The organism is Deinococcus sp. JMULE3, from assembly GCF_013337115.1.
In the GTDB taxonomy this organism is placed as follows: domain Bacteria; phylum Deinococcota; class Deinococci; order Deinococcales; family Deinococcaceae; genus Deinococcus.
In genome coordinates this window covers 2,569,471-2,679,851 of record NZ_SGWE01000004.1, presented here as the reverse complement: position 1 = coordinate 2,679,851, position 110,381 = coordinate 2,569,471, and the positions used below count along the sequence as shown (strand labels likewise).

Below are 110,381 nucleotides of genomic sequence, written 5' to 3'. Positions count from 1 at the left end.
GCCCGCGCGGGTCAGGCGCGCGGAGGCCGTCGCGTCGTAGGGACTGACGTACCCGCGCAGGATGCGGCTCCCGCAGGTCGTCTCGGTGCCCGTCACGTTGATGTTGTCCTTCACGATGACCGGCACGCCCGCCAGCGGCAGGGTCTCCCCGGCGTCCAGACGTGTCTGCACGGCCTGTGCCTGAGCCTGCGCGTTCGGATTCACGCTGACGACGGCATTCAGGTCGCGGGCCGCCTCGATGCGGTTCAGGGCCTGATCGGTCAGGTCCTGCGGGGAGAGGTCACGCGCCTGAACGCGGCGCGCCTGAGTTGCGGCGGAGGTGAAGGCCATACCGCGCCAGTGTACCGGGCGTCTCCCCCACCGCCGCGAAGGAGGATCAGACGGGCTGGCCTGTCGGGCCGGTCAGACAGGTTTGACGAGGACGCTCTCCCCGGCGCGCAGCGTGGTGCGCATCAGCAGTTCCGGCGGGATCATCAGTTGCGTCGTGAGGTTCGATCCCACCCGCACCGGCAGGGAGAACACCTGCCCGGTGTCGCTGCGGACCGCCACGAACTGCGGGTGGCGCACGATGTCCTCCTTCCAGCGGCGGAAGATGACCTCGTCGACCAGCACCACGTCGCGCACCTGCCGCGTGATCGTCACGACCAGCCGCGCCGTGCGCGACCGCCGAGGCACCAGCAGTCCGATCCGGAACAGTTTCAGCAGCATCCGCTTCACGTCCGGGTCATCCACGAGGTCCTTCACGGGTTTCTGCGCGTCGATCATCTTCAGGACGTCCAGTTCCTTCAGACTCCAGCGCATCCGCCGCACCCGCTCCGGGGACGTGATCCGCGCCGGACCCTCGAACGGCAGGTCCTGCACGGGCAGCGCCTCCAGCGCCTCCAGCGTCACCTCATCCAGCGAGGCGTCCAGTCGCGGATTCGGGTGCGTGACCCCCTCGTCGAAATGAAAACGTCCGATCGGGTCACGCATCAGCCGCACCAGGGCCGGCACGCCCTGATCCTGCCCGAGTTGCAGGTGACGCACCCGGCCGCCCTCCAGCCACGCCTGGAACTGCCCGTCAGGACGGAACACGTACAGCACGCCGCTGCGGCCCTGCTCGGCGAGCAGGTACAGCAGTTCCAGGAAGTCGAAGGTTTCGAGGCTCGCGGTGGACTTGGTCATGAAGAGGGCGTTGTTCCGAGGACCGACCTGCTTCAGCTCCGGCACAACCCTCTGGACCTCATGTTCGCTCATCCGGGCCGGGGGGGCAAGGGCAACCACCCCGGCGGACGCCCCCGGCGCGCCGTCAGCCGCGCAGCAGATGCGCGAAATTCCCCGATTCCAGCGGCGGCAGGTCCCCCAGGGACGTCAGGCCGAATTCCAGCAGGAAGCGCTCGGTCGTGCCGTACAGCAGCGGCTGCCCCACCGCGTCCGAACGGCCCACGACCTTCACGAGTTCCCGTTCCTGCAGGGTCACGACCGTACTGGCGCTCCCGCCGCGCATCGCCTCGATCTCCGCGCGGGTCACCGGCTGCCGGTACGCGATCACGGCCAGGACCTCCAGCGCCGCGCTGCTCAGCGCCGGGAGCGGCGGCGGGGACAGCAGCGGCGCGAGGTGCGGGGCCGTCACCGGCGGCACCACCAGCCGGTACCCGCCGGCCACCGCCTCGACCACGAACCCCAGGTCCGCCCCCTGCACCCGCGCGGCAAACGCGTCGGTCGCCCGCTGCGCGGCATCCTCCGGCACGCCCAGTACCCCAGCCAGTTCCCGCACCGTCACCGGACGACCCGCCGCGAGCAGTGCCGCCCCGATCAGCGCCTGCAGGCTGGGCGCGCTCACCGCACACCAGCCAGCGCCGCCAGCAACGTCCGTGCCGGAATGGCCCCCTCACGCAGCACCCGCCGCGACGGCACGTCCAGCACGGTGCTCGGCACGCCCAGCGCGGGCACCCCCGCGTCCGGCAGGACCAGTTCCGCCAGCCCCATGGCCCGCGCCTGCGCCTCGGTCAGCGCGGCCGCCTGCCCGCTCGGGTTGCAGCTGGTCGTCGCCAGCACCCCACCCACCCGCTCCAGCAGGGCCAGCGCCACCGGATGATCCGGCACCCGCACGCCCACCTGCCCCCCCGGCGCGAGCGACGCCGGGCAGGCAGGCGACGCGCCCGTGACCAGCGTCAGCGGCCCCGGCAGGAACGGCACCAGCGCATCGAAAGCCGCGTCCGGCCGCACAAACGACCGCGCGAAGGCCAGGCTCATGAACGACCCCTGCACCGGCTTCCCACCGTCCCGCCCCTTGGCGACGAAGAGTCCCTCTGCGGCGTCCGGCAGGGCCGCCAGACCCCATACCGTCTCGCTGGGGTACGCGACCACCCCACCCCGCTTCAGGACAGCCGCCGCGTCATCCAGCAGCGCCGCCCACGGCACGCCCGCCTCCAGTTCATTCAATCTGTCCAAGCTGTTCATCATGCCCCTGCGCGGCCAGCGGGGTCCAGCCTGCACCCCCGAACCTGTAAGGTCACCGCAAGGCCCGCAGTCTATACTGAGCGGTATGCCCGTCTTCGAATACCGCGTGCGTGACCGCTCCGGCAAGGTGCTGAAGTCCTCGATGGAAGCCGAGACGGCCAACCAGGTCCGGGACGCCCTGCGCTCCAAGGGCCTGATGATCGTCGAGATCAAACCCCCCAAGACCGGCCTGAGCGCCGACGTCAAGATCCCGTTCCTCGACAACCGCCCGCCCAGCCTGAAACAGGTGGCGATCTTCAGTAAGCAGCTCGCCACGCTGATCAACGCCGGGGTGCCGCTCGTGCAGTCCCTGGCGATCCTGCAGAAGCAGATCGAGCACAAGGGCTTCCAGGGCGTCGTGAAGGAGATGCGAACCGAGATCGAGGCCGGGACGCCACTGAGCGACGCGATCGCCAAGCACCCCAAGGTCTTCAATCGCCTGTACCTGAACCTCGTTCGTGCCGGCGAGACCAGCGGCACCCTGGACTCGGTCCTGGAACGCATCGCGGACTTCCAGGAAAAGGAACTCGCGCTGCGAGGCAAGATCAAGAGCGCCCTGACCTACCCGGTCGTCGTACTGGTCTTCGCGATCCTCATCACGTACTTCCTGCTGACGACCATCGTCCCGCAGTTCGCCAGCATCCTGTCCCAGCTGAACGCCCCACTGCCCTTCATCACGAAGATGCTCATGGCTGTCTCCAGCTTCCTCCAGAATCAGATCCTCATTCTGGTCGCCATCATCGCAGGCTTCACGTTCCTGTACCGCTGGTACTACGCCACGCCCAAGGGACGCGTCGTCATCGACGAGATCAAGCTCAAGGTACCCATCCTGGGCAACCTGATTCAGAAGAGTGCCATCGCCTCATTCGCCCGCACTTTCGGTCTGCTGATCAGCAGCGGCGTGAACATCATCGAGAGCCTGGAGATCACCAAAGGCACCGCGAACAACGCCATCGTCGAGGAGAGCATCGAGAACGCCAAGAACGTCGTCATGGTCGGCGAGCAGATGAGCAGCAGCCTCGCGACCAGCAAGGTCTTCCCCCCCATGGTCGTCAGCATGATCAACATCGGCGAAGAGACCGGGTCGCTGGACGACATGCTCATCAAGGTCGGGGACTTCTACGACCGCGAAGTGGACGAGGCCGTGGACGGCATGACCGCCGCCATCGAACCATTGATGATCGTGTTCCTCGGCGGGATCGTCGGGACGATCGTCGCTGGGATGTTCCTCCCGATGTTCGCCATCATCGGCCAGCTCAGCCAATAACGCCGATGCCAGAGGAGACCCCCGCACGGTCGCGGGGGTTTTTTTGTCGTTCAGCGGGTCGCAGCCCGCACGGCGGCGTTCACGTCGAGAAAACGCAGACCGTCCCCGGTGACGCGGGCACTGGAGAGCAGCAGCGCTTTCGCCTGCGGGGCGCTCAGGGCGGGGTTCGCGGCGCGCATCAGGGCGGCAGCTCCGGACACCAGTGGCGCGGCGAAACTGGTGCCCGCCTGCAGGGTGTACCCGCCCGTCTGGTTCAGCACCAGCATCTGCGAGGCGTTCGTCGCGCCGGGGCAGTTCCCGCTGCCGCCCGGCGCGAGCATGAAGTGCGCTGCCGCGGCCGTCTGACCGGCCAGTGGGCGGGCACTGTAGCAGGCCAGCGCATCCGTACTGCCCGCCGCGCCGACCGCGATGACGTCCGGGTGACTGGCCGGGTAGTACAGCCCGTCCCCAGGCGTGTTTCCGGCAGACGCGACGAGAACGGCGCTGCCCGCCGCGCTCGTCAGGGCCGCCGACAGTGCAGGGTCAGGGTCGGCGGTGCCGGTCACGGCGATCCCCAGGCTCATGTTGATGACCTTCGCGCCGCTGCTCACGGCGTCCCGGACGGCCTGCGCGACCGTGCTGGTGCTCGCGCCCGCCGCGCCGATCACCTCCATGGGCGTCACGACGCCACTCCAGGTGAGCCCCGCCAGTCCCTGCCCATTGTTGGTCGTGGCGGCGATCACGCCCGTGGTGGCCGTGCCGTGCCCCCCGTCGTCCGACGATCCCCCACCCAGGTATGACCGGCCCGCTGCCAGCCGACCCTGCAGGTCCGGATGGGTGGTCGCCACCAGGGAATCGAGCACCGCCGTCCGCGCCGCGACCGGCGTCTTACCGCATCCCTGCAGGAACGTCCAGGCCTGCGGGGCGTTCACGCGCGTCAGGTACGACTGAACGAACCGCGCCCCGCCGACCGCCACGCCGGCGTTCCCCGGCACGCCGGGATCATTCGGGGTCACCAGCGGCAGGTACAGGTAATCCGGCTGGGTGACGACGCCCTGAGTCCGCAGGCGACCCGCGACGGCCACCTCCTCGCCGGGAGCGGTGCGGATCACGGTGACGCCCGGCACGACCTCCTCACCTGTCATCCCCAGCGTGGACAACCGAGGTCCGCCGGGCACGCTGCTGACCAGCACCCGCCCAGGCACGTGAGGCCTCGACCAGTCAGCCGCCCCCACCGTCCAGCCCGGAGCGGCATTCCCCTGCGCCGCCACTGGCAGGGCGCCAGCCACCGCCTGCGTGCAGATCGGCTTCGGCGTGGGCGTCGGAGTAGGGGTCGGCGTGACCGACCCACCGCCTCCACACGCGGACAGCAGGGTCGTCAGCAGCAGACCGGGCAACCAGGGGCGCATACGCCAGCGTACTCACCCGGCCTGACCCGCACCTGAGCCGCCACTCCATGTCACCTCAATGAACGCGCACACCCCGCGACAGCGGCTGCTTCTGCACCCACTTCACGAACTTCTGCACCTCCTCCCGCTCCCGGATGGCCTCGACGGTATTCAGTTCATTGGCCAGCTGCGCGTTACTGAACGTCTTCACCAGGAAGCCCTGGCACGCCGCGCACATCTTCACGGTGGGAATCTCGCCCAGTTTCACGCCCTGCCGCCGCCCCTGTGACTTCGGCACGAGGTGGTGATCCGTCATGTCCCCCTCACGCCCGCACAGCACGCACGTGTCCAGCGGCTCCGTGCGCGTGTCCTCGATCCAGCTGGCCTGCTCGCGTTCCTTACGACCCATGACGGCACCATAGCGCGCGGGCAGCACACCGACCGGGTCGGCGCACCTGCACACCCCGGACCCGCGGAATCTGGAATAGTGCGCTCATGCTGTGGCTGGGGGAACGACGCGGGTATCTCAGTGACTGGATCACCCAACAATGGGTCAGGGCAACCGGGCGTTCCCTGGACGACCACCCCCACCTGCTCGGCCCGGTCGGCACCCGGCGCCGCATCGGCTTCGATCAGCCCGAGCAGCTGGCCGACGCGCTGAACCTGACGCTGGACACGTCCCCCTCGGGCGGGCTGCTGCAGGACAGCGCCGCGCTGTTCCCCGGCATTCACCCCCGCGTGGCGGAATTCTACGACGAGACGTCCCGCTACGAACTGCAGGTCTGGAGCAGCTGGCGCGGCCCGTTCCGCACCTTCGGCCAGCTGCTCGGCGCGCTGTTCAGCCGCCGCCTGGAGCAGATGAACGTCCCGCTGGACGGCCTGGACACCGCCTGGGGCCTCCACGGCGAGGTCACCCACCTACGCGACCCCTCCGGACAGGTGCAGTACACCGTGTGGCGACGCCGGTTACGCCGCACCGGCCGCGTGCTCTTCGTGGGGTACTACAGCGAAGTGACCCTCCCGGACGGTCCCGGCGTCCGCATCGTCTTCCCCCTCCCCGGCGGCAACCTGACCGTGCTGATGGCCGCCACCGTCGGCCCCGCCGGGGAACTGCAGCTCTCCTCGCATGGACGCACCTTCGGGGGCGCCGGAGGGTACTTCACGCTGGCCGGTCCCCCTCACCGCCGGGCCGTGGGTCGCATGATTCCGCTGCACGAGGACATCGTCGTCTGGGTGGACGAACGATCAGAGCTGCGCGCCCGGCACACGCTCCGACTGTGGCACCTCCACTTCCTGGAACTGCAGTACCTGATGCGCCGCACCGATTGAAGAAACTCAGCGGGGCCGAATACTTGAGCAGCGATCCACTCAGCCCCCACCGCCGGGAGTACGTGGATGGCTTCGTGTACACCCTGCCCGCCGGCATGGCACGCACCGTCTGGATCCTTCAATCCTTAATTATAAGACTTTCGCGATTATCCAAATCGCTTCCACTGAATTCGTAAATCTCGTTCGCATTCTCCGATATAAATCCATATGTACGCCTCCCATCATCGGAATCGATCTGCCAATACACAGCCAGCTTATGCAGATATATAGATTTTACGCCAATCTTAAAAACTTCAAGGGCAGTACGAGGTAATATAATCTCAGACGATCCAGAATTTAATCTTGAAATATCAAAAACATAACACTCTCGGCCCTCAATTTTAATAATATCATTGGATTTTATCTCTCCAAAATCGCCATGGCCTACGGCCCTAATCATCTTAACGTCATTTTTTAGCATAAAATTGCTATCCGTATCTATAGCCTCCCTGCATATAATAATTTCAGCAGTCCAATTTTTAACCGCATTGCCACCCGTATTTGCAATCAGGAAAGAAATCTGTCTGTCTTTATTTACAACAATCCGGAGACTCAGCAAGGAAGATCTCATTCTATTCATGACATCCCTGATCTGGAAATCTTTCATCGGTTGCGTAGAAAAATTTGTGCGATAGTAGTAGATATTATCCGACGCTTGATGACAGGTATCACTTTTGGGGATATCGACAACATAGACCGAATTAGATATTTCCCCATTGACCCGGATAGGATAGATTTTGATGTTTGCAATCCTAGGAGAAATATTTGAATCGATTATTGCCTCCAATCGCTCTTTGCTCCACTCCCGCCCGTTAACACCAGAGAACCCAGTAGCGAAATGCTTTAAATCGCCCTTCCCCTCCTCCACTCCGATAATAAGCACTCCGCCATCAGAATTCGCAAAACCCACAACCTGCTTAGTTAGTGAGTCTTGGCAATCCTTTCTTAAGAACGCCCCGGCTTTGAAATCAAGATGCTGGCTTTCCTCAACAGAATTAAACAATGCCTCAACTCTTTTCTGGTTCCACTCCATACCAAAATTATGTCAGGCACCTGGAAATTCAGGTGCCTGACATGAGCTAAGCTAATCGAATTATCAGGCTTTGACTTCGTTGCTCTTGGCGAGGATGCCGCGGAGCACGGTCTGGAGGATGCCGCCGTTCTTGTAGTAGTCGATTTCGACGGGGGTGTCGATGCGGCACTGGACGGTGATGGTGCGGCTCTGGCCGTCGGCGGTGGTGATCTTGACGGTGACGTCCTGGCGGGGTTTGAGGTCGCCGGGGAGGATCACGTCGAAGGTCTCGTCGCCGTTGATGCCCAGGGATTCGGCGGTTTCGCCGTTCTTGTACTGCAGGGGCAGGACGCCCATGCCGACGAGGTTGCTGCGGTGGATGCGCTCGAAGCTTTCGGCGATGACGGCCTTCACGCCGAGCAGGAAGGTGCCTTTGGCGGCCCAGTCGCGGCTGCTGCCCATGCCGTAGTCCTTGCCCGCGAAGATGACGAGGGGGGTTCCGGCGGCCTTGTAGTTGACGCTGGCGTCGTAGATGCTGCTGACCTGGCCGGTGGTGTAGTCGGTGGTGAAGCCGCCTTCGGTGCCGGGGGCGAGCTGGTTCTTCAGGCGGATGTTGGCGAACGTGCCGCGGGTCATGATGCGGTCGTTGCCGCGGCGGCTGCCGTAGCTGTTGAAGTCCTTCGGAGCAATGCCGCGTTCGGTGAGGAACTTCCCGGCGGGGGTGTCGGCCTTGAAGCTCCCGGCGGGGCTGATGTGGTCGGTGGTGACGCTGTCGCCGACCTTCACCAGGGCGCGGGCGCCTTCGATGGACACGATGTCGCTGGGGCCGCCGGCGAGGTTGTCGAAGAAGGGCGGGTTCTGGATGTAGGTGCTGTCTTCCTTCCAGTCGTACAGCGCGCCCTCGGCAACGGGGATGGCGTTCCAGTCCTGGTTGCTCTTCTCGATGCCGTCGTAGACCTTCTTGAACATCTCGGCATTGATGGCCTGGTCCATGACCTGCTGGATCTCGGCGGTGGTGGGCCACACGTCGCGCAGGTACACGCTCTGACCGTCAGGGCCGGTGCCGATGGGGTCGTTCACGATGTCGTTCACGACGGTGCCGGCCAGGGCGTACGCGACGACCAGGGGCGGGGAGGCGAGGTAGTTCGCCTTGATGTGCGGGTTGACGCGGCCTTCGAAGTTGCGGTTGCCGCTCAGGACGCTGGCGACGACGAGGTCACCTTCGTTGATGGCGTCCACGGTGGGTTCGGGCAGCGGGCCGCTGTTGCCGATGCAGGTCATGCAGCCGTAGCCGACGGTGTTGAAGCCGATCTGGTCGAGGTAGCTCTGGAGCCCGGCGGCTTCGAGGTACTCGGTGACGACGCGGCTGCCGGGGGCGAGGCTGGTCTTGACCCAGGGTTTGCTCTTGAGGCCCAGTTCGACGGCTTTCTTGGCGACCAGACCGGCGGCGATCAGCACGCTGGGGTTGCTGGTGTTCGTGCAGCTGGTGATGCTGGCCAGCGTCACGGCGCCGTGGCCGATCTTGATGTCGGTGCCGGTAATGGTGCCCTGCGCGCCGAGCTTGTCCGCGGGCAGTTCGAAGCCGCGGGCCTTGACGGGCGCGGTGAGGGCCTCGTTGAAGACGGTGTGCATGCCGGTCAGGTCCACGCGGTCCTGGGGGCGTTTGGGGCCCGCGAGGCTGGGGACGATGGTGCCCAGGTCGAGTTCGATGGTGTCGGTGAAGACGGGGTCGACGGTGTCGTCCGTGCGGTACATGCCCTGGGCCTTGTAGTACGCCTCGACCAGTTCAACTTCGGTGTCCAGGCGGCCGGTGCGGCGCAGGTAGCGCAGCGCCTCGTCGTCCACGGGGAAGAAGCCCATGGTCGCGCCGTATTCGGGGGCCATGTTGGCGATGGTGGCACGGTCGGGGAGGGTCATGTTGCTGAGGCCCGCGCCGTAGAACTCGACGAACTTGCCCACCACACCTTTGGCGCGCAGCATCTCGGTGACGCGCAGCGCGAGGTCGGTGGCGGTGGCGCCTTCGGGCATGGCGCCCGTGATCTTGAAGCCGATGACTTCGGGCATCAGCATGTAGATGGGCTGGCCGAGCATGACGGCTTCGGCTTCGATGCCGCCGACGCCCCAGCCGACGATGCCCAGGCCGTTGATCATGGTCGTGTGGCTGTCGGTGCCGACGAGGCTGTCGGGGTACACGACGACGCCGTCATCTTCCGGGCGGCTCTGGACGCCCTTGGCGAGGTACTCCAGGTTGACCTGGTGCACGATGCCCGAGGCGGGGGGCACGACGCCGAAGTTGTCGAAGGCCTGCTGGCCCCAGCGGAGGAACTCGTAGCGTTCGCGGTTGCGTTCGAATTCCAGGGCCATGTTGTTCGCGAGGGCGAAGTCGGTGCCGAACTCGTCGACCTGCACGCTGTGGTCGATGACGAGGTCCACGGGGATCAGCGGGTTGATCTTGCTGGGGTCGCCACCGAGTTTGACCATGGCGGAGCGCATGGCGGCGAGGTCGACGACGGCGGGCACGCCGGTGAAGTCCTGGAGGATCACGCGGGCGGGTTTGAAGGGAATCTCGACTTCGTCGTTGACGGGTTTCCACCCGGCGACGGTGGTGACGTCCTCGCGGCGGACGTCGTAGTCGTTCGCTTCGCGCAGGACGCTCTCGAGCAGCACCTTGATGCTGACCGGGAGGCGGCTGATGTCGTGGCCCTGCTCCTGAAGTTTGTTCAGGTTGTAGTAGTAGAGTTTCTGACCGCTTTGCGTGGTGAGGACGTCGCGCGTCCCGAACAGGTTCATCGCCATGATTGGTTTCCTCCTTGCCCCCGACGGGGCGGTTCTTCCATCATAAATGTTTCGTGTGTGGGCGGGCGTTACCCGTGCAGGCACGAACGCCCGCCAGCGTCACCCCGCCGGGGACAACGCGTGCCGGTCGGGGTCGCCTCCCCCGGACACCGGGGCCGCCGCTCGCGCATACTTCAGGGCGTGACCGCTTCCCTCGCCCCCCACGAGTCCGCCCGCCTCTCCGCGCTGGAACAGACCGTCCGCGACGGCCTGCGCGACTTCCGCCGCACCGGACAGGCCCTCAGCGAGATCCGCGACAACGGGTTCTACCGCGCCTATTACGAGTCCTTCGAGGCGTACCTGCAGGACCGCTGGGGCTTCACCGCCCCGCAGGCCGGACGCCTGATCGACGCGTCCGACGTGGCGAAGGTCCTCGATCCGCTGGGCATCCAGCCGAAGAACGAGGCACAGGCCCGCTCGTACCGCGCCGCCGCGAAAGTCATCGAAGAACTCGAGCCCGAACAGCAGCGCGTCATCGCCCGCCTCGTGGAGGCCGCCGCGCCCGACACCCAGCCTGAAATGGACGGCGAGGAGGACGTGCCGTGGGACGTGCCCGCCGCCGAGGTCCGCATCATGGCCAGCGTCGTGAAGAAGCTGCAGCCCGACGCGCTCGTCCACCACCCGGACAGCGGCGACGAGGTCGCCTTCGACACCCTGACGAACCCCGAACGCTTCGAGGTCATCCGCACCCACGTCGACCAGAAGACCCAGGCGTACCGCGAGAAACAGGAAGCGAAGGCGAACGCCCCGCAGGCCGAGAAGATCAACTGGGCCGACTGGGTGCTGAACACCGCCGCGCAGAACCTGAGCCACGGGCAGCGGCTGGAGATCACCGTGGAACCCGACGGCAGCGGCGCCGCCCGCGCCGTCGCCCGCATCGTGGACGGGGGCACCGGCGAAGTCCTCTCGGCCGGGGCCGGGGCCGTCACCCTGAAGAAGGCCGTGCTGAACCTCGCCGCCGAACTGAAATAAGGCCGTCTCCGGTTGAAGGGGGTGCACAACCCGTTCAACCCGAGCGGATGCGACTCGCAGAGCTGCGCAGCAGAGGAGGCGAAAAACGGGCTCCGGGCGTCCAGCCTGGGCCGCCGCTTCTGGCCCGCAGGGGATTTGGTTCATGATGGCCCGCAGAGTGCGGCAGGCGGAGTACGCTCGGGGGATGACGTCCACTCCTCACGCCGTGTCCAGGTTGGCGGTGCCCCGCGAGGGCATCGTGGCGGTCCCCTGCTATCAGGCGCGGGCGTTCAATGGCCGGACGGCGCTGCTGGCCCCGATGGGCACGCGGGTCCCGTTCGATTTCGCCTCCCTGACCGAGCGGGATTTCGCCCTGCTGACGGGCGAGCGGGGCGAGGCGTGGACGGTGCAGGCGTTGATCGCCGTGGACGTGGACTGGCTCGTCGGGGTGATGCAGGAGGCCGACCGGCGGGACCGGACGCTGGGCGTCGAGATCGCGGACGTGTGGTACTACGTCTCGCCGGTCCACCTGGAACCCACGGTCGTGGATGGGCGGTACGTGGTCGTGGGCCTGTACCGCTAGGGTCGCCCCGTATGCTGCTCGCATGACCTCCACGCTGCTCACGGACCGGCCCGGTTTCACGCCCATGATCGCGCGACTGGTGGGGATGATGACCTATACGCGCGAGACGACGCTGGAGGCCGTGCAGGGCTGGACAGTCGAGGAACTGGACCTGATTCCGGATGGGCACGCGAACAGCGCCGGGATGCTGCTGGCGCACATGGCGGCGGTGGAGCGCATCTACCAGCTGATCAGCGACGGGCACCCCGACCCGGATTCCGCACTGGAGGCGCACTACTTGCCGGGCCTGAATCTCGGGGAGCAGGGCCGCGCGGAGCTCCGGGGACGGCCCCTGCGGCACTACCTGGAGGAACTGGCCCGCGTGCGCGCCGGGACGCTGGAGTTGCTGGGGTCACGGGATGACGCGTGGCTGGACGAACCCCTTCCCTTCTGGGGGAGCACGGGCAACCGGCACTTCATGTGGTTCCACGTGTTCGAGGACGAGATCAACCACCGGGGGCAGCTGCGGCTGCTGCGGCGGCACCAGCCGGGCCTGCAGGGACTGGGCCTGACGGGCGCGTGGCTGGAACCACTCGCGGACGGGCGGGGCGTGCGCTGCCGCACGGTATTCGAGGGGAGCCCGGCCGCTCAGGCGGGATTGAAGACCGGGGATGAGATCGTCGCCATCGACGGGGTGGACGTGCAGGGCACGTACTTCCACGAGTTGCGGCTGGGGGCCGCGCCGGGCGTGAGCAGTACGTTCACGGTCCGGCGCGGTGACGGCACGCAGGACGTGACCGTGACGCGGGTGGCGCGGCCCGGCTGAGCGGCGGGGGGCACCACTGCCTAGCGCAGCAGGTCGAGGAGTTCGCCGACGGTGTGGTGCGCTTCGAGGGGGTGGCGCAGGGGGGTGCTGGGCTGGAGGTGGTAGGTGTTGCGGCGGCCCTGGCGTTCGCGGGTCAGCACGCCGGCGTCTTCGAGGTCGCGGACGATGCGTTGTACGGCGCGTTCGGTGATGCCGACGCGCAGGGCGACTTCGCGGAGGGTGTCGCCGGGGTGCTGCTGGAGGCACAGCAGGACGTGGGTGTGGTTGGTGAGGAAGGTCCACGGGGCGGGCGTGGTCATGGGTGGCTTGACCTTAGCACACGAAATACGACATACTTTTCGCGTATTAGATTTCGCTCTTTGGAGGAGTCATGACCCGAGCCACCCTGGACACCACCGCCACCACGCCCCTCACCGCCGCCCCCCTCACCACTGTCGCCGTTGCCCACGGGGACGGCATCGGCCCGGAAATCATGGATGCCACCCTGCGGATCCTGGCCGCCGCCGGGGCACGCCTCCAGCCCGTCCCGATCCGCATCGGCGAGGCCGTGTACCGCGAGGGTCACACCAGCGGCTTCACGCCCGACACCTGGGACACCCTGCGCGCGGCGGGCGTGCTGCTCAAGGCCCCCATCACCACCCCGCAGGGCGGCGGGTACAAGAGCCTGAACGTCACGCTGCGCAAGACGCTGGGCCTGTACGCGAACGTCCGCCCGTGCCGCGCCTACGCGCCGTTCGTGCCCAGCCACCACGCGGGCACGGACGTGGTGATCATCCGCGAGAACGAGGAGGACCTGTACGCGGGCATCGAGCACCGCCAGACGCGTGAGGTCGTGCAGTGCCTGAAGCTCGTCACGCGGGACGGCTGCGAGCGGATCGTGCGCTACGCCTTCGAGTACGCCCGCGCGCACGGGCGGCGCCGGGTGACGGCGCTGAGCAAGGACAACATCATGAAGCTCACGGACGGCCTGTTCCATCAGGTGTTCCGCGAGATCGGCGCCGAGTACCCGGACCTCGAGCAGGAGCACCAGATCATCGACATCGGCACGGCGCGGCTGGCGACCCGCCCCGAACGGTACGACGTTGTGGTGACCCTGAACCTGTACGGGGACATCATCAGTGACGTGGCGGCCGAGGTGACGGGTTCGGTGGGGCTGGCGGGCAGCGCGAACATCGGCCCGAGCTTCGCGCTGTTCGAGGCGATTCACGGCAGCGCGCCGGACATCGCCGGGCAGAACGTCGCCAACCCCGGCGGGCTGCTGCAGGCGGCGGTCATGATGCTGGGGCACCTGGGGCAGCACGACGTGGCAGTGCGGGTGCAGAACGCGTGGCTGCGCGCCCTGGAGGACGGCGTGCATACCGCCGACATCGCGGGGGAACACACCCGCGAGCGGGTCGGGACGCGCGAGTTCGCGGACGCCGTGATCGCCCGGCTGGGGCAGGAGCCGCAGGTGCTGCCCGCCGCGCGCCGGGGGCCGGGGCAGCTGCCCGCGCCCGCGCCGCAGCCGGATCGCCGGGACGTGGTGAAGGCCCTGGTGGGCACGGACGTGTTCTTCGAGTGGGCCGAGGCGGACCGTGACCCGTCGGTGCTGGCCGCGCGGCTGGAGGCGCTGGTGACCGGGCGGTTGCGGCTGAACATGATCACGAACCGGGGCGTGAAGGTCTGGCCGGGCGGGCAGCCGGAGACGTTCCGCGCGGATCACTGGCGCTGCCGCTTCCTGGCGGACGGCGACGGGCCGGTGCGGCACGCGGACGTGGTGGCGCTGCTGACGGGTCTGCTGGGCAGCGGGCTGGATTTCATCAAGACCGAGCACCTGTACACCTTCGACGGCGTGCCGGGCTACTCGATGGGGCAGGGGCAGTAGCCGTTAGCCGTGCCGTGAGGGCCGCCTTCTTCCCGCGTGGGAGGGGGCGGTTTTCTTCTGTCGGGCGGCTGGGATTGCCGAGCATTCCGGTGGGTGTTCTGCGTTGAGTTCGGGGGGCGGGGGGAGTAGAATCCTCTTATTGAGAATCCTTCCTATTAAGGAGGATCGTCCCTCTCCCCCACCCCGGAGGCTCCCCGTGACCACCCAGACCCTCACCTCCCCGAGCGCCCGGCCCGAGGCGCGCTTCACGATGTCCCCCGAGCTGCGCCGCGCCGTCACCCTGACCGCCCTGACCCTGGCGGGCCTCCTCCTGGGCCTGACCGGGCAGTACCTCCTGCACCTCCCGGCCCTGCAGTGGGCGGGGTACGTCACGGCGTTCCTGGCGGGCGGCATTCCCGCCGGGCGCGAGGCGCTGCACTCGCTGTTCGTGGAACGCAAACTGGACGTGGACCTGCTGATGGTCCTCGCGGCCCTGGGCGCGGCGAGCATCGGGCAGGCGGCGGACGGCGCGATCCTCCTCTTTCTGTTCAGCCTGAGCAACACCCTGCAGGACTGGGCGATGGGCCGCACGTCCAGCGCCATCCAGGCCCTGATGAACCTGAACCCGGAGGGCGCGACCGTCCGCCGGGACGGCGTGGAGAAATGGTGCGAGCTGGGCGAGATCCGCATCGGGGACCTGCTCGTCGTGCGGCCCGGCGAGCGGGTCGCCGCCGACGCGCGGGTCGTGAAGGGCCAGACGAGCGTGGACGAGAGCCCCATCACGGGCGAGAGCGTCCCGGTGGACAAGGCCCCCGGCGCGGAGCTGGCCTCCGGCACCGTGAACCTGAACGGCAGCGTGGAAGCCGAAGTGATCCGCCCGGCGGGCGAGAGCACCCTGGCACGGCTGGTGGGCCTGATGGAGCAGGCTCAGACGCAGAAGAGCCGCACCGAGAGCCTCACCGAACGCTGGGAGAGCCCGTACGCGATGATCGTGCTGGCCCTCGTGCCCGCCGTGTACGCCCTGCTGCGCTTCGGGTTCGGCCTGAGCGTGGACGACGCGTGGTACCGCGCCATGACGTTCATGGTGGTCGCCAGCCCCTGCGCCGTGGTGATCAGCACGCCCGCCGTGATGCTCTCGGCGATGGCGGCCGCCGCGCGCGCCGGGGTGCTGTTCAAGAGCAGCGCCGCCATGGACGCCCTGGCGGGCGTGCAGACCGTCGCGTTCGACAAGACCGGCACGCTGACCCAGGCCCGCATGACCCTGACCGCCGTGCACGCGGACGACGAGGGGCAGGCACTGGCGCTGGCCGCCGGACTGGAAGCGCACAGCGAGCACCCCATCGCGCAGGCCATCGTCACCGCCGCCCGTGACCGCGGCGTGACGCCGCTGACCGTCACGGACGCGCAGGCGATTCCCGGGCACGGCATCGAGGCGCGCCTGCCGGACGGGCAGGTCGCGTGGGCGGGGAACGTCCGCCTCGCGGACCGGCAGGGTGCCACGCTGGACGCCACGCAGCAGGCAGCCCTGAGTGACCTGGGCGCGCGCGGGAGCAGCAGCGTCATCGTGGGCGTCGGCCCGCACGTGACTGGCGTGATGGGCGTCGCGGACGCCCTGCGGCCCGACATCCGCGCCGCGCTGGACGCCCTGAAGGCCAGCGGCGTCGCGCACCGCGTCATGCTGACCGGCGACCGCGAGGAGGTCGCCCGCAGCGTGGCCGCTGAGGTCGGCCTCAGTGAGTTCCGCGCGGGTCTGCTGCCCGAGGACAAGCTGCGCCTGATCGGCGAGCTGCCCGGCCCGGTCGCCATGGTCGGCGACGGCGTGAACGACGCGCCCGCCCTGGCCCGCGCCGACCTGGGCGTGGCGGTCGCGTCCGGCACCGACGTCGCCATCGAGAGTGCGGACGTGGTCCTGATGCAGAACGACCTCGGGCGGCTGGCGGGCGCGGTCAGGCTGGCCCGGGACGCGCGGCGCACCGTCATCACCAATCTGGTCTTCGCGTTCGGCGTGATCCTGATCGTCGCGCCGCTCGCCGTGGCAGGCAAAGTGCCGCTCCCGCTGGGCGTCCTGGCGCACGAGGGCGGCACGGTGTTCGTCGTATTCATGGGCCTGCGCCTGCTGCGCCACCGGGTGTAAAGGGGAGGCAGGACACGGGGCGCGGGAGGCAGTGGGGACCGCGCCCTTAAAGGTTCCCGCAGGTCGAGACACATCCCGGCGCGGCCTGACCCCCCGACGCTGAAGACCGAAGCGTTTCCCGGAGGCCCCATGAGACTGAATCCTGCCCGCCGTCCCCTTCTGCCCCGCGTGCTGCTGGGGCTCGTCGGCCTGTTCGTCGTCGCGCAACTCGTGCCGTATGGCCGGGCGCACGCCAATCCCACCGTGCAGGCCCAGCCGAAGTGGGACAGCCCGCAGACCGAGGCGCTGTTCACGCGGGCCTGCGCGGACTGCCACAGTCACGCGACCGTGTGGCCCTGGTACAGCAACGTGGCGCCCATCTCGTGGCTGGTTCAGCGGCACGTGGACGAGGGCCGCAGCAAATTCAACGTGAACGTCCCCGGCTTCGGGCGGGATGCCGACGAGGCCGCCAAGGAGGTGCGGTCGGGCGGCATGCCCGAACCCACCTATCTGCCCCTGCACCCGGAAGCCCGCCTGAACGCGCAGGAGAAGGAGCAACTCGCGGCGGGCCTGGAGGCGACCTTCGGCACGACCGGACCTCGGTGACCGGACGGAGGCTGGGCGCGCGAACGCCCAACCCTGCATGAACGCCGCACTCGCCCCGACCGGCGGGCGCGGCGGTAGGGTAAGCGGGCACATCAGCCTTCCGGCCAGCCAGGGCCAGCAGTCGCCCTGGCACCCCGCCAGCTCACGCTGACGGGCACGGCCGCCCGTCCCCACTTCGTACAGGAGGTTTCCCGATGAACGAGCGTGACACGAACCCGGCCGAGAATCACCCCGCACAGGACCAACGCAGTCCCCAGGGCGGCAGCAAGGACACCGACGACCTGAGCAGCGTCAAGGACGTGCAGAAGACCGGCATGCAGGAACACGCCAGGCAGGTCGACCAGACGCCGGACGACGTGACCGGCGCGAACGACGGCATGCAGCCCAGCATTCGCAACCACTGACGCGCGCCGTCGGACACCCGCACCACGCCACACGCAGCTTCGAGTCCGCGCAGGGACGCGCGGCGCACCACCAGGAGGACCACATGGGAGAGGGCAGACCGAACGGGCAGGCGAACGCGAACGTCTCGCAGGAGACCATCAACGATCAGGGGCAGTGGAATACGGGCACGGCCAAGTACGCCGGGGACGCCGCCACCGAGGGGCAGTACACCGGGGTCAGCGACGCGAACGCGGACGCGGGGGACACCACGTCGCAGGCGCAGCAGGTGAGCCTGACCACCGACCCGCGCCCCGACGCGCAGGGCGGCACGGACGTGAACCCCACGTCGTTCGGGAGCATGCAGGGCGGCCTGCCCGCCAGCGGCGCGACGACCGACCCGGACACGAAAGCGGACAGCGACAAGGCCTGAACCTCACCAGAAAAAGCGCCCACCCGCAGTCAGGGGTGGGCGCTTTCTGTCGACGGGGCTTACTTCTTGGGCGCGTCGATGGTCTTGCTGGCCTTCGCGGCCGGACGGGCAGGGGCCTTCTCGACCTTCTGGCCGATGGTGGCGGTTTCCTTCTCGACCTGCTTGTTGATCAGGATCTGCTGCCCGATGCCGATCAGGGTGGACAGGATGATGTAGATCGTCACGCCTGCCGGGAAGGTCAGCGCGAAGTACAGGAAGATCAGGTAGATGAACGCCTGCTGGCGGAACATCTCCGGGGTCTTGCGGGTCATGACGTACAGCTGCCCGATGTTCACGATGAGGTACACCAGGGCCAGCAGGTAGAACGGGTCGGGAATGGCGAGGTCCGGGAGCCACAGGAAGCCGCTGTCGAACTCGAAGTTGCGGATGGTGGACCACAGGGCGATCAGCACCGGGAACGGCAGGAACGTGGAGAAGCACCCGGCCGGGTTGAAGTTGTAGTCCTTGTACAGCTGGGCCATCTCGGCCTGCATGGCCCGCTGGGAGTCCATGTCCTTGCGGTCTTTGTACTTCTCCTGAATTTCCTTGATCTTGGGCTGCATGACCTGCATGCGGGCGGTGGTGCGGCCCTGCACCTGCATCAGCGGCCACATGATGGCGCGCAGCAGGATCGTCAGGAGGACCAGCACCAGTCCCCAGTTGCCGATCAGCTTGTACATCTCTTCCATGAGCTTCACGATCAGCAGGCTGATCTGACCGAAGAAGTTCGGTTTGAACAGGCCGGGCAGGTCGGTGTAGCCGCTCTGGTACAGGTGGATCAGTTCGTTCTTGCCGCCGTAGATTTCCAGGGTGCTGCTGGCGGGCACGGACGCCGTGATGAGGCCCTGGCTTCCGCCGGTCAGGGTGGCGTTCACCTGCGTGCCGCCCTGTGGGAGGACCATCAGGGCGTGCGCGACCTGGCTGGGGTTCTCCTGCAGCGCGGCGTACTGGATGTTCTCGACGGTCAGGGTGCCGCTGCCCTGCACGGTGGCGGGCTGCGCGCCGCCCTGCGCGTACGCCTGCACGCGCGGGTTGTCCGCCTTGCCGAGGCCCGGGAACAGGACGTTCACGCGTTCGGAGCCGCCCGTGACCTCGGTCTTCAGGTCGACCTTGAAGTTGCGGGGGTGCAGCGTGACGGTCTTCGTGACGGTCGCGCCGCCCTGCGTGTACCGGAACACGGCGTCCTGCCGGTTGGCGGCCATGTCGGTGGTCAGGCCGGTCGGGGTGGTCGTCTCGGCGCTCTGCGCGGGGTCGAGTCCGGCGGCCTTGTCCTCGACGGCCAGCGCCTTGCGCCCGGCGACCATGTTCACGATGCCCTTCTGGTTGGTCAGGGCACTGAAGTCGTAGGTACCGTCGGCCCGCTTCTTGATGTAGGGGGTGCCGGCGTAGCCCTTGACGTACCAGCCGATGATCTCGCCGCGGGCGTTGAACACCACGTCCTGGAGGTTGCTCGTGGCGATGTACTCGTCGCCGGGCTGGCCGTCGAAGTCGGCCTTGATCCACTCGGGCGTGATGGCCTTCCCGAAGGTGGGCAGCGGGCCGGTCTGACCGCAGCCGCTGAGCAGCAGCATGCCGCCCAGGGCGGCGATTGGAAGCAGGTGTCGTGTCTTCATGGGTTTCGGGGTTGCCTCTTGGGGAAGTGCTCGGGGACCGGGTCGAACCCGCCGGGCACCAGGGGATTGCAGCGCATGATGCGCCACGCGGCCAGCCAGCCGCCCTTCACGGCGCCGTGCCGCTCGATGGCCTGCGCAGCGTACTCCGAGCAGGTCGGGGTGAAGCGGCAGGTGGGCGCGGGCTTGCGGGGCGAGAGGTGCTGCTGGTAGGAACGGACGGCCCGGACCATCAGTTTGCGGGGCGCGTTCACGCGCGTTCTCCCTGCGGGTCGGGTTCCGGTGAGTCTAGCGCGGGCTGAATGGCGGGGGGCACGGGGGCAGGTACGCGTCCGCCGCCGCGCGGGTTCCCGCCCCCCTGGCCCTTCTGGCCGCCACCCTTGCCACTGCCGCCCTTGCCGCCCCGTCCCGGCGCGCGGTTCAGGGCGCGTGTCAGGGCCGCCTGGAGGTCCGCGAAGGGCACGTCCAGGATGGCGGGGTTGGGCAGCAGGATGGCGCGGCAGGCCGGAAGGCCGCCGGGCAGGGTGCGCAGGGCCTCGCGGGCGCGGCGGCGGGCGCGGTTGCGGTCCACGGCCCGCCTCAGGGTCTTCTTGCTGACGACGATGCCGATGATCGCGCGGGGCCGCCACGTTTCCCCGTGGCGGGGGCGGTACTCGGTGACGCGCAGCGTGAACAGCGGGTCGCGGATCGCCTGCCCGTGGGCGCGGACCTTGCGGAATTCCCGGTCGCCCCGTAACGAGTCCAGCGCCACCGGACGGCGGGGCCGTTCCTGGGTGGCGCTGGGGGGATCAGTCTGTGCGATGAGGGCCGCTCCGGGTGGGAGCTTACTCGTCGGCGACGGTGAGCTGGTGACGGCCCTTGGCGCGGCGACGCGCGAGGATGTTACGGCCGGACTTGGTCTTCATGCGGGCGCGGAAGCCGTGGGTCTTGGCGCGCTTGCGGTTGTTGGGCTGGTAGGTACGCTTCATGGTGCTCTCCTCTTGTCTCGCGGAGCTGCCGGTCTGCTGACCGGGCGCGCAGCGTCACGCGGGAACGCCTCCCTCGGGAGGCAAACTCCGGGAATATAGCATGTCGTCCGCCCGCAGGGCAAAGGGCAGATGAGGCAGCGCGCCCCCTGACAGACTTCTAAGCTGACCGCATGCCCAGCACCGAGGTGGCGACTCCTCACCCGGCTGACCCGTCCGTGCCCGAGCGGGACGCGGGACGGCACGCCGCGTCTCCCGTGTCCCGGGCGGCGCCAGCCAGACCGGCACCCCATGAGCCGCTGTCCCGTCTGCCTGCCGCGCCCCGCCTGCCCGGGCTGGACCCCTGGACGCTCGTGCTGGGCGGCGCGGTGCTGCTCTCGGCGGCGTTCACGCTGGTTCCGGCGCTGGTCCCGCAGCCGCGCGTGCCGACCGTGACCCGCGCGGCGCTGCCCGTTGCGACCTCACCGGCGGCGACCTCGCCTGCATCTGCCACGCCGGAGGCGCCGGTCTACCCCACCACGAGCAGCATCACGCCGCTGATCTCGGGTCGGGTGAACCTGAACTCGGCCAGCCTGGAGCAACTGGAGGCCCTGCCGAAGGTCGGTCCGGCGCTGGCCTCAAGAATCGTGGCGGGCCGCCCCTACCGGTCGCTGGCGGACCTGGACCGCGTGAAGGGCATCGGGCCAGCGGCGCTGAAATCGCTGGAACCGCTGGTGTCGTTCTGAACTCGCCCCGGCCCCAAGCGGGCAGCCTGCCGTGGCCGGTTCCGGCGGTGGCAGGCGTGATCGGCGGCATCCTGCTCGCACTGGGCCAGGGGTGGGGTGTGGCGGCACTGCTGGTGGGCACGGGGCTGGTGCTGTGGCACGCCCGCCCGGTCCTGCTGGCGCTGGTGCTGCTGGGCGCCGCGGCGGGCTGGGCCTCGGCTCACGCGGTCCTGACCCGCCCGAACCTCCTGACGCCGTGGTTCGGGGCGCAGGTCACCGTGCAGGGCGAGTGGGACGGGCAGTTCCTGACGCTGCGCGACCCGCCCACGCGCGTGACGCTGGCGCCGAAGCCCACGCAGGGACCGGGGCGGCTGCGGGTGTCGGGTCGCCTGCTCGCCCCGGAGGGCCGCCGCACCCCAGGGGGCTTCGATCAGGCCGCGTGGTTCCGCGCGCAGGGTGGGCTGCTGAGCGTCACGCCGGGCGGCGCGCTGGTGGGCGCGCGGGTGCGGGAGTTCCAGCCGCAGGGCGGGCTGCGCGGCTGGTTCCGCCGGGGCCTGACCACCGGCCTGACCGAGCGGCAGGGGGCGCTGATGCAGGCCATCGAACTCGGCGACCGGGGGGATATCAGCCGCGAGCAGTTCAGCGAGGGCGAGGCCGTGCGGGACGCGTTCGCGCGGGCGGGGCTGGCGCACCTGATGGCGCTGTCCGGGCAGAACGTGGCGATCCTGACCGGCGCGCTGATCCTGCTGCTGACGCGGCTGGGCGCGGCTCCCGCGTGGCGGTTCGGGCTGCCGGTGCTGTTGCTCGGGCCGTACCTGCTGCTCGTGCAGTCCTCTGCGAGCATCACGCGGGCCGTGCTGATGGGTGGCGCGGTGCTGCTGGCGCTGGCGCTGGGGCGCGGGCGGCCCGACCCGCTGGGCGTGGTCGCGCTGGCGGCGCTGGCGTGCCTGCTCCTCTATCCGCTGTGGCTGACGGACGTGGGGTTTCAGCTGTCGTTCCTGGCGGTGCTGGCCCTGACGCAGTCCGAGCGGGTGGCGGGGCTGATGCCGGGGCGCTGGCCGCGCTGGCTGCGGCTGGGACTGGCGGCGACCCTGCTGGCCGAGGCCGGAACGCTGCCGGTCATCGCGGGGACGTTCGGACAGGTGCCGCTGGTGGGCCTGCCCGCGAACCTGCTGGCCGGGGCGATCATGGCCCTGCTCGTGCCGCTGGGGTTCCTGGCGGGACTGCTGGGACCGCTGGCCCTGCCGCTCAACATGGTGAACGGCGTGCTGGCCGACGCACTGCTGCTGGTCGCCCGGACGTTCGGTCAGGCGCCGGTCCTGAGCTGGGGTCAGGTGGGGGTGGGCGGTGTCCTGGCGTACGGCGCGGCCGTGCTGGCCGGGTGGTTGTGGCTGCTGGGCCGCGTCCGCGCGCCCGCCGCGCTGGGCACGTGGCTGACCTGCCTCCTGCTGACGACCCTGCCGGGGCGACTGCACCCCGCGCGGGAGGTCGTGTTTCTGGACGTGGGGCAGGGGGACAGCACCCTGATCCGCCTGCCCCACCTGACGGTCCTCGTGGACGCCGGGGGCTCGGTGGGCAGCGACTACGACGTGGGGGCGCACACCGTGGTGCCGACCCTGCGGGCCCTGGGCGTGCGGAAACTGGACGTGCTCGTCGCCACGCACGCGGACACCGATCACATCGAGGGCGCCGCGAGCGTCCTGCGCCAACTGCCGGTCGGGGAGGTGTGGATCGGGCAGCGCAAGACGGACGACCCGGTCCTGACCACCGTGCTGCTCGCCGCGCGGGAGCGGCACGTCCCGGTGCGGGAGGTCCGCCGGGGTGATCAGGTGGCGTCGGACGGCGCGACCCTGACCGTCCTGTGGCCTGCCGGAAACGCGTGGAGCACCGAGGACAACGACAACAGCGTCGCCCTGCGCCTGGAGTCGCGCGGGTGGCGGGCCGCGTTCCTGGGCGACCTGCCCGCCCCCGTCGAGGAACGACTCGTCGCCGGGCCGCTGGACCTCCTGAAGGCCGCGCACCACGGCAGCCGCCACAGCACCGGCGCGGCCCTCCTGGCGCAGACCACACCCGCCGACACCGTGATCAGCGTGGGACGGAACACCTACGGGCACCCTCACCCCGACGTGCTGGCCCGACTGGCGCAGGTGCACTCGCGGGCGTGGCGCACCGATCAGCTGGGCACGATCCGCTGGCCCATGCCGTGAGGGGATGTGGGGTGTGGGGTGCAGGCAGGGGTTTCTTCCCACAACCTGCACTCCACAAGCCCGCTTCAGTCGGTGGCGCTGGCTTCCAGGTCCTGCGCGCGGGGGGCGAGTCCGGCGCGGCCTTTCAGGGGGCGTTCGGGCAGGGCGATGGTCGCCAGGAACGCGAGGCCCACGAGCACGGCGGATACCAGGAACACCTGATCAATGGCGCCTGCCATGACGCCGCGCAGGGCGTCGAGGATGGGCTGGAGCAGGTTCGCGTCGCCCAGTCGGCTCAGGCCCGCGCCAAGCTGCTCGGTGGCCTGCGGGCTGGTCAGGAGGTTCGGGTTGGCGATGGCGTCCTGCACGGGGGCCGGGAGGGTTCGGGCGGCGTCGGGCAGTTGCGCGGCGAGGTTGGCGTTCAGGTGGGCGTTCACGAGCGCGCCGAACAGGCTGACGGCGAGGGTCCCGCCGATCTGCCGGAAGAACTGGTTGCCGCTGGTGGCGCTGCCCAGCTGCTCGCGCGGCGCGGCGTTCTGCACGGCCAGGGTCAGCTGACTGTTCACGGGACCCAGGCCCAGGCCCAGCAGGACCATGATGCCCACGGCGATCAGGATGGGCGTGCCGGTGCCGAGCGTGGTGGCGAGCAGCAGGGCGACCGTGGCGACGATTCCGCCCGCCAGGATGAGGGTCTTGTAGCGCCCGGTGCGGCTGACGACCTGCCCGCTGAGGGTACTGGTCAGGATCATGCCGAACATCAGCGGCGCGAGAGCCAGACCGCTGCCGCTGGCGCTGCTGCCGCGCACGCCCTGCATGTACAGCGGGAGGTACAGGATCGCGGCGTACATGCCGGCACTGGTCAGGAAGCCCGCGAGGGACGCGATGGCGATGCCGCGGTCCTTCAGGAGACGCAGGTCGAGGATGGGGCGTTCCTGGCGGGCGCTGTGCCACGCGTACGCACCGAAGGTGACCAGGGTGGCGGCCAGCAGGCCGAGGATGATCGCGCTGCCCCAGGCGTACGTGCCGCCGCCCCACGACAGGGCCAGCGTGAGGGTGGTGACGGACGCACCCAGCAGCAGCGCGCCGGGCGCGTCGAAGTGCCCGCGTCCGCCGGGGGCGGGCAGGCGGAAGTACCGCCAGATGAAGAACGCGGCGAGCAGCGCGAAGGGCAGGTTCACGAAGAACACGCTGCGCCAGCCCAGGTGATCGGTCAGGAACCCGCCCACGAGCGGCCCGACGACGGAGCTGACGCCCCACACGGCGCCGGTGTAGCCCTGGTAGCGGCCGCGTTCGATGGGCGTGAACAGGTCGGCGATGGCGGTGAAACTCATGGCCATCAGGGTGCCGCCGCCGATGCCCTGCACGGCGCGCAGGATGATCAGCTGTTCCATGTTCTGCACGAAGCCCAGCAGCACGCTGCCGAGGGTGAACACGGCGATGCCGAGCAGGATCAGCGGTCGGCGCCCGTAGCGGTCGCTGATGGTGCCGACGATGGGAATGGTGATGGTGGTCGCCAGCGAGTACGCGGTGAACGCCCAGGCGTACAGGTGGAAGCCGCCCAGGTCGCTGATGACGCGCGGCATGGCGCTGCCGACGACCGTGAGGTTCAGGCTGGACAGGAACAGCACGGTCAGGATGCCGACGAACGCGAGGATCTTCTCCCGTTCGTTCAGGCCGCTGTGGGTGGGGGCGGGGGTCATTGCGGCTCTCCTGTGGTGGGGGCGTGCAGGGCGGCGTCCAGATCGGCCAGCGCGGCCAGCGCCGCCTGCACGCGTTCGGGGGGCAGGTGCCCGAAGTGCGCGTGGACGATGTCCTGCGCGACCGCGCGGGTGCGGGCGCGGGTGGCCTGCCCGTCGGGCGTGAGTTCCAGGCGTTGCAGGCGCAGGTCGCCGGGGTCGCTGACGCGGCGCACCAGACCCGCCTGCACGAGTTTGGTGACCATGCGGGTCACGGTGGGCGCGGGGAGGTTCTGCGCCTGCGCGACCGCGCCGGGGGTGCCTGCGCCGTCCATGATGGTCGCCAGCACCAGCAGTTCCTTGGTGTTCAGGCCCAGCGCGGTCTCCAGCGGGTCGTCCAGGACGTGGTGGAGGCGCCGGGAGAAGCGCAGGATCAGCCGGACGAGGCCGTACAGGTCGTCCATGACCGGGGCGGTGGGGGCGGGGGCAGGACTTCCGTTCATTTCATCTGGAAGTATTTCAGTTGGAAGGAGCTATCGCCAGTGAAAAGTGTTCATCAAGTAGGAACACCGCAGGTCACCATTCACGGGCGCCGAAGTGTCCCAGCAACTGTCCCACCCGTTCCGTACGCTCCGGTCAGCACTCCCGCCACACGGCAAAGGACCCACCCATGACCCACACCGCCCGACTCCTGCTGACCACCCTGAGCCTGCTCGGCACCGCGCACGCGCAACCCACGACCCTCCTGCTCGAGCGGCCCGGCGTGACCATCACCACCCTGCAACCCTTCGACCCGGACACGAGCGGCCCCCTGACCGGCTTCGTCCTGCGCTTTCAGGGCGTGAGCCTCACGCAGCGGCAGTGGCGGCTTGACCCGCGCAACACCTTCGCCGAGCAGCGCGACGTGGACAACGACGGTCGCCCGGAACTGCTGCTAACCTCCAAACAGGCCGACGTCATGAGTGAAATCAGCGACCTCACCCGCGTGCTGACCGTCGCCAACGGCGTGATCCGCGAGATTCCCCAACCGGACCTCAGAGCCGCCGCGTCGTACGGGAAGCTCGTGCAGGTCGGTCCCGGGCGGCTCGTCGTGAATGGCCAGTCCCTCCTGCCCGGCAGCCTGAATCCCGAGGTGCGTGGCTGGCTGACCCGCAACGCCCCCGCCGCGCTGAAGGCCACACCCCGACTGGGCGCAGCGCAGCGCGTCATGAGTCCCGACGGGGAAAAGAGGAGCGAACGAACCGAGCGGGTCACCGTGGACCTCGCCGGGCACATCGTCGGGTACCTGTACACCACGCTGACCCTCCAGGGCAGCGCCGCGAAGGGGCAGTACCGGGTGACGCAGGTCCGCTTCGAGGCCTACGAGATCGAACGCGGCTGACCCGCCCCGACCTCGCGCAGGGCCACCCAGCCGTCCAGCATCTCCGAGAGCCGCACCCCGCCGCGCAGGTGCGCGTCCAGCACGCCCGGCAGCCACGGCAGGGCGTCCCCCGGCAGGTCGCGCGGGTCGAACCACCCGACCTCGGAGGTCTTCTCCAGTGGGGTCTCCTCTCCCACCCACGCGCGGGCCAGGAAGAACACGTCCAGGCCCGCCACGCCGTCCAGGTCGTAGCGGCACGCGCCCAGGCAGATCAGCGTGGCCGGATCGACCTGCAGGCCGACCTCCTCCTGCGCCTCGCGGGCCGCCGCGCCCGCCAGGGTCTCCCCCGCCTCGACGTGCCCGCCCGGCAGGCCCCACAGGCCATCCGCGTACGACGAGCCCGCGCGGCGGCCCAGCAGCACCCGCCCCGCGTCGTCCTGCGCGATCAGCCACGCGACCAAGTGGAACGTCACGCGATCACCCGCGCCGAATGCACGTCGTGCAGCTGCTCGGTCAGGCGCGCGCCGCGCCGCAGGTACGCGTCCAGCAGCGGAGCCAGCCACGGCAGCGCGTCGGGCGGCAGGTCGCCGGGCGCGAACCACGCGACCTCCGAGGTCTTGTGCAGCGGCTGCGGCTGACCAGCCCAGTCCGGCGCACGGAACAGGAAATCGGTGCCCTGCGCGCCGTCCACCTCGTAGCGGCGCACGCCCAGCAGGGACAGCGCAGCCGGGTCGAGGGTCAGGCCCATCTCCTCCCAGACCTCCCGCGCGGCCGCCTCGGGCAGGCCCTCGCCACGCTCCACGCTGCCACCCGGCAGGCCCCACAGGCCATGCCCGTACGCCGAGCCGTCCCGGCGGCCCAGCAGCACCCGCCCCTGATCGTCCTGCATGACCACCCACACGAGCAGATTCCGCATGGCTCAGGGTGGCACACCGCCGCCCCACCCGCACGCCAGGGTGCGCGGCGCGGCCCGCCGCCCGTTATCCTGCGCCCCATGACTGATACGGATTCCGTCTGTTCCGTTAACAACCCGGAAGAACACCGGGTTGCCAACTCCACGACCGGAACCCGTTTCTCTCCTACTCGCTCCGCTCGGGTTGAAAGTTTCTGCAAACCTTTCAACCGGAGTCCGCATGACGCTTCCGCTGAGACGCAGGGTGACGTGCTGGTCACGCCGGACGGGTCACGCACCGCCCTGAACACCCGCTTCGGCGAGGCGTACGGATCGCGGCACGGCGCGGCGTCGCAGGCGCGGCATGTGTTCGTGGAGGGCACCGGCACGCACGAGCACCCGGCCCCGCGCGTGCTGGAGGTCGGCTTCGGGGTGGGCGTGAACGCCCGCGCGACCCTGGCCCGCAGCGCGGCGCGCGGCGTCCCGCTGGCGTACCACGCGTTCGAGTTCGACCCGGCCCCCCGCGCCCTGCTGCGGGACGTGGCGCGCGGCGGGGAGGCCGAGAATCACCCCGCGTGGCGGGCGCTGCTGGACGCCTGGCCCGAAGCGGGCGGCGGGCCAACCGGGGAGAGTTCCGGCGAGATCGAGGTCACGGCGGGCGGCGCGACCCTGCGCGTCACGTTCGCGGACGTCCTGACCGCCAGCCTCCCGGACGGCTGGGCCAGCGCGCTGTACCTGGACGGCTTCTCGCCCAGCCGCAACCCGGACGTGTGGACACCGGCGTTCACCGCTCGGCTGGCCCACACCCTCGCGCCGGGGGGCGTGCTGGGCACGTACAGCGCCGCCGGGCACGTGCGCCGCTCGCTGGAGGCCGCCGGGCTGCGCGTCGAACGCCGACCCGGCGCGCCCGGCAAACGCGAGTGCCTGCGCGCGGTGCGGGAGGGCTGATGCACGTCGTCGTGATCGGGGCGGGCATCGCGGGGGCCAGCGTGGCGTACTTCCTGGCCCGCGCGGGCGCGCAGGTGATCGTCGTGGACGCGGGCGCGCACCGCGCGAGCGACGTGCCCAGCGCCCTGATCAACCCCGTGCGCGGCCAGTCGGGCGGCGTGGACGCCCGCGCGCTGGACGGCATGCGCTTCACCTGGGCGCTGCTGCGCGACCTCGGGGCGGCGGGCTACGCGGTGCCGCACGCGCAGTCCGGCGTGCTGCGGCCCATCCCGGACGACCGCGCCCGCGCCCGCTTCGAACGGAACCTCCCGGCCGCGCTGAACCACGCGTGGCTGAGCCCGGCAGACGCGCCGGAACGCCTGGCGCCCGGCTGGGGGCACGTCCTGCACCTCCCGGACGGCGGGTGGGTGGACGGCCCCGCCTTCACCCGCGCGCTCGTGCAGGCGTCCGGCGCGCAGGTCGTCACCGGACGCGCGCAGGACTGGACGGCCCACACCGTCACCCTCGCAGGCGGCGACACCCTGAGCGGGGACGCCGTGGTGTTCTGCGGCGGCTCGGTCGGCGTCACGTGGCGCGGCGAGGCGGCCACGCACCGGCGCGGCACCCTCCTGACCCTCGACCGGGCGGTGACGCGTGTGCCGCTCAGTTTCGGCGCGTACCTCGCCCCGGACGCGCGCGGCGGGGTGCTCGGCGCGACCTTCGAGACCCCCGCTGCCACCTGGACGCCGGACGGGTTGCCGCTGGCGTCGCTGGGCTGGCTACTCGGCAAGATCGCCGCCCTGACCGACCTGCGCGGCGCGCGCGTCACCGGGCACTGGACCGGCACGCGCCTCTCCGGCCTGAACGCCGGACCGCAGGAGGGCGGCCCGTGGCGCCTGACCGGCCTGAGCAGCAAGGGCTTCCTGCTCGGACCCCTGCTCGCGGCTGAACTGACCAGCGACCTGATGAGCGCGGCCCGGCCCGGCTGACCAGCTATCAGCCTGCGCTCAGGAAAACACGAGCCGCACGGAATTGACCTCGCGCGCGATCTCCTCAAGGCACTTCACGAAGGTGCCCCCACGTAAAGATCCGAGTGAGTCCGAATTCGTGAATCTCACCTCGTCGGCATCGGGCCAGCCGGGTCCTCCCCACAGCGCGTCCCGGAAAGCAGCGAGATTCCGGCCGAACCCGGGATGAATGTCTGGGACGTCCCGCATGTAGGCAGCCCAGAATCCGGCCTCGTCCTGCACGTCGGCGCAGTTCACGGTGACCGTCCGGGCCGTCACAGCTCAGTTTTCCAGGACGTTGCGGCGGAAGCGTTCGAGGATGGCGAGGCCCACGGCGCCGCTCTTTTCCGGGTGGAACTGCGTGGCGTGGAGGTTGCCGTGGCTGAACGCGGCCCAGAAGGGCACGCCGTACTCGGTGATGGCGCCCGCGTCGACGTCCACGGTCAGGGGCACGTAGTAGGAGTGAACGAAGTACGCGTACGCGGGGCACGCGAGGTCGTTCAGGAGGGGGCTGTCGCCGACCTTGTCGAGGCTGTTCCAGCCCATCTGCGGCACCTTGCGCTGCGCGTCACCCTGGAAGCGCAGGACGGTGCCGGGGATCAGGCCGAGGCCCTGCACGCCGGGCGCTTCCTCACTGCCTTCGAGGAGCATCTGCATGCCGACGCAGATACCCAGGATGGGCGTGCCGCCCCGCGCGGCGTCGAGGACGGGCTGGCGGAAGCCGCTGGTGTCGAAGGCGTCCATGACCTGCCGGAAGTGCCCCTGTCCGGGCACGACCAGCGCGCGGGCGCCGGGCACGTCGGCGGGGTCGCTGCTGACGCGGACGGTCATGCCCGCGCGTTCGAGGGCCTTGGCGGCGCTGCGGACGTTCCCGGCGCCGTAGTCGAGCAGCAGCACCTCGGGGCGGCCCTCGGTGGCAGGTGCGGGAGTGCTCACAGGCTGCCCTTGGTGCTGGGCATGGTCTGGGAGGTGACCTGCACGGCGTCCCGCAGGGCGCGCGCGACGGCCTTCACGATGGCCTCGATGACGTGGTGCGCCTCGCGGCCCGCGAGGAGGCGGACGTGCAGGGTGATGCCCGCGTGGTTGCACAGGCCGCGCAGGAATTCCCGCAGGTGGTAGTGGGTCATGCCGCCCGCGTCGCCCCAGACGTTCAGCGTCTCGGGTTCGAAGGCGAGGTGCGCGCGGCCCGACAGGTCCAGCACGACGTGCGCGAGGGTCTCGTCCATGGGGACGAAGGCGCTGCCGTACCGTTCGATGCCCTTGCGGTCCCCGAGCGCCTGCGTGAGGGCCTGCCCGAGGGTGATGCCGGTGTCCTCGATGAGGTGGTGCGGTTCGATGTGCAGGTCGCCGGTGGCGCGCACGGTCAGGCCGATGCGGGCGTGGCGGGCCAGCGCGTCGAGCATGTGGTCCAGGAAGCCGTGCCCGGTCTGGGGGTGCTCGTAGCTGGTGGTGTCGAGGTCGAGCGTGACGGTGATGTCCGTTTCGCTGGTGGTTCGGGTGACGGTGGCCGTGCGGCTCATGCCCAGCATGCTAGGGGACGAGGGGGGGAGGTGTGTGGCCTTGTCGATAAGAGGAGGGGGCGGGGAGTAGGAAGGAGTGAGTGGTGAGTGGGTGGTGGCACGCCCTCTCTGGGCTCATGGACCAGAGCTCAGAGCCGCGCCGGATGGGCTTTCCCGCTGATTCGCTCCTGCCGCCGACCGGCGGGTCATTCTGTCTTGACCGTAATTCCATTCTGTTATAAACTAAACGCATGAAACTGAGCGATGTTCAGAAACGACTTCAGGCCCCGTTTCCCGCTCACATGGTGGCGTGGAAACCCGCCGCCTACAGCCGGGACCGCAGCCGCGCGCTGATGCTGGCGCACATCGACGCCCGCGCAGTGCAGGACCGCCTGGACGCCATCTGCCCCGACGCCTGGACCTTCACCCTGGAGGTCATCCCCGGCACCCGCCAGCCCACCGTGAAGGGCCGCCTGACCGTCCTGGGCGTCACGCGCGAGGACATCGGCGAGGCCCCCGAAGGCGACCTGGGCACCCTGAAAGCCGCCTCCTCGGACGCCCTGAAACGCTGCGCGGTGCACTTCGGGATCGGCCGGTACCTGTACGACCTGCCCAAAACCTGGGCCGACTGGGACGACGCGGCCCGCAGGCCCATCCAGACACCTGAACTGCCCGACTGGGCCCGCCCCGACCACGAGCGCACGCCCGGCGGCGCGCACCTGATGCAGGCCATGGAGCAGCTGCGCTACGAACTGCCCGAGGATCTGGACCTTCAGCGCGAGGTGTACAAGCACCTGAAGGCCGCGCTGGGCAGCCTGCACCCGACCCCGCAGCAGCCCACGCCCCAGCACCCCACCCCGCAGCATCCCGGACGGGCCGCGTGACGCGAATGCCGTCTGCTTCGTGGACAGATCGGGACCACACCGATCTGCCCACTGCACGTCCGGCATCCGCCCGGCTCCCACTCGCGTCCGCTCTGGTGGAACGGCGTGCGCACACCGTCCCACCGGAGGTTTCATGATCCGCCGCGACCGGGACGAGCCCGCCCACGCGCAGCCCGGTCGTCTGCTGACCGCGATCCTCAGCGTGCTGCTGCTGATGCTGCTGGGCGGCACCCTCGCCCGCCTGCTGTAACGCCAACTGAACATCGCCGACCCGCCCGCGTGCCTGACGCCGGGCGGGCTTTTCAGTCACGCCCTACCCACTGTCACCACCAGAGTACGTACACTTATGCAAGCCGGGTGCTTACGCTGCCCCCATGACCTGGAACCCCGACCAGTACCACCTCTTCCGCGAGGCCCGCAGCGCCCCCGTCCGCGACCTGCACGCCCTGATTCCCGATCAGGCCTACGCCAGCGTCATCGACCTCGGCTGCGGGACCGGCGAACACACCCTGACGCTCGCGCGGCGCTACCCGCAGGCGCAGGTCACCGGACTCGACCAGAGCGCCGAAATGCTGGAGCGGGCGCAGGCGCAGCAGGCCCCGAACCTGCACTTCCTGCAGGGTGACCTGAGCCAGCTGACCGGACAGTACGACCTGATCCACGCGAACGCCTCGCTGCAGTGGGTGCCGGACCACCCCACGCTGCTCACGCACCTGTGGACGCACCTGAACCCCGGCGGCGTCCTGGCCGCGCAGGTGCCCGCCAATCACGACCACCCCAGCCACCGCCTCCTGACCGACACCGCCCTGGACTTCCAGGACGAGCTGGGTGGGGACGCCCGGTTCGGCACCGCGCACGGCGCGTCCCCGGTCCTGAGCCCCGCCCGGTACGCGGAACTGCTCGACGCACTGGGCGGCACGGACATCACCGCCCTGAGCAAGATCTACCCGGTCGTGTTGAACGGCTCGGACGGCCTGATCGACTGGACGAAGGGCACCGCGCTCGTCCCGTACCTCAGCCGCCTGGATGAACCCGGCCAGCAGCGGTTCCTGGCCGCCTACCGCAAGAGGCTGCATGCCGCCTACCCCGGCGAGCGCGTGTACTACGCCTTCACCCGCACGCTGTTCACCGCGCGCAGGCCAGCCTGAGCGTCACTTCAGGAACTGCGCCGGATCGGGTTCCTGCTGCGCCATCTGAGGCGTGAGCAGCATCAGGAAGTGCATCATCTTCCCCTTCTCGTCCTTCACCTTGCCGTCCAGCAGGTACAGGCCCCTGAACATGCCGTCCCCGAGGGTGTACAGGTTGGCGGTCTGACCGTCCTTCTTCGCGGCCCGCACGAACTTCAACGTGCGGGCACCGAAGAACTCACCGGGCTGCCCCTGCGGTTCGACCAGCATGACCGCCCAGTGGTTGGTGCTGAGCTTCGGCATGTAGATGAACATCAGCCCCTGCACCGGCACGCCGCGCGGCGCCACCCAGGCGCGCATGACCATCTCGCCCAGCACGTTCGTGTCCATCAGAGGCGTCTGCCCCGACTGCCCCGAGGCGATGCTCCACACGGTCTTCGAGTAGTCGGCGGCCTGGGACGCTCCGGTCAGGGTGAGCAGGCTCAGGGCACAGGTGAGAACGGCGCGGCGCATGAGGGGCAGCATGGCAGTGCGCCACGCCGGACGTTGCCTCAGGTGGGGGCGCGCCGGGGGAAGGACACCCCCGTCACACGCCGCGTTTCTTGGTGCCTTTCATGGGGGCGTGCGTCCAGGGGTCGTCGGGCCAGGGGTGTTTGGGGTAGCGGCCGCGCAGGTCCTTGCGCACCTCGAAGTACGAGGAGTTCCAGAACGACCTCAGGTCCTGCGTGACCTGCACGGGCCGCCCGGCGGGCGAGAGCAGGTGCAGCAGGACGGGCGTGCGGTCCTCGTTCACGGCGGGCGTGTCGGCCAGCCCGAACAGTTCCTGGAGCTTCACGGCCAGGATGGGGGCCTCTCCGGGGCGGTAGCCGAGGCGGATGCGGCTGCCGGTGGGCACGGTCAGGTGCGTGGGGGCGAGGTCGTCCAGGCGGGCCGGGAGGGGCCAGGGCAGCTGCGCCTGCAGCGCCGGGAGGAGGTTCAAGCGCCCCAGGTCGTCGCGGCTGCGGACGCCGTCCAGGTGCGGGCCGAGCCAGTCCTCCAGGGTCGCCAGCAGCGCGGCGTCGCTCAGGTCCGGCCAGTCTTCCTCTGGCCGCCAGAAGCGCACGGACTCCACGCGGTCGCGCAGCGCCTGCGCGTCCGGGCTGAAGGTCAGGAGGTGCAGGCCCTCGTCGCGGATCGCGGCGGCCAGGGCGTCCACGCGGGCGGCGGCCGGCAGGTCCCGAAGGGGCCGCGTTTCGAGCACGAGCGCGCCGAAGCGCCGTTCCCGCTGCGCGACGAGGGTGCCGGTGCGGGCATCCCAGCGCACGGCGTCCACCCACGCGGCCCCAGCGTCCAGCGCGGCCGGGTCGAGGGGCGCGGCCAGGAAGATGCGGCCCTCGGCCTGCGCGGCGTCGAGGTGCGCGACGGCCAGGGCGCGTGCTCCGGCCAGGGCGTCCCCCTCGGGCAGCGCGGCCCCCTGACCGCCCGCGAGCAGGAAACGGCCCCGGCGCAGGCCACTGGTCTCCTCGCGGGCCAGCGCGGCGCGTTCCGGGTACGCACGGGCGACCAGCGCGCCCACCGCGAACGGGTCCGGGTCACGGTCGTCCGCGCGGACCTTCAGGAGGGTGCGCCACTGGCGGGACAGCCGCTCGATCCTCTCCAGCACGGCGACGTCTCCCCTACTGCCTTCCTTGCGCCGCCAGGAGCGCAGGGCACGCACCCGGTCGGTCAGGTCCGCGCCCGACCCGGCGGGGAGGGGGTCGCGTTCCTCCAGCAGCGCCGCCACGTCCGCCGCCAGTGCGGGGTCAGCGGCGGCGGTCAGGAGGTGCGCCACGCGCGGGTGCGTGGGGAAGTCCAGCAACCGCGCGCCCTCCGGCGTCACCCGGCCCGCAGCGTCCAGCGCGCCCAGGTCCTGCAGGACGCCCCGCGCGGTCTGCACGCGGCGCTCGGGCGGCACGTCCAGCCAGTGGAGGGTCGCGGGGTCGGTCACGCCCCACTGCGCGAGTTCCAGCGTCAGCGGCGCGAGGTCCGAGTCCAGCACCTCCGGCGGGCGCGCGGCGGGCAGCAGCGGCTGGGTCCGTTCACTCCAGAGGCGGTACGCGACGCCCGGCGCGGTGCGGCCCGCGCGGCCCGCGCGCTGCGTGGCGGCGTCGCGCGTGACGCGGCCCGTGACCATGCGGGTCAGGCCGGTCGCCGGGTCGAACGCCTGCGTGCGGCTCAGGCCGCCGTCCACGACGACGCGCACGCCGTCGATGGTCAGGGACGTCTCCGCGATGCTCGTCGCCAGGACCACCTTGCGCCGCCCGTCCGGATCGGGGCGCAGCGCGCGCGCCTGCTCGCGCACCGGGAGGTCGCCGTACAGCGGGAGCACCACGGCGTCCACATCGGCAAGCAGTCCGGCCGCCGCGCGGATCTCGCGCACGCCGGGGAGGAACGCCAGCACGTCGCCCGGTTCGGCGTCCAGCGCGGCGCGCACCTGCCGCGCCACCAGCTCCTCCACGCGGCCCACCGGGTCGGTCGGCAGGTACCGGACCTCCACCGGGTAGGCGCGGCCCGCGCTCTCGACCAGGGGCGCGCCCAGCCGTCCGGGCAGCGCCGGGTCCAGCGTGGCACTCATGACCAGCACCCGCAGGTCGTCCCGCAGCGCACCCTGCACCTCGCGCAGCAGCGCCAGCGCCAGATCGGCGTTCAGGCTGCGCTCGTGGAACTCGTCCAGGATCACCAGCCCCACGCCGGACAGTTCCGGGTCGCGTTGCAGGCGGCGGGTCAGGATGCCCTCGGTGACGACCTCCAGCCGCGTCGCGGCTGACACGCGCGAGTCGAAGCGCACGCGGTACCCGACCGTGCCCCCGACCTCCTGGCCCAGCCCTTCCGCCAGCCGCGCCGCCACCGCGCGGGCCGCGACCCGCCGGGGCTGCAGCATCACGACACCCTGCCCGGCCAGCCACGGCTCGTCCAGCAGCGCCAGCGGCAACCCCGTACTCTTGCCCGCGCCCGGCGGGGCCTGCACGACCACCAGCGGATGCGCCGCGAGCGCCGCGCGCACCTCCCCCGTGACCTCCTCGATCGGCAACTTCACGCCCCGCATGGTAAGGGCGCGGTGCGCCGGAAGTGGGCAGTGGGCAGTAGGGAGTGGGAAGGAGGTGGGGCGGGTGCTCCCTCCCACCTGGAAGAGGGCGGCGGGTCAGCGACCGGTGATGCGGTCCACCTCGGCCAGCTCCTCGGGCGTGAGGGTCCACGCGGCGGCGCCCACGTTCGCGTCGATCTGCTCGTGTTTCGTGGCCCCGGCGATCACGCTGCTCGTCACATCGAAGGACAGCAGCCAGCTGAACGCCAGCTCCAGCAGGGTGTGGCCCCGGCCCTCGGCAAAGGCGCGCAGGTTCTCCACGACCGCCCAGTTCCGTTCGTTCAGATAGCGGTCCTGCGCGTTCCGGCTGCCGGTGATGCGTGCGCCCTCGGGGAGGTCGGCCCCGGCGCGGTACTTGCCGGTCAGGAGGCCGCTGGCGAGCGGGAAGTACGGCAGCAGGCCCAGGTTCAGGTCGCGCAGGGCGGGGATCAGGTCAGTTTCGACGTCCCGCACGAGCAGGCTGTGCTCGTCCTGGCAGGACGTGAAGCGCGCCCAGCCGCGCTGCCGGGCCAGGGCGTCGGCGGCGCGCACGTCGGCGGCGGGCATGTTGCTCACGCCGACAGCGCGCACGAGGCCCTCCTGCATCAGGTCGTTCAGGGTGCCCAGCGTGTCCTCGATGGGCGTCTCCGGGTCGGGGGTGTGCAGCTGGTACAGGTCCAGGTGATCGGTCCCGAGGCGGCGCAGGCTGGCGTGCAGCGCCTCGCGGATGTACGCGGGCCGCGCGCCCTTCCGGCCCTCACCCATGTCCATGCCGAACTTGCTGGCCAGGACGATGTTCGCCCGCTCGGCGCCGAGTGCGCGGCCCAGCATCTCCTCGCTGCCGCCCCGGTTGCCGTAGATGTCGGCCGTGTCGAACAGCGTGACGCCCGCGTCCAGCGCGCGGCGCACCACGGCGGTCGTGCCCGCCTGATCCAGCCGTCCCCCGAAGTTGTTGCAGCCCAGCCCGACGACCGACACGGTCAGGCCGCTGTGTCCCAGCGTTCGCGTTTGCATGCGTGCAGCCTACGCCTGCCGACATGAGCTGCACCCAAGGGTGGACGCGCGCCCCCGCCCGCGTGAGGCATGCTGGGGCATGCGCGCCCCACCCCGTCAGACCTTCACGCGCTCCACAGGCACCCCACGACCGGGGGTCAGCCTGGGCCGCGCCGCGACCGTCACCGCCGCCCTGATCGCGGGCCTGTGGGTGCAGGAGGGCGCCGATCAACTGGTGTTCCAGGGGCAGCTGGACCAGTTCGGCATCGAGCCGCGCGCACCCGGCACGTTCTGGCACGTCCTGACCGCGCCGTTCCTGCACGCGGGCTTCGGGCACCTGATCGCGAACACCGTGCCCCTGGCCGTCCTGACGTTCATGAGTGCCCTGCGCGGCGTGGCGCGCTTCCTGGCGGCGCTGCTGCTGATCGTCCTGATCGGCGGGGGGCTTGTGTGGCTACTCGGCCGGGGCGGGAGCGTGCATCTGGGCGCCAGTGAACTGGTGTTCGGGCTGCTCGCGTACCTGCTGGGCGTCGGCTGGTGGGAACGCACCCCGCTGGCAGTCGGCGTGGCGGTCGCGGCGTTCCTGCTGTACGGCGGCATCCTGTGGGGCGTCCTCCCGGCCAACCCGGCCGTGTCGTGGGAGGCGCACCTGTTCGGCTTCGTGGGCGGCCTGATCGCCGCCGCGATCCTCCACCGCAAGCGGCCCCCGGCGCGGCCCGCGTCCAGCTTCCCGCGCTGACCGGCAGGACATTCTCACCGGGGGGTCGGGCTATGCTCGGCGCGATGCGAGCTCCGCCCCGCCCCCTGCGCCCTGCCCCGATCCGGGCGGGCCGCTGGGTGCTGGCGCTGCTCGCGGTGCTGGCGTCGCTGGCGCACCTGACCCGCAGCCCCGGCGCGGGTGGGCTGGGCCTGACCCTGGGGACGCTCACCCAGACTGTCACCGGGGCGCACGAGGCTCCGACCGAGGCCGCTGCCCACGTGCATGTGGCGGGCGTCCCCTGCGACCCACCCGTCCCCCGCACGGCTGAGGCAGGGGCCGCGCACACGGACGGGCACGCCCTGACGGACGCCGCGCCGAACGCTCCGCCGCACCACGCGCACGGTGATCCCCACTGCCCGTTCTGCCTGACGGCCGGTTTCGCGCTGGCCGCCCCCGACGGGCCCCGCGTCGGCCAACGGGCCCAGCGCGCTTCCCACGTGACCACCCGCACCGCCGGGCCGGTCACGTTCGCGATTCGTCACGCCGACGCCCGCGCGCCACCGCACGCCTGACCTGTGCCAAAGCCGGACCTGCCGCTGCCCGCCTGACGGGGCACCCAGACCGGCGGCCCCCACATCCCCCACTTCCCCGCATCTTCCGACGACCGCGCCCGCGTGGCCTGCGGCGTCCCCTGATTCACCCTGGAGTTCACACATGTTCAACCTGAAAACCGTTCTGCCCCTTGCCGCCGCCCTGTTCCTGTCCGTCGCGGGCGCGCACGCCACCGTCCGCACCGAGACCGGCCTGACCGAATCCGCCGCCGGGAAAAGTGAGACGTACCGCCTGAACGTCCCCACCGAGAAGGAGATCGCCACCACCCAGATCCGCCTCGTGGTGCCCGCCGGGGTCGTGATCAGCCGCTTTCAGGTCACGCCCGGCTTCACGCGCACCGTGAAGAAGGACGCCTCTGGCCTCGTGACCGAGGTCGTCTGGAAGGGCCGCGTGGCGCCCATGGAGTACGCCCGCTTCTTCTTCCAGGCGAAGAACCCGGCGGCGGCCGGTGAGGTCGTGTGGAAGATCTATCAGACGTACAGCGACGGCAGCGTCGTCGCGTGGGACGACGCCGACCCTGCTAGGGGCCCGGCCAGCAGGACCACCGTCAAGTAACCGCTCCGCTGGGGGGAGGTCCGCTTCCCCCCTGTGCCCCATTCCTATCCTGGAGGTTGCCCCATGAAGAAGATCCTGCCCCTGCTGACTGCCCTGACCCTGTCCGTGGCGGCGGCCCACACCGCTGTGTCGGGCGTGACCCCGGCGCTGAACGCCACCGTGACCGCCCCGAAGACCGTGACCCTGGCATTCAGCGAGCCCGTGGAACTGCGTTTCTCGACGTTCCGCGTGATGGCGGTCCCGGCGGGCGTGACGGTCGCCGAGGCGGCGCGGCGTGCCCTGGCCGAGAAGGCCGACTCGGCGGCACTGGCAAACCAGCCAGTCAAGCTGAGTGGCGCGGCGGCCCGGCTGTCGCTGACCCTGAAGCCCAGGCTGAAGCCCGGTCAGTACGTGATCGCCTGGAAGATCCTGTCGGAGGACGGGCATCCCGTGACGGGCAGCAGTGCCTTCCGGGTCCGCTGACGGCCTGACCTGCACCTCCATGGGGTGATTCCGTGCAGGACGTGCTGCACGGAATCGCTTCCAGTTCGGTGGGTAGGCGTGCAGTCCGTCACGCTGCGGGTGACGCCCACGCAGCCCGTCACCTGCATCACATTGACCTGACTGGCCTTACACTGAACAGGTTATGGCGAAATATCGCATCTGCTTGATTGAAGGCGACGGGATCGGCCACGAAGTGATCCCCGCGACCCGCCGCGTCCTGGACGCCGCCGGCTTCGACGCCGAGTACGTCCACGCCGAGGCCGGGTACGAGTACTACCTCGACCACGGCACCAGCGTCCCCCAGGCGACGTACGACGCCGTGGAGAACACCCACGCGACCCTGTTCGGCGCGGCCACCAGCCCCAGCGGCGAGAAACCCGCCGGGTTCTTCGGCGCGATCCGCCACCTGCGCCAGAAGTACGGCCTGTACGCCAACGTGCGCCCCACCAAGACCCGCCCCGTGCCCGGCGCGTACGAGAACGTCGACCTCGTGATCGTCCGCGAGAACACCCAGGGGCTGTACGTCGAGCAGGAACGCCGCTACGGCGACACCGCCATCGCCGACACCGTCATCACGAAGGACGCCAGCGACCGCATCGGCAAGTTCGCCGCCGACCTCGCCATGAAGCGTGGCAAGCGCCTGACGGTCGTGCACAAGGCCAACGTGCTGCCCGTCACGCAGGGCCTGTTCCTGAACACCATCCTCGACCACGCCAGGACCGTGGACGGCCTGAACACCAGCACCATGATCGTGGACAACGCCGCCATGCAGCTCGTGCGCAACCCCCAGCAGTTCGACGTGATGGTCATGACGAACATGTTCGGTGACATCCTCTCCGACCTCGCCGCCGGTCTGGTCGGCGGGCTGGGCATCGCCGCCAGCGGGAACGTCGGCGACAAGTTCGGCATCTTCGAGTCCGTGCACGGCTCGGCACCCGACATCGCCGGTCAGGGCATCAGCAACCCCACCGCGACCATCCTCGCGGCCGTCCTGATGCTCGACCACATCGGCGACCACGACACGGCGCGCCGCCTCGACAACGCCGTGAACAAGGTCCTCGTCGAGGGCCCCCGAACCCGCGACCTCGGCGGCACCGCCGGCACCGAGGAGTTCACGAACGCCGTCATCGCCGCCCTGGCGTAAGCGAACACCAGCAAGGGGGCCGGACGCTGAGCGTGTCCGGCCCTCCCTTCTATGCACGGGTTCCGTCTATTTCGTGGACAGATCGGAACATCACCGCTCTGCCCACTCCACGCCCGGAACCCGCCCGGCTCCTACTCGCATCCGCTCGGAGTGAACGGTGTTTGCACACCATTCACTCGGAGTTTTACAGCTTGACGATCATCTTCCCGGTGTTCTGGCCCTGCAGCAGGCCCATGAATGCGGCGGGCGTCCCGTCAATGCCCTCGACGACGGTCTCGTCGAATTTCAGTTCGCCGCTGGCGATCCAGCCGCCGACTTCCTGCGCGAAGGTGTCGAACAGGTCGTAGTGGGGCGTGACGAGGAAGCCGCGCAGCGTGAGCTGCTTACCGATGATCTGCACGAGGTTGCGGGGCGCGGGGGTGGGTTCGGTGGCGTTGTACATGCTGATCATGCCGCAGATGGCCGCGCGGCCCTGAACGCGCATGCTGCCGATGGCGGCCTCCAGGTGCTCGCCGCCGACGTTGTCGAAGTACACGTCGATCCCGTCGGGCGCGGCGGCTTTCAGCTGCTCGGCGACCGGGCCATCCTTGTAGTTGAAGGCCGCGTCGAAGCGCAGGGTGTCGGTCAGGTGGCGCACCTTGTCCGCACTGCCCGCGCTGCCGATCACGCGCGCGGCGCCCTTCAGGCGGGCGATCTGCCCGACGGCGCTGCCGACGGCTCCGGCGGCGCCGGACACGAACACCACGTCGCCGGGCTTGAATTCGGCGGTGCGCAGCAGGCCCGCGTACGCGGTCAGGCCGGGCATGCCCAGCACGCCCAGGTACGCGCTGAGGGGCACGCCGGGCAGTTCGGGCAGCACCTTCACGCGCCGCGCGTCGATGTTGGCGTGGGTGCGCCAGCCCTGGTCGTGCAGGACGTGCGCGCCGACCGGGACGCTGGCGTCCTCGCTGTGCGTGACGACGCCGACGGCGCCGCCGGTCATGGTCTCGCCCAGGGCGAAGGGCGCGGCGTAGCTCTTGGCGTCGTTCATGCGGCCGCGCATGTACGGATCGACCGTCAGGTAGAGGTTGCGGACCTGAATCTGCCCGGCGGCGGGCGCGGGCAGGGTGAGGTCCACGAGGTTGAAGTCACTGTCTTTGGGGGCGCCGACGGGACGGGCGGCGAGTTGCACTTCGCGTGAGGTCGTCATGCGGGCCACTGTGCGCCTTCATGAGAGGCCGCGATGGTAAGCGCGGTGACGTTGAAACGGTCACGGCAGCCCGGACACCCGGCCCCAGAGCTCCCAAATTACTCGTCCAGTGCCCGTTCGAAGTCGCCGAGCAGGTCGCCGATGTCCTCGATGCCGATGCTCAGGCGCAGCAGGTTGGGGGTGATGCCCAGGCGGCGGCGTTCCGCTTCGGGCAGGGGGCGGTGCGAGGTGCCCCACGGCCACGACAGCGTCGTGACGACGTCCGCCAGGGATGGGGCGAGCGGGATCCGCCCGGCGAGGGCCTTCACGAAGCGTGGGGCGTCCTCGATGTCGGCGCTGAGCATTCCGCCGAAACCGTTCGGGTAGAGGTCCATGGCGAGGTGGAACTGCGGGTGGTCGCTGAGGCCCGGGTGGTACACGGCCTTCACGCGCGGGTGGTTCACGAGGACGTCCGCGATGGCCTGCGCGTTGCCGCTGTGGGCGCGCATGCGCAGGCCGAGGGTCTTGAGGCCCTGCATGGTCATCCACGCGTCGAAGGCGCTGATGGTGCCGCCCAGGCGCAGCAGGCGCGTGCGGGCCAGGGCGACCAGTTCCGCCGAGGCGCACAGCACGCCGCCGAACGCCGTGGAGTGCCCGCTGAGGTACTTGCTGACCGAGTGCGTGACCAGATCGGCGCCGTGCTCGGCGGGGCGGAACATGGCGGGGCTGGCGAAGGTGTTGTCCACGCTCAATAGCGCGCCGCGCCCGTGGGCCATGCGGGCCAGGGCGGGCACGTCCGGGACGGTCAGCAGCGGGTTGGTGAGGCTCTCGACGTGCACGACGCGGGTGTTCGCGCGGAAGGCGGCCTCGACCTCGTTCAGGTCGCAGGCGTCGACGAAGGACACCTCGATGCCCAGGCGGGGGAATTCCTCGGCCAGCAGCGCGTACGTCACGCCGTACACCCGCGCGTCCGTGATGACGTGATCCCCGGCCTTCAGCACGCCCAGCAGCGCGGCGCTGATCGCCGCCATGCCGCTCCCGGCGACCAGCGCGGCCTCGGTGCCTTCCAGGGTCGCCAGGGCGCGTTCCAGCGTCGCGGCGTTCGGGGTGCCGTTGCGGTAGTAGAACGCGGCGGGTTCCTCACCGCTCATGGCGCGGTCCAGGTCGTCCAGGTCCGCGAACGCGTACACGGTGCTCTGGTAGATCGGCTCGACCAGAGCGGCGGCGCGGTTGGGGCGCGCTTCCTCGCCCGCGCGGGCGGCCAGGGTGGTCAGGTCGTAGGTGGGGGCGGGCTTGGGGTCGCTCACCCGCGCATTGTACGAAGGTGCGCGGCCCCTCCCCTGCGGTTGCTTACTCCCCGCCAGCCCAGAGGCCCTGTTTTTTCAGCGCGGCCACGAGGCCGGGTTCGCGTTTCTCCATGCCGCCGCCCTGCCCGAAGTACGCGGTGAGCAGGCGCGCCCAGTCGCCGGGCTGATCGCCGCGCGCCGCGATGGGGTTCATGACCTGTACGGCCTCGCGGATCTCGTCGTCGGTTCCGGTGCGGTACTCGTCGGTGTGGATGACCAGCGGGCGGGGCACGCGCGGGCGGTACGGGGCGTCCTCGGCGGGGCGGCCGATCGTCAGCGCGGCGAACGGCAGGACGCCCTGCGGGAGCTTCAGTTCCTCGATGATGCCATCCAGGCCGTTCAGCACGCCGCCGATCCAGCAGCCCTGGTAGCCGAGCATCTCGGCGGCGGTCAGGAGGTTCGTCCCGGCCATGACGGCGTCCCCGATGCCGAAGTGAACGGCGATGGCGGGCCACGTGCCTGTCTCCTGCCCGGCGACCTCCAGCACCCGCCCCACGCGGCGCACGTCGGCGCACACGACGAACGCCTCGCTGGCGGTGGCGATGTGCGCGTTCGTGGTGAGTTCAGCCATGCGGGCGCGCAGTTCCGGGCGGGTGATGCGGATCAGGGAGTACAGCTGCGCGGTCGCGTCGGTCGGGGCGCGCTGCGCGGCGTGCAGGATGACGTCCAGGTGCTCTGCGGGCATGGGCAGGGGCGTGCCGTCCTCGTGGGTCTGGTACTGGCGGACGGTGCGGTGCGCGTCGTAGAAAGCGCGGACATCCTCGGGGCGGCGGTGGCGGTCGTCGGTCATGCGGCGCAGCATACCCGCCCCGCTAGGCCCGCAAGTGCGGGAGGCGCGACAGAACGCCACCCTCCCCGCGCGGGGCGGCAGAGGGTGGTCGCCGTGGCTAGCGGCAGTGGCTAGCGGCTGGCCTGCCACGCGAGCAGCACGGTCAGGACCGCCCCGATGCCCATGACGGTCAGGGCCTGCACGCGGGTCTTCTTGAGGTACAGCAGGATGCCCAGGCCCGTCAGGGAGATCACGACGAGGAACGCGGCGCTGACGTCGATGACCCACTTCCAGGTGGGGCTCGCGTCGCGGCCCTTGTGCAGGTCGTTCATGACCGCCACGGCGCCCTGCTCCAGGATGGTGGTCTCGTACGTGCCGGTCCTGACATTGATCACGGTGTCGGCGCTGTAGCCGGGCGCCAGGAACGAGATATCGGCCTGCTGGTCGTCCGCGCGGGGCTCCGCAGCGCGGCCCTTCAGGCCCTGCTGGGCGCGTAGTTCCTCGGCGACGGTCAGCCAGTCGGGTTGCCCGTCCTTGATCCAGCCGTTCGGGAGGGTGCCGGTCACGGTGCGGGTGACTTCCTGCGTGCCGAATACCCAGTCCGGGTGGTTCAGGGTGATGCCGGTCAGGCTGAAGAACAGCACGACGAGCAGGCTGATCATGCTGGTGTACGTGTGCGCCCAGCGCAGCCAGACGTTCGTGCGGGCCTTCAGCGTGCGGGGGCGCGGGGCGGGGCGCCGCACACCCGCACCGGGTTCAGGCTTTGCCGAGAGCGACACTGGCCGCCTCGATGTCGTTGTCGGCGGTCAGGGTCTTCTTGAACGCCGCGGCGCCCACCGTGACCTTCTCGCGCACCAGCGAGTACGGGCCGTGCTCGCGGGCGGCCTCCACGCACACGTAGTACGTGCCCTGCGCGGCCATGGCGCCCTTGTCGGTCCTGCCGTCCCACGCGACGGCGTACGTGCCGGGGTTGCGGGTGGCGCTGCTGACCGTGGTCAGGAGGTCGGCGTTGGTGCGGTACCAGCGGCGCAGTTCGCTCAGCCAGCGGGGATTCATGCGCGACTGCTGCACCCACACGGTCAGGTTCCGGACGGTGTCCCCGGATTCGTCCTCGATCCACACGGCGACATAGGGGCGTTTCACGCGGCCGCTGGCCTTCGTGGCGACCGTGAAGGTCACGTCGAGCTTCATGCCGGTCGGCCATTTCTTGGCGGGGGTAGCGGCAGCGGCCTGGGCGGGTGTGAAGCGGGAGACGGTCAGGGCGGCGGCGGTCAGGCCGATTCGGTGCAGGACGGTGCGGCGCGTGTGGGTCATGGGGTGGATCCTCCTGCGGGCAGGGTGCCGCCGCCCCGTTAGCGGGCGGTTAACAGGGGCCGCGCGTTCCGTGCCGGGCGCTGCGAAAGATTGACGCCGCGCCAGCCGGGGGACGCGTGCCGCTGCCCGTCCGCGGTGACGATCAGCGCCTCGCACTCGGGCAGACCCGCCAGCAGGTGCAGGCCCGCGCGGACATCCATGACGCTCAGGATGGTGGCGAGCGCGTCGGCCGTCACGCATTCGGGCGCGGTGACGGTCACGCCCGGCACGTCCTGCACCGGCTGACCCGTGCGGGGGTCCATGACGTGCGAGTAGTGCGTGCCGTTCACCAGGAACCCCCGGTGCGCCTGTCCGCTCGTGGCGAGCGCCCCGCCGCGCACCTGCACCCGCGCGATGGGCGGCGCGTCGTCCCGCGCGGTGAAGGGGTCGGCGACCTGCACGTTCACGCGGGCCGGGCCGGTCACGCGCAGGTCCCCTCCGGCGTTGATCAGGACGCTGCGGACGCCCACGCAGCGGGACGCGATCAGCACCGCGCGGTCCACGATGTACCCCTTGGCCAGGGCGTTCAGGCCCAGCGGTCCCGCCGCGTGCAGGGTGGCGCTGCCGTCGGCGTGCAGGGTCCACGGTGGGGCGCGCAGGGCGCTCACCTGCCGTTCGAGCGCCGCCGCGCTGGGCAGCTGCCCGGTCAGGGCGGCCTGCTGCCACAGTTGCCCCAGGGTGTCCGCGCCGGGGTGGAACGCGCCGCCGCTCAGGGTGCGCCAGTGGTCCGCGAGGCGCAGCAGGTGCAGCAGTTCCAGACTCAGGGGGACGTGGGTGTCACCGGTCCGGGCCTGCCAGCGGCGCAGTTCGCTGTCCGGGTCGAAGCGGTTGAAGATCAGGGTCAGGCGATCGATCTCATGCAGGGCGGCCGTCTCGGCAGCCTGCGCCTGGCGGGGGCTGCGGGCGACGACCTGCACCTCGACCTCGGTGCCCAGCAGGCGCTCGTAGGTGGAGTGCAGGCGGTGTGGGGGCCGCAGCGCCCGGCTCAGGACTTTCAGGATCACGTTCCGCATCATGCGTCAAATTTCTGACGGCCGCGTGAAATATCGCCCGCACCTCCGGTGGGTGCCAGGTGCGCACAGGGACAGGGCACACCTCACGGCGACGTCCAGCAATGCCGAACAATGACATTTCTGGTTGCGTCCCAGGGGGGTGTTACAGTAGCGCAGCACCACACAACCCAGGCACGAGTCCCGCCGGGCAGCGTCCCGGACGGGCACCACTGCCGCTGGAGGCCCCATGCATAAAGGTCTGTCCGTCTCCCTGCTCAGCGCCGCCCTGCTTCTCGCGTCCTGCTCCCAGACCCCCTCCGCCCCCCAGGCCGCCCCCACCCCCGGCACCGGCACGCTGGTCGCCACCGCCGACGAGTGCAGCACCTTCCAGCAGTACCCGGTCGTCGTGTCCCGCATCGACTTCAAGACGCAGCGCGACTGGCTGGACATCGTCAAGACCTTCGAACCGGTCGGCGGCAGCCTGGAAGACGGCTACGTGCTGCTGGACGTCGGGCAGGCGGACTTCGAGCGGCTGCGCGTGACCGGCCTGACCCGCGGCTGGACCGTGAAGATCGACCGCGCGCAGACCGAGCGACACAGCGCCTCCCTGAAAGCCCCCCTGGGCGCCCTGAGCATCAGCGGTTACTCCTGTTACCGCACCGTCGAGGAAACCTACGCCAGCGCGCAGAATCTGGTCACGCAGTACCCGAACCTCGCCAGCTGGAGCAGTATCGGGTCCTCCTGGCTGAAGACGAAGGGGCGCGGCGGGTACGACATGAACGTCCTGAAGCTGACGAACAGGAGCGTCACGGGCACCAAACCCCGCCTGCTGATCACGGCGTCCATCCACGCGCGCGAGTACACGCCCGCTGAACTCGCCACCCGCTTCGCGGAGTACCTGCTCGCCAACTACGGCCAGGACGCCGACGTCACCTGGATGCTCGACACGCAGGAAGTCTGGCTGGTCCTCCAGAGCAACCCGGACGGCCGCAAGAAGGCCGAGGCGGGCGCGTCGTGGCGCAAGAACGTGAACGACACGCAGGCGTGCGGGAACGGCCTGTACGGCGTGGACCTGAACCGCAACTTCAACTACGCCTGGGGCACTGCCGGGTCCAGCACCGACCCGTGCAACGAGACGTACCGCGGCAGCGCCGCCGGCAGCGAGATCGAAACGCAGAACCTCCAGAACCTCATCAGGGCGACCTTCGCGGACAACCGCGGCGCGGCCCGCACCGACGCCGCGCCCGCCACCACCCCCGGCGTGTACATCGACATTCACAGTTACTCCAAGCTGGTCCTGTGGCCCTGGGGGGACACCACCACCGTCGCCCCGAACGGCGCGGCCCTGCAGAGCCTCGGGCGGAAACTCGCGTACTTCAACGGCTACACCCCCGAACAGGCCGTCGGGCTGTACCCCACCAGCGGCACCACCGACGACTTCGCGTACGGCGAACTGGGCGTCGCGTCGTACACCTTCGAGCTGGGCAGCGCGTTCTTCGAATCGTGCAGCACCTTCACCGGCACGGTCCTCCCGCAGAATCAGGCGGCGCTGCTGTACGCCCTGCGCGTGGCACGCGCGCCCTACCAACTGGGCAGCGGCCCCGACAGCGTGAGCGTCACCGCGCCCGCCAGCGTCGCCACGGGCGCCAGCTTCACCCTGAGCGCCAGCGCCACGAACACCCGCTTCAACACCAGCAACGGCGCCGAACCCACCCGCACGATTACCAGCGCGGAGTACTTCATCGACACGCCCCCCTGGGCCGGCGGCACCGCCCGCGCCATGACCGCCACGGACGGCACCTTCAACGCCGCCACCGAGAGCGTGCAGGCCAGCGTGTCCACCACCGGACTCAGTGCCGGGAAGCACACCGTGTACGTCCGCGCGAAGAACAACAACGGCACCTACGGCCCAGTGTCCGCGCTGTTCGTCACGGTCGGCGCGACCACCGGCACGACCACCACGTACACCGGCACGCTCGCCGCCGCCGGGAACGCCTACCAGACGTCCGCCAGCGGCTTCACGTACGCGGGCGGCACCCTGAAAGGCAACCTGACCGGCCCCACCGGCACGGACTTCGACCTGTACCTGCAGAAACTCTCCGGCAGCACCTGGACCCAGGTGGCCGCCAGCGAGGGCAGCACCAGCACCGAGGCCATCAATTACGCCGCCGCGAGCGGCACGTACCGCTGGCGCGTGTACGCCTACAGCGGCAGCGGCAGCTACTCGCTCGTCGAGACGAAATAAGGGAGTGGGGAGTGGTCAGTGGAGGATGGGCTTTTCCACTTCCTACTTTCCACTGACCACTCCCCACTCTGCATGTCCAGTCATCCGGAATGCATATTCATGCGCGATCCGCGCGGGGTGATCCCGCGTTGACCGGAAGCGGGTATACTCCTCGCCTATGACGAAGGTCGCCCGCTCGCAGAAAACCCAGGCCAAGGCCAGCGCCGCCCCGAAGAAATCCGGAGCGGCGCGCAAGGCTGCCACGAAAAAAGATGCAGTCCCGGCGCCGGTCGCCGCGCCCGTGCTGCTCACCCCGGACACCCTCCCGAAACCCGTCATGGCCGGGCGGGACTTCCTGAGCAACCTCGACATGACCGCCGCCGAACTGCGCGCCGTCATGGACACTGCCCACAGCATGAAACGCGGCGAGTGGCGCGCCGTGAAGCCACTGGCGGGCCTCAGCATCGCACTGGTGTTCGAGAAGGCCAGCCTGCGCACCCGCACCACCTTCGACGTCGGCATGTACCAGCTCGGCGGGCACGCCATCACCCTCAGCAACACCGAGATCGGCCTCGGCACCCGCGAACGCGTCAGTGACGTCGCCCGCAACCTGGAACGCTGGGTGGACGCCGTCATGGGCCGCGTGTACCTCCAGCAGACCCTCCAGGAACTCGCCCAGCACGCCAGCATCCCCGTCATCAACGGGCTGAGCGACATGCTGCACCCCGCGCAACTCCTCGCCGACTACCAGACCATCGAGGAAGAATTCGGCACCGACCTCACCGGCCGCCGCGTCGTGTACATCGGCGACGGGAACAACCTCGCCAACAGCCACATCCACATGGGCATCCTGACCGGCACCGACGTCACCGTCGTCACCCCCGTCGGCTACGAACCCAACGCCGGAGTCCTCATGGACGCCGTCCGCGCCGGGGTGAACATCACCCTCACGAACGACCTCGCCGCCGTGCAGGGCGCCGACGTCCTGTACACCGACGTGTGGATCAGCATGGGCCAGGAAGCCGAGGCCGACATCCGCCGCCGCGCCTTCCAGGGCTACCAGGTCACCCCCGAGATGCTCGACAGCATCGCGCCGGACGGCATCTTCCTGCACTGCCTCCCCGCCCACTACGGCGAGGAGACCGTCCCCGAAGCCACCGAACACCCCAAGAGCCGCGTGTTCGACCAGGCCGAAAACCGCCTGCACGCGCAGAAAGCCCTGATGTACCACCTGATGGGCGACCTCAAGCCCCGCTGGTGAACTTCCGTCGCGGCGCGCATCTGCCGTCGCGCGGATGCGCGCCCGCCCATTCCTCTGACAGGCTGACCCGATGACCACACTGCACACGTCCCGTCTGACCCTCCGGCCCCTGACGCCGGACGACCTGCCGCGTGTCCTGGCATACCGGAACGATCCGGAGGTCGCCCGCTTCCAGGGCTGGCCGCTGCCTGCCACGCCGGACTCGGTGGTGGGTCTCGTGTCGGACGCGCCGCTGGGGGCGCCCGGCTGGGTGCAGCGCGCCGTCATGCTGAGCGGCGGTGAACTGCTGGGGGACGTGGGTCTGAACACGCAGGGGCCGCAGGCGGAACTCGGCGTGACGCTCGCCCGCAGCGCGCAGGGGCACGGGTACGCCCGCGAAGCCCTGCACGCCCTCGTCACGCACGCCTTCACCGACCTGGGCCTGCACCGCGTTCACGCCAGCATCGACCCGCGCAACACGGCGGTCGCGGCGCTGCTGACCCGCCTGGGCTTCCGGCACGAGGGCACCAGCCTCCAGAGCTACCGGCACCGGGGCGAATGGACCGACGACGCCCTGTACGCCGTCCTGGCCGCCGAGTGGACCGCGTGACCGGGGTCACGGAGTGGCTGGACGTCGTGAACGAGCACGACGAGGTCATCGGTCAGGCTACCCGCGAGGACGCCTATTCGCGCGGCCTGACCATCCGCGTCATCAACGCCTTCCTGATCAACCGGGCAGGCCAGCTGTGGATTCCGCGCCGCACCGCACACAAGCGGCTGTTCCCCGGCTGCCTGGACATGAGCGTCGGCGGGCACGTCGAATGCGGCGAGACGTACGAACAGGCCTTCCGGCGTGAGACGCAGGAGGAACTGAACCTGAACGTGGACGACCTCCCCTGGCGGCAGATCGCCCGCTTTGGCCCACGCGACGGCCTGAGTGCTTTCATGCACGTGTACGAACTGCGCCGCGACGACCCACCCACCTTCAACCCCGACGATTTCAGCAGCGCCGAGTGGCTCACGCCCCCCGAACTCATCCGGCGCATCGAACAGGGCGACCCCGCCAAGGGCGACCTGAAACGCCTCGTGCAGCTGTGCTACGGGGTGGGCCGTGCATGACGCGCCGTTCCTGCTGGCCCGCGTTCACCTGCCGGAGGAACGGACGACGTCATTCATCTACCAGCGATTCGGGGCGAACGTGAGCGCGATGGACGGCAGCGTCTTCAGCTTCCAGCGCGCCGGAGAGCCGGTGAACGCGTACGCGTGGTGGGAGACCCTCGACCCGGAGGTCATCGGGCGAGGGGGCCACGGCGTGATCCGCATCGTGCCCATGACCCCGGACCTCTGGACGCACCTGAAACCCGGAACGTCCCTGACTATGACTCATGAACGCCTGCACGCACAGGTCACTCAGTCCCTGATGGAGAATCAAGCATGACAGTCCCCAAGGTATTTATCGACGGTGAGGCCGGAACGACCGGTCTGCAGATCCGCTCCCGGCTGGAGGGTCGGGCGGATATCGAACTGCTGAGCATCGACCCGGCGCGGCGGAAGGACAGCGCGGCGCGGGCGGAGTTGCTGAACGCGGCGGACGTGTCGATCCTGTGCCTGCATGACGACGCGGCGCGCGAGGCGGTCACGCTGACGACGAACCCGGCCTCAAGGCTTCTGGACGCGAGCACGGCGCACCGGGTGAATCCGGCGTGGGTGTTCGGCTTCCCGGAGTTGAACGCGGGGCAGGCGGACGCGATCCGCGCGGCGCGGTTCGTGGCGAACCCCGGCTGTTACAGCACGGGCGCGATCTCGCTGCTGGCCCCGTTGACGGGCGCGGGGCTGATCCCGGCGGACTTCCCGGTGAGCATCCAGGGGTACAGCGGCTACACGGGTGGGGGCCGGGCGCTGGTGGACGCGCACGAGAAGGGCGAGGATCACCCGATGAAGGGCGCGTTCCTGAGTTACGCGCTGGGGCTGGGGCACAAGCACATCCCCGAGACGATGCGGTACGGGGGATTGAGCCGCACGCCGATCTTCACGCCGAACGTGGGGGCGTGGGCGCAGGGCATGACCGTGACCATCCCCCTGCACCTGCGCGAACTGGGCACCACGCCGGACGCGCTGCACGCGGCGCTGAAGGATCACTACGCCGGGCAGCGGTTCGTGCGGGTGTTCGAGATGCAAGGCAACCCGGAGGTGCTGGACCCGCAGACCCTGAACGGCACGAACGACCTGGAGCTGTTCGTGTACCCGTCCGCCGACGGCGAGCGGGCGCTGCTGGTCGCGCGGCTGGACAACCTCGGGAAGGGCGCGGGTGGGGCGGCCGTTCAGAACCTCAATCTGATGCTGGGGCTCGTGGACGCGTGACCGGGGCCAGCAAACTGGACATCAACCGGGGCACCACCCTGTGCATGAGCGTGTCGGCCCGCCCGAGCAACTTCGGGACGCGCTTTCACAATCACCTGTACACGGCGCTGGGTCTGGATTTCGTGTACAAGGCGTTCGGCGTGCAGGACATCGCGGGCGTGGTGGCGGGCATCCGGGCGCTGGGCGTGCGCGGCTGCGCGGTCAGCATGCCGTTCAAGGAGGCCGTGATTCCGCTGCTGGACGAACTGGACGCCTCGGCGGCGGCCATCGGGTCGGTGAACACCATCGTGAACGACGGCGGGCACCTGAAGGCGTTCAACACCGATTACACCGCCATTCAGCTGCTGATCGAGCGGCACGCGCTGAACCGGGACGCGCGGGTGGTCCTGCGCGGCAGTGGCGGCATGGGCAAGGCCGTGGCGAGCGCCCTGCGGGACGCAGGCTTCACTCGTGGCGTGATCGTCGCCCGCAACGAGGGGGCCGGGCGGGCACTGGCGGACCGTTGCGGCTGGGACTGGCACTCCACGACACCCGAAGTGCAGGACAGCGACCTGCTCGTGAACGTCACCCCGATCGGCATGGCGGGCGGCGCGGAAGAGCACGACCTCGCCTTCACGCCCGACGCCATCGCGCGGGCAGGCACGGTGTTCGACGTGGTCGCCCTGCCCAGCGAGACGCCCCTGATCGTGGAGGCGCGGCGACAGGGCAGGCCCGTCGTGACCGGGCTGGAGGTCGTGGCGTTGCAGGCGCTGGAGCAGTTCGTGCTGTACACCGGTGTGCGCCCATCCGAGGAGCAGGTGCAGGCGGCGGTCGAGTTCGCCCGCACCTAAAAGCGTGTGGGAGAGGTTGCACCCGCCTCTCCCCCCGTTCATTGGTGGTCAGTCCTGCGGCAGGTGCGACTGCACCTGAATGTCGCCGTACGTGTCGATCTGCTCGACGCTGAAGTTCCCTTCCTTCACACCTTCGAGCAGCGCGGCGAAGTAGGTGGTCTGTTCGCCCCAGTCCTGGGTGGGGATGCCCCGGAAGGTGAAGGTGCGCAGGCGCCTTCCGAAGGCGCGCAGCGCGCCGAGTGCGTCGGCCAGTGAGAGGCGGTCGCGGGCCAGGAGGGGCACCTCGACCTGCCGGACGGCGTTCTGCGCGGCCTTCACGAGTTTCGCGAGGCTGCCCTGCGGATTGCGGGGCCGTTCGCGGCGCGGGAGATTCACGGGCACGGCGCGGGCGGGGATCAGGCCCTCGCGTTCGCGGCGCCGCGCGGCCAGGAACCCCACCAGCGCGTCCAGTTCCGCCAGGGCCTCCACGCCCTCCAGCACGTCGTCCAGCGGCTCGAACCAGTCGCTGCCCATGTCGGGCTCGTCGGGCTCGGGTTGCGGCAGCAGCAATCGGGCCTTCAGCGCGATGACCGCCGCCAGGGTGGGCAGCAGGTCCGGGTGCGCGCCCTCCAGCGGGCCGCCGGTGACCGCCTGCGCCCAGGCAAGCACGTCGCGCGTGAGGGTCAGCAGGGGCACCTCGCCCGGCTGGACGCGGCCCGCGCGCAGCGCGGAGGCCAGCTCCGCCAGGGTGCCGCTGAACGCGGGGAGCGACACGCTGAAGCCCACCCCGGCCGGGGGCGGCGGGGTGGGAGTGGGCAGCGCGGGCGCGGCAGTCATTGCAGGAGTTGACGGTCGATGGGGCTTACAGGGTCAGGAAGCCGACTTTCTCGCGGACTTCCGCCATGATCGGCTGCGCGATCGCACGGGCCTCGCGCGCCCCCTGCGCCAGCGCGTCGCGCACGAAGTCCGGGTCGGCCTTCAGCGTCTCGGCCCGCTCCTGGATGGGCGTCAGGTGCGCCGTGATGCCGGTCATCAGCTGCTTCTTGCAGTCGATGCAGCCGATCCCGGCGCTGCGGCACCCGGCGTCCACGGTCTGGATGGTGTCCAGGTCGCTGAACAGCTTGTGGTAGTCGAAGATCAGGCACTTGGCGGGATCGCCGGGGTCGGTGCGGCGCACGCGGGCCGGATCGGTGGGCGCCACGCGCAGCTTCTGCCAGATGGACTCCAGGGGCTCCAGGATGCCGATGGTGCTCGTCTCGCCCTTGCTCTTGCCCATCTTGCCGTTGCCGTCCACGCCGGGAATCCGCAGCGCGTCCCGGTTGTACACGGCCCTGGGTTCGGGGAACGTCTCGCCGAACGCGTGGTTGAACTTCCGGGCGATCTCGCGCGTCAGTTCGATGTGCTGCGTCTGGTCCTCACCGACGGGCACGGTGTCGGCCTTGTACAGCAGGATGTCGGCGGCCATCAGCGCCGGGTACATCAGCAGACCCGCCGGGACGCTCTCCAGTTGCGCGGACTTGTCCTTGTACTGCGTCATGCGTTCCAGTTCACCGACCGGCGTCAGGGTCGTGAAGATCCACGACAGTTCCTGATGCTCGGGCACGTGCGACTGCACGAAGAACGTGACCCGGCTGGGGTCGAGGCCCACCGCGAAGTTCGCGACGGCCATCTCGAAGGTCCGCTGCGCGAGCAGTTTCGGGTCGGACGCGGCGGGGTTGGTGATGGCGTGCAGGTCCACCACGCAGTAGATGCTGTTCTTCCCGAACTCCTCGCCCAGCCGCACGTAGTTGCGCATGGCCCCGAAGTAGTTCCCGATGTGCGGTTCACCTGTGGGCTGAATCCCTGAAAAGACGCGCGGCATAACCCGGAGATTCTAGAGGATGGAGGCTTCAAAGACAGCGGGCCGCAGGCGCCTGCCCACGACCCACTCCCCACAACCTACTTCCCCCTTACGCGCTGCCCCGGATGATCAGGCGGGGTTCGAAGCGGCGGGCGCGGGCGGGACCCTTGTAGCCGTTCAGGCGTGACAGCAGGAGTTGCGCGGCCTCGTAGCCCATGCTCTCGACGGGCTGGTGCAGGGTGGTGAGGCCGCGTTCGGCGGCCCAGGGCTGGTCGTCGAAGCCGATCACGCGGACGTCCTGCCCGATCTTCAGGCCGCGCAGGCGGACCTCGTCGAGCAGGGCGCCGGCGAGCATGTCGGCGGAGGCGAACACGGTGCAGGGCAGTCCGGCCTCCTGCGCCTGGTCGAGGACGGTGGCGGCGGTGTTGCGCGCCGCGAGGGAATCGAAGGAGCTGGTGTACTCGGCCTTCACGGTGCGTCCGGCGGTGTCCAGCGCGCTCATGAAGCCGCTGCGGCGGTCCTCGAACACGCGGGTGGTGAACAGCTGGTCCAGTTCGGTCTCGACCCACACGGCGTACAGGTCGCCGCTGAACTGCGCGGCGTACTCGCCTGCCATGCGCCCGCCCGCGACGTTGTCCATGAACGAGGAATCGACGTTGTCCGCGAAGGCGTCCACGAGCACGGTGGGTTGCTGGGTGCGCAGGCGCCGCTCGTGGAACATCTGCGTGAGGTTGTACGTCGCCATGACCAGCCCGTCCGCCTGATAGGCCAGCGTGTGCGAGCCCAGGTAGCGTTCCAGGCGCGAGCGGTCCAGCAGGGGGAAGATCGCCACGTCGTAGCGCGCCTCCTGGAACGCGGTTTCCAGCCCGTCGAGGAGGCGCACGTAGAATTCGGTGGTCAGGACGGGCAGCAGGACGCTGATGGTGTAGCTGCGCCCGCCCGCGATGCGCCGGGCGTGCGGGTTGGGGGTGTACTCCAGGTCCGCGATGGCCTTGAGGACGCTCTCGCGCGTGGCGCCCTTGACGGCCACGTGATTGTTCAGCACCCGCGAGACGGTGCCGACCCCGACTCCGGCGTGCCGGGCTACATCCTGAATGGTGGGTTTGCGCATGATATTGGAACTCAGGATACGCTTTTTTGGAACGGGTTCCACGCGCTGTCTGAGTCGGTCCGCGTCGGCCTGAATCTGTCCGTGTCTGCCGGGGCGGACGTCGGGGACAATCCCGCCCGGTCCACGCGCCTACACTGCACCCTGACGGCTGCCCCGCGCCGGGCACGCCTTTGAAGGAGCGACCATGACTGCACCCCGCCGCGCCGGACCTGCCCGGCCCCTGCTGATCGCCGCGCTGCTGATCCTCGCCGCCGCGCTGGCCGCCGCCCTGCTACGCCCCCGCGACACCACGGGCACCCCGGCGACCCAGACCGCCGCCCATGCCACTCCCACACAGGCCAGCGGAAGCCTGCCCGCCACCGTCACGGACGCCCGCGTGGTCGCCGTGCCCCCCGGCATCCGCGAGACGAGCGTGTTCGCCACCCTCCGCAGCACCTGGGACGCGGACGTCCGCATCACGGGCGTGAGCAGCCCCGCCGCCGGGCACGCCATGCTGATGGTCACCCGCACCCAGGACAACATGACCGGCATGAGCATGACGGACCACCTCACCCTCCCGGCGGGCGGCACGCTGACCCTCAGCGACACCGGCGACCACCTCATGCTCATGGACCTGAAAGAACCCCTCCAGCCCGGGCAGACCATCCCCATCACCCTGACCGACGCCGAGGGGCGCACCCTGACCATCCAGGCGCCCGTGACGAAACCATGACGGTGAACCCCCGATGACCAGCGAACCCGCCCCCAACTCCAAGACGATGAGCCCCGAGTCGATCAGCCCCGAGACGATCAGCGCGCCCCCCGCGCGGCCCTGGTACGTGTCCGCCATCCTGGCCGTCGCCGCCGTGACCCTGCTGCTGCTGGGCGCCTGGGGCGCCGCGCGGCTGCGCAGCCCCTACCCGTTCTTCGGCACCGCGTACCCGCAGGGCACCGCCGCGACGGGCTTCACCGGCACCGTCAGCGACACCCCCACCGCCCCGCCCCGCGCCTTCACGTTCACGCCCGGGCAGGGTCAGGTCACCGCCGTGTTCTTCGGGTTCACGCACTGCGCCAGCATCTGCCCCCTGACCCTCTCGTACCTGAACAAGGTCCGCGACGCCCTTCCCGCTGATCAGAAGGCGCGCTTCCGCATCCTGCTCGTCAGCGTCGACCCCGCCCGCGACACCCCGGGACGCCTGAACGAGTACGCCTCTTACTTCGGGAAGGAAGGCGTCGGCGTGCACATCCCCGAACCGCAACTGGCGAAGGTCGCCCAGGCGTACGGCGTCGGCTACCAGAAGGCCGACGTGAAGGGCGCCGACTACCAGATCAACCACACCACTGCCACCTACCTCATCGACGCTCAGGGCCACCTGCGCGTCCTGTGGGACTACACCCAGCTCCCCCAGGTCGCCCGCGTCCAGGCGGACCTGCAACACGTCATGGAGACCCGATGAGCGCCACGCCCAGCACCCTCAACCCCACGCTGGCCGACCTCCTGAGCCCCAGCCCCGACCCCCTCTTCCTGATCCCCACCCTGCTCCTCGCCGCCGCGTACGCCTGGGGTTACCTCCGCGCGCACCGTGAAGGACGCGGGCAGGACTGGCCCGCCTGGAAGGCTGCCCTGTTCACCCTCGGCGTCCTCCTGCTGCTCATCACCACCCAGAGCCGCGCCGCGACCCTCACCCAGAGCAGCATGGCCCTCTACATGACCCGCCTCATGGTCCTCGCCGAGGTCGTCCCACCCCTCCTCGTGCTCGGCCTGCCCCGCCTGCGCCCCGACCCCCGGCGCGGCCTCGGGAGGGTCCTCAACCTCCTCCTCGACCCCTGGGTGGCCCTGGCCCTCTGGACGGCCGTCATCATCTACTGGAACGTCCCCGCCGGCTTCAACGCCAGCATCGTCAGCAACACCGCCGCCCCCCTCCTGCCGGGCCTGTACCTCCTGAGCAGCCTGCTCGTCTGGAGCGTCATCCTCCGCCCCCTCCCCACCGTCCAACCCGCCGATATCGGCTCACGCGGCTGGTTCGGCCTCCTCGCCGCCCTCCCCATGATGGGCGTCGCCAGCGTCTGGCTGTACAGCCCCCGTGTCCTCTACACCCCCTACGTGAACGCCCTGTGCCTCTGGAACTACACGCCCCTCCAGAACCAGCAGCTCAGCGGCTGGATCATGATGCTCGCCGGACTTCCCGCCCTGGCCCTCGCGTTCATCCAGCTGTTCGCGTGGCTGATCAAACTGTCCGAAACGCAGGGCATGCCGCCCGCGCGGGTCGTGCCTGACTCCGACACGGAGAGCTGAACGGCGTGACCCACCCCCCAACCCCCTACCCAGACTCGCAGAGCTGCGCAGCAGAGGGCAGGGGGGCTTACGTTGGCACTGGGCAAGAGTTTTCACTTATGCGGCGGAGGTGTGGTGGGCGGTGACGGGTCCGGCTTCGACGCCATCCTGCCGGGACGGTGGAAGGCCCGGACGCTGCGCGTCCGACGGCTCGGGGTGGTCTGCGGCGGCTGGCCGGGTGGGTCGGCGCGGACAGCTGATCGACTCTGTCTTTTCTCCTCCCCCCTTGAGGGGGAGGCCGGGTGGGGGGTGGCGGGCCGCGCCCGCCCCAATCCACCCAGCCCACTCCCCACAACCCACTTCCCACAACCCCCTCCCCCCTTCACTTTCCGTCCATTCATTCAGTTGCGGTGGGTGGGGGCTTGTTAGCCTGCGCGCATGTATGACGTGGTGGTAGTGGGTGCGGGGTTGGCGGGCCTGACGGCGGCCCGGGTGCTGTCGCGGGCGGGGGAGCGGGTGCGGGTGCTGGAGGCCGCGCCGGAGGTGGGGGGGCGTGTGCGGTCGCGGTCTGTGGGTGGGTTCGTGCTGGACGCGGGGTATCAGGTGTTGTTCCCGGCTTATCCGGCGGTGCGGCGGCACGTGAACCTGGGGGCGCTGGATCTGGTGGCGATCCCGCCGGGTGCGGTGGTGGTGCGGGGGGAGCGGCGGGAGGTGCTGGGGAGTCCGTTCGGGGATCTGGCGGCGTTGCCGGGGACGCTGGCGGCGCGGTCGCTGGGCGTGGCGGATAAGGCGCGGGTGGCGGCGCTGGCGCTGCGGTTGCGTGCGCCTGCGCCGTTCGAGTTGCTGCGCGGGCCGGACGAGTCCACGGAAACCTACCTGCGGCGGCAGGGGTTCAGTGAGGGCGCGCTGGATGCGTTCTTCCGGCCGTTCTTCGGGGGGATCTTCCTGGACCGCCGCCTGGGGACGAGTGCGCGGCTGTTCCGGTATTACTTCCGGATGCTGATGGACGGCGGCGCGGCGCTGCCCCGTGGGGGCATGGGGGCGTTGACGGCGCAGCTGGCGGAGGGGCTGGAGGTGAGCGTGAACGTCCCGGTGCAGCGCCTGAGCACCCACGCGGGGCACGTGACGGTGCACTCGGCGGCGGGGGACCTGGAGGCGCGGCAGGTGATCGTGGCGACCGATCCGGGCACCGCCGCCCGCCTGACCGGCGCGGACGCAGCGCGCGGCAGCGTGAGCAGCACGTACCTGCACTACGCCAGTGCCGGGCAGATCGACCGGGAGGCGCGCCTGCTGCTGAACGCCGAGGAGGGCTTCATCAACAATGCCCACTGGCTCAGCAACGCCGTGCCGGGCCGCGCCCCGGCGGGCGGGCACCTGCTGACCGTGACGGTCCTGGGCGAACCGGACATGGACGACGACGCGCTGGACGCCCGCGTGCGCGGCGAACTGGGCCGCTGGTACCCCCCGGCGCAGGTGCAGGCGTTGCGGACGCTGCTCGTGGAACGTATCCGGCACGCGCAGTACCCGCAGCCGCCCGAGTACGCCGCCGTGCTGCCCGGTCACGCGACGCCCCTGCCGGGCGTGATCATTGCCAGCGAGGCGACCGCCATGAGCGGCATCCAGGGCGCGATGGAGAGCGGCGAGAAGGCGGCGGCGATCGTCCTGAACGACCCGGTCGGCATGAGCCGCCCACGCGGAGGGTAGGGTCCGGTCACATCTGCACGCCGGGCTGGCTCTGGCCCGCTACGCTGAGAGTTCATGAAACGCGTGATGACGGTGGTGGCGGGTCTGGGCTTGCTTCTGGCGGCGTGTGGGGAGACGCCGCCGACGATCAGTGTCAGCAAGGACCCGCAGATGCTCTCGGGTCACTGGGTGGGCAGTGTCCGGGTGTCGTCGGAGGCAGCGGAGGTGCCGCTGGATTTCAACTTCCAAGCGACTTACGTGGACGCGCAGCAGGTGACCGTGTCCGGTAGTGGGACGCTGGACGGTCAGGCGGTCACGCTGAAAGGAACGGTGAAGGGGAATGCGGACATGTTCGTGCAGTACACGCCGCCGCTTCCCAATTACGCCATGTGGGGCGACCTGAACGTGACGGGCGCGGCGGGTGACCTGGGCACGCTGAACGTGTTTCATTACGTGTCGAGGAGTGCGTCAGCATCGAGTGCCCATTACAAGGTTGTGTGGAAGCCGAAGGGAAGTGAAACGGAGTCCTCCGGTGTCATGAGTCGCCGCTGACGTCGGGTAGGCTGGCGGGTATGTCGGCGCGTCTGGATCATCTGGTGGTGGCGGCCCGTTCGCTGCCGGAGGGGCGGGACTGGCTGGAGGGTCGCCTGCGCGTGCCGCTCCAGCCCGGCGGCGAGCACGAGCTGTTCGGCACGCATAACCTGCTGCTGTCGCTGGGGCCGGACGCGTACCTGGAGGTGATCGCCGTGAATCCGGACGCGCCGCCGCCCGCGCGGGCGCGCTGGTTCGCGCTGGACACGCCGGGCATGCAGGAGCGGCTGTCGCACGGTCCGGCGCTGGTGCACTGGGTGGCGCAGGTGCCGCAGCTTCCGACCGGGCCGGACGCGCTGCCGCTGTCGCGCGGGGAGAACCGCTGGGTGCTGACCGTCCCGGCGGATGGCGCGCTGCCGGGTGGTGGGGTGGTGCCGTCCCTGATTCACTGGTTGACGCCGCCGCCGCCCACGCGCCTGCCGGATTCGGGGGTGCGCCTGGCGGGCCTGCGGCTGGGCTCGCCCGAACCGGACGGGCTGCGCGCGGCGCTGGACGCCCTGCGTTTCCAGGGTGAGGTGGAGGTCGTGGAGGCCCCGCAGGTCGAACTGCACGCCACCCTGGACACGCCGCACGGTCCGGTGGAGCTGTAGGGGTGCCGTGGGGTCGCGTCCGGGAGTCTTGACCCCCCATGGGCGGGGTGCGCCACAATGGGCGTCATGAGCACCCAGACTGCCCGCCCGCCCGTGGATCTCGACTGGAACACGCTGGGATTCAGTTACGTCCGCACCGACGAGCGTTACCTGTCGCACTGGCGTGACGGCGCGTGGGACGCCGGGACGCTGACGCTGGACAACGTGCTGCACATCAGCGAGGGCAGCACGGCGCTGCACTACGGTCAGCAGTGCTTCGAGGGGCTGAAGGCGTACCGCGCGGCGGACGGCAGCATCAACCTCTTCCGCCCGGATCAGAACGCGGCGCGCATGCAGGCCAGCTGCCGCCGCCTCCTGATGCCGGAGGTCAGCACCGAGCAGTTCATCGACGCGTGCCGTCAGGTCGTGCAGGCGAACGAGCGCTGGATGCCCCCCTACGGCAGCGGCGGCGCGCTGTACCTGCGCCCCTACGTGATCGGCGTCGGGGACAACATCGGCGTGCGCAGCGCCCCGGAATTCATCTTCGGCGTGTTCTGCATTCCCGTGGGCGCGTACTTCAAGGGTGGGCTGACGCCGCACAATTTCATGACCAGCGAGTACGACCGCGCCGCGCCGCACGGCACGGGTGCGGCGAAGGTCGGTGGGAACTACGCCGCGAGCCTGATGCCCGGCGCGCAGGCCAAGGACCGCAAGTTCGCGGACGCGATCTACCTCGACCCGGCGACCCACACGAAGATCGAGGAGGTTGGCGCGGCGAACTTCTTCGCCATCACCAAAGACGGGCAGACGTTCATCACGCCCAGATCGCCCAGCATCCTGCCCAGCATCACGAAGTACAGCCTGCTGCATCTGGCCGAGCACCGCCTGGGCCTGAACGTCGTCGAGGGGGACGTGTTCATCGACCGCCTGGACGAGTACGCCGAGGCGGGCGCGTGCGGCACGGCCGCCGTCATCACGCCCATCGGCGGCATCCAGCACGGCGACACCTTCCACGTGTTCCACAGCGAGACCGAGGTCGGCCCGGTCACCCGCCGCCTGTACGACGAACTGGTCGGCATCCAATACGGCGACCGCGAGGCGCCCGAGGGCTGGATCGTCAAGGTCTGACCGGAGTGGACTTCGGGCGGGGCGGTTCGCGATGCGCGGGCCGCCTCTCTGCTTACCGGGAGAGGTGGATGGGAGTGACGGTCGCGGCGGTCAGGCCCAGTTCCGCGTCAGCCTGGGTTTCGGCGGGGGTGTCGCCCCAGGCCTGCATGATCAGCCCCCGGGCGCCGCGTTCGCGGGCGGCGTCGCATGTGGCGCGCAGCAGGGCGTGACGCAGGGTGGTGTGGCGCCACGCCGGGTGGACACCGGGGCTGCCGATGGTCAGCGTGTCGCCGTCCAACCACGCGCGGCAGATGCCGACGCCCTGCCCCGAGGCGTCCAGCGCGACGTGGCTCACGGTGTCGTCCGACCCGTGCGCGACCGGGGTGGGGAGGGGTCCACGCCAGTCGGTGAACTGCCCGACCCGCCGCCAACCGAGCCTGCGCAGGGCCTCGCCGGGCAGCAGGGCGTCGTCCGCGTAGGCGCTCAGGAGCGTGCCGGACGCCGAGGCGGCCCGCAGGAGGGCCAGGGCGACCTGGGCCTGTCGGGGGCCGGGGCGGGCGCCGCCCAGCACCTCCAGGTCTGCGCGGGGGGTGCGGCAGCAGTCACGGGGGCAGCATAGGCGGCGCGGACGGCCGATCACGGCGCACCTGACCGGCACGGGCTTCCCTGAGCGTTTCTGCCCTGAGCGTTTCCTTCATGTTCCAGACCGGCCCTCCGTGTGGTGTGGGGGGCGCGGCTAGACTGCGCCTCATGAGTGAAGCGCTTCCGCTGGATCACGGGCACCTTCAGAAGCTGGTCACGGCGGACCTGGTGCGGCCGGACCATCTGCTTGGCGCGCACGTCGTGACGCAGGATGGTGTGGAGGGCGTGCGTTTCGGCGTGTGGGCCCCGAACGCGCATCACGTCAGCGTCGTGGGGGACTTCAACGGGTACAACGGCTTCGACAACGCCATGCAGCGCCTCGACTTCGGGTTCTGGGGCGTGTTCGTCCCGGCGGCCCGCAACGGGCAGCGGTACAAGTTCCGCGTGACCGGCCCGGACGGCCGCACCGAGGACAAGATGGACCCCTACGGGTCGTTCTTCGAGGTGCGCCCCGCGACCGCCAGCATCGTCTGGGACCAGCCGTTCACGTGGTCGGACGACGGCTGGATGGCGCACCGCAACGCGGGCTTCGAGCAGCCCGTCAGCATCTACGAGGTGCATCTGCCGTCCTGGGCGCGGCGGGACGACGGGTGGTTCCTGAACTACCGCGACCTCGCGCACCGGCTGGGTGAGTACGTGCAGTTCATGGGCTACACGCACGTGGAACTGCTGGGCGTCATGGAGCACCCCTTCGACGGGTCGTGGGGCTATCAGGTGACCGGGTACTACGCCCCGACCAGCCGCATGGGCAGCCCCGAGGACTTCAAGTACCTCGTGAACCATCTGCACGGCCTGGGCATCGGCGTGATTCTCGACTGGGTGCCGGGGCACTTCCCGACGGACAGTGCGGGCCTCGCGAAGTTCGACGGTACGCCGCTGTTCGAGTACGCCGACCCCCGCAAGGGCTTCCATCAGGACTGGAACACGTACATCTTCGATTACGGCCGTAACGAGGTCGTGATGTTCCTGATCGGCTCGGCCCTGAAGTGGCTGCAGGACTTCCACGTGGACGGCCTGCGCGTGGACGCCGTCGCCAGCATGCTGTACCTCGACTTCTCCCGCACCGAGTGGATCCCGAACGTGCACGGCGGGCGCGAGAACCTGGAGGCCATCGCGTTCCTCAAGCGCCTGAACGAGGTCGTGCACCACATGGCCCCAGGCTGCATGATCGTCGCGGAGGAGAGCACCTCGTTCCCCGGCGTGACCACCCCGAGCCCCTTCGGGCTGGGCTTCGACTACAAGTGGGCGATGGGCTGGATGAACGACAACCTCGGGTACTTCGAGCAGGACCCGCTGTGGCGCAAGCATCACCACCACGCGCTGACGTTCTTCAACGTGTACCGCACGAGCGAGAACTACGTCCTGGCGATCAGTCACGACGAGGTCGTGCACCTGAAGAAGAGCATGGTCATGAAGATGCCCGGCGACTGGTACGCGCAGCGCGCCGGGTACCGCGCGTTCCTGACCCTGATGTGGGCCACGCCCGGCAAGAAACTGCTGTTCATGGGGCAGGAGTTCGCGCAGCCCACCGAATGGAACCACGACGTCAGCCTCCCGTGGCACCTGGCAGACCACCCGGACCACCGGGGCGTGCTGAACCTCGTGCGGCGCCTGAACGGCCTGTACCGCACCCGCCCCGACTGGCACGTGGCCGACACGAAGGAAGAAGGCATGCTGTGGCTCAGCGCGGACGACGTCGAGAACAGCGTGTACGCCTTCATCCGCCGCGACCCGGTGGGCGGCGCGTGGAGTGTCGTCGTGGCGAACCTCACCCCGGTGTACCGCGACCTGTACCCCATCGGGGTGCCGCAGGGCGGCGCGTACCGCCTGCTGCTCTCCACCGACGACGGCGAGTACGGGGGCTTCGGCACCCAGCAACCCGACCTGAACGCGAAGGACGAAGGCTGGCACGGGCAGACGCACCACCTGCGCCTGAACCTCCCGCCGAACAGCGTGCTGGTCCTCTCCCCCACCACAGAGACCATCGTCAGCGAAGACCGCTGACGCGACACGGTCGGGCGGGGCGGGACGTGCTTGAATGCACCGCGTGACCGTCCCGCCCGACCCCACTCCGGACCAGACCACCGCGGACCAGACCAGCCCGGACCGCCCACGCCCTGACGCCCTGACCGCCCTGAGCTTCCTGCTGCTTGCCGCGCTGGCCGGACTGCTGCTGTGGCCGCTCCTGACGGGCGGCGCGGCCCCCAGCCCGTACCTGATCGGCGGGCTGCTGCTGGCACGCCTGGGCGTGCAACTCCTGCGCGCCCGCCGCGACCCCCGGCTGCGCCGCCCCGTCAGCTGGGCGCTGGACCTGCTGATCATCGCCCTGATCTTCAACGTCGCCAGCCGCCAGCCAACCTGACCGGTCAGGGGGCAGGCCCGGCACCACTGGGCCGCAGGACGTCACCCCACGTGGCGGCTCAGCGTCACCATGAGATGCCGCCCTCACGTATCCTGCCTCCGTGCTCCCGTCCGCGCCTGCCGCCACCCGTCCACCTTTCCTGGTTCCCGCACTGTGGACGTACGTGGCGCTCCTGACGCTCCTGTCGCTCGCAAGCGGAACGAAATCGTTCAGCGTGCCGCTGATCATCCTCACCCACCGACTGACGGCCTGGAGCCGGGATGTCCAGAACGGTGACCCCGGCCCGCACGCTCCGGCCCTCGCGGTATGGGCGTTGGTGGGAACGCTGGAGGGAGTGATCGCCGCCTGCGTGGGCGCGGTTCTCGGGATGCGGGGGAGTCTCGTGGAGGCAGCCACGGTGACACTGCTCGGTGCCACCTTTGCGTGGGCCTGCTGGGAGTTCCGGCCCCTCGCACGGACCCTCGGTCAGTTGGGCAGCAGGGAAACGCTCCGCCGCTGGACGATGCCACTGCGTCTCACGCAGCTTGCCCTGCTGTTCCTGATCGCTTCCTCGTTCCTCATTCATGATGTCCTTGAGTTCCAGCTCGCGCAGATGATCACCGGGGTCTTCCTGCTGCTGCCGACGGAGTTCCTGTACCGCTTCGTGGCCCGCAACGCCCGCTGACCATCCCCTGCCGTACCCTGTGGGCATGACTGCTCCGCTGTTCGATTCGCACATGCACACGCCCCTCTGCGGGCACGCCACCGGCACCCCGCGCGAGTACGCGCAGGCGGCGCTGGACGCCGGGGTGGCGGGCATCTGTTTCACGGATCACATGCCGATGCCCGCGTGGTACGACGCGCCGTGGCGGATGCGCCGCGATCAGTTGGCGCAGTACGTGCAGGACGTGCAGGAGGTGCAGGTCGAGTTCGCGGGGCGGCTGGAGGTCCGGCTGGGCCTGGAGGCCGACTACCACCCCGGCACCGAGAAGTACGTGGAGGAGGTGCTGGGCGCGCACCCGTGGGATTACGTGATCGGCAGCGTGCATTACATCGGCGCGTGGGGCTTCGACAACCCGGAGTTCGTCGCGGAGTACGACAGCCGCGACCTCGCGGGCCTGTACCGCGACTACTACGCGCTGGCCGAGGGTGCCGCGAAATCCGGGCTGTTCGACAGTGTCGGGCACCTGGACCTGCCCAAGAAGTTCGGGCACCGCGACCCCGACGGGTACGCCGCGCTGCACGCGCTGGACGTCATCGCCGAACGCGGCCTGAGTTTGGACTTCAACACCGCCGGGTGGCGCAAACCCATCGCGGAAGCGTACCCCGCCCCGGACCTGACCCGCGCCGCCGCCGAACGCGGCATCCCCTTCGTCCTCGGCAGCGACGCGCACAAACCGGAGGAAGTCGGGCACCGCTTCACGGACGCCATCAAGCAGATTCACGACGTCGGCGGACGGATCGTCACGTACCAGGGACGCGTCCGGCACGGATAAAGCGTTATCTCTCTGGCTCCCCCTGGGGGGAGCTGGCCGCGCAGCGGACTGAGGGGTCCACGCGGGGGCTGTGGGCTCTGAGCAGAACCGCACTGAGGGTGTTCCCCATGGCTCAGAGCCAGCACCCCGCGCCCGCTACTCTGGGCGTATGGATGTCACGAAAAAGTCCCTGGCGGGGGTGCTGAAGACGACGGCGGATCTGCTGGATCTGCTGGGGGTGGGGGATGATCCGTTCCGGGCGCAGGCGTTCCGGAGTGCGGCGCGCAGCCTGGAGGGCGTGCAGGACGAGGTGGACGCCCTGGTGGCGCGGGGCTTTGCGGGCGTGCCGAAGGTGGGGAAGGCGATTGCGCTGGATCTGGTGGGGTTCGTGGAGTCGGGGGTGTTCGGGCCGCTGGAGGACGCCGCGAGTCTGATTCCGGCGGGGGTGCTGAGTCTGTTCCGGGTGCGGGGGCTGGGGCCGAAGAAGATCCGGGCGCTCTGGGACGCGGGGATCGATTCGCTGGAGGGTCTGCGGGAGGCGTGCCGGGACGGGCGGGTAGCGGCGCTGAAGGGGTTCGGGGCGAAGAGTGCGGCGTCGTTCCTGGCGGCGGTGGAGTTCGCGCTGAGCGCGCAGGAGCGGCAGCACCTGAGCACGGGGGCGGTGGTGGCCGAGGGATTGTGCCACGTGCTGGATGGGCTGGAGGCGCGCGTGGCGGGGGATGTGCGCCGAGGACTGGACACGGTGCGGGTGGCGCGCGTGACCGTCACCGCCGACCCCGAGGTCGTGACGACGCGGCTGGCAGGCGTGGTGGAGGGCCTGGAACGCGTCGGGAAGAAACCGCTGCTGGCCGGGCGCGTGGATGGCGTGCCGGTCGAGGTGGCGTTCGCGCCGCGTGAGGGCGTGCGGGGCGCGCTGGACCTGATGATGGGCGGCGGCACGGCGTACCGCGAGGCCCTCCGTGCCGAGGCGGCGGCGCGGGGCTTCGACCTGAGCGGGCACGGCCTGATCCGGGCGGGCGCGGTGCTGGACACACCCACCGAGGCGGACGTGATGCGCGCCCTGGACCTGCCCCTGCGCCCCGCCGAGTACCGCGAGCCGGAGCATGATGGCGTGTGGGAGGCCCTCCCCCACCCGGATCAGCTCGTGACGGTCGCGGACCTGCGTGGGATGCTGCACACGCACTCGACGTGGTCGGACGGCGCGGCGTCCGTGGCGGACATGGCGGCCGCGGCCGTGCGGCTGGGGCACGATTTCCTGGGCACCGGGGATCACTCGCGCGCCGCGCACTACGCGAACGGCCTGAGCATCGAACGCCTCCAGGCGCAACTGAAGGAAATCCGCGAGTTGCAATCGGCGGGCGTGCCGCTCGTGGCGGGCGCCGAGGTGGACATCCTTGAGGACGGCAGCCTCGACTACCCGGACGAGGTGCTCGCGGAACTGGATTACGTGGTCGCCAGCGTCCACAGCCTCTTCACGCTGCCCGCCGAGCGGCAGACCGAGCGGCTCGTGCAGGCCGCCCGGCATCCCCTCGTGACGATCCTGGGGCACCCCACGGGCCGCCTGCTGCTGCGCCGCCCCAGCTACGCGCTGGACCTGGACGCCGTGATGGCCGCCTGCGCCGAGCGCAACACGGTCGTCGAGATCAACGCGAACGCGTACCGCCTGGACCTCGACTGGCGCGTGGCACTGACGTGGCGGGACCGCGTGAAATTCGCCATCAACACCGACGCGCACGTGCCGGGCGGACTGAAAGACGCCCGCTACGGCGTGATGGTCGCCCGCAAGGCGGGCCTGACCCCGCAGCACGTGGTGAACACCCTGGACCGCGACGCGTTCCTGGCGTTCGTGCGGGCGCAACGGGCGGGGCGGTCATAACCTAGGGCGCTTACAGGAGCCAGCCCACCCCCAGTCGGCGCGGCTGGGGGTCGAGGTCATCGGCGCGGTCGATCTCGCCCAGCAGGGCCAGTCGGCACGCCTGACGCCCGGCTCGCCGCCAGCGTCGGCGGTCCTTGCGTGTGGCGGCGGACACACCGCCCCTGAGCCCCCCGTCCTGAAGGACGCGCCGCGCGAGTCGGTTCTGGTGCTGACGCTGGATGTCCTCCAGTTCCCAGGTCATCACGGCGGTGCGAAACGAAGCGCCCCGCCGCTGGACATACCCGACCCGGTGGTAGATGATCCGGGTTCGCCCCTTGCGAGTTCGGCGGACAGTGATCAGGCGGGAGCCCGGGTGGCGTGAGGCGCACACCTGCGCTTCCCAATGCTGATCGAACTGGCCGATCCATGTCCAGCAGGCGCGCGGCCACGCCTGATCCACCTCTGGCGAGGACCAGTTTCTGAACTTAAATCCGTACAGCTGAAGGTTGAGGCGACGAGCGGCAATGCGGCGAGTGTGTCGCTCCCGCTTCCAGATTTTGTTGGCCATGGCAGGCCCCCTCCGGTGGGGCCTACTGCGTGTCGTCGCGCCAGATCATGGGCTCAGTGTAGGGAGATCTCTCCTCGCTGACCTGCGTCAGATGACGTATGGGAGGGCGTGGGCCTTCATCCATAGCGTTTCTCCAGTAATCCGCTCAGGGCGGTCCATTCGGCCTGTTTGCCGTCGGGGAGTTGCCGGGCGAGGTTGGCGAGGTAGCGGGTGAGGTGGGTGCGGGTCAGGGCGTCGGGGTCGAGGCCGAGTTCGCTGGCGGCTTCGGGGATGAGGACGTCGGCCATGGGGCCGATGAGGCGGGTGAGGTTCCAGTGGAGGTCTTCGAGGAAGTCCGGGCCGAGGGGCATTTCAGATTGTTCTGGGTGGCCGAGGGCGCGTTCGAGGGTGCCGCCTTCGGTGGTCTGGTCGAGCATGTGGTCGAACGCGGCGGTGGCGGCCTCGGGGTCGCGGCGGATGATGCCGTGGATGATCTGTTCGTGGGTGGTGTACAGGTGCGGGAAGCGTCCGGCGTGCATCAGGTCGGTGCTGATGGCGCGCAGCAGGTTGGCCAGCGGCATGTGGATGGCGCGCAGGAGGCGCAGGACGACGGGGTTCCCGGCGGCGTGGGCGATGGCCATGTGCAGGGCGAGGTCGGCCTGGATGAACGCTTCGGGTGCGCCCTGCGCGTCGCGCATGCGGTGCAGGTGCTCCAGCAGGTCGGTGTGCTGTTCGGGGGTGGCGTGCCGGGCGGCCTGGGCGATGGTGTAGTGTTCGAGCGCCTGGCGGGTGTCGAGGAACGCGCGGGCCTCGTGTTCGTCGTGGACGGCGCCGAGCCAGAGGTTGATGCTGGGGGCCTGCTGCGTGACGGGGAGGATGATGGTGCCGCGGCCGGGTCGGGCGTCGACGACGCCGCTGGCGGAGAGGATGGAAATCGCCTCGCGCACGGCGGCGACGCTGGTGCCGTAGCGCTGGGCGAGGTCGCGCTGGCTGGGCAGTGTATCGCCGGGTTTCAGGCGGCCGTCGAGGAGGAGTTCCTGGAGGTGCGCGGCGATGTGTTCGCCGAGGGAGCGTTTTTCCAGGGGGTCGGCGGCGAAGCCGGGGTCGGGGCCGGTCAGTGGGAACAGCGCCGAACTCGTGAACGATGAGCGGGTGCTGCAGGCCTACCTGGGCGGCTGATACGGATTCCGTCTGTTTCGTTGACAACCCGGGACAGCACCGGGTTGCCAACTCCACGCCCGGAACCCGTTTCCCTCCTGCTCGCTCCGCTCGGGTTGAAAGTTTTTGCAAACCTTTCAACCGAAGTCCTTATGAAGCGCCACACAGTCGAGGGCGGGACGACTCCCCTCACAGAGTCGTCCCGCCCGAGTTTTCTTCCAGTGGGAACGGGCCTTCAGTCGCCGGCGTTCCCTGCGCGCCGTTCAGCGCGTGCCGAAGTCCTGCACCCAGTACGTGCCGTAGGGCGTGCCGGGCTGGTACACGTACCCGATCCCGACTTCTTTCAGGGTGGGGTCCATCAGGGTCTTGCAGTGGCTGGGGCTGTCGATCCAGCCCTGCATGACGTTGGCGACGGTGTACCCGGCGGCGATGTTCTCGGCGACCTCGGTCCAGCCGGTGTACCCGGCGGCCTGCATGCGCTGCGCGGGGGTCTTCCCGTCGGGGTTGACGTGATCGAAGAACTTGCGGGTGCCCATGTCGGCGGCGTGGGCGCGGGCGGCGGCGGCCAGGTAGCCGTTCCAGGTGACGGGCGCGGCGGCCTCGAAGCGCTGTGTGCCGCAGGTGCGGGCCACGCCGCGCGCGGCGTTCAGGGCGCTGAGGATCTGCGCTTCCTCGCTGCTCATGGTCTGGCTGCCGGCGTCGCGGGGGCCGCTGCTCTGCCCGCCGGTGCTGCCAGCGCTGCCGACAGCGGCGCTGGGGGTGCTGGGGCCGCCGCAGGAGGCGAGGAGGGCGGTCAGGGGCAGCAGGGTGGTCAGGATGAACGTGCGCATGTGAGGGTCCTTTGACCGGTGGGAATGTGGGGTCCGGTCTGAAGTGGCCTCAAGGTACTCAGGGGGGCATCTCGGGCCGCTCACGGCGCCGAAAATGAAGATGAGCGTGACGTGACCCCCGCATGGGGGGTCCACCGGAAGCACTCATCCGACGAGATGCCAGGAATTTTTGCTGTCCTGGCAGCACTTTTCCCGAGATTCGCGGTGGCCGCCCACCCTGGCCTGCGGCGTCACGCGCGGGGCAATGTGGATTTTTTACGTTTGTGAGGTTGCTGTGACAGTTCCACGTCCGGCGTGCGGGCCAGATGAAGGCCGCCGGGGCACCACACGAAAACGCCCTCCAGGTGGGCCTGGAGGGCATCAGGGAACGCGGCTTAGCGTACGCGGTTCAGGGCGTCCTGCGCGTCTTTGTAGTTCGGGCTGAGCTTCAGGGCACGCTCGTAGTTCTCACGGGCTTTCAGGCGGTCCGGCGCGGCAGTGCCCGCGCCCCGCTCGTAGCTGAGACCCAGGTAGTACGCGTACTCGGCGTTCTGGCTGCCCAGCGCCGAGGCGCGCGTGAACTGCTCACGGGCGACCTTCAGGTCCCCGGCGTCCAGCGCGAGGCGACCCAGGTAGAAGTAGAACTCCGGGTAGCGCAGCGGGTCGAGCGTCACGGCCTGGTTCAGCTGCGCGCGGGCCGTGACCGGGTCCTTGGCGAGGTAACTGACGACGCCGTACTGCCCGACGGCGTACGCGTTGCGGGGCGCGAGACGCGCGGCCTGCGCGGCCTCGGGTTTGGCGGCGGTGACGTTCCCGCTCAGGGCGAGCAGTTTGGCGTAGTACGCGCGGTTGAACGGATCGCGCGGGTCGAGGATCACGGCCTGCTGCAGGTTGTCCAGCGCCAGGGGGATGTTCCCGGTGGCGTAGTACATGTCGCCCAGGTTGTACATCAGGATGGCGTTGTCGCCGTTCAGGGCGATGGCGCGCTTGAACGCGTCGATGGCCCGGGGGGCGTCGCCCTGCAGTTTGTACACGTAGCCGCGTTCGTTCCACACGCGGCTGAGCAGCACGTCCGCGTTCTGCGTGGCGGCCTGCGCGAGGCCCTCGGCGTCCTGCAGGACCGTCAGGGCGGCCGTCAGGTTCGCGCCCACCAGCGTGCGGTCACCGGCGCCGATGTACTGCTGCACGTACGCCTGCGACAGCGAGATCTGCGCGTCGAAACTGCGCGGGTCGAGCTTCACGAGTTGCTGCAGCGTGGTGATCCCGGCGCTGTACAGGCGCAGTTTCACCTGCGCGCGGCCCAGGCCGAGCAGCGCGGCCGGGTTGCCGGGTTCGAGTTCGGCGGCGGCGCGGTACGCGACGTACGCCTGGTCGTACTTGCCCTGCTCGTAGTAGTACCCGCCGACCGCGACGTAGTTCGCGGCGGGAATGGGGCGCGCCGGGGCGGCGCTGGGGGTGGCGGGCGTGGCGGGGGCCGTCTGCGCGCTGGCGGGCGCCAGCAGCAGCATGAGGCTCAGCAGTCCGCCGGTCATGATGCGTCGATTCACTCGGTAACCTCCGTGGCGATCAGCGGGGCCGTCTGGGGCCACGCGGTCCGCTCACTGCCAGGATTGGGCATGCGGGCATGATACGTGAGAACCGCTCCGGGCGGGGTGAAGTGCCCGTGAGAGGGAAGAAAATGACCGTCGGCGCGGTGCATGACGGCATCTTCACCGCGCGACTTGACGGGCATCTGACGCGTAGGCCGGCCCTCCCCCGCCGTTGCCGGGTGCCCGCCACTGCTACAGTGCGCGGCGTGAACATCCCCAGACGTATCGGGCTGACCGGGTCCATCGGGGCGGGCAAGAGTACCGTCGCGGCCCTGCTGCGCGCGCGCGGCCTGACCGTGCTGGACGCCGACGAGCAGGCGCGGCTGGTGACGCAGGACCCCGAGGTGCTGGGCCTGCTGGCCGCCCGGTTCCCCGGCGTGGTCGTGGACGGCACGCTGGACCGCGCGGCGCTGGCGGGGCGGGTGTTCGGTGATCCAGCGGCGCTGGCGGACCTGAACGGCGTCACGCACCCCCGCGTGCGGGCGCGCATGGCCGCGCTGGAGGCGCGGGCCGCCGCGCGCGGCGAGCAGGCAGTCGTGCAGGACGTCCCACTGCTGTTCGAGGGTGGGCTGGACGCCCAGATGGACGCCGTGATCGTCGTGGACGCCCCCCTCTCCCTGCGCGTGCAGCGGGTCATGGCGCGCAGCGGCCTGACCGAGGCCGAGGTCCTGGCCCGCGACGCCCGCCAGATGCCCGCCGACCAGAAACGCGCCCGCGCCACCGTCGTCATCGACAACGACCGCGACCTCCCCCACCTCGAAATGCAGGTGGACAGGGCACTGCGCCAGCTGGGACTGGGCGGCTGATGGCTGATGGTCAACAGCGTGTGCGCGGCGAACCCGCCCACGTCCAGCCGACCCACTCCCCACAACCCCCTTCCCACTGCCCACACCCCACCCCCCATCAGAAGGGGGCGGTCCCGCCCTGCGAGTCCGCCCCCTCTGCCCTGCCGGGTCAGTTCTGCTGGGCGTCCAGCGCGGCTTTGATCAGTCCGGCGAAGGGGGGGCTGGGGCGCATGGGGCGGCTCTTGAATTCCGGGTGGGCCTGCAGGGCCACGAAGTACGGGTGGCCGGGAATCTCGATGGTTTCCACGAGGCCCGCGCCGCGTCCCTCGACGCCGGGGGTGACGCCGCTGATGACGAGTCCGGCGTCCTTGAGCTGCTGGGTGTAGGCGGGGTTCACCTCGAAGCGGTGGCGGTGGCGTTCGCGGACGGTGCCGCCCTGCGGAACGCCGTACAGTTCGGCGATCTTCGTACCCGCCTGGAGGTCCATGGGCCAGTCGCCGAGGCGCATGGTGCCGCCCATCCCGGCGACTTCGAGCTGTTCGGGCATCAGGTCGATGACCTTGTGGGGGGCGTACTCGTCGAACTCGGCGCTGTTGGCGCCGTCCAGTCCGGCCTTGTGGCGGGCGTATTCGATCACGGCGATCTGCATGCCCAGGCAGATGCCCAGGTAGGGGGTGCCGCTCTCGCGGGCGTACTGCGCGGCGCGGATCTTGCCTTCGATGCCGCGGATGCCGAAGCCTCCGGGCACGAGGATGCCGTCGGCACCTTCCAGGCGGGCCCTGACGTCCGCGTCGGTGACGCTGGGGTCGGCGAGGTCCTCGGCGTTCACCCACTGGATGTTCACCTTGGCGTCGTTGGCGATGCCGGCGTGCGTGAGGGACTCCATGAGGCTCAGGTACGCGTCGGGCATCGCGGTGTACTTCCCGGCGATGGCGATCGTGACTTCACGGGCGGGCTGTTTGATGGTCTTGACGGCGTTCTGCCACACGCCGAGGTTCGGGTGGATGCGCTCGAGGCCCAGGATGTCCTCGACGGTCTTGCCGAGGCCCTGTTCCTCCAGTGCGAGGGGCACCTCGTACACGTGGGAGACGTCGAAGCTGGAGAAGACGCGGTTCTCGCGCACGCTGGTGAACGCGGCGATCTTGCGGGTGATCTCGGGCGGGAGTTTTTCCTTGCTGCGCACCATGACGATGTCGGGGCTGATGCCCACGCTGCGCAGTTCCGCGACCGAGTGCTGGGTGGGTTTGGTCTTGAACTCGTTGCTGGTGCCCAGGTACGGCACGAGCGTCAGGTGCAGGTACAGGACGTTCTCGTCGCCCTCGTCGAACTTGAACTGCCGGATCGCTTCGAGGAACGGCAGGCTTTCGATGTCACCGACGGTGCCGCCCACCTCGATCAGGACGATCTCGGCTCCGGCGCGTTCCCCGGCGGCGCGGACGCGGCGTTTGATCTCGTCGGTGACGTGCGGGATGACCTGCACGGTCTGCGAGAGGTAGTCCCCGGCGCGTTCCTTGCGGATGACCTCCTGGTAGACCTGCCCGGTCGTGATGTTGCTGCCCGCCGGGATGTCCAGGTCCAGGAATCGCTCGTAGTTGCCGATGTCGAGGTCGGTCTCGGCGCCGGACGCGGTGACGAAGCACTCGCCGTGCTCGTAGGGGCGCATGGTGCCCGCGTCGATGTTGATGTACGGGTCGATCTTGACGGCCGTGACCTTGTACCCGCGCGCGCGCAGCAGCGCCCCGAGGGACGCGCTGGCCACGCCTTTACCGAGGCTGCTGACGACGCCGCCTGTGACGAAGATGTATTTCATGTCTGACCGCGAGCGCCTGACCCCCGCCGGGGGGCCACCCCACTGATGGCGGGGCCAAAAAGAAAAACCGGGGCGCTCGGCCTCCGGGATTTCATGCTAGCACGTTCCGCCCCGCGCGGGTCAGGGACTCAGGGTGCCGACGTTGCGTGGCGCGACGGTCACGCGCTGCACCCAGTTGACGGGGTTCGCGTCGGGCCGGGCGGGCAGGGTGGTGTCGCGGCCCCGCACGGCGCGGTTCAGGCTGAGGTTCAAGGTGACCCGCACTCCACCGGGAGTCTGGGGCGCGGGCGTGACGGCGCTCAGCAGGTCCGGCAGGCCCGGCACGGCGGGCTGCACGTAGTCGAGCAGCAGGCTGGCTGTGCCGTCCAGTCCGGCGGCGGCGAGGTTCAGCGCGCCCGTGATGGTGGGCGGCGTGACGGCGTTCAGCGGCTGCGCGAACTCGGCAAGGACCCATCGGGTGTCGTTGCTGGTGTCGGGGCCGGGGTTGGCCTCGTCGGGTGCGCCAGCGGTCCAGTCGCCGCGCAGGACCGGGTAGTACGCGCGGAACACGTAGCAGGCGCGGCGGGTGTCGGCGGTGGTCAGGGCGCACCCGGCGACGGGCCGCTCGGGCGCCTGGATGAACGCCAGGATGGGCACGCTGCCCCCGACGGTCCAGCTGCCACCGCCGGGGCGGGTGGTGGAGTAGTTCGCGGGCAGGTTGATGGGGGTGCCGTTCGGGTACACGTACGCGGCCTCGCGGGCGCCAGCGATCAGGTAGTTCGCCGCCACCTGCTGTTCGAGCAGCAGATCGTTGCGGACCTGCAGGTCGCTGGCGCTGCGGCTGCTGCTGATCAGCAGGCTGCTCGCGGCGAACAGGACCAGCAGGGCCAGGCTGATACCGATCAGCAGTTCGATCAGCGTGAATCCCTGCGTGGGGGTGGACGGTGGGGGCCTCATGGGCGGGCCACGTCCGCGTTCAGGGTGCTGGTGGTGCCGTTCACGCTGACCTGCACGCTGATGCGCCGCGCGGGGCTGGGGTCGGGCGGGTTGCCGGTGCAGGCTGCGTTCAGCGGTACGGTCGCGGTCTCGGCGCCGCTCAGGTCGAGGGTGTGCAGGGTGACGGTCGTCCCGGCGGGCAGGGGGTCGGCCGCGCAGCGCTGGTCGTAGTTGGGGCGGCTCAGCCAGTCGCCGCGGATGGCCTCGACGACCTGCTGGGCCTGCTGGGTGGCGCTGACCTGCTGGCTGCTCTTGCGGGTCAGGCCGAAGAAGCTGGTCAGGGGGCTCAGGACGGCGACGGCGATGACGCTCAGCAGCAGCACGCCGACGAGGACCTCCACGATGGTCAGTCCGGCGGTGGGGGGTTCAGTTCGCATTCAGGATGACCTTCCCGGTCAGGCCGATGATCCGGACCTGCATGAGTTTCCCGTTGCCGGGGTGGCGCAGCGTCCAGATGACGCCCGCGCCGTCGGTGGTGCCGCCGGGCGCGCGGTACTGCACGCTGGGGGCGGTCTGGGCGCTGACCTGCACGCTGCCCGGCAGGGTCAGGGTGCGGGTGTCCGCGCCGCGCGTGACGGTGTAACTGCCGCTGCTGGGGGTGGTGGTGACGGTGGTGCTCTGGCCGCTTTTCAGGGTGGCGCTGCGGGCGGCGCGCAGGTCCGCGCCGAGCTGCGCGGCGGCGTCGCGCAGTTGCGTGGCGCGCAGGCTGCCCAGCAGCGACCAGCCGAAGATGCCCGCGATGATGCCCAGGATCGCGATGACCAGCAGCAGTTCCAGCAGCGTGAAGCCCTGGGTGCGGGGGCTCGGGCTGCGGGTCATGGGGCCTCCGAGACGGTGTCGCCGCGCAGGTCGACGGGGTTCAGGGGCTGGGTGGTGCCGGTGGGCGTCGTGACCAGGGCCATGGTCCAGGTGCGCGAGGTCGGGAAGTACGGGGGTTCCACACCGGCGAGGGTGCGCGGGTCGAACACGAAGTTCCGGCCGTACCCGGTCTGCTGCACGTTGCCGCTGGTGGTGCCGAACGCGCCGTAGTAGTTCTCGATGATCCCGCCGATCAGGTTCACGTTGCCCATGGGGGCACCGGTGCCGTAGCCGTTGACCTGCACGGCGCCCGCGCCGGCCATCATGACCGCGTGGATCTTCGGGTCGTTGCCCAGCCGGGAGGTCGGGTCGACCTGCGGGCTGATCAGGTTCACGTTGCCGGCGCTGGAGTAGATACCCAGGATGTTCGTGGCGGTCAGGTTCGCGCAGGTGGCCGGGGTGACGCTGCCGTCGGCGTTGCGGGTGTGCTGCCCGCTGCAGGGGGGATCGGCGTACGTCAGGTCGCTGGTGATGTTGATGTTGCCGGTGGCGGCCAGGGTCAGGCCGCTGAAGGGCGCGACGGCGGGGACGGTCGGGTCGGGTCCGGCGTTCAGGCTCGCCACGGCGCCATTGACGTACACCACGCCGTTGAAGTCCGAGGCGGGACTGCCAGGGGCGATGCTGCCGTCGGCGGCGCGGGCGGCGGGCACCCAGTTGCCGCTGCCGTCCTGAATGCGCAGTTTCCGGTTGGCGCCCACGGCGAGGTTCACGGTCACGCCGGTGTCGGTGGTGTACGTGATGCGCTGGCTGTCCTGCCCGCCGACGGTCGCGCGGAACAGTTGCAGGTTCGTGACGTTGCCGGGAATCAGCACGCCGCCGGTCAGCGCGGCGGTGGCCTGATCGTTGCCGTTGACGGGCAGTTGCACGAAGGGCGCGTTCCAGGTGACGCCCTGCGGGAAGCTGGGGGCCACGTCGGGGTTCCCGGCGCAGTCGGGGTTCCCGGCGTAGCAGAGGGTGGGCGCGTCGGGGCTGGGGGTCATGGCGGCGCTGGCCGTGAAGGTCGAGTCGAAGTACGCGCCGGGCTGGGGGGCGACGGCGCACTGGTCGCCGGTGCCGGGGTTGACGATCTGCCCGGCGGGGCAGCCGGCGCTGGTGACGGCCCCGCCGAACCAGGGTTTCCCGATGAAGCGGAACTGGCCGTTGGTGTGGACCGGCCCGCTGAACATGGTGCGGCTGGTGAAGGTGATGCGGTTGCCGGCCGCTTCCGCCGCCGCCGAGGCGAAGTGGTGGTTGGTGAACAGGGCGTTGGGCGCCAGGGAGGCCCGCTGGATCACGAGGTTCAGGCTGGACTGTTCGGCGCGCAGGCGGACCTGCCGGGTGGTGGTTCCGGCCGTGCCGGTGATCTGCGCGTCGGGCATGCTGAAGAACAGGCGGTACTCGCTGGGGCCGCTGCGGGTCAGGCGGGTGGGGCGCAGGCCGTACGTGGCGGCGTACCCGGCGCCGCTGGGCGCGCCGTTCAGGGTGGTGCCGGTGGCGCCGCTGAACATCTCGCGCCAGTAGGCGGCTCGTTTGGCGTCGGTGCTGCCGTCGAGTCCGGCGGCGGCGAAGGCCGTGGCGTTCACGGCGCGCACGAGCAGGCGGACGCGGGCGTCCCCGGTCTCGTTCAGGCCGCTGCTGAGGCCGCTCAGGTCGCAGACGTCCGCGCCGATGGCGACGGCGGGCAGGCTGCCCAGTCCGCACAGGGCGGCCAGGTCGCCCATGACCAGCGGCGTGTCGTCTGGGGTGAACTGCGCGCTGCGCAGCAGGGTGCTCATGACGCGCAGGCGCGCCTGGACCAGCGAGGTGCCGGATTCGGCGGCCAGCTGGGCGCGCAGGACGCTTTCCTGGTCGCTGCTGGAGCGGCGGGTCGAGAGGGTGACCTGCGCGGTGACGCTCATGATCACCGCGAGGAGCAGCATGACCAGCAACAGGGAGACGATCAGGGTGGCGCCCTGCGTTCGTTCGGTGGACCGCATGAAGTCAGTATGAAGGGATGAATGCCAAAAATCTCACCCCTAGGCCGGTGCGCCCGGAGGGGTGGGTAGGGCTTGGCGGCGGCGCCGCGAACTGTCATACTTGGTGACCCGCTGTCCAGTCACGCCGCGCTGTCAGGCTGCTCCTCCGTGAGAGGGAGGCAGCAGAACGATTCAGCGGCCCCGGATGCGTTCCAGCAGCGCGGTGCAGCGTTCCTCACGCTGGCGGGACGCGGCGCGCTGCCACGCGGTCGCGGACCCCACGGCGTAGAAGCGGTCGCGGGCGCGGGTCAGGGCGGTGTACACGAGGTTGCGGCTCAGCATCGGCATGTGCGCCTCATGCAGGACGCCCAGCACGGTGCCCCACTCGCTGCCCTGCGCGCGGTGCACGGTCAGCGCGTACCCGAGTTGCAGGTTGAACAGTTCCGCCCCGGCCAGTTCGACGATGTTCCCGTCGAAATCCACGGTCAGGCGCGATCCGTCGGCCTTCAGGACGGTGCCGACCGTGCCGTTGAACACCTCGTTGGTGTAGTCATTCTTGGTCTGCACGACGATGTCGCCGGGCCGCGCGTGCGAGTCCCCGATGCGGACGCCGCCCTCACCGGGGTTGAAGAGGCTCTGGAGGTGGTGGTTGAGCATCTCGACGCCCAGCGGGCCCTTGCGCATGGGCGTCAGGACCTGCACCTGCGTGGGGCCGCCCATGTCCCGCACGAGCAGCGCCACGCGCCGCGCGCCGACGTCGGGCTCGGTTTCCGTGAGGTTCAGGCGGGGGTCGCCCCACTGCGGCGCCTGCCCGTTCAGCAGGCCGTGCGCCGCGCGGATGATGGGGTTCTCGGCCGCCTGCCGGTACACCTGCGTCAGGCGCACGGTGGGCGCGGTCTGGGTCAGGGCGTGCAGGGGCAGCCCGGCGTCCACCGGGGGCAACTGGTCTGTGTCGCCGACCAGCAGCACCCGCGCGCCGGGCGCGACCGCCGCGAGCAGCGACAGCATCAGGCCGTCGCCGCACATGCTGACCTCGTCCACGATCAGCAGGTCGTACGGGGCGGGTTCGAGGTGGTTGTGCCGGAAGCCCGCCGGGCCGTACCCCAGCAGGCGGTGAATGGTGCTCGCCGTGCGGCCCGTCACCTCGCCCAGACGGCGGGCGGCCTTGCCGGTGGGGGCGCACAGGCCGACCTCCAGGCCCAGCCGCTCGGCGAGGTCCGCGACGGCGCGGGTGGTGGTGCTCTTGCCGGTGCCGGGGCCGCCGGTCAGGACGACCAGCCGGTGCTCCCCAAGCAGGTCCAGCACGCCCGCCTGCTCGGCGGACAGGCCCTTCGCCGCGCCTTTGGGCACGGTCCACTCGTCCCCGGCGGGGGGCGTGGCGATCAGCGTGCGGATCAGGCTGGCGAGTTTCTTCTCGGCGCGCAGGGTGGGCGGCAGGTAGATGCGGCTGGGGTCGTGCAGTGCGTCCTGCGTGTCCAGCAGTGGAGGCGTGTCGTCGCTCAGGCGGCCCAGTTCCACGGCCGTCTCGACCGCCAGCCGGGCCTGGGCGGGCGTCACGCGGGTGTAGTGCACGACGCCCTTCTCCGCGCGGGCGCGCGGCAGGTACGAGTGCCCGCCCTGCTGCGCCGCCTGCTGCAACGCGTACACGGCGGCGGCGGTCAGGCGGCGCGGGTCGTCCAGCGCGCCGCCCTGCGCCTGCCACAGCTTGTCGGCAGTCAGGAAGCCGATCCCCTCGACCTCGGTCAGGGTGAACAGGTCGGCGGTCAGGCGTTCCAGCGCGGCCTCGCCGAAGTGCTTCACGGCCCGCTGCGCCTGCGTGATGCTCAGGCCCAGGCCCTGCAACCCCGCGAGCAGGCGGCGTTCGAGGCCCTGCTGCGACCAGCTGGACGTCATCTTGTGCAGCGTGCTGGCCGTCACGCCCGGCACCTGCAGCAGGCGGTCCGGGTCGCTCTCCAGGATGTCGAAGGTCGCCGCGCCGAAGGTCCCCGCGATCCGCCCGGCCAGGACCTTGCCCACGCCTCCCACCCGCGCTTCCAGGTACGCGGCGATGCCTGCCTCGGACAGGTCGGCAGGCTGGGCCTCCAGCACGAGGTTCAGCACGCGGTACTGGTACCCGTACTCGCGGTGTTCCTCCATGAGCACGTCGGCGCTGAAGGTGTCCCCGGCCTCCAGGGGCGGCATGACGCCGATCACGGTGGCGTCGGGGTCCTCGCCCTCGGGGTTGCGGATGCGGGCAGTCATGACCGTGAAGCCCGAATCGGCACGGAACCGCACTTTATTCACGCCGCCGGTCACGCGGAACGCCTCGGTTGGGGCAGCTGACATCGCCACTCAGCATAGCGCGGGGCGGGCAGTCCGCCTGTGACGGAATCCGCCCGCCCCGCCGGGTGGCTCAGGGCACGACGATGTCGGTACCATCGGGCTCAGGGCACGACGATGTCGGTACCATCGGGCTCAGGGGACGACGATGTCGGGGCCGTACGTGTCCGTGAAGGACATGGTGTCCGGCAGCACGTCCTGCTGGTTGGGGGGCAGCGTGGCGTATGTGCTGACGATCGTGTGGTATTTGCCGGGCGCGATGGACCCGGCCTCGCGGATGGGTCCGCTGACGTTCAGGTTGCCGCTGGCTGCCAGGCGGTTGGTCGAGTAGGAGGTGTTCGCGTCGGTGTAGATGTACACGTCGGCGAGTTTCACGGACCCGTCCGTGGTGCCGGTCGCGCCCAGCGTGGTGCCGCCCGCGGTGACCTTCAGGTTCTGCACGAACGGCAGGGCGTTCGCCGGGTCGAGGGACTGGCTCCTGGTGTACGTCTGTCCGTCCAGGCTGAGGGTCACGCTGTACGTGCCGGGCACCATGCTCGCGCCGGGGTGGTAGCCGAACCCGGACGTGGTGGGCAGGGTCGCCGGCACGACGCAGACCGGCGGGACGACCGCCCCGGCGGGCACGGTGTAGGTGCAGCTGGTGTTCGCGGCCACCCCGGTCCCGTCGATGCGCTGGAAGCGGATGGCACTGGCCGCCAGGCGGACGCGGTCGACGCCGCCCAGGAAGTCGCGGTGCACGCCGAGCGTCACGTCGATCCCGTACGTGTTCAGGTCGGCGCTGTCGCTGGCTCCACTGGCGAGTTTCGCGGTCAGGGTGACCTTCTTGCGCGACAGGCTCAGGTGCCGGGCGGTGGCCTGCCCCGCGGCGTTCACGCTGACCATCTGCGGATCGCTGCTCGTCCAGGTGACGGACTGACCGGTGACGGTGTCGCCCTGCGCGTTCCTGACGGTGTACGTGAGCTGGGTGGTCTCCCCGACTTTCAGGTTGGCGGGGACGTTCACGCTCAGGGTGTAGGTGGGCTGGGGGGCCGAGCCGCCGCCGCAGGCGGTGAGCAGCGCGGTCAGGATGGCAAGGGTCGGCAGGGCAGCGGTGCGTGCAGTCATGGGGGGGCCTCCTGGGTGCCGGTCATGCCCGGCTGATCCCAGGGTGCGCGGGTGGGCGTTTCGTGAGCGTTGCACGCGGGCGGCTTGCTTCACTGCGGAGCGTGACAGACGGTCCGTAGGCCCTGATGATGCGCACCTTTTCCCGGTGCTGCCGGTCTGGCGCAGCAGGAGGAAACTGGTGGCGATCCCAGCCAGTACGGTCCCCAGGGTGCTCTGGGCGCTGCACCGTGACCCCAGCAGAAAGGAGCGACTGGGACGGAGGTGGTCATGTCGATCAGCCTGAACTGGAGACTCCTCCGCGAACCAGGGGGCGCGCGGAGGAGCAGGGGAACGGACGGTGGCTTCAGCGGCGGGTGAGGCGGCGCAGCCAGCGGGGCAGGCGGCGGGCCGCGCGCTGGGCGAGGGCCACGTCCCCTGTGGCCGTCAGGCGGCTTTTCGTGATGAGGTCGAGGTCACTGCTGTACATGGGCTCATCTTTTCAGTAAGTCAGCGTTTTCAACATGATAAATGACCCTTTGAATGCTTATAAGTGGGTATTCTTTTTATTTGCAGATGTGGCCGCGGGAGGCGGTCGGCGCACACCTTTCGCCAGCATTCCGGCGAGCTGGCTTTGCACATAGCAACCCTGATGCATATGCAGTCGTGCATATTCACCCGCTTGCACCTCCCCCTCTCCCCTGTGCGGCGGCGGGCGGCCATTCTTCCGGGACACCCTTGGCCTCCGTGCTATTTTTTCCGTTATGCGCGTACTTCACACCGCTGATTTTCACGCGGGACGTTCCCTGCGCGGCTTCGACCGCACGCCCGAGGTACACGACGCCCTGACCGAGATCGCCGCGCTGGCCCGCACCGAACGGGCCGACGTGGTGCTGGTGAGTGGCGACCTCTTCGACACCGCCAACCCCAGCGCGGAAGCCGAGCACGCCGTGTTCGACTTCTTCCTGCGCCTGCGCGACCAGGGCGTCCCCAGTGTCGTGATCGCCGGGAACCACGACAGCGCCGCCCGGCTCGCGTCCGTGACCGGGCTGCTGGGCTGGGTGGGCGTGCAGGTCGTCGCGCAGCCCACCGCGAACCCGGCCGACATGATCCGCACCATCGAAACGCGCGGCGGCGAGCGGCTGGTCGTGGGCGCGCTGCCGTACCTGTCCGAACGGCGACTCGTGAAGGCCGCCGACCTGCTGGGCGGCGACACGGGCGCGTGGCGGCAGCGGTACCGCGAGGGCATGGGCTTCTTCCTGCGCCGCCTCGGCGAGGGCTTCACGGGCAGCAGCGTGAACATGCTCATGGCCCACGCGACCATGGACGGCGCGGTGCCCAGCGGCAGCGAGCGCACCATGCAGTTCGACCTGACGAACAGCTACACCCTCTCCGGGCTGCAACTCCCGCCCGGCGCGCAGTACGTGGCGCTCGGGCACGTGCACAAGCCGCAGCAGGTGTCCGATGCGCCCCCCGCGTACTACCCCGGCAGCGTCATCCAGCTCGACTTCGGCGAGGCGGGCGAGAAGAAACAGGTGAACCTGATCGAGGTGGAAGCCGGACGGCCCGCCCGCGTCCACGCCCTGCCGCTCGCCAGCGGCCGCGAACTCCGCACCCTGCGCGTGGACCTCGAGCACGTCGAGAGCCGCCTCACGCAGCTCCAGGGCTTCGGCGGGCTGCTGAAGATCGTCGTGCGCGCCCCCGCCGGGACCGCCCTGCCGGGCCTGAAGGACCGCGTGCTGAACCTCGCGCCGAACACCCTCGCGGTGGACCTCGACGCCGTGCAGGAGGACCTCGCCCTGCCTGAACTGAAACGGGAGGGCCTGAGCCTCATGGAACTCTACGAACGCTACCACCGCGAGAAACGCGGCGACCTCCCCGACGACCTCCGCGCCGCGTTCCAGGAAGCCGACGAACTCGCCCGCACCGAGGAACACGCATGAGGCCCATCAAACTGGACATTCAGGGCTTCACGGCGTTCCGGCAGTTCACGAGTCTGGATTTCGGGGATCTGGAGTTGTTCGCGCTGGTGGGCCCGACCGGGAGTGGCAAGAGCAGCCTGCTGGACGCGATGACGTTCGCGCTGTACGGGCAGACGGCGCGGCTGGGCGCGTCGGGGCTGGACGCGCTGATCTCGCAGGGCGAGCGTGGCCTGTCGGCGGCGCTGACGTTCGAGGTGGGCGGCGTGACGTACCGCGCGTCGCGCACGAAGGGGAGGCGGCAGGCGGAGAACGAGGTGCGCTTCGAGCGGCTGGATGACGATGGCCGCTGGACGAACCTGTCCGACGGTGGGATGAAGGTCATCAACGAGCGGATCCGGCGGGTGCTGGGGCTGGACTTCCGGAATTTCGCGCGCAGCGTGATGCTCCCGCAGGGGGAGTTCTCACGGGTGCTGCACGGCACCGGGAAGGAACGGCAGGCGCTGCTGGGCGAGCTGACGGGGCTGGATCACGTGGCGGCCATGCAGCGCGTCGCGTCCGACCGGGCGAAGGAACTCAAGCACGAGGCCGGGAGCCTGAACGCCGTGCTGGAGGGCGAGTACGCGGGCGTGACGCCCGAGGCGCTGGCGGGCCTGCGGGTGGAACGGGAGCGGACGGACGCGGACGCCGAACGCCTGACCGACGAGCGTGAACGCCTGACCGGGCAGCAGTTGCGCCTGCGGGAGCAGGAGCGGGTCTGGAAGGCGCGTGAGGACACCGCGCGGCGGCTGACGTCGCTGGAGGGCCGCGCGCAGGGCGTGCAGGAGGGCGCGGCGCGGGCGGCGCGGGCACGGCGGGTGGCGGGTGTGCTGCCGCTGCTGGACGCCGCCGAGCGGGCGCGGATCGCCGCGGCGCGTGAGGCGGGCGAGCTGAGGGGCGCGCAGGCCGCCGCGGGCGCGGCGGAACAGGCCGCGCAGGGGGCCGCCGCGACCCTGGAGGCCGCGCAGGCCGCCGAGGCCCGCATTCCCGACCTGGAGGCCCGCGCCGAGGCGCTGCGCGACGCCGAGAATGACGTGGCGAGACTGCGCCGCGCGGGCGGCAAGCCGGACGCCACGCACGCCCAGCCCCTCCCCTGGGACGAGGACGCGTTCCTCGCCGCCCGTGAGGGCGCGCAGCGTGCCGAGAAGGCCCGGCAGGAGCGGGTGCTCGTGCAGACCGAACGGGTCAGCCTGAAGGCCGCGCTGGACCGTTTCGCCAGTGAGGAACGCACGCAGGCGCAGGAGACGGCCGAGCAGGAGCGCGTGAAGCGCGAGGGGACCGACGCGAAGGCGGCGCTGGAGGCCGCGCAGGCCGCGCTGGACGCCGCGCGGCTGGAGGCTGGTCTGGCGTCGTACCGCGCGCACCTGCACGTCGGGGACGACTGCCCCCTGTGCGGGCAGACCGTGACGGTGCTGCCGGACGCGCCACGTGCCGATCTGGGCGCGCAGCAGGCGCAGGTGGAGGCCCTGACCCGCACGCTGGACGAGCGGCGCACGCGCTTCACGGACCTGCGCGCCGCGCTGAAGGCCCGGCAGGCCTGGCTGGACGAGAAACGCGCCGAGTACCGCAACTGGGACGAGCAACTGACCGCCCGCGAGACCGACCTGCGCGCCGCCGAAGGATTGGTGACGGGGGACCCGCAGTCGGACATGGCCCGGCTGCTGGCCGGACTGGCCGCCCGCGTCCGCGCCGCTGGACCCGATCCGGCCCGCGCGCGGCAGGCGGCCCTGGCTGAGATCACGGCCCTGCGAACCCGCGTGCAGGACGCCCAGGCCACCCTGGCCCGCGCGCAGGGCGACCTCGCCGCCGCCGGGGCGACCCTGCGGGGCGTGCAGGCCAACGCTGAACGCCGCGCGCAGGAAGCGCAGGACGCGCACGCCAGCCTGGACGCCGCCCTGCGCGACCTGAACCTGGACGCCGGGCAGGCCCGCGCCGCCGCCCTGCCCGAGAACGACATCGCCGCGCTGGAGACGGCCGCCCGCACCCACGAGGCGGACGTGGCGCAGCTCCGCTCGGCGCTGGCCGACCTGGACCGGCAGCTGGGCACCGCCCCGTTCGACCCGGCGCACCTCGCGCAGGTCACGCGGGACCTGACCGCCACCGACGCCGCCCTGACCGCCGCGCGCGAGCAGGCCGGGCGCCTCGCCGAGCAGGAACGGCAGCTGCGTGAGCGCCTGGAGCGCAAGGCGGACATCCACGCCCGCGCGCAGGCCGCGTCGCGCGCGCTGGACACCTGGCAGACCCTCACGAACAGCCTGAAAGCGAACGAGTTCCAGCAGTTCCTCCTCGCGGAGATCGAGGCGCAACTCCTGACCCGCGCGGGCATCCTCCTGCATGAGATCAGCGACGGCCGTTACCGCCTGGCGCTGCAGGACGGTGAGTACGTCGTGCAGGACCTCTGGAACGCCGGGGAGGTCCGCGGCGTGAAGACCCTGTCCGGCGGCGAGACGTTCCTCGCCTCCCTCTCCCTGGCGATCGCGCTGAGCGACTACCTCGCGGGGAACCGTGTGCTGGGCGCGCTGTTCCTCGACGAGGGCTTCGGCACGCTCGACCCGCAGGCGCTGGAGGCCGTCGCGAACGCCCTGGAGAACCTGCGCACGCAGGGCCGCATGGTGGGCGTCGTCACGCACGTCGAGAGCCTCAGCGAACGCCTTCCCAGCCGCCTGCTCGTCACCAAGAGCGTGGCGGGCAGCAGCGTGCAACGCTTCGACCTGTAAGGGCAGTAGAAAGCGGGCAGTGGGGAGTGGACGGAATGCAACAGCAACCGACCCACTCCCCACTGCCTACACCCCGCTTTTACTACCCGGTCTCCGCTGCGCCTTCCTCGCCGTCGAGTTTCGCGAAGATCATGCGGCCCACGTTCGTCTGGACGTTGTTCACGACGACCACGCGGGTGGGTTTCCCCCGGAATTTGATGGCGTCCTCGACGACGACCATGGTGCCGTCCTCAAGGTACCCGACGCCCTGGTTCTTCTGCTGGCCGCCCTTGCTGATGGTGACGGTCAGCTGGTCCCCGGCCTGCACCTGAGGTTTCAAGGCGACGGCAGCCTCGTGGATGCTGAGGATCTCCACGCCGTGCAGGCGGGCGATCTTGCCGAGGTTGCTGTCGTTCGTGACGATCCGCGCGCCGCTCTCGCGGGCCAGCCGGATGAGTTTGTCGTCGGTGGTGGGCAGGTCCGTGTCCCAGTCCTCGATCCGCAGGGGCCGCAGGGCGCGCAGGTCCTCCAGTACCGCCAGGCCGCGTTTGCCGCGCGTGCGTTTCTGCGCGTCGTGATGGTCGGAGAGGGTCTGGAGTTCCCGCAGGATGAACGCCGGGACGACGAGTTCGCCGTCGAGGAATCCGGCGCGCAGCAACTCGACGATGCGCCCGTCGATGATGACGTTGCTGTCGAGCAGCTTGCTGCCGGGCTTACGGCGCACCTGCGGGAACGCCAGCAGCCCGAAGCTCTCGGCGTTGCGCAGCGCGAACGACACGAAGAACACGCCCAGCGTGACCGTGACGATCAGGTTCCACACCCAGGTGTAGAACGGCACGGTCCGAAACAGGCTGCTCAGCAGCACACTGACGAGCAGGGCCACGATCAGCCCGAAGGTCGCGGCGGCGACTGCGCGGGGCGACAGGCGCACGTACCAGCGCGTGAATCGCGCGGAGGCCTGCACGACCAGTTGCTCGATGCGCGGCGCGAGCAGCAGCGCCGTGAGCATCCCGGCCAACATCAGGCTCAGGGTGTTGACGATGCCGAGGTCGTCGGGCTGGACCGCCGCGAGGCCGCGACCGGCCGCGAGCCCCAGCAGCAGGCCCAGCAGCATGATCAGGAGTCGCAGTGCCAGCATTGACTCAGTCTAGCGTCCCGATCCGGGAAACGGCAGGGACATCCTGGACGATGTTCAGTGACTGTGTATCGAACGACCTGGCCTTCAACGAATCAGTGTTCAGCCAATCGCCGGTCAACGGCTCACGCGCCGCCAGGCGAGGACCCGCTGCGGGTCCAGATCCACCCAGTAACTGGCCGCGCTACCCAGCAGTGCCAGTGCGGCGGCGGCCCACAGGAACCCGTCGGCCACCCAGCCCTGAAGGACCAGGGCCGCCACGGCGATCCCCAGACCGGACAGGGTCAGGACCGGCGCGACATTCCGCCAGAAGGCCCGCCGCTCACTGTAATGAACACGCTGTGACGCTCCCCGCAGGAAACCGACGGCCGCCACCACGGCCGCACTCATCAGGACGCACAACAACAGTTGAATGTCAGTCATATGCTCACGTCCCACGTTATGTTCGCGGTTCTTGAGAAGCCTGTGATTCCGTACAAGACACCCTCAGCACTGCCGCCCCCACCTGGGGGACCCTCGGCCGGGCGGGGGGTGAATAGAGAAATCTCCCGCCGTCCGGGGACAGTGGGAGATCTGCTGGTAGAACCGAGGGGATTTGAACCCCTGACCCCTACCGTGTCAAGGTAGTGCTCTACCCCTGAGCTACGGTTCTAGACCTGAAATGGGGTACTTGGAGGCGCTGACCGGACTCGAACCGGTGGTGGAGGTTTTGCAGACCTCTGCCTTACCACTTGGCTACAGCGCCGTGAGGCTTTTGCTGTCCCTTGCGGGCGGCTGGTGGGTCTTCCTCTCCAGCGGAAGGAATGTTAGCACGGCTTTTCTGGTCTGTAAACAGGGGGGCAGGTGTGGCGTGAATGTGACGTGGCAGCCTCTAGACTGCCGCGCATGATCACCCCCTTCCCCACCCGCTTCCTGGCCCTGTCTGCCGCCCTCCTTCTGAGTGCCCCGGCGGGCGCGCAGCTGCTGCAGACGCCCGCGCAGACGCTGGCGCAGTCCACCCTGAAGGGCCTGAGCGCCGACGGCACGGTGCTGCGTCAGGGCGCGACGACCGTCACGCTGGACGTCAGTGGCGGGTACGTGGTGGGCGTCCTGACCGAGACGGACTCGCTGGACGATCTGGCGCGCGGCGTGGGCGCCGGGTGGGGGCTGGACGCGGCGAACCTGCCGAAACTGAAAGCCAACCTCAGCAACCCGCAACTGCTGGCTGCAGCGCGCGGGGGGTTCGTGGATATGACCGACGACGCGGGCACCGACCTGATCGCCCTGAAGGTCACGGGCGAGGGCAGCGCCACGCGGTACGCGGCGTACGTCGCCGTGAACATCTGGCCGGACAGCGCCTTCCCGGCAACGAAGGCCGTGACCGGCAGCGCTGCGGCGCCCGTCACGCTGCGGATCTTCAGCGACTTCCAGTGCCCGTATTGCAAGCAGATGTGGGACACGGCAATGCCCGCGTGGCGTAGGGACAGCGCGACGTACCGCGTGATGCACTACGAGTTCCCGCTGTCCTTCCACCGCAACGCGCAGGGCGCGGCAGAGGCCAGCGAGTGCGCCGCCGCGCAGGGGAAATTCTGGCCGTTCGCGGATCAGCTGTTTGCGAACTTCAGCGTCTGGACCCCACTGGACCCGAAGGACGCCCCCGCGAAGTACGCCGGGTACGCGAAGGCCGCGGGGCTGGATACAGCGGCATTCAAGACCTGCGTGGGTCAGCGGGCGTTCAAGGCCAGCGTGGACGCCCAGGTGCAGGCAGGCCTGAAGGTGAACGTGCAGGGCACCCCGACCGTGTACCTGAACGGCCTGAAACTGTCGAACTACGGCGACGCGCGTGAGGTGGCCCGCGCCCGCGCGATCACGACGGCGCAGCCCTCGGCGGCCAGCGTGATCGAGGCGCGACTGAAAGCGTTCCGCTGATTCACACCTCACCCGGCGGGTGTGTGCAGCGCCCGCCACTCCTTTGTGCCACTATGTAGCCATGCAAAGTAATGGTGCGGACGGCAACCTGCTGCGCGGCACGCTGGACTTCCTGCTGCTCGCCAGCCTCGAACACGGCCCCCTCTACGGACTGCGGATCATCCAGGACGTCCAGCAGCGCACCGGCGGCCACTTCAACTTCAAGGAAGGCACCCTCTACCCCGCCCTGCACCGCCTGGAAAAACGCGCCCTGATCCGCGCCGAAACCCGCCCCAGCGACAGCGGCGGCCCCCCCCGCAAGTACTACCACCTGACCCCCACCGGCCTGAATGAACTCACCCGCCAACGCGAAGAACAACGCGCCCACGCCCGCGCCCTGCGCCCCTACCTGGAGTTCGCATGAGCCCTGAAGAACACTACGTCCGCAACGCCACCCGCGGCCTGCGCGGTCAGACCCGCAAGGCCACCCAGGCCGAACTGCTCGACCACCTCACCGAACGCACCCGGCAACTCACCCTGACCGGCCTCAGCCCCGAACAGGCCAGAGAACAGGCCCTGCAGGAACTCGGCCCCGCCCCCACCGTCGCCCGCAGCCTGCGCTCAGGGCAGCACGTCCACCCCGCCCTGAGCGCCGCCGCACTCCTCGCACTCGCCACCATGCTGCTGTGGCCCGTGCCGGAGTTACTCTCCGAACCCTGGCGGCTATCCCTGAATGAAACGTCGACCTCAGTGTCCACCCTGAAAAACGAAGGGTACATGACCACCACCGACGTGACGAGGAAGCTGATGAACTACGGCGTCACGTTCCGCCGGAACGGAAGCGTATGGGTGCTCAGTCACCCAGGCTGGCCGGACGCGACGCTGGGTTGGAACGATCTGGGATGCACCATCCCACAGGTATCATCCAGCCACGACCAGCCCCACCTGTGGTTCACGAAGATCCCCACGGCAGCCTACATTCACCCGTCGCAGATCCTGACGTGCATGAGTGCCGCCGAGTGGCCGATCACCGTCACCCCGGCTGGCGTCGAACTGGACGGCACACCCATCCCCGCCTCCTGGCATGCCACGCGGCCCGCCAATCTTCACGCACACCAGTTCGCGCAGGCCGTCCGGGGTCTTCCTCCAGCCAACTGGGCGGCATCATTCACGACAGGCGGACCGTTGATCTGGGAGTCACCCATCAGAGCGAATGAGACCACCCACAAAATCATGGTGGAAACGTCCGCTCGCCGGGTAGCTTTGCTTCTCCGTGGTTCGACGGTGGTTCGCTTCTGGCCGCCTGAGGACCCTGTGAATAACCCAATGTTCATATACACCCCACTGACGGTTCAATCCGGTCACACCGTCACCCTGCCAGATCAATTGAGTTCTCCCGGGCAATCACGCGGCTCGTTTTCGCTGCTGAATGACCTCACCTCCTGGTTGAACGCCCCGCTGTCATCCCGCCCGGCCATTCTCGTGGCGTTGCCGGACCGGACCGATGCGCCGGTTGACCTGACCCCGTTGAAGTTCACGCCCTGATCAGGAACAGCGCCCGGCCTTCATGGACCGGGCGTTGCTGTTGCGGTTCAGCAGCGCGTCTGGGAGCGGCTGAGCAGTCTGTTCTTGAGTCCGTCCAAGGCGATGCCTTCACGTTTCTTGTGGCCTCCCCGGGTGCGTCGGCGGACGCTGACCTCGTAGCCTTCCTGTTGCTTGTCGCTGCCGATGAGCAGGACGGGCACAGTTACCCCACAGCCTCTGGGGCGTGATATGACGTGCGGCACTGTGACCGTGAAACCTGACGTTCCTCAATCTCTGCATCTGGCGCGGCTGGCGCAGGGCAGTCCCGGCGAGTGGGTGCGGCTGCCCGGCGGTCGGGTGCGCGTCGTGCACCTGTCCGGCACGCTGAGTGGCCCGGCAGAGACCGGCTGGCTGGTCTGCCTGAGTGGCGAGGCGGTCGTGGATCTCCCGCTGAGCAACTTCGTGCGCCTGCGCCCCGCCGAGGGCTACCGCGTCCGCGCGGAGGAGCCCTGGACGGCGTTCGGGACGAAGGACGGCACGGTGCTGATCCTCACGCCGGACGAGTAAGCAGAACGCGCCCCAGCTGAACCGGAGCGCGATCTGCGTCGACCTTACTTTTTGCGCTTGGCGGCCTTCGCGGCTTCCTTCGCGGCCTTCTGGTCGGCTCTCTGCTTCTCGGCCAGTTCGCGGCCCATGTCTTCCATGAGCTGCGCGCCCTGGGCGTCCACCGTGCGCTGGAGTTCCAGCAGGGTCGTGGCGACCATGTTGTGCAGGACGCGCTCGACGGGCACCCGCACCCACTTGAAGCGGACCTTGCCGTGCACGGTCAGGGTCACCTCGGTCCCGCCGGGCATGGGTTTGAATGTCCAGCCCTGCGTGAGCTTCTCGAGCGGGCCGACGTGCCGGACGCTTTCCCAGCCGCCGCGCTGCGGGGCCTGCAGCTGCCCGTACTTCGCGGTGAAGCTCAGGCCCAGGAGGCGGCGCGTGAACTTGAAGCGCACGAGCGAGTTGTTCGCGAGGCGGCCGCCCTCGCCCTCGTACTCGGCCTTGGCGAGGTTCGGGTCCCATTTCGCGCGGCGTTTTGGCTCCAGCGCGAGGCGGTACAGGACGTCCGGGCGGGCACGGACCACGATCGTCTGCTTGATGTGAATGGACTCCGACATGCCCCGACACTGTAGCGCGTTCCCCACCGGGCGCGCGTCCCACCCCGCGCGAGTCAGCGCGGATCAGTGCGGGCTGGTCAGTGCAGGTAGTCCCGCGCGGGCAGATGCGTGACCCGCAGGTTGAACCGCTCAGCGGCGCCCACGCCCGCCAGGCGCCCCAGGTCCACCCGCGCCGCCCGGTACTGCTCCGCCGTCCACTGCCACCTGTAGAACGCCTGATAGAACCCCATGACCTCCGCCGCGACGTCCAGGGTGTCCGCCGTGTTCACGAACACCTCCGGGTACGGACTGGCGGGCGCGAAGTACTGGTAGAACCGCACCGGTTCGCGCCACGCGTCCAGGCGGCGCACGTCCTCGCCACTCTCGGGCGCGGCGTCCCCGCTCAGGTCCGGCGCGGGCGGCATCGCGGCGCCCCCCGCCTCGTTGATGATCTTCGGGATGCGCGCCAGGGTGATCGCATCGAACGCGATCTTCGCCGTCATCCGGTGATCCGGGTGCGGGTGATCGTCACTCCAGGTGATCACCGCGTTCGGCCGGAACTGCGCGTACAGCCGCGCCAGTTGCAGCGCCTCGGCGCGGCCGCCCGTCATGCGGCTGTCCCCCATGTCGAAGAAGTGATACCGCGCCCCGATCCTCTGGGCGACCCACGCGCCATGCTCTCGGCGCACGCGGGTCACCTCCTCGTGCGAGGTGTCCCCGAACTGACTGGCGAGTTCACCCAGCGTCGTCCAGACCAGCAGCACCTCGTCCCCGCGCGCCGCGTGCTTCGCCAGCGTCCCGATGCACCCGATCTCGTCGTCCGGGTGCGCAAACACAGCCATGATCCGCATGCAGAGCAGCATACCCCGGTGCCTTCCCCCTTCACCCAGCGCCCTACTTCAGAAAGCGGATGCTGAGGGGATAGTGGTACGCCTGCCCCGCACTGACCCGCACCACCGCCAGGATCATGAACACGAACGGCACCAGACTCGTGATCAGCAGCACCGGCAGGAACAGCAGGAAGAACGCCCCGAACGACCCTAGGAACGCGAACGCTCCCACGTCCGGCGCGCCCGCCGCCGCGCCCACCGCACCCCCCAGCAGGCCCAGGCTGAACAGCGCGAAGCCCAGCACGCCCACCACCAGCGAGTACAGCCACCAGCTGATCTGGAAGTTCAGCGCCTCCTTGCCCTGATCGTCCAGCGCTCGGCTGCGGTCCCGGTACGCCAGCCACGCCACCAGCGGCCCCAGCAGGTTCCCCACCGTCGGGATCAGGAACCCCGCCAGCGGCGACAGGTGCGTGACGATCGCGGGCGTGCGGTCCGGTTCGGGAATGGTCAACGGCGAGCGGATCATGCTTGACAGTACGGGCCGCCCCTCCCTACAGTTCCCAGGATGTCGCGCCCGCACCGCCCCCAATCCGCCGCGCAGAAAGCGCAGGCCGCCGCGCGCGACCGCCTGCCCATCAAAGCCGGCATCCAGCCAGACGCGCCCATCACCGGGGAGAACGTCGAACTGTACAGCGACGGCGCGTGCGACACCCAGGCCGGACACGGCGGCTGGGCCACCATCCTGAATTACAAGGGCAAGGAACTCGTCCTGAGCGGCAACGAGGAAGGCACCACCAACAACCGCATGGAACTGCGCGGCCTCCTCGAGGGCCTGAAGGTCCTCAAACGGCCCTGCCAGGTGCGGGTCGTGACCGACAGCCAGTACCTGCGCAAGGCCTTCACGGACGGCTGGATCCTGAGGTGGCAGCGTAACGGCTGGAAGACCGCCGGGGGCGACCCCGTGAAGAACCAGGACCTGTGGGAGGAACTCATCGCGCAGGCCAAGACGCACGCCCTGACGTTCGTGTGGGTCAAGGGACACGCCGGGCACGGCGAGAACGAACGCGTGGACGAACTCGCCGTGCAGGAACGCAAGAAACTGCGGAAGTAGGTCGGGATGGACCAGCCGCACCTCTGGCCGGAGCCGCTCCGGGCACATGCTTTCGGCCTGATCACGCCTCCCGCGTGAGGGTGCAGCGGTAGCGGCGGCGGTCCCAGGGACTGGGAATTTCCTGGACGTGGAAGCCGCTGTGGCGGTAGAAGTCGGCGGCGTCATCGTCGGTTTCGGCGGTCAGGGTGTGCAGGTGCAGGGTGTCCATCAGGGCGTGCAGGAGGGCGCGGGCGTGGCCCTGCCCGGTGTGGTCGGGGTGCGTGCCGATGTGAAGAACGGTGGCGTGTGTTCCCTGAGTGGTCAGCCCGGCGGCGCAGACGACCTGTCCGGCGACCTCCCAGGTGTGCAGCTGCCAGTCGGGATCGGTGCGGTAGCGGTGCAGGGCGGCCTGGATGCGCTGTGTTTCGGGAGCCATGGCACGGGTCAGGAGGGCGTCGGTGTCGGGGGTGGGGGTGGCGTGCAGGCGCAGCATGGGGTCAGGGTAGGACAGGTCATCTGGCGCATGTGCGGCGCGTGGGGGTGGGCCTACGCTGGGCGCATGACCTCCCCTGCTTCCCCCGAGTCCCTGTCGCCGCCGGACGGGTGGCGGACGTTCCTGTGGCTGTGGGGGTCGCAGGCGCTGAGCGTGATCGGGTCGGCCATCGCGGGCTTCGCGTTCAACATCTACCTGACGCAGACGCGTTTTCCGCTGGCGGAGCAGAAGCCGCAGCTGGCGGCGGCGCTGTCGCTGACCGCGCTGGCGTGGGCGCTCACGGCGACGCTGCTGGCGCCGCTGGCGGGCGCGTGGACGGACCGGCATGACCGGCGGCGGATCATGCTGGCCTGCGACGTGGCGGGCGTGGCGCTGACGCTGGGGACGCTGCTGCTGGTGGGTTCGGCGGCGACGCCGCTGTGGGCGCTGGTGGTCCTCACGGCCCTGATGGGCGCGGTGTCTACGTTCCACGGTTCGGCGTTCGACGCGAGTTACACGAGTCTGGTGCCGCGTGAGCGGCTGCCGCGCGCGAACGGCATGATGCAGACGGTGTGGAGTCTGGCGGGGCTGGTGGGTCCGGCGGCGGCGGCGCTGCTGATCGGCGTGCCCGCCCTGCTGCGCCAGAGCGGGAGTGGTCCGGCGTGGCTCTCGGGCCTGCAGGACGGGGTGCCGTTCGCGTACGCGGTGGACGCGGTGACGTTCCTGGTGGCGGTCCTGATCCTGTCGCGGCTGCGCGTGCCATCCCCGGTGCGGCGGGAGGGAGAAGCGCGCGGCAGCCTGCTGGCGGACATGCGCTTCGGGTGGGTGTTCATCGGGCAGCGGCGGCCCCTGCTGGCCCTGCTGCTGACGTTCGCCGTGGCGAACCTGTGCACGAGCAACCTGGGCGTGCTGGAGCCCCTGATCGTGAAGTTCGGCCTGAACGGCGACTGGGAGGCGCGCGGCGGGACGCTCCAGGGCACGCTGGCGACCCTGGCGGTCGTGCAGAGCGTCGGCGGCGTGCTGGGGGGGGTGCTGATCAGCACCTGGGGCGGCCTGAAACGGAACCGGGTGCTGGGCGTGCTGGTGCCCATGATCGTGTCGGGGCTGGCGTTCGCGGCGTTCGGCGCGGCGGGCACCGTGCTGGGCGCGGCGGCGGCCCTGCTCGTCATGGGGCTGACCTTCCCGGCGATGAACGCGCACTCGCAGAGCATCTGGCAGTCGCAGGTGCCGCCCGAGCTGCAGGGCCGGGTGTTCAGTGTCCGACGCCTGATCGCGCAGTTCACGTCCCCGGCCAGCAGTGCGCTGGCGGGCCTCCTGGCCGCACGGTACGCGCCGGGCGGCGTGGCGGTCGCGGCGGGCCTGACGCTGGCGGTCGTGGCGGGTCTGCAACTCCTGAACCCGGCCCTGCGGCGCGTGGAGGACCCGGCGCTGTCCGGGTACGCGCCCAGCGGGGCGGACTGAGCGGCCCCTCCCCTGCCGCCTCCTGCCGGATGGGTGGGAGGGGGTTCTGCTTTACTCGTGGGCGGTGCGTTCGCGGGAGCCTTTGCGCCAGCGGCGGCCCGGTTCCACCTGCGTGTCGCCCTTGACGGGCGCAGCGATGTGGGCGCGCGCGCCGATCACGGCCAGACCATCCGGGCCGCCGTCCACGCAGGCGGCGATGACGGCTTCCTCGTCCACGATGGCGCGGCGCACGTGCGCTCCGGCGCGGATGGTCGCGTCGCGGAGGATCACGGCGTCCTCGACGACCGCCCCGGCCTCCACGGTCACGCCGGGGGACAGCACCGAGCGGATCACGCGGCCCTGCACGTGGCAGCCGTACGACACGAGGCTGTCCTCCACCCGCGCGCCCTGCGCAATCCGGGCGGGCATGCGGGGGATGCTGCTGCTCAGGACCGGCCAGTCGGGCGCGTCCAGCCGCACCGAGCGGCCCGCGAGGAGGTCCTGGTGCGCGCGGAAATACGCGCCGGGCAGGCCCACGTCCAGCCAGTAGCCGTCCAGTTCGTACGCGTGCGCCGTCTTCGCCTTCACGAACGAGGGGATCAGCGCGTGCCCGAAGTCCCCCAGGCCCTTCCCGGCGGGCGTGGCGGCGCGCAGGTCGTCCAGGGTGCGCAGCAGCGCGGGCGCGTCGTACACGAAGACTTCCGTGGTGATGGGGCCACCCAGCGGCTGTTCGGGCTTGTACGCGAAGCGCTTCACGCGGCCCCGTTTCGTGACCTGCACGTTCCCGAAACGGCCCGCGTCCTCCCCGGCAGGAAGATCGGTGGTGACCATCGTGACGGCCGCGCCGACCTTCAGGTGGTGGAGGATGACCTCGGTGTAGTCCAGGGTGTACACGTGATCGGCGGACAGGACCACCAGCACGTCCGGCGCGAACGAGCGGATCAGGTGCCGGTTGGCATGCAGGGCGTCCGCGTTCCCGGCGTCCTCCAGCGCGCCGGTCAGCGTGTCCGGGCTGGGGGGCAGCACCTCCAGGCCGCCGTACGTGCGGTCCAGGTCCCAGGGGCGGCCGTTCGTCAGGTGGTCGTTCAGGGTGTGCAGCTGGTATTCCTCCAGCACCCACACGTCCGGCAGGCCGCTGTGCATGCAGTTGCTCAGCGCGAAGTCGATCAGGCGGTACGTGCCGCCGAACGTCAGGGCGGGCTTGGCGCGCTCCTGCGTCAGGACGCCCAGCCGCTCGCCCTTCCCCCCGGCGAGGATCAGGACGAGAACTTTCTTGCCAGCGACGCGGGTGCCGCGCCCGGCGGGGCCACTGCTGAGACTGCGGGTCGAGAATCGTGCCATCTGCCCCGCAGTCTGCCCGGGCCACCCCACGGACGGCTGAGGGGCGCCTGAACGCCCTTCAGGTTCGGCCCGGCGGCGACGGTCAGGGGATCGGGGGTCAGGGCACCGCGACCGGGTCGCTGCCGCCCTCGTGGTAGGTCAGGTCGCCGGTCACGCGGACGGTCAGGGCCTCCAGCGCCGCCTGCCGCGCCCCGGCGTCCGGCGCGGTCAGCACCACCCGGAGGTCGTGGGCGGCCTTCGGATCACGCCCGGCCAGCGTGCCCAGCCAGCGCTGCGGTTTGACCCCCCACCAGCCGCGCACCCCGAACAGCGCCTCCACGGCCAGTCCGGCGGCGCGGCACGCCACGAGCACGTGCAGCGGGTCGCCCGCCGCGGCCAGGGCGCGGGCGTCCATGACCTCCTCGACCAGCCGGAAACGGGCCTGCTGACCCAGGGGACGTGCTTCCGGCCCGGCGGCGTGCAGGGCGCGGGCCTCGACGATCAGGGCGTCCAGGTCCGGGTGCGGCCACACGGGGCGGCCCTTGGCGTACATGGCGATCGTGTCGCCCTGCCCCGCGGCGAACATCGCGCGGACCTTGCGCACGGGGTTGTGGAACGCCTCGACCGGCACGCCGTCCACGACGTAGTTCGCGCGCCAGCGGTCGTCCCCCCTCACGAGCACGTGGAAGTCCAGGTCGCTGTGAGCGTTCCCCTCGCCCCGCGCGGCACTCCCGCACCACAGCGCCGCGTACGCACCCGGCGTGGCCCGCAGGCGTTCCAGGGCGGCGGGCAGGGCGGCCTCCAGTCGGGCCTGCGGGTCGGCGGCAGTGTCGGTCATGCCCGCCAGGGTAGTGGACAGGGCTGTGCGGGGATGCCACAGGTCAGCGGCTGAGCAGGCTCCACTCGTGCCAGTGCAGCCGCACGCCGCGCGTCGCCAGCCAGTCGTTCAGGCTGTAGCGGGCGCGGGCCAGTCCGGACAGCGTGTCGTGCGCGACCTGCACGGCCCGCAGCGCCTCGCCTTCCCCGATGAACCCCTCGGCGCGGGACGCCACGAGTTCGTCGGTGTCCACGATCTCGGCCATCAGCCCGTCGTGCACGATCAGGTCCAGGTACAGGTCCCGGACCTCCCACACGTCCCCCGCGTCCGTGATGGTCGCCACGTCCAGGTAGTAGTCGTGCTCGCGCCGCCCGTGGAAGTCGTACCGGCACGCCACGAGGTTCAGCCCCGGAAGCAGGTGCGCCTGCCAGTGCCGGATGCGCGGGTGGCCCGCGAAGGTCCGCGCGACGTACAGGCCGTGCGGGGTGCGGTGGTACGTGTGCACCGGGCGCACCCCGGTGTTCGTGTGATGCTGCCGACCCGGCACGTCATGCCGTTCCACCTTCACCGGGTGCGCCAGGGTCGCCATGACCCAGCGTACACAGCCCCGCGCCGCGTACGTGAGAAAACACCCAGCCCAGGAAAACGCCCCCGGCAGGGGGCAATCCGGGGGGGGACCGTACGTCCGTTTTACGCCGATCAGCTCAGGATGGGCAGGGCGTCCAGCAGCCCGAAGTCGTTCGGGACAAACAGGCTGCCCTCGGTGGTGCCCTGCTCGGTCAGGTCGTCCAGCGCCGCCTGGAGTTGCGCGGCGTTCAGTTCGCCGTTCAGGTACGCGCGGTGCGCGGCGATGACCTCGCGGACCTGCTCGGGCGTCTCGTGCACGAATTCCACCCGGAGGTCGCGGATGCCTGCCGCCTGCCAGTCGCGCAGGTGCGCGGCGGCCACCTGGGGGCGACCCTCGAACACGGTGTTGCGGCAGCCGACGTCCGCCATGACCGGGTGCGCGCGGCCCCGCTCGTCCCGCAGCGCGACGCGGTGCGACTCGCAGGGGTGCCCGCAGTTCGTGTAATCGGTGCCGCTGCTCAGGAAACGGCAGAACACGCAATGCTCGGTGTGGAAGACCGGCAGGTGCCCGTACGCGACGGGTTCCAGCGCCGCGCCACCCACCAGGGAGGCCAGTTCGGTGATCTGCTGGGCGTTCAGGTCGAAGGTGGGCGTCAGGCGTTTCAACCCCAGGTCCAGCAGCGCGCGGGTGGTCAGGACGTTCGCGGCGTTCAGGCTGAAATCCCCCGTGAGTTCCGCCGTCGTCCCGGCGGCCTGCAGGCCTTCCAGCAGGCCGCCGCTGCGGACCAGGATGCCCGCGCCCAGGGATTCGAGGAACTTCTGGAGGTTCTGCTCGGTGGGTTTCAGGATGCGGGGGCTGGCCACCCGCACGGGGATCCCGGCGGCCCGGACGCGTTCCACGCTGGGTTTCAGGCCGTACAGTTCCAGGTAGTCCAGCGTGACCGAGTCGGGCCGGCTCTCAAGCGCGGCGTCCAGCTGTTCGGGCGTGCGGACCAGCGCGTGCAGGCGGGTCGCGGTGGGCGCGGGGGCCTGCGGGCGGGTCAGGGCGGCCAGCGCGTCGTCCAGGCGCGGCGTGACCGTCCGCTCGGGCGCGGCGGCGCGGGCGTCGGTCAGGGCGGCGGCGGCCTCGCGGCGCAGGGCGTTCAGGGCGCTGACCGGCAGGAAGCCCGCCCCCTGAAGATCGGTGCTGAGGGTCCCGAGGTGGTACGGCGTGCCGCCCAGTTTCCCCAGCTGCTCGCGCAGGCCCGCCTCGTCCAGCGCGCGGTTGCGTGCCCCGGAGAGCGGTTCGGGCAGTGTGACGGTCACGCTGCGGCCCTGCCCGTCGGTCAGGGTCAGCGCGGGCGGCTGGCCCACGTGCCCGACGAAGTGCGCGTCCACCGGGCGGGTGTGCAGCGGGTCGGCGGCCTCCACCAGCGGTTTCACGCGGGCGGCCAGGGTGGGGTCCTGGGTGCGCCACACCGGGTCCCCCTCGCGCACGCGGCGGCCGTCCACCGCGCCGCGCCCGAAGCGCAGCTCGTACAGGCCACCCGCGCGCACGCCGTCCAGCGCCGCGTCGTCCAGCTGGCGGCCGTCCTGCCACAGGCCGTACAGGAAGCCGCCCTCCTCGCGCCCTTCCGGGGTGCGCCAGTTCGCGGGGTCGAACACCAGTCCGTCGCCGGGTTTCAGGGGCTCGCTCAGTTCGACCAGCACGCCACGTTCGGTCACGCCGCGCACGGTGCCGACGCGCACGCCACGGTGCCTCGGCGCGCGGCCGCGCACGACGGTCTGGTGGTTGGTGCCCGCCATGAAGTGCGGCCCCAGCCCGCGCGAGTACACCTGTTCCAGGTCGCGTTCCTCCTGCGCGGTGACGCTCAGCGGGAGGCCCGCCCAGGCCTCGTCCACGGCCTTGCGGTACGCGGCGGTCGTCAGGGCGACGAACTCGGCGTCCTTGTAGCGGCCCTCGATCTTCAGGCAGTCCACGCCGATCCGCACCAGTTCCGGCACCTGATGCAGCGCGTACAGGTCCCCGGGCGACAGCAGGTAGCGGGCGTCGCCCAGGTCGCGGTGCTCGCCGTCCACGAACAGCTCGTACGGGAGGCGGCACGCCTGCGCGCACTGCCCGCGGTTCGCGCTGCGCCCACCCCAGGCCTCACTGGAGAAACACTGCCCGGAGTAACTGACGCACAGCGCGCCGTGCACGAACGTCTCCAGTTCGATGTCGGTCGCGTTCTTGATTCGCTCGATGTCCCGCAGGCTCAGTTCGCGGCCCAGCACCACGCGGCTCGCCCCGAAGCGCCGCGCCAGCTCGGCGCCCTCGGCGGACGTGATGCTCATCTGCGTGCTGCCGTGAATGGGCAGATCCGGGCAGATCTCGTGCGCCAGGCGCGCCACGCCGTGATCCTGCACGATCAGCGCGTCCACCCCGGCCTCCGCCAGGGCCATCAGCTGCCGCTCGGCCTGCCGCAGTTCCCGGTCGAACACCAGCACGTTGAACGTCACGAAGCCCAGCACGCCGCGCGCGTGCAGGCCGCCCATGATGTCCGGCAGGGCCTCCAGATCGAAGCCCACCTTCGCGCGGGCGTGGAAGCCCGCCCCGTCCGCGCGGCCCTCGCCACGCGCGGGATTCACGCCGAAGAACACGGCGTCCGCGCCGGCCTCCACTGCGGCGCGCAGTTGCGCCTCACCGCCCACCGGGCTCATCACTTCTGGTTTCCTGACCGCCGCCATAACGCGCCAGTCTACCCGCCCGCCGCGCAACAGACGGTGACCCGCGTCCCCCCGGAACGCGGGCCACCCCCAGAGCGTTCAGGCGACCGGGCCGCTCGGCCGTCCGCCCGGGACACCCAGCGCCCCCGGCGCGGCCCAGGCGGTCACGGGCTGCCCCTCGCGCACCAGCAGGACCGGCGCGGGCGCGTGATGCGCCACTCCCTCCGCCACGCTGCCCAGCAGCGCCCGGCCCAGCCCGCTGCGCCCGTGCGTGCCCATGACGATCAGATCCGGTTCCAGTTCCGCGGCGACGTCCAGGATGACGCGCGTGGTGTGCCGCCCGCGCGCCAGTTCGGCCCGGACCGCCGCGCCCGGCAGCCGCTCGGCGAGGTCCGCCTCGGTCGCCTGCACGCGCGCCTGCTCGTCCGGCCCGCTCACGGGCGGGATGTACGCGAACTCCCCCACCAGCATGGTGTCGTCCAGCACGACGCTCAGGACCGTCAACTGTGCGTGCAGGACGTCCGCCAGCGCCCGCGCGTGCGGCAGGGCGCGGTGACCGAGTTCACTGCCGTCCGTCGTGACCAGGATGTGTGTCATGTCGTGTCCTCCTGATCGCAGGGTGCGCGCCCCGCATTACCGGGGCGTTACGGGACGCAGGTGAACCACCTACCGGATGAACCCCTTGACCATGAACACCAGCGCCAGTCCCGCCAGGGCCAGCAGCGCCGCGCCGCTCAGGCGGCGGTCCGTGCGCCAGCCCGCTGCGGCCACCCACAGCGCCGCCAGGACCGGCACGGCCGCCACCCACACCACACCCACCCACGCGTAGTCCGGCAGCAGCACCCCGCCCGCCAGCAGGGCCACGCCCACCCAGAAGCCCGCCGGGTACAGCCACGCGGGCAGCCCGGCCAGTTCGGTGTCCGTCTTCCGGTCCGGGGCGCTCACGCCTGCCCCCAGTACTTCCACAGCAGTTGCGTGGCGGTGAAGATGAGCAGCAGGCTGAACAGCAGTTTCAGTTGCGCGGCGGGAATGCGGCTCTGGAGGCTGGCTCCGGCGCGCGCGCCGATCAGGACGCCCAGCGCCACCCCGGCGGCCAGGCGCAGGTCGAGCAGGCCGCCTGCCTGGTACACCAGGGCGTTGCCGACGGCGGTCAGGCCCATGATGAAGGTGCTCGTGGCGATGGCCTGCCGGATGGGCACCCCGGCCAGGAGGTTCAGGACCGGGACCTGGACGGTGCCGCCGCCGATGCCCAGCAGGCCGCTCATGACGCCCGCGAAGGTCATGGCGGGCAGGACCAGCCGGGAGGGTTCGCGTTCGGCCTCCACGCGTTTCAGGCCGCGCAGGAGGTTGTACGCGGAGTACAGCAGCAGCGCGGCGAACACGGTGGCGACCGCGCGGGCCGGGAGGATCAGGCCCAGGAACGATCCGGCGGCCCCGCCGACGATGGTGTACGGCGCCAGGAGGTACCCGGTGCGGGCGCGGACGAGACCCTGTTGCAGGTAGCTGGCGGCGCCGCTGAGGCCCACGGCGAGCACGCCGATCTGGCTGATGGCGACCGCCTGCGCGATGGTGATGTCCCGCCCGAGGTGCGGCAGGATGAATTCCAGTGCGGGGACGACGACGACGCCGCCGCCCAGGCCGAGGATCGCGCCGAGCACTCCGGCGAGCAGGCCCACGCCGATCACGGCGAGCGTGACGGCGCTGATCACGCCGGGGGCCTGCCGGGCGCGGCCGGGGAGCGGTCGGGGGCTGGGGTCACGTTCCGGAGGCTAACACGGTCTCCCGGCGTGGCGGCGCGGCCGAGGGGCGGCTCAGGCGCCGGACGGGTCGGGCAGCAGTCCGTCGGGGAGGGCCTCGGCCTCGTGGAGACGGCCGCCGCCGCTGCGTTTGGCGCGGTACAGGGCGGCGTCGGCGCGGCCCAGCAGCGCGTCGGGGGACACGCCGGGTTCGCCCTGCGCGGCGCCGACCGAGACGCTCAGGTGCATGTGCCCGCCGCGCACGTCGAAGGGGTCGGAGAGCCGCTCGATCAGGCGCGTGGCGATCTGCCGGACCTGCGGGGCGTCCAGGGGCGCGCGGCTGAGCAGCGCGAACTCGTCCCCGCCCAGGCGGGCCGCGTCGAAGCTGGTCTCGCTGACGTCGTGGATGCGGTGGGCCACGTCGCGCAGCACGCGGTCACCGGCGGCGTGCCCGTGGGTGTCGTTCACGGGTTTGAACCCGTCGAGGTCCAGCATCAGCAGGGTGCGCGGGCCGGTCTGGGCCTGCATGAGCCGGCGGAAGCCGTCGCGGTTGAGTAGTCCGGTGAGGCTGTCGTGCAGCGCGCGGTATTCCATCTCGTCGCGGCTGCGTTGCAGTTGACCGGCCTGTTCGGTCAGCAGGCGGTTGAGTCGGTTCGTGTCCACCAGCGTGTAGGCCTGCCGGACCATCACGAGCGCGAAGACGGTCACGGTGAACCAGACGACGCCGCGTCCGCGCAGGTCGAGGCTCAGGCCGTTGAAGATCAGGATCAGGCAGGCGGTGAGGACCGCGAGGTACGGCAGGGTCCGCACGATCAGCGTCACGGCCGCCGGGGTGGGCGCGGCGGGGGCGGACCGCCGGGCGAGCAGCGCGAACCCCACCGCCTGCCCGGTCGTGCCCCAGGTCCACAGCAGGTCGGTCAGGCCGACGGGAATGCGCACGGGGCCGTCGATGAGGTACAGCAGGTCCGCGGCGACGTAGGCCAGCAGGCCCGCCACGAGCGGCCAGGTGGGCGCGCGGTCCACCCGCAGCCGCAGCAGCACCAGGGTCAGGAGGATCACGTCCAGCATGACGTAAGACACGTTCACGGACTTGAACAGCAGCGTGGTGCGCGGGTCGGCCAGCAGCGGCACGAGGCCCAGCACCCAGGAGAGTTCCGCGACGACCACGCCGGTGATCAGGCTGTCGAGCACCCATTCGGGCGGGGTCAGGCGCCGCTCGCGGGGTGCCGGGCGCGGTCCGGTGCGGGCGGCGCCCAGCAGCAGCGCCACCAGCCCCAGGTAGTACGCGTGGTACAGCGCGTCCCCGACGCCGTAATCGGGGGCGCGCAGGTCCCGCAGGTCGTACGCGGCGACCAGGATGATCTCGGCGCCCGCCAGGAAGGTCAGGCAGACGGCGGCCCACACCGCCAGCCGCCGGTCGCGCGCGCCGCGGACCGCCTGCCAGCTGGCCAGCGCGGCCAGGGCCGGAACGAACAGGTACAGCCGGTCCGAGACGGTCAGGAGTTCCCCGGCGCGGTGACTGTAGATCAACGACACGCTGTGCGCGGCGGCCAGCAGCAGCAGCGGCACGAACAGGGTGGGCAGCGGGAAGGGGCGCATGGGCGGTCCAGTCCCAGGGTAGCGCGCGGCACTCCGCCGTGGCCTCCGCGCGTTCCCACCCGGCCAGGGGTGCTGCGGGGGGTGCCTTCGGGCTTCACGTGATGCCACGTCCGCCGGAGTCGCCCGGTGGCCTCCTCGCCTTTCTTTCGCTTCGCTCCACTGCGGCGCAGCTCTGCGGGTCGCGCGGGGGGCGAGGGGACACCGGCTCGTGTTCAGGTCGCTTCATCCCGTCTGGCCCGCCCAGGACGGCGTCAGGGCACGGGGGACCGCAGTGCACGGCCGATCTGACCGGCGGTCGGGGACGCAGCCGGGCACAGAGCGTAACGGACAGACCGGGCGCCCGCCACCGCAGATGACCGGGTGATCAATTCATGAAGGTGCGCCGCGCGTCGCTGTCAGAGTCTGACAGACCGGCCACGACCCGGCCCGCCCGGGCAGGCGACCACGCCACCCGCGCGCAGACCGCCCTCTGGCCGCGCCTGGAGCCGTCCCCGCCCGCGGCGCCCGCAGCGGCGTCCCCCGCCCGGCCCGCCCCCTTCATGAAACCCAGAGCGGACGGCAGGTGGGGGGCCTGTCAGGGGCCCTCCCGTACCTTCAACGCACCACTGGCAGACCCCTGACAGCTCCGGCAGGCCGCCTGCCCCACCCGAGCCCTCAGCCCTCACACTCCATCCGGAGGATCACCATGAAAGGAACGACCGCCCTTCTGACTGCCGCCCTCAGCCTGCTCAGCGCCGCCATGGCCGCCGGGACCACGCAGGGCACCTCCATCACGAACACCGCGACCCTGACCTACAAGGACGCGCTGAACCAGAACCGGACCGCCAGTTCCAACATCGTGACCGTCACCGTCCGTCAGGTGTACGTGACGACCGTCACGCCCGACGCCGCCGAGGGCAGCATTCCCGCCGGGCGGCAGCTGAGCACCTACGTGGGCGGCACCCGCCAGTACCCGTACACCCTGACCAACGGCGGCAACGGCCCGGACAGCTTCACGCTGAGCTTCACGCAGTCCGGCGCGGACGACTTCAACCCTGGCCTGACGGTGTACCGCGACCTGGACGGCGACGGGAACTTCACCGACGAGGTCACCTCGCCCATTAGCCTCGCGGCGGACGCCAGCGTGAACCTGATGGTCAGGGCCACCGTCCCCAGCGGCCCGCAGGTCGGGAACACCGGCGTCTTCGCGCTGGTCGCCACATCCACCGGGGACACCAGCGTCACCGACACCAACAACTACGCGCAGCTGACCGTCTCCGCCGACGGCCTGCTGGGGGTCACGAACACCGTCTCGCCCGGCGGGACCGCCGTGCCCGGCGCGACCCTGACGTACACCGTGACCGGCACCGTCGCCAGCGGCAACCCGGTCGGCGCGGTCAACAACGTCGTCACCGTGGACGGCGCCCCCCGCAGCGGCGTGCTGATCACCGACACGCTGAGCAACCTGAACTTCACGGCCCTGAGCAGCGTCAGCGCCACGAACGGCGCGGCGACCGCGCTGTACTCCACCGACGCGGGCAGCACCTGGACCGCCACGAACCCCGGCAGCGGCGTGAACGCCGTGGCCATCCTGGTCGAGGGCAGCGGCAGCTTCCTGCTGGCCGGGAACACCGTGCAGCTGGTGTACACCGCGCAGGTGCCCGCCACCGCCCTGGCGGGCAGCACCGTGGGCGGCAGCGCGGCCGCGCGGTTCGACGGGAACGGCGACGCCGCCACGAACGAACTGCCCGAGACCACCACACCCGTCGCGGTGAGCACCACGGTCGCCACCGTGACCGGCGGGGCGGTCGGCCCCAGCGCCTTCCCGCAGGCCGGCGCGACCGGCACGTACACGCTGGGCGGCGTGACCATCAACCGTAGCGGCGACACGCAGGCGACCCAGACGGACATCGTCGCGGGCACCCGCGTGACCTTCCGGCAGACGCTACGCAACACCGGCAACGCCAGCAACGACTTCACGCTGGCCGTCAGCGGCGCCCCGAGCGGCTGGACCTGCACCGTGAACACCATCGACGGGTCCGACACGCTGGGCACCCTGACCAACCCCGTCACGGTCGCCGCGCTGACCGACTACGCCTTCGCGGTGTCGTGCACGGTGCCCTTCAGCGCCGCCGGCAGCACGAATGTCGCCCTGACCGTCACCGCCACCCCCGCAGGCGGCAGCGCCGACACGACCACCAGCACCGTCACGGCCGTCACCGCCGCCGGACTGCCGCAGCTGGGCAACGGGGACGGCAGCGACGCCACGGCGCCCACCAGCACGAACGTCACGGTGGGCGGCAACCCGGGCGAAAACGCCCTGTTCCGCCTGGAACTCCTGAACGGCGGACCCGTGGACGAGGCCTTCACCCTGAGCGGCCCGGCGGGCACCGTGTTCTACCTGGACCTGGACGGCGACGGCGTGATTGACCCGGGCGAGCCGACGGTCACGACCACCGCCGCCCTGACGCCCGGCCAGAGCGTCAACCTGATCGCGGCCGTGCCGGTCGCGGCGGGCAGCGCCACCGGCACCAGCCCAGCGGTGTTCACCGCAACCAGCACCCTGGACGCGACCCGCACGAGCAGCGTCACGGACACGCTGCGCGTGAACGCCGTCGCGAGCGGCACGTTCACGGCGGACAGTTCGCTCAGCACCATCGCGGGCGGGACGGTCACGCACGCGCACACCCTGACGAACACCGGGAACGGCGCGGCCGACTACGCCGCCGGGCCGCTGCCCACCACGGGCGGGTTCGCGTACGCCTTCTCGACCAGTGCCGCCGGGCCCTTCACGAGCACGCTGGGCGGCACGCTGGCGGCCGGGGCGTCCACCCCGGTGTACGTGCGGGTCACGGCGCCCGCGCTGGCCAGCGGCGCCACGGACAGCCAGACGAGGACGGTGCCGGTCACGCTGACCATGCAGGACGCCCCGCAGCCCGCCGTGACGCTCAGCGTGCAGGACACCACCGGCGTGCAGAGCGTCGTGGGCACCGTGAACAAGAGCGCGCTGCTGTGCGCGGACGCCACCTGCGCGGCCACCAGCGCCATCACGGACGGGAAGGTCAGCCCCGGCGACATCGTGCAGTACACCCTGCAGGTCGTGAACAGCGGCACCAGCACCCTGTACGGCGCGCTGCTGAGCGACACGCGCCCCACGAGCACCACCTTCGTGAAACTGACCGGCGGGGCCAGCGTCCTGTTCAGCACCGACGGCGGCGCCACCTGGACCGCCACGGCGCCCACCGCGCTGTCTGGCAGCAACGACTTCCTGGCGGGCCTGGACACCAACGGCGACAGCGTGATCGACGACCTGGACACCCTCGCGCCGGGCGCCGGGTTCACCGTCACGTTCGTCGTCCGGATCAACTGAGCGCCGGGCCCTTACCGGGAGTTCCCTCATGCCCCGACCGAGCCTGCTGCCCCTGACCCTGAGCGCGTTGCTGAGCGGCGCGGCGGCCCTCAGCATCCCGAACACCGCCTCCCTGTCCGCGCGGGGCGTGCGCGTGAACTCGAACACCGTCGACCTGACGCGCGTGGCGCCCTGCGATCCGCGCGTCACGCCGGACGGCAGCGCCGCGCAGCCCGCCCGGACCCTGGACCTCGCCACGCCCGGCAGCCTGCTCATCCCGTACCAGCTGACGCAGGCGGGCGACGTGCCGGGCCCGGTCCGGCTGACCGTCACCCTGAGCGGCGCCCCGGACGGCGCGCGCGCCCAGGTGCAGACGCCGGGCGGCGAGCCGCTGGACAGCGTGACCCTCGCGCCGGGCGAGACCCGCCGCGTGAACGTGGCGCTGCTCGCCCCGCAGGGCGCGCAGGGGGAACTGGACGTGAACCTCGCCGCGCAGTGCGGCGCGAGCAGCGACCCGCTGAACGTCACGCGCGTGCGGCTCTCCCCGCAGGTGAACCTGCTGCTGACCCACACCGTCACGCCCGCCCGCAGCGAGGTGGGCCGCACGGTGCCGTTCACGCTGCGCCTGCCGAACCCGGCCGCGCGGGCCATCACGCCCGAACTGACGGTCACGCTGCCCGCCGGGCTGAGCTTCGTGCCGGGCAGCGCCCGCAGCGGCGACCGGCCCGTGCCCGCCACGAGCGGCGCGGACGGCCGCGTGACCTTCACGCCCGGCCCGCTGGAGCCCGGCGCGACCCTGAGCGTCACGTACGACGCGCTGGTCACCCCGCAGGCCCTGCCGGACCCCGGCACGGAACGCAACCTGCAGGTGCCCGCCACGGCCCGCGCCCCCTACGCCGGGCAGACCCTGGTCGCTCCGGAGGCCCGCGCGGCCCTGATCGTGGCGCCCGGCGTGTTCGACCGGCGCGCCACCGTGATCGGCGAGGTGTTCCTCGACGCGAACGGCAACGGCCGCCGCGACCCGGACGACAGCCCGCTGGCCGGAGCACGCGTGCTGCTCGCCAACGGCCGCCAGATCCTGACCGACGAGCAGGGCCGCTACGCGCTGCGTGACCTGACGCCCGGCCCGTGGCTGCTGCGCCTGGACCCCGCCACCGCGCCCTTTGAGCCGGTGCCGGGGCTGGGCGCGCGCCTGGTGGACGTCTTCGCGCTGACCCGCGTGGACTTCGCGCTGCGCCTGCCGGACGCGCAGCCCACCCCGGCAGGGACGCCAGACGCGCCGCGCGACACGACCGTGCGCAGCGGCCCGGTGGTCGTCACGCGCCGCGTGACCGCGCAGCCCGGCGGGGCGAACCTGATCACGCTGGAACTCAGCAGCGCCCGGCCGGTCGCGGACGTGACCGTCACCGACCGCGCCGGGCCGGACGACGCGCCGCGCAGCTTCCGCGTGACGCTGCTGTCGGGCCCCGTCACCTTCTCGTACCTGACCCTCACGCCGGCCGGACCGAACGATCCGGACGTGCTCTGGAGAGAACCATGACCACATCACTGCGCACGCGGCCCCTGCTGGGGGCGCTGCTGCTGGGCGCGCTGCTGGGTTCGGCGCAGGCGGCGCCAGTGGCGCTGCGCGCCGCCCTGAGCGGCGAGGACGCCCCGGCCGTGCCCGCCACCGTGACCCTGCTGGGCGCGCGGGGTGAACAGACCGTCACGCTGCCCGAGGGCGGCGCGGTGCTGGACCTGCCGCCCGGCGAGTTCCGCGTGACCGTCGCGGGCGGCGCGACGCTGCTCACGCCGTCGTTCACGGTCACCGAGCGCGGCGCGGACGTGACGCTGCGCGTGCAGCCGGACGTGACGGTCCGCGCGCAGCTGCCCGCCACGGCCGCGCCCGGCGAGACCGTCACGGCCCGCGTCACGCTGAGCAGCGCGTACGGCGCGCCGCTGACCCTCACGCCGGACCTGTCCCTGAGTCCGGGGCTGCTGCTGCTGCGCCGCGTGAACCTCACGCGGACGCTCGCGCCGGGGCAGACCGTGACGCTGGAGGTCCCGCTGCTGGTGGGCGCCGCCGAGGACC

At 70.4% G+C, this 110,381-nt stretch carries 113 protein-coding genes and 2 tRNA genes (2 of these 115 only partly in view); 53 read left to right on the top strand and 62 right to left on the bottom strand.

All coding sequences use genetic code 11. The features are described 5' to 3' along the window. From gatA to EXW95_RS15835, 4 genes are all read right to left on the bottom strand, one after another. A protein-coding gene (gatA, locus tag EXW95_RS15850) for an Asp-tRNA(Asn)/Glu-tRNA(Gln) amidotransferase subunit GatA (protein ID WP_174368255.1) crosses the window boundary here: on the bottom strand, positions 1–330 show its start. 1,119 nt of this gene lie to the left of the window's left edge; the window shows 330 of its 1,449 coding nt (coding positions 1–330); it begins with the start codon at positions 328–330; its stop codon lies off the left edge, out of view. A gap of 72 nt (positions 331–402) precedes the next feature. Continuing rightward, a complete protein-coding gene (locus EXW95_RS15845; RefSeq protein WP_174368254.1) occupies positions 403–1,164 on the bottom strand; it encodes a DUF4388 domain-containing protein in 762 nt (253 codons plus the stop codon). A 124-nt stretch (positions 1,165–1,288) separates the two neighbouring features. Next, a complete protein-coding gene (scpB, locus tag EXW95_RS15840; RefSeq protein WP_371810113.1) occupies positions 1,289–1,822 on the bottom strand; it encodes an SMC-Scp complex subunit ScpB in 534 nt (177 codons plus the stop codon). Continuing rightward, positions 1,819–2,442, bottom strand: a complete 624-nt coding sequence (locus EXW95_RS15835) for an L-threonylcarbamoyladenylate synthase (protein ID WP_174369021.1) — start codon at positions 2,440–2,442, stop codon at positions 1,819–1,821. Before EXW95_RS15835 ends, scpB begins: the two co-directional genes overlap by 4 nt. 85 nt (positions 2,443–2,527) lie before the next feature. Between EXW95_RS15835 and EXW95_RS15830 the strand changes: the two genes are divergently transcribed. Next, positions 2,528–3,748, top strand: a complete 1,221-nt coding sequence (locus tag EXW95_RS15830) for a type II secretion system F family protein (RefSeq protein WP_174368253.1) — start codon at positions 2,528–2,530, stop codon at positions 3,746–3,748. A 50-nt stretch (positions 3,749–3,798) separates the two neighbouring features. Here EXW95_RS15830 and EXW95_RS15825 read toward each other — a convergent pair whose 3' ends face one another. Together EXW95_RS15825 and EXW95_RS15820 are read right to left on the bottom strand one after the other, a co-directional pair. Further along, a complete protein-coding gene (locus EXW95_RS15825) occupies positions 3,799–5,136 on the bottom strand; it encodes a S8 family serine peptidase (RefSeq protein WP_174368252.1) in 1,338 nt (445 codons plus the stop codon). A gap of 55 nt (positions 5,137–5,191) precedes the next feature. Next, the gene (locus EXW95_RS15820; RefSeq protein ID WP_174368251.1) at positions 5,192–5,524 is read right to left on the bottom strand and encodes an HNH endonuclease; all 333 of its coding nucleotides are present in this window, start codon (positions 5,522–5,524) and stop codon (positions 5,192–5,194) included. Between the two features lie 86 nt (positions 5,525–5,610). Between EXW95_RS15820 and EXW95_RS15815 the strand changes: the two genes are divergently transcribed. Then, positions 5,611–6,444 (top strand): hypothetical protein, encoded by an 834-nt coding sequence (locus tag EXW95_RS15815; protein ID WP_174368250.1) that lies wholly within the window; start codon positions 5,611–5,613, stop codon positions 6,442–6,444. Positions 6,445–6,562: 118 nt separating this feature from the next. Here the strand turns inward: EXW95_RS15815 and EXW95_RS15810 are convergent, their stop codons facing one another. Then, entirely contained in the window at positions 6,563–7,516 is a 954-nt protein-coding gene (locus EXW95_RS15810) for a helix-turn-helix domain-containing protein (protein WP_174368249.1), read from the bottom strand. Positions 7,517–7,579: 63 nt separating this feature from the next. Further along, complete coding sequence (gene acnA, locus EXW95_RS15805) at positions 7,580–10,291, bottom strand: aconitate hydratase AcnA (RefSeq protein ID WP_174368248.1); 2,712 nt, start codon at positions 10,289–10,291, stop codon at positions 7,580–7,582. Between the two features lie 180 nt (positions 10,292–10,471). Between acnA and EXW95_RS15800 the strand changes: the two genes are divergently transcribed. From EXW95_RS15800 to EXW95_RS15790, 3 genes are all read left to right on the top strand, one after another. Next, a complete protein-coding gene (locus EXW95_RS15800) occupies positions 10,472–11,302 on the top strand; it encodes a hypothetical protein (RefSeq protein ID WP_217449209.1) in 831 nt (276 codons plus the stop codon). Between the two features lie 184 nt (positions 11,303–11,486). Continuing rightward, positions 11,487–11,864, top strand: a complete 378-nt coding sequence (locus EXW95_RS15795; protein WP_174368247.1) for a hypothetical protein — start codon at positions 11,487–11,489, stop codon at positions 11,862–11,864. A gap of 22 nt (positions 11,865–11,886) precedes the next feature. Beyond that, on the top strand, positions 11,887–12,669 hold the full coding sequence (locus EXW95_RS15790) for a DUF664 domain-containing protein (RefSeq protein ID WP_174368246.1): 783 nt from the start codon (positions 11,887–11,889) through the stop codon (positions 12,667–12,669). 20 nt (positions 12,670–12,689) lie between these two features. Here the strand turns inward: EXW95_RS15790 and EXW95_RS15785 are convergent, their stop codons facing one another. Continuing rightward, on the bottom strand, positions 12,690–12,968 hold the full coding sequence (locus EXW95_RS15785) for a winged helix-turn-helix domain-containing protein (protein ID WP_174368245.1): 279 nt from the start codon (positions 12,966–12,968) through the stop codon (positions 12,690–12,692). A 71-nt stretch (positions 12,969–13,039) separates the two neighbouring features. Here EXW95_RS15785 and EXW95_RS15780 point away from each other — a divergent pair, with 71 nt between their 5' ends. The 5 genes from EXW95_RS15780 (at position 13,040) to EXW95_RS15760 (ending at position 18,045) form a co-directional block, all read left to right on the top strand. Further along, the gene (locus tag EXW95_RS15780; RefSeq protein WP_174368244.1) at positions 13,040–14,533 is read left to right on the top strand and encodes an NADP-dependent isocitrate dehydrogenase; all 1,494 of its coding nucleotides are present in this window, start codon (positions 13,040–13,042) and stop codon (positions 14,531–14,533) included. A 196-nt stretch (positions 14,534–14,729) separates the two neighbouring features. Next, entirely contained in the window at positions 14,730–16,646 is a 1,917-nt protein-coding gene (locus EXW95_RS15775) for a heavy metal translocating P-type ATPase (RefSeq protein WP_371810112.1), read from the top strand. A gap of 129 nt (positions 16,647–16,775) precedes the next feature. Next, positions 16,776–17,231, top strand: coding sequence for a heme-binding domain-containing protein (locus EXW95_RS15770; RefSeq protein WP_174368243.1), 456 nt, complete (start codon positions 16,776–16,778; stop codon positions 17,229–17,231). 194 nt (positions 17,232–17,425) lie between these two features. Next, the gene (locus EXW95_RS15765) at positions 17,426–17,635 is read left to right on the top strand and encodes a hypothetical protein (RefSeq protein ID WP_174368242.1); all 210 of its coding nucleotides are present in this window, start codon (positions 17,426–17,428) and stop codon (positions 17,633–17,635) included. A gap of 83 nt (positions 17,636–17,718) precedes the next feature. Then, complete coding sequence (locus tag EXW95_RS15760) at positions 17,719–18,045, top strand: hypothetical protein (protein WP_174368241.1); 327 nt, start codon at positions 17,719–17,721, stop codon at positions 18,043–18,045. A 59-nt stretch (positions 18,046–18,104) separates the two neighbouring features. Here the strand turns inward: EXW95_RS15760 and yidC are convergent, their stop codons facing one another. The 4 genes from yidC to rpmH all read right to left on the bottom strand — a co-directional run bounded on the left by yidC (position 18,105) and on the right by rpmH (position 20,662). Next, positions 18,105–19,697, bottom strand: coding sequence for a membrane protein insertase YidC (yidC, locus tag EXW95_RS15755; RefSeq protein WP_174368240.1), 1,593 nt, complete (start codon positions 19,695–19,697; stop codon positions 18,105–18,107). Beyond that, entirely contained in the window at positions 19,694–19,927 is a 234-nt protein-coding gene (gene yidD / locus EXW95_RS15750) for a membrane protein insertion efficiency factor YidD (protein WP_217449461.1), read from the bottom strand. Before yidD ends, yidC begins: the two co-directional genes overlap by 4 nt. Before the next feature lie 17 nt (positions 19,928–19,944). Further along, complete coding sequence (gene rnpA / locus EXW95_RS15745; RefSeq protein WP_174368238.1) at positions 19,945–20,445, bottom strand: ribonuclease P protein component; 501 nt, start codon at positions 20,443–20,445, stop codon at positions 19,945–19,947. 73 nt (positions 20,446–20,518) lie between these two features. Then, positions 20,519–20,662, bottom strand: a complete 144-nt coding sequence (gene rpmH, locus EXW95_RS15740) for a 50S ribosomal protein L34 (RefSeq protein WP_046844501.1) — start codon at positions 20,660–20,662, stop codon at positions 20,519–20,521. 170 nt (positions 20,663–20,832) lie between these two features. On the opposite strand from rpmH, the gene EXW95_RS20765 reads away from it, so the two are divergent. Both EXW95_RS20765 and EXW95_RS15730 read left to right on the top strand, forming a co-directional pair. Then, complete coding sequence (locus EXW95_RS20765; RefSeq protein WP_174368237.1) at positions 20,833–21,384, top strand: ComEA family DNA-binding protein; 552 nt, start codon at positions 20,833–20,835, stop codon at positions 21,382–21,384. Positions 21,385–21,431: 47 nt separating this feature from the next. Then, the gene (locus tag EXW95_RS15730; protein ID WP_174368236.1) at positions 21,432–23,570 is read left to right on the top strand and encodes a DNA internalization-related competence protein ComEC/Rec2; all 2,139 of its coding nucleotides are present in this window, start codon (positions 21,432–21,434) and stop codon (positions 23,568–23,570) included. A gap of 65 nt (positions 23,571–23,635) precedes the next feature. Here the strand turns inward: EXW95_RS15730 and EXW95_RS15725 are convergent, their stop codons facing one another. Both EXW95_RS15725 and EXW95_RS15720 read right to left on the bottom strand, forming a co-directional pair. Further along, on the bottom strand, positions 23,636–25,249 hold the full coding sequence (locus EXW95_RS15725; protein ID WP_174368235.1) for an MDR family MFS transporter: 1,614 nt from the start codon (positions 25,247–25,249) through the stop codon (positions 23,636–23,638). Then, positions 25,246–25,728, bottom strand: a complete 483-nt coding sequence (locus EXW95_RS15720; RefSeq protein WP_174368234.1) for a MarR family winged helix-turn-helix transcriptional regulator — start codon at positions 25,726–25,728, stop codon at positions 25,246–25,248. Before EXW95_RS15720 ends, EXW95_RS15725 begins: the two co-directional genes overlap by 4 nt. A 167-nt stretch (positions 25,729–25,895) precedes the next feature. Between EXW95_RS15720 and EXW95_RS15715 the strand changes: the two genes are divergently transcribed. Next, positions 25,896–26,606 (top strand): hypothetical protein, encoded by a 711-nt coding sequence (locus EXW95_RS15715; protein WP_174368233.1) that lies wholly within the window; start codon positions 25,896–25,898, stop codon positions 26,604–26,606. Here EXW95_RS15715 and EXW95_RS15710 read toward each other — a convergent pair. Beyond that, positions 26,585–27,058, bottom strand: coding sequence for an NUDIX domain-containing protein (locus EXW95_RS15710; protein WP_174368232.1), 474 nt, complete (start codon positions 27,056–27,058; stop codon positions 26,585–26,587). The two genes, EXW95_RS15715 and EXW95_RS15710, sit on opposite strands and share 22 nt — an antisense overlap. Continuing rightward, on the bottom strand, positions 27,055–27,501 hold the full coding sequence (locus EXW95_RS15705) for an NUDIX domain-containing protein (protein WP_174368231.1): 447 nt from the start codon (positions 27,499–27,501) through the stop codon (positions 27,055–27,057). Before EXW95_RS15705 ends, EXW95_RS15710 begins: the two co-directional genes overlap by 4 nt. 246 nt (positions 27,502–27,747) lie before the next feature. Here EXW95_RS15705 and mnmD point away from each other — a divergent pair, with 246 nt between their 5' ends. Next, positions 27,748–28,425, top strand: coding sequence for a tRNA (5-methylaminomethyl-2-thiouridine)(34)-methyltransferase MnmD (mnmD, locus tag EXW95_RS15700; protein ID WP_371810111.1), 678 nt, complete (start codon positions 27,748–27,750; stop codon positions 28,423–28,425). After that, positions 28,425–29,393 (top strand): FAD-binding oxidoreductase, encoded by a 969-nt coding sequence (locus EXW95_RS15695; protein ID WP_174368229.1) that lies wholly within the window; start codon positions 28,425–28,427, stop codon positions 29,391–29,393. The genes mnmD and EXW95_RS15695 overlap by 1 nt, the downstream gene beginning before the upstream one ends. Positions 29,394–29,411: 18 nt before the next feature. Here EXW95_RS15695 and EXW95_RS15690 read toward each other — a convergent pair whose 3' ends face one another. From EXW95_RS15690 to hisB, 3 genes are read right to left on the bottom strand one after another with little or no spacing between them, the layout of a single operon-like run. Beyond that, positions 29,412–29,690, bottom strand: a complete 279-nt coding sequence (locus EXW95_RS15690; RefSeq protein WP_174368228.1) for a barstar family protein — start codon at positions 29,688–29,690, stop codon at positions 29,412–29,414. Positions 29,691–29,693: 3 nt separating this feature from the next. Further along, entirely contained in the window at positions 29,694–30,347 is a 654-nt protein-coding gene (hisH, locus tag EXW95_RS15685; protein ID WP_160981205.1) for an imidazole glycerol phosphate synthase subunit HisH, read from the bottom strand. Further along, entirely contained in the window at positions 30,344–30,931 is a 588-nt protein-coding gene (gene hisB, locus EXW95_RS15680; protein ID WP_174368227.1) for an imidazoleglycerol-phosphate dehydratase HisB, read from the bottom strand. The genes hisH and hisB overlap by 4 nt, the downstream gene beginning before the upstream one ends. A 230-nt stretch (positions 30,932–31,161) precedes the next feature. On the opposite strand from hisB, the gene EXW95_RS15675 reads away from it, so the two are divergent. Further along, entirely contained in the window at positions 31,162–31,794 is a 633-nt protein-coding gene (locus EXW95_RS15675; protein ID WP_174368226.1) for a Rad52/Rad22 family DNA repair protein, read from the top strand. Positions 31,795–32,168: 374 nt separating this feature from the next. Next, positions 32,169–32,942 (top strand): methyltransferase domain-containing protein, encoded by a 774-nt coding sequence (locus tag EXW95_RS15670; protein WP_174368225.1) that lies wholly within the window; start codon positions 32,169–32,171, stop codon positions 32,940–32,942. 3 nt (positions 32,943–32,945) lie between these two features. Here the strand turns inward: EXW95_RS15670 and EXW95_RS15665 are convergent, their stop codons facing one another. From EXW95_RS15665 to EXW95_RS15655, 3 genes are all read right to left on the bottom strand, one after another. Continuing rightward, positions 32,946–33,434 (bottom strand): hypothetical protein, encoded by a 489-nt coding sequence (locus EXW95_RS15665; RefSeq protein WP_174368224.1) that lies wholly within the window; start codon positions 33,432–33,434, stop codon positions 32,946–32,948. Between the two features lie 73 nt (positions 33,435–33,507). Next, positions 33,508–35,985, bottom strand: a complete 2,478-nt coding sequence (gene hrpB, locus EXW95_RS15660) for an ATP-dependent helicase HrpB (protein WP_174368223.1) — start codon at positions 35,983–35,985, stop codon at positions 33,508–33,510. A gap of 96 nt (positions 35,986–36,081) precedes the next feature. Continuing rightward, the gene (locus EXW95_RS15655; RefSeq protein ID WP_174368222.1) at positions 36,082–37,017 is read right to left on the bottom strand and encodes an aldo/keto reductase; all 936 of its coding nucleotides are present in this window, start codon (positions 37,015–37,017) and stop codon (positions 36,082–36,084) included. Positions 37,018–37,096: 79 nt separating this feature from the next. Between EXW95_RS15655 and EXW95_RS15650 the strand changes: the two genes are divergently transcribed. The 5 genes from EXW95_RS15650 (at position 37,097) to EXW95_RS15630 (ending at position 40,490) form a co-directional block, all read left to right on the top strand. Next, on the top strand, positions 37,097–37,735 hold the full coding sequence (locus tag EXW95_RS15650; protein WP_174368221.1) for a rhomboid family intramembrane serine protease: 639 nt from the start codon (positions 37,097–37,099) through the stop codon (positions 37,733–37,735). A 44-nt stretch (positions 37,736–37,779) separates the two neighbouring features. Next, positions 37,780–38,268 carry a hypothetical protein gene (locus EXW95_RS15645; RefSeq protein WP_174368220.1) on the top strand — a complete coding sequence of 163 codons (489 nt, stop codon included), beginning with the start codon at positions 37,780–37,782 and terminating at the stop codon, positions 38,266–38,268. 142 nt (positions 38,269–38,410) lie between these two features. Then, a complete protein-coding gene (locus EXW95_RS15640; RefSeq protein WP_174368219.1) occupies positions 38,411–38,863 on the top strand; it encodes a DUF1775 domain-containing protein in 453 nt (150 codons plus the stop codon). A gap of 63 nt (positions 38,864–38,926) precedes the next feature. Continuing rightward, a complete protein-coding gene (locus tag EXW95_RS15635; RefSeq protein ID WP_174368218.1) occupies positions 38,927–39,325 on the top strand; it encodes a copper resistance CopC family protein in 399 nt (132 codons plus the stop codon). A gap of 163 nt (positions 39,326–39,488) precedes the next feature. Then, entirely contained in the window at positions 39,489–40,490 is a 1,002-nt protein-coding gene (locus EXW95_RS15630) for an isocitrate/isopropylmalate dehydrogenase family protein (protein ID WP_174368217.1), read from the top strand. Between the two features lie 184 nt (positions 40,491–40,674). Here EXW95_RS15630 and EXW95_RS15625 read toward each other — a convergent pair whose 3' ends face one another. The 6 genes from EXW95_RS15625 to EXW95_RS15600 all read right to left on the bottom strand — a co-directional run bounded on the left by EXW95_RS15625 (position 40,675) and on the right by EXW95_RS15600 (position 46,139). Next, entirely contained in the window at positions 40,675–41,679 is a 1,005-nt protein-coding gene (locus EXW95_RS15625; protein WP_174368216.1) for an NADP-dependent oxidoreductase, read from the bottom strand. Between the two features lie 98 nt (positions 41,680–41,777). Next, positions 41,778–42,965 carry an aminotransferase class I/II-fold pyridoxal phosphate-dependent enzyme gene (locus EXW95_RS15620; RefSeq protein ID WP_174368215.1) on the bottom strand — a complete coding sequence of 396 codons (1,188 nt, stop codon included), beginning with the start codon at positions 42,963–42,965 and terminating at the stop codon, positions 41,778–41,780. A 43-nt stretch (positions 42,966–43,008) separates the two neighbouring features. Further along, positions 43,009–43,794, bottom strand: coding sequence for a nitroreductase family protein (locus tag EXW95_RS15615; RefSeq protein ID WP_174368214.1), 786 nt, complete (start codon positions 43,792–43,794; stop codon positions 43,009–43,011). A gap of 110 nt (positions 43,795–43,904) precedes the next feature. Further along, the gene (locus EXW95_RS15610) at positions 43,905–44,516 is read right to left on the bottom strand and encodes a PepSY-associated TM helix domain-containing protein (protein WP_371810110.1); all 612 of its coding nucleotides are present in this window, start codon (positions 44,514–44,516) and stop codon (positions 43,905–43,907) included. Between the two features lie 13 nt (positions 44,517–44,529). Then, positions 44,530–45,087, bottom strand: coding sequence for a DUF2271 domain-containing protein (locus EXW95_RS15605; protein ID WP_174368213.1), 558 nt, complete (start codon positions 45,085–45,087; stop codon positions 44,530–44,532). 38 nt (positions 45,088–45,125) lie between these two features. Then, a complete protein-coding gene (locus EXW95_RS15600) occupies positions 45,126–46,139 on the bottom strand; it encodes an FAD:protein FMN transferase (RefSeq protein WP_371810187.1) in 1,014 nt (337 codons plus the stop codon). A gap of 226 nt (positions 46,140–46,365) precedes the next feature. Between EXW95_RS15600 and EXW95_RS15595 the strand changes: the two genes are divergently transcribed. From EXW95_RS15595 to EXW95_RS15565, 7 genes are all read left to right on the top strand, one after another. Continuing rightward, positions 46,366–48,363, top strand: coding sequence for a M14 family zinc carboxypeptidase (locus EXW95_RS15595; protein ID WP_174368211.1), 1,998 nt, complete (start codon positions 46,366–46,368; stop codon positions 48,361–48,363). Between the two features lie 316 nt (positions 48,364–48,679). Further along, positions 48,680–49,603 (top strand): ornithine carbamoyltransferase, encoded by a 924-nt coding sequence (gene argF / locus EXW95_RS15590; RefSeq protein ID WP_371810186.1) that lies wholly within the window; start codon positions 48,680–48,682, stop codon positions 49,601–49,603. Between the two features lie 70 nt (positions 49,604–49,673). Further along, positions 49,674–50,192: a GNAT family N-acetyltransferase gene (locus EXW95_RS15585; protein ID WP_174368209.1), complete on the top strand. Its 519-nt coding sequence runs from the start codon at positions 49,674–49,676 to the stop codon at positions 50,190–50,192. Then, on the top strand, positions 50,189–50,701 hold the full coding sequence (locus tag EXW95_RS15580; RefSeq protein WP_371810109.1) for an NUDIX domain-containing protein: 513 nt from the start codon (positions 50,189–50,191) through the stop codon (positions 50,699–50,701). Before EXW95_RS15585 ends, EXW95_RS15580 begins: the two co-directional genes overlap by 4 nt. Beyond that, positions 50,694–51,020 carry a hypothetical protein gene (locus EXW95_RS15575; protein WP_174368207.1) on the top strand — a complete coding sequence of 109 codons (327 nt, stop codon included), beginning with the start codon at positions 50,694–50,696 and terminating at the stop codon, positions 51,018–51,020. Before EXW95_RS15580 ends, EXW95_RS15575 begins: the two co-directional genes overlap by 8 nt. Next, a complete protein-coding gene (argC, locus tag EXW95_RS15570; protein WP_174368206.1) occupies positions 51,017–51,943 on the top strand; it encodes an N-acetyl-gamma-glutamyl-phosphate reductase in 927 nt (308 codons plus the stop codon). The genes EXW95_RS15575 and argC overlap by 4 nt, the downstream gene beginning before the upstream one ends. Continuing rightward, positions 51,940–52,773, top strand: coding sequence for a shikimate 5-dehydrogenase (locus EXW95_RS15565; RefSeq protein ID WP_371810107.1), 834 nt, complete (start codon positions 51,940–51,942; stop codon positions 52,771–52,773). The genes argC and EXW95_RS15565 overlap by 4 nt, the downstream gene beginning before the upstream one ends. A gap of 48 nt (positions 52,774–52,821) precedes the next feature. Here the strand turns inward: EXW95_RS15565 and EXW95_RS15560 are convergent, their stop codons facing one another. From EXW95_RS15560 to EXW95_RS15550, 3 genes are all read right to left on the bottom strand, one after another. Then, positions 52,822–53,589, bottom strand: coding sequence for a ScpA family protein (locus tag EXW95_RS15560; protein ID WP_174368205.1), 768 nt, complete (start codon positions 53,587–53,589; stop codon positions 52,822–52,824). 25 nt (positions 53,590–53,614) lie between these two features. Further along, entirely contained in the window at positions 53,615–54,613 is a 999-nt protein-coding gene (trpS, locus tag EXW95_RS15555) for a tryptophan--tRNA ligase (RefSeq protein WP_174368204.1), read from the bottom strand. An 88-nt stretch (positions 54,614–54,701) separates the two neighbouring features. Next, the gene (locus EXW95_RS15550) at positions 54,702–55,703 is read right to left on the bottom strand and encodes a LacI family DNA-binding transcriptional regulator (RefSeq protein ID WP_174368203.1); all 1,002 of its coding nucleotides are present in this window, start codon (positions 55,701–55,703) and stop codon (positions 54,702–54,704) included. Positions 55,704–55,887: 184 nt separating this feature from the next. Here EXW95_RS15550 and EXW95_RS15545 point away from each other — a divergent pair, with 184 nt between their 5' ends. From EXW95_RS15545 to EXW95_RS15515, 7 genes are all read left to right on the top strand, one after another. After that, positions 55,888–56,415, top strand: a complete 528-nt coding sequence (locus EXW95_RS15545; RefSeq protein ID WP_174368202.1) for a copper chaperone PCu(A)C — start codon at positions 55,888–55,890, stop codon at positions 56,413–56,415. A 13-nt stretch (positions 56,416–56,428) separates the two neighbouring features. Then, positions 56,429–57,139 carry an SCO family protein gene (locus EXW95_RS15540; RefSeq protein WP_371810106.1) on the top strand — a complete coding sequence of 237 codons (711 nt, stop codon included), beginning with the start codon at positions 56,429–56,431 and terminating at the stop codon, positions 57,137–57,139. Next, positions 57,136–57,978 carry a cytochrome c oxidase assembly protein gene (locus tag EXW95_RS15535; protein WP_174368201.1) on the top strand — a complete coding sequence of 281 codons (843 nt, stop codon included), beginning with the start codon at positions 57,136–57,138 and terminating at the stop codon, positions 57,976–57,978. Before EXW95_RS15540 ends, EXW95_RS15535 begins: the two co-directional genes overlap by 4 nt. A 417-nt stretch (positions 57,979–58,395) precedes the next feature. Continuing rightward, positions 58,396–59,661, top strand: a complete 1,266-nt coding sequence (locus EXW95_RS15530) for an NAD(P)/FAD-dependent oxidoreductase (RefSeq protein WP_174368200.1) — start codon at positions 58,396–58,398, stop codon at positions 59,659–59,661. Between the two features lie 54 nt (positions 59,662–59,715). After that, positions 59,716–60,192, top strand: a complete 477-nt coding sequence (locus EXW95_RS15525) for a hypothetical protein (protein ID WP_174368199.1) — start codon at positions 59,716–59,718, stop codon at positions 60,190–60,192. A 20-nt stretch (positions 60,193–60,212) separates the two neighbouring features. Continuing rightward, entirely contained in the window at positions 60,213–60,821 is a 609-nt protein-coding gene (locus tag EXW95_RS15520) for a VOC family protein (RefSeq protein ID WP_174368198.1), read from the top strand. Positions 60,822–60,887: 66 nt separating this feature from the next. Continuing rightward, on the top strand, positions 60,888–61,928 hold the full coding sequence (locus EXW95_RS15515) for a branched-chain amino acid aminotransferase (protein WP_174368197.1): 1,041 nt from the start codon (positions 60,888–60,890) through the stop codon (positions 61,926–61,928). A 52-nt stretch (positions 61,929–61,980) separates the two neighbouring features. Here the strand turns inward: EXW95_RS15515 and EXW95_RS15510 are convergent, their stop codons facing one another. Further along, positions 61,981–62,547: a hypothetical protein gene (locus tag EXW95_RS15510; RefSeq protein ID WP_174368196.1), complete on the bottom strand. Its 567-nt coding sequence runs from the start codon at positions 62,545–62,547 to the stop codon at positions 61,981–61,983. Between the two features lie 110 nt (positions 62,548–62,657). On the opposite strand from EXW95_RS15510, the gene EXW95_RS15505 reads away from it, so the two are divergent. The 5 genes from EXW95_RS15505 (at position 62,658) to EXW95_RS15485 (ending at position 68,241) form a co-directional block, all read left to right on the top strand. Further along, the gene (locus EXW95_RS15505) at positions 62,658–64,553 is read left to right on the top strand and encodes a 1,4-alpha-glucan branching enzyme (RefSeq protein WP_174368195.1); all 1,896 of its coding nucleotides are present in this window, start codon (positions 62,658–62,660) and stop codon (positions 64,551–64,553) included. Positions 64,554–64,596: 43 nt separating this feature from the next. Beyond that, entirely contained in the window at positions 64,597–64,911 is a 315-nt protein-coding gene (locus EXW95_RS15500; RefSeq protein ID WP_371810105.1) for a hypothetical protein, read from the top strand. 100 nt (positions 64,912–65,011) lie between these two features. Beyond that, positions 65,012–65,575, top strand: coding sequence for a hypothetical protein (locus tag EXW95_RS15495; protein WP_174368194.1), 564 nt, complete (start codon positions 65,012–65,014; stop codon positions 65,573–65,575). Between the two features lie 25 nt (positions 65,576–65,600). Further along, a complete protein-coding gene (locus EXW95_RS15490) occupies positions 65,601–66,386 on the top strand; it encodes a histidinol-phosphatase HisJ family protein (RefSeq protein WP_174368193.1) in 786 nt (261 codons plus the stop codon). Positions 66,387–66,534: 148 nt separating this feature from the next. Beyond that, entirely contained in the window at positions 66,535–68,241 is a 1,707-nt protein-coding gene (locus EXW95_RS15485; RefSeq protein WP_174368192.1) for a DNA polymerase/3'-5' exonuclease PolX, read from the top strand. A gap of 10 nt (positions 68,242–68,251) precedes the next feature. Here EXW95_RS15485 and EXW95_RS15480 read toward each other — a convergent pair whose 3' ends face one another. The 4 genes from EXW95_RS15480 to EXW95_RS15465 all read right to left on the bottom strand — a co-directional run bounded on the left by EXW95_RS15480 (position 68,252) and on the right by EXW95_RS15465 (position 72,281). Continuing rightward, complete coding sequence (locus EXW95_RS15480) at positions 68,252–68,482, bottom strand: hypothetical protein (protein ID WP_174368191.1); 231 nt, start codon at positions 68,480–68,482, stop codon at positions 68,252–68,254. A gap of 422 nt (positions 68,483–68,904) precedes the next feature. Next, entirely contained in the window at positions 68,905–69,822 is a 918-nt protein-coding gene (locus EXW95_RS20360) for a FadR/GntR family transcriptional regulator (RefSeq protein ID WP_371810185.1), read from the bottom strand. A gap of 366 nt (positions 69,823–70,188) precedes the next feature. Further along, a complete protein-coding gene (locus EXW95_RS15470; protein ID WP_174368190.1) occupies positions 70,189–70,755 on the bottom strand; it encodes a CAP domain-containing protein in 567 nt (188 codons plus the stop codon). A gap of 374 nt (positions 70,756–71,129) precedes the next feature. Beyond that, a complete protein-coding gene (locus EXW95_RS15465) occupies positions 71,130–72,281 on the bottom strand; it encodes a tetratricopeptide repeat protein (RefSeq protein WP_371810104.1) in 1,152 nt (383 codons plus the stop codon). A 248-nt stretch (positions 72,282–72,529) separates the two neighbouring features. On the opposite strand from EXW95_RS15465, the gene coaE reads away from it, so the two are divergent. Then, a complete protein-coding gene (gene coaE, locus EXW95_RS15460) occupies positions 72,530–73,129 on the top strand; it encodes a dephospho-CoA kinase (protein ID WP_371810103.1) in 600 nt (199 codons plus the stop codon). Between the two features lie 148 nt (positions 73,130–73,277). On the opposite strand, the gene EXW95_RS15455 is transcribed toward coaE, so the two are convergent. The 8 genes from EXW95_RS15455 to EXW95_RS21085 form a co-directional block, all read right to left on the bottom strand. Then, positions 73,278–74,918 carry a CTP synthase gene (locus EXW95_RS15455; protein WP_174368189.1) on the bottom strand — a complete coding sequence of 547 codons (1,641 nt, stop codon included), beginning with the start codon at positions 74,916–74,918 and terminating at the stop codon, positions 73,278–73,280. Between the two features lie 120 nt (positions 74,919–75,038). Further along, positions 75,039–75,854: a prepilin-type N-terminal cleavage/methylation domain-containing protein gene (locus EXW95_RS15450; RefSeq protein WP_174368188.1), complete on the bottom strand. Its 816-nt coding sequence runs from the start codon at positions 75,852–75,854 to the stop codon at positions 75,039–75,041. Next, complete coding sequence (locus EXW95_RS15445) at positions 75,851–76,270, bottom strand: hypothetical protein (protein WP_174368187.1); 420 nt, start codon at positions 76,268–76,270, stop codon at positions 75,851–75,853. Before EXW95_RS15445 ends, EXW95_RS15450 begins: the two co-directional genes overlap by 4 nt. Then, positions 76,260–76,712 carry a Tfp pilus assembly protein FimT/FimU gene (locus tag EXW95_RS15440; protein WP_174368186.1) on the bottom strand — a complete coding sequence of 151 codons (453 nt, stop codon included), beginning with the start codon at positions 76,710–76,712 and terminating at the stop codon, positions 76,260–76,262. Before EXW95_RS15440 ends, EXW95_RS15445 begins: the two co-directional genes overlap by 11 nt. Further along, positions 76,709–78,706: a DUF4900 domain-containing protein gene (locus tag EXW95_RS15435; protein ID WP_174368185.1), complete on the bottom strand. Its 1,998-nt coding sequence runs from the start codon at positions 78,704–78,706 to the stop codon at positions 76,709–76,711. The genes EXW95_RS15440 and EXW95_RS15435 overlap by 4 nt, the downstream gene beginning before the upstream one ends. Before the next feature lie 171 nt (positions 78,707–78,877). Beyond that, the gene (locus EXW95_RS15430; RefSeq protein ID WP_174368184.1) at positions 78,878–81,010 is read right to left on the bottom strand and encodes an ATP-dependent RecD-like DNA helicase; all 2,133 of its coding nucleotides are present in this window, start codon (positions 81,008–81,010) and stop codon (positions 78,878–78,880) included. Between the two features lie 129 nt (positions 81,011–81,139). Continuing rightward, positions 81,140–82,108 carry an Ig-like domain-containing protein gene (locus EXW95_RS15425; RefSeq protein ID WP_174368183.1) on the bottom strand — a complete coding sequence of 323 codons (969 nt, stop codon included), beginning with the start codon at positions 82,106–82,108 and terminating at the stop codon, positions 81,140–81,142. A gap of 343 nt (positions 82,109–82,451) precedes the next feature. Next, entirely contained in the window at positions 82,452–82,574 is a 123-nt protein-coding gene (locus tag EXW95_RS21085; RefSeq protein WP_256435016.1) for a hypothetical protein, read from the bottom strand. A gap of 274 nt (positions 82,575–82,848) precedes the next feature. Between EXW95_RS21085 and EXW95_RS15420 the strand changes: the two genes are divergently transcribed. Then, complete coding sequence (locus EXW95_RS15420; RefSeq protein ID WP_174368182.1) at positions 82,849–84,027, top strand: exonuclease SbcCD subunit D; 1,179 nt, start codon at positions 82,849–82,851, stop codon at positions 84,025–84,027. Then, the gene (locus EXW95_RS15415; RefSeq protein WP_174368181.1) at positions 84,024–86,759 is read left to right on the top strand and encodes an AAA family ATPase; all 2,736 of its coding nucleotides are present in this window, start codon (positions 84,024–84,026) and stop codon (positions 86,757–86,759) included. The genes EXW95_RS15420 and EXW95_RS15415 overlap by 4 nt, the downstream gene beginning before the upstream one ends. Positions 86,760–86,841: 82 nt before the next feature. On the opposite strand, the gene EXW95_RS15410 is transcribed toward EXW95_RS15415, so the two are convergent. From EXW95_RS15410 to EXW95_RS15395, 4 genes are all read right to left on the bottom strand, one after another. Beyond that, a complete protein-coding gene (locus tag EXW95_RS15410) occupies positions 86,842–87,876 on the bottom strand; it encodes a PIN/TRAM domain-containing protein (protein WP_174368180.1) in 1,035 nt (344 codons plus the stop codon). Positions 87,877–87,990: 114 nt separating this feature from the next. After that, positions 87,991–88,296, bottom strand: coding sequence for a hypothetical protein (locus EXW95_RS15405; RefSeq protein WP_174368179.1), 306 nt, complete (start codon positions 88,294–88,296; stop codon positions 87,991–87,993). Between the two features lie 154 nt (positions 88,297–88,450). Next, a tRNA-Val gene (locus tag EXW95_RS15400) sits at positions 88,451–88,525 on the bottom strand. 19 nt (positions 88,526–88,544) lie between these two features. Then, positions 88,545–88,618, bottom strand: a tRNA-Cys gene (locus tag EXW95_RS15395). A 140-nt stretch (positions 88,619–88,758) separates the two neighbouring features. On the opposite strand from EXW95_RS15395, the gene EXW95_RS15390 reads away from it, so the two are divergent. The 3 genes from EXW95_RS15390 to EXW95_RS15380 all read left to right on the top strand — a co-directional run bounded on the left by EXW95_RS15390 (position 88,759) and on the right by EXW95_RS15380 (position 91,305). Continuing rightward, positions 88,759–89,781, top strand: coding sequence for a DsbA family protein (locus EXW95_RS15390; protein ID WP_254605653.1), 1,023 nt, complete (start codon positions 88,759–88,761; stop codon positions 89,779–89,781). A gap of 61 nt (positions 89,782–89,842) precedes the next feature. Further along, positions 89,843–90,184, top strand: a complete 342-nt coding sequence (locus EXW95_RS15385; RefSeq protein WP_174368178.1) for a PadR family transcriptional regulator — start codon at positions 89,843–89,845, stop codon at positions 90,182–90,184. Beyond that, positions 90,181–91,305: a permease prefix domain 1-containing protein gene (locus EXW95_RS15380; RefSeq protein WP_174368177.1), complete on the top strand. Its 1,125-nt coding sequence runs from the start codon at positions 90,181–90,183 to the stop codon at positions 91,303–91,305. The genes EXW95_RS15385 and EXW95_RS15380 overlap by 4 nt, the downstream gene beginning before the upstream one ends. Positions 91,306–91,352: 47 nt before the next feature. Here EXW95_RS15380 and EXW95_RS15375 read toward each other — a convergent pair whose 3' ends face one another. Next, positions 91,353–91,505 carry a hypothetical protein gene (locus EXW95_RS15375; protein WP_174368176.1) on the bottom strand — a complete coding sequence of 51 codons (153 nt, stop codon included), beginning with the start codon at positions 91,503–91,505 and terminating at the stop codon, positions 91,353–91,355. Positions 91,506–91,548: 43 nt separating this feature from the next. On the opposite strand from EXW95_RS15375, the gene EXW95_RS15370 reads away from it, so the two are divergent. Further along, positions 91,549–91,851, top strand: coding sequence for a hypothetical protein (locus EXW95_RS15370; protein ID WP_371810100.1), 303 nt, complete (start codon positions 91,549–91,551; stop codon positions 91,849–91,851). Positions 91,852–91,895: 44 nt separating this feature from the next. Here EXW95_RS15370 and EXW95_RS15365 read toward each other — a convergent pair whose 3' ends face one another. The 3 genes from EXW95_RS15365 to EXW95_RS15355 all read right to left on the bottom strand — a co-directional run bounded on the left by EXW95_RS15365 (position 91,896) and on the right by EXW95_RS15355 (position 93,782). Further along, entirely contained in the window at positions 91,896–92,447 is a 552-nt protein-coding gene (locus EXW95_RS15365) for an SRPBCC family protein (RefSeq protein ID WP_174368174.1), read from the bottom strand. Positions 92,448–92,524: 77 nt separating this feature from the next. Continuing rightward, complete coding sequence (locus EXW95_RS15360; RefSeq protein ID WP_174368173.1) at positions 92,525–93,277, bottom strand: PIG-L deacetylase family protein; 753 nt, start codon at positions 93,275–93,277, stop codon at positions 92,525–92,527. Positions 93,278–93,320: 43 nt separating this feature from the next. Further along, positions 93,321–93,782, bottom strand: a complete 462-nt coding sequence (locus EXW95_RS15355; RefSeq protein WP_174368172.1) for a DUF4870 domain-containing protein — start codon at positions 93,780–93,782, stop codon at positions 93,321–93,323. A 39-nt stretch (positions 93,783–93,821) separates the two neighbouring features. Here EXW95_RS15355 and rnhA point away from each other — a divergent pair, with 39 nt between their 5' ends. Beyond that, on the top strand, positions 93,822–94,367 hold the full coding sequence (rnhA, locus tag EXW95_RS15350) for a ribonuclease HI (protein WP_174368171.1): 546 nt from the start codon (positions 93,822–93,824) through the stop codon (positions 94,365–94,367). A 61-nt stretch (positions 94,368–94,428) separates the two neighbouring features. Here the strand turns inward: rnhA and EXW95_RS15345 are convergent, their stop codons facing one another. Next, a complete protein-coding gene (locus tag EXW95_RS15345; RefSeq protein WP_174368170.1) occupies positions 94,429–94,839 on the bottom strand; it encodes a GNAT family N-acetyltransferase in 411 nt (136 codons plus the stop codon). Positions 94,840–94,905: 66 nt separating this feature from the next. On the opposite strand from EXW95_RS15345, the gene EXW95_RS15340 reads away from it, so the two are divergent. After that, positions 94,906–96,279 (top strand): MFS transporter, encoded by a 1,374-nt coding sequence (locus tag EXW95_RS15340; protein WP_174368169.1) that lies wholly within the window; start codon positions 94,906–94,908, stop codon positions 96,277–96,279. Between the two features lie 51 nt (positions 96,280–96,330). Here EXW95_RS15340 and EXW95_RS15335 read toward each other — a convergent pair whose 3' ends face one another. From EXW95_RS15335 to EXW95_RS15300, 8 genes are all read right to left on the bottom strand, one after another. After that, entirely contained in the window at positions 96,331–97,599 is a 1,269-nt protein-coding gene (locus tag EXW95_RS15335; RefSeq protein ID WP_174368168.1) for a glucose-1-phosphate adenylyltransferase family protein, read from the bottom strand. Positions 97,600–97,696: 97 nt separating this feature from the next. Continuing rightward, positions 97,697–98,416: a hypothetical protein gene (locus EXW95_RS20760; RefSeq protein ID WP_254605651.1), complete on the bottom strand. Its 720-nt coding sequence runs from the start codon at positions 98,414–98,416 to the stop codon at positions 97,697–97,699. 43 nt (positions 98,417–98,459) lie between these two features. Continuing rightward, positions 98,460–98,984 carry a DUF402 domain-containing protein gene (locus tag EXW95_RS15325; RefSeq protein ID WP_174368167.1) on the bottom strand — a complete coding sequence of 175 codons (525 nt, stop codon included), beginning with the start codon at positions 98,982–98,984 and terminating at the stop codon, positions 98,460–98,462. A 110-nt stretch (positions 98,985–99,094) separates the two neighbouring features. Continuing rightward, positions 99,095–101,641 (bottom strand): U32 family peptidase, encoded by a 2,547-nt coding sequence (locus tag EXW95_RS15320; protein WP_174368166.1) that lies wholly within the window; start codon positions 101,639–101,641, stop codon positions 99,095–99,097. A gap of 105 nt (positions 101,642–101,746) precedes the next feature. Continuing rightward, positions 101,747–102,244 (bottom strand): universal stress protein, encoded by a 498-nt coding sequence (locus tag EXW95_RS15315; RefSeq protein ID WP_174368165.1) that lies wholly within the window; start codon positions 102,242–102,244, stop codon positions 101,747–101,749. 69 nt (positions 102,245–102,313) lie between these two features. After that, positions 102,314–102,592, bottom strand: a complete 279-nt coding sequence (locus tag EXW95_RS15310) for a hypothetical protein (protein WP_174368164.1) — start codon at positions 102,590–102,592, stop codon at positions 102,314–102,316. Then, positions 102,589–103,356 (bottom strand): sulfite exporter TauE/SafE family protein, encoded by a 768-nt coding sequence (locus tag EXW95_RS15305; protein ID WP_174368163.1) that lies wholly within the window; start codon positions 103,354–103,356, stop codon positions 102,589–102,591. The genes EXW95_RS15310 and EXW95_RS15305 overlap by 4 nt, the downstream gene beginning before the upstream one ends. A 102-nt stretch (positions 103,357–103,458) precedes the next feature. Continuing rightward, complete coding sequence (locus EXW95_RS15300) at positions 103,459–104,982, bottom strand: GGDEF domain-containing protein (protein WP_174368162.1); 1,524 nt, start codon at positions 104,980–104,982, stop codon at positions 103,459–103,461. Positions 104,983–105,667: 685 nt separating this feature from the next. On the opposite strand from EXW95_RS15300, the gene EXW95_RS15295 reads away from it, so the two are divergent. The 3 genes in view from EXW95_RS15295 to EXW95_RS15285 are tightly spaced (at most 28 nt apart) and all read left to right on the top strand, a layout consistent with a single transcriptional unit that may run on beyond the window. Then, entirely contained in the window at positions 105,668–108,331 is a 2,664-nt protein-coding gene (locus EXW95_RS15295; RefSeq protein ID WP_174368161.1) for a DUF11 domain-containing protein, read from the top strand. Between the two features lie 28 nt (positions 108,332–108,359). Then, on the top strand, positions 108,360–109,850 hold the full coding sequence (locus EXW95_RS15290) for a DUF11 domain-containing protein (RefSeq protein WP_174368160.1): 1,491 nt from the start codon (positions 108,360–108,362) through the stop codon (positions 109,848–109,850). Further along, on the top strand, positions 109,847–110,381 hold the start of the coding sequence (locus tag EXW95_RS15285; protein ID WP_174368159.1) for a hypothetical protein. The gene runs 4,013 nt beyond the window's last position; the window shows 535 of its 4,548 coding nt (coding positions 1–535); its start codon is at positions 109,847–109,849; the stop codon falls past the right edge of the window. The genes EXW95_RS15290 and EXW95_RS15285 overlap by 4 nt, the downstream gene beginning before the upstream one ends.

Excerpts from the sequence above, each read along its gene's own strand:
- EXW95_RS15530 (WP_174368200.1), top strand. The coding sequence starts at position 58,396 with ATGTATGACGTGGTGGTAGTGGGTGCGGGGTTGGCGGGCCTGACGGCG.
- EXW95_RS15835 (WP_174369021.1), bottom strand. The coding sequence starts at position 2,442 with ATGAACAGCTTGGACAGATTGAATGAACTGGAGGCGGGCGTGCCGTGG.
- EXW95_RS15615 (WP_174368214.1), bottom strand. The coding sequence starts at position 43,794 with ATGACCGACGACCGCCACCGCCGCCCCGAGGATGTCCGCGCTTTCTAC.
- EXW95_RS15765 (WP_174368242.1), top strand. The coding sequence starts at position 17,426 with ATGAACGAGCGTGACACGAACCCGGCCGAGAATCACCCCGCACAGGAC.
- EXW95_RS15480 (WP_174368191.1), bottom strand. The coding sequence starts at position 68,482 with ATGACCTGGGAACTGGAGGACATCCAGCGTCAGCACCAGAACCGACTC.
- EXW95_RS15520 (WP_174368198.1), top strand. The coding sequence starts at position 60,213 with ATGTCGGCGCGTCTGGATCATCTGGTGGTGGCGGCCCGTTCGCTGCCG.
- EXW95_RS15705 (WP_174368231.1), bottom strand. The coding sequence starts at position 27,501 with ATGCGGAATCTGCTCGTGTGGGTGGTCATGCAGGACGATCAGGGGCGG.
- EXW95_RS15420 (WP_174368182.1), top strand. The coding sequence starts at position 82,849 with ATGCGCGTACTTCACACCGCTGATTTTCACGCGGGACGTTCCCTGCGC.
- EXW95_RS15435 (WP_174368185.1), bottom strand. The coding sequence starts at position 78,706 with ATGCGGTCCACCGAACGAACGCAGGGCGCCACCCTGATCGTCTCCCTG.
- EXW95_RS15430 (WP_174368184.1), bottom strand. The coding sequence starts at position 81,010 with ATGTCAGCTGCCCCAACCGAGGCGTTCCGCGTGACCGGCGGCGTGAAT.
- EXW95_RS15540 (WP_371810106.1), top strand. The coding sequence starts at position 56,429 with ATGACCAGCGAACCCGCCCCCAACTCCAAGACGATGAGCCCCGAGTCG.
- EXW95_RS15325 (WP_174368167.1), bottom strand. The coding sequence starts at position 98,984 with ATGGCGACCCTGGCGCACCCGGTGAAGGTGGAACGGCATGACGTGCCG.
- EXW95_RS15780 (WP_174368244.1), top strand. The coding sequence starts at position 13,040 with ATGACCCGAGCCACCCTGGACACCACCGCCACCACGCCCCTCACCGCC.
- EXW95_RS15595 (WP_174368211.1), top strand. The coding sequence starts at position 46,366 with ATGCATAAAGGTCTGTCCGTCTCCCTGCTCAGCGCCGCCCTGCTTCTC.
- EXW95_RS15450 (WP_174368188.1), bottom strand. The coding sequence starts at position 75,854 with ATGAGGCCCCCACCGTCCACCCCCACGCAGGGATTCACGCTGATCGAA.
- EXW95_RS15410 (WP_174368180.1), bottom strand. The coding sequence starts at position 87,876 with ATGCTGGCACTGCGACTCCTGATCATGCTGCTGGGCCTGCTGCTGGGG.
- hisB (WP_174368227.1), bottom strand. The coding sequence starts at position 30,931 with ATGAGCCGCACGGCCACCGTCACCCGAACCACCAGCGAAACGGACATC.
- EXW95_RS15625 (WP_174368216.1), bottom strand. The coding sequence starts at position 41,679 with ATGACGACCTCACGCGAAGTGCAACTCGCCGCCCGTCCCGTCGGCGCC.
- EXW95_RS15385 (WP_174368178.1), top strand. The coding sequence starts at position 89,843 with ATGCAAAGTAATGGTGCGGACGGCAACCTGCTGCGCGGCACGCTGGAC.
- EXW95_RS15785 (WP_174368245.1), bottom strand. The coding sequence starts at position 12,968 with ATGACCACGCCCGCCCCGTGGACCTTCCTCACCAACCACACCCACGTC.
- yidD (WP_217449461.1), bottom strand. The coding sequence starts at position 19,927 with ATGGTCCGGGCCGTCCGTTCCTACCAGCAGCACCTCTCGCCCCGCAAG.
- EXW95_RS15605 (WP_174368213.1), bottom strand. The coding sequence starts at position 45,087 with ATGACCCACACGCGCCGCACCGTCCTGCACCGAATCGGCCTGACCGCC.
- EXW95_RS15340 (WP_174368169.1), top strand. The coding sequence starts at position 94,906 with ATGACCTCCCCTGCTTCCCCCGAGTCCCTGTCGCCGCCGGACGGGTGG.
- EXW95_RS15485 (WP_174368192.1), top strand. The coding sequence starts at position 66,535 with ATGGATGTCACGAAAAAGTCCCTGGCGGGGGTGCTGAAGACGACGGCG.
- EXW95_RS15770 (WP_174368243.1), top strand. The coding sequence starts at position 16,776 with ATGAGACTGAATCCTGCCCGCCGTCCCCTTCTGCCCCGCGTGCTGCTG.
- EXW95_RS15545 (WP_174368202.1), top strand. The coding sequence starts at position 55,888 with ATGACTGCACCCCGCCGCGCCGGACCTGCCCGGCCCCTGCTGATCGCC.
- rnhA (WP_174368171.1), top strand. The coding sequence starts at position 93,822 with ATGTCGCGCCCGCACCGCCCCCAATCCGCCGCGCAGAAAGCGCAGGCC.
- EXW95_RS15825 (WP_174368252.1), bottom strand. The coding sequence starts at position 5,136 with ATGCGCCCCTGGTTGCCCGGTCTGCTGCTGACGACCCTGCTGTCCGCG.
- EXW95_RS15345 (WP_174368170.1), bottom strand. The coding sequence starts at position 94,839 with ATGCTGCGCCTGCACGCCACCCCCACCCCCGACACCGACGCCCTCCTG.
- EXW95_RS15470 (WP_174368190.1), bottom strand. The coding sequence starts at position 70,755 with ATGCGCACGTTCATCCTGACCACCCTGCTGCCCCTGACCGCCCTCCTC.
- EXW95_RS15360 (WP_174368173.1), bottom strand. The coding sequence starts at position 93,277 with ATGCGGATCATGGCTGTGTTTGCGCACCCGGACGACGAGATCGGGTGC.
- acnA (WP_174368248.1), bottom strand. The coding sequence starts at position 10,291 with ATGGCGATGAACCTGTTCGGGACGCGCGACGTCCTCACCACGCAAAGC.
- EXW95_RS15645 (WP_174368220.1), top strand. The coding sequence starts at position 37,780 with ATGCGAGCTCCGCCCCGCCCCCTGCGCCCTGCCCCGATCCGGGCGGGC.
- yidC (WP_174368240.1), bottom strand. The coding sequence starts at position 19,697 with ATGAAGACACGACACCTGCTTCCAATCGCCGCCCTGGGCGGCATGCTG.
- EXW95_RS15335 (WP_174368168.1), bottom strand. The coding sequence starts at position 97,599 with ATGGCACGATTCTCGACCCGCAGTCTCAGCAGTGGCCCCGCCGGGCGC.
- EXW95_RS15405 (WP_174368179.1), bottom strand. The coding sequence starts at position 88,296 with ATGACTGACATTCAACTGTTGTTGTGCGTCCTGATGAGTGCGGCCGTG.
- EXW95_RS15425 (WP_174368183.1), bottom strand. The coding sequence starts at position 82,108 with ATGACTGCACGCACCGCTGCCCTGCCGACCCTTGCCATCCTGACCGCG.
- EXW95_RS15635 (WP_174368218.1), top strand. The coding sequence starts at position 38,927 with ATGAAGAAGATCCTGCCCCTGCTGACTGCCCTGACCCTGTCCGTGGCG.
- EXW95_RS20760 (WP_254605651.1), bottom strand. The coding sequence starts at position 98,416 with ATGACCGACACTGCCGCCGACCCGCAGGCCCGACTGGAGGCCGCCCTG.
- EXW95_RS15365 (WP_174368174.1), bottom strand. The coding sequence starts at position 92,447 with ATGTCGGAGTCCATTCACATCAAGCAGACGATCGTGGTCCGTGCCCGC.
- EXW95_RS15300 (WP_174368162.1), bottom strand. The coding sequence starts at position 104,982 with ATGCGCCCCTTCCCGCTGCCCACCCTGTTCGTGCCGCTGCTGCTGCTG.
- EXW95_RS15795 (WP_174368247.1), top strand. The coding sequence starts at position 11,487 with ATGACGTCCACTCCTCACGCCGTGTCCAGGTTGGCGGTGCCCCGCGAG.
- EXW95_RS15490 (WP_174368193.1), top strand. The coding sequence starts at position 65,601 with ATGACTGCTCCGCTGTTCGATTCGCACATGCACACGCCCCTCTGCGGG.
- EXW95_RS15675 (WP_174368226.1), top strand. The coding sequence starts at position 31,162 with ATGAAACTGAGCGATGTTCAGAAACGACTTCAGGCCCCGTTTCCCGCT.
- trpS (WP_174368204.1), bottom strand. The coding sequence starts at position 54,613 with ATGCCGCGCGTCTTTTCAGGGATTCAGCCCACAGGTGAACCGCACATC.
- argF (WP_371810186.1), top strand. The coding sequence starts at position 48,680 with ATGGCCGGGCGGGACTTCCTGAGCAACCTCGACATGACCGCCGCCGAA.
- EXW95_RS15440 (WP_174368186.1), bottom strand. The coding sequence starts at position 76,712 with ATGACCCGCAGCCCGAGCCCCCGCACCCAGGGCTTCACGCTGCTGGAA.
- EXW95_RS15535 (WP_174368201.1), top strand. The coding sequence starts at position 57,136 with ATGAGCGCCACGCCCAGCACCCTCAACCCCACGCTGGCCGACCTCCTG.
- EXW95_RS20765 (WP_174368237.1), top strand. The coding sequence starts at position 20,833 with ATGCCCAGCACCGAGGTGGCGACTCCTCACCCGGCTGACCCGTCCGTG.
- EXW95_RS15810 (WP_174368249.1), bottom strand. The coding sequence starts at position 7,516 with ATGGAGTGGAACCAGAAAAGAGTTGAGGCATTGTTTAATTCTGTTGAG.
- hrpB (WP_174368223.1), bottom strand. The coding sequence starts at position 35,985 with ATGCGGGGCGTGAAGTTGCCGATCGAGGAGGTCACGGGGGAGGTGCGC.
- argC (WP_174368206.1), top strand. The coding sequence starts at position 51,017 with ATGACAGTCCCCAAGGTATTTATCGACGGTGAGGCCGGAACGACCGGT.
- EXW95_RS15295 (WP_174368161.1), top strand. The coding sequence starts at position 105,668 with ATGAAAGGAACGACCGCCCTTCTGACTGCCGCCCTCAGCCTGCTCAGC.
- EXW95_RS15600 (WP_371810187.1), bottom strand. The coding sequence starts at position 46,139 with ATGCGGAACGTGATCCTGAAAGTCCTGAGCCGGGCGCTGCGGCCCCCA.
- EXW95_RS15445 (WP_174368187.1), bottom strand. The coding sequence starts at position 76,270 with ATGCGAACTGAACCCCCCACCGCCGGACTGACCATCGTGGAGGTCCTC.
- EXW95_RS15560 (WP_174368205.1), bottom strand. The coding sequence starts at position 53,589 with ATGACTGCCGCGCCCGCGCTGCCCACTCCCACCCCGCCGCCCCCGGCC.
- EXW95_RS15655 (WP_174368222.1), bottom strand. The coding sequence starts at position 37,017 with ATGCAAACGCGAACGCTGGGACACAGCGGCCTGACCGTGTCGGTCGTC.
- rpmH (WP_046844501.1), bottom strand. The coding sequence starts at position 20,662 with ATGAAGCGTACCTACCAGCCCAACAACCGCAAGCGCGCCAAGACCCAC.
- EXW95_RS15820 (WP_174368251.1), bottom strand. The coding sequence starts at position 5,524 with ATGGGTCGTAAGGAACGCGAGCAGGCCAGCTGGATCGAGGACACGCGC.
- EXW95_RS15790 (WP_174368246.1), top strand. The coding sequence starts at position 11,887 with ATGACCTCCACGCTGCTCACGGACCGGCCCGGTTTCACGCCCATGATC.
- EXW95_RS15550 (WP_174368203.1), bottom strand. The coding sequence starts at position 55,703 with ATGCGCAAACCCACCATTCAGGATGTAGCCCGGCACGCCGGAGTCGGG.
- EXW95_RS15815 (WP_174368250.1), top strand. The coding sequence starts at position 5,611 with ATGCTGTGGCTGGGGGAACGACGCGGGTATCTCAGTGACTGGATCACC.
- EXW95_RS15390 (WP_254605653.1), top strand. The coding sequence starts at position 88,759 with ATGATCACCCCCTTCCCCACCCGCTTCCTGGCCCTGTCTGCCGCCCTC.
- EXW95_RS15515 (WP_174368197.1), top strand. The coding sequence starts at position 60,888 with ATGAGCACCCAGACTGCCCGCCCGCCCGTGGATCTCGACTGGAACACG.
- EXW95_RS15725 (WP_174368235.1), bottom strand. The coding sequence starts at position 25,249 with ATGACCCCCGCCCCCACCCACAGCGGCCTGAACGAACGGGAGAAGATC.
- EXW95_RS15525 (WP_174368199.1), top strand. The coding sequence starts at position 59,716 with ATGAAACGCGTGATGACGGTGGTGGCGGGTCTGGGCTTGCTTCTGGCG.
- EXW95_RS21085 (WP_256435016.1), bottom strand. The coding sequence starts at position 82,574 with ATGTACAGCAGTGACCTCGACCTCATCACGAAAAGCCGCCTGACGGCC.
- EXW95_RS15315 (WP_174368165.1), bottom strand. The coding sequence starts at position 102,244 with ATGACACACATCCTGGTCACGACGGACGGCAGTGAACTCGGTCACCGC.
- EXW95_RS15845 (WP_174368254.1), bottom strand. The coding sequence starts at position 1,164 with ATGACCAAGTCCACCGCGAGCCTCGAAACCTTCGACTTCCTGGAACTG.
- EXW95_RS15380 (WP_174368177.1), top strand. The coding sequence starts at position 90,181 with ATGAGCCCTGAAGAACACTACGTCCGCAACGCCACCCGCGGCCTGCGC.
- EXW95_RS15505 (WP_174368195.1), top strand. The coding sequence starts at position 62,658 with ATGAGTGAAGCGCTTCCGCTGGATCACGGGCACCTTCAGAAGCTGGTC.
- EXW95_RS15585 (WP_174368209.1), top strand. The coding sequence starts at position 49,674 with ATGACCACACTGCACACGTCCCGTCTGACCCTCCGGCCCCTGACGCCG.
- EXW95_RS15760 (WP_174368241.1), top strand. The coding sequence starts at position 17,719 with ATGGGAGAGGGCAGACCGAACGGGCAGGCGAACGCGAACGTCTCGCAG.
- EXW95_RS15670 (WP_174368225.1), top strand. The coding sequence starts at position 32,169 with ATGACCTGGAACCCCGACCAGTACCACCTCTTCCGCGAGGCCCGCAGC.
- EXW95_RS15455 (WP_174368189.1), bottom strand. The coding sequence starts at position 74,918 with ATGAAATACATCTTCGTCACAGGCGGCGTCGTCAGCAGCCTCGGTAAA.
- EXW95_RS15640 (WP_174368219.1), top strand. The coding sequence starts at position 38,411 with ATGTTCAACCTGAAAACCGTTCTGCCCCTTGCCGCCGCCCTGTTCCTG.
- EXW95_RS15665 (WP_174368224.1), bottom strand. The coding sequence starts at position 33,434 with ATGCGCCGCGCCGTTCTCACCTGTGCCCTGAGCCTGCTCACCCTGACC.
- EXW95_RS15830 (WP_174368253.1), top strand. The coding sequence starts at position 2,528 with ATGCCCGTCTTCGAATACCGCGTGCGTGACCGCTCCGGCAAGGTGCTG.
- EXW95_RS15720 (WP_174368234.1), bottom strand. The coding sequence starts at position 25,728 with ATGAACGGAAGTCCTGCCCCCGCCCCCACCGCCCCGGTCATGGACGAC.
- EXW95_RS15320 (WP_174368166.1), bottom strand. The coding sequence starts at position 101,641 with ATGAGCCCGGTGGGCGGTGAGGCGCAACTGCGCGCCGCAGTGGAGGCC.
- EXW95_RS15695 (WP_174368229.1), top strand. The coding sequence starts at position 28,425 with ATGCACGTCGTCGTGATCGGGGCGGGCATCGCGGGGGCCAGCGTGGCG.
- EXW95_RS15290 (WP_174368160.1), top strand. The coding sequence starts at position 108,360 with ATGCCCCGACCGAGCCTGCTGCCCCTGACCCTGAGCGCGTTGCTGAGC.
- EXW95_RS15355 (WP_174368172.1), bottom strand. The coding sequence starts at position 93,782 with ATGATCCGCTCGCCGTTGACCATTCCCGAACCGGACCGCACGCCCGCG.
- EXW95_RS15415 (WP_174368181.1), top strand. The coding sequence starts at position 84,024 with ATGAGGCCCATCAAACTGGACATTCAGGGCTTCACGGCGTTCCGGCAG.
- EXW95_RS15650 (WP_174368221.1), top strand. The coding sequence starts at position 37,097 with ATGCGCGCCCCACCCCGTCAGACCTTCACGCGCTCCACAGGCACCCCA.
- EXW95_RS15630 (WP_174368217.1), top strand. The coding sequence starts at position 39,489 with ATGGCGAAATATCGCATCTGCTTGATTGAAGGCGACGGGATCGGCCAC.
- EXW95_RS15715 (WP_174368233.1), top strand. The coding sequence starts at position 25,896 with ATGACCCACACCGCCCGACTCCTGCTGACCACCCTGAGCCTGCTCGGC.